Source organism: Psychrobacter sp. P11G3, from assembly GCF_001435845.1.
GTDB lineage: Bacteria > Pseudomonadota > Gammaproteobacteria > Pseudomonadales > Moraxellaceae > Psychrobacter.
The window spans coordinates 1,845,490-1,960,832 of record NZ_CM003596.1 but is presented as its reverse complement, the minus strand read 5'-3'; the positions used below and the strand labels follow the sequence as shown (position 1 = coordinate 1,960,832).

Below are 115,343 nucleotides of genomic sequence, written 5' to 3'. Positions count from 1 at the left end.
TCAAATAGCGGTAAATAACGCTTATGAATCATGGCCGACTCAGAGTGCATAAACGGTATGATAATAAATCTACGCCATTGCATTGGTAGAGTATCAAAATAAGGCTGTTGAATGGCTTCTTGGGCGAGTGCTAAGGCCATACCGTCTTGTGCAAATGCACTTGCTTGTCCGCGACATAAATTACGTGAAAACTGATCTAGCACAATAATTTCTGCCAAGCGTCCTGCCAATGCCGTTATCGAGCTATTACCATCCAATGATGATTCTGCGATACGCCAAGTGACACATTCGCCTTGTTTCGCTGCTTCCCAAATACTGCCAAACTTATCTTGTATTTGCTTATCAAAACGATCGTTTTGTTCAAACCAGTACGCTTCATTGTTTTTATCAAACCAAAAATCCAACACGGTACGCGCATCAGGATCTAGATAAGTCAAATCTATGTTTTTCGGATCCAATTGTGATGAATGGGATCGACTGGCTGAGGTGGAATAATCGGTTGAGAGTGCCATAAGATATTCTAATTATGATGAATTTAGTCTACTATAGCGCAAATATTTATATCTGTCTGTCAAGATAGCAACAGCAGAGTGTCTATTAGGTAATCTATTATGAATGCAAAAAATCTAGAGAATTCTATCAACGCGTCATTGCCATCAACGCCTTACTACGTGCTTGATGAAGCGGCCATCGTCGCCAATATGAAAATCATCGCTAGGCTATGTGAGCTGTCTGGTGCAAAAGCACTATTGGCACTAAAGTGCTTTGCCACATGGGGCGTGTTTGATGTGATGCAGCCTTATCTGCATGGCACGACTTCATCTTCACTTAACGAAGTCAGATTAGGCTATGAGACCTTTGGTAATAACGATGATGCCAATAGCCAAGATAAGAAAGAAACGCATGCTTATAGCGTCGCCTATAGTGCAGACGAGATCCCTGAAGTGCTGAACTATGCGGATAAAATCATTTTTAACTCAATCTCACAGCTCAACGCTTTTAAAGCGCAAGCCGCCGCGCAAAATATACCTGTAGGTCTACGACTCAACCCTAAGACCAGCAACTCATCGTTTTTGATTGCTGATCCTGCGCGTCCATTTAGCCGTCTTGGTGAGCACGATAAAGATAAAATCGCAGCAGTACTTGGCGATATCACTGGCGTTATGATTCACAACAATTGCGAAAATGACAGTTTTGAAGCTTTTAGTGAAAGCTTGGCTGATATCGAAGCTAGATTTGGTGGTATCTTAGCGCAACTTGAGTGGGTGAGCTTGGGCGGCGGTATCCACTTTATCGCGCCTGGCTATCCATTAGAAAAATTGGCTGCACGTTTGAAAACGTTTAGCGAAACCTATGGCGTGCAAGTGTATCTTGAGCCAGGTGAAGCAAGCATCCATGGTGCGGGTACGTTGGTAACTACTGTGTTAGATACCATGCATAACGAAAAAAACCTAGCAGTCGTTGATGCTTCTATTGAAGCGCATATGCTTGATCTATTGATTTATCGTGAGTCAGCACCGATTGCTGCGATCAATAATACTGCTGCTGATATTGCGCCTATTGGCAATCCTGCAGAAGCTGCACCGTCTGAAGCTGATACTGAGTCGGCAGACCATACCATTATTTATGGCCGTTCTTGCTTGGCAGGTGATATCTTTGGTGAGTATGCATTACCGAGTAATCTTCAGATAGGTGATAAGATCGCCTTTGGCAATGCTGCAGGTTATACGATGGTCAAGAAAAACTGGTTCAATGGTGTCAACATGCCAGCGATAGTCATCCGCCGATTAGATGGCAGTATCGATATCCAGCGTGAGTTTGATTATCAAGATTATAAAGCCAGCCTATCTTAAGCCTTAGTAGCCTTAGTTTTTAAGACTATGCTATTGTCGAGTTTATATTTTTAATATTTAAAAAACAAAGGTTTAACCTGTATTAGTAGACATTTTAGTATCTCTACTTTTTATACATATTTTTTACCGATAAGGGAATAAAAATTGTTATAATCGCGTCGGGCAAATAATGGAGTATTATTTGCCCGACGGGTGCGTGGGTTTTCCTCGGTCTTCCTTTTTAATTCACGCATATCATTCACTCGTTTCTGTTTTGCATAGCCGCTATCAATGGTATCGACAGGGACACAAAGGAGGATTGTTCATTGAACACAAACCAACAAGCTAAGCCCAACAAAAAAGACGTACTGATCATCGGAGCAGGCGGTGTCGCTCAAGTGGTCGCGCATAAATGTGCGATGCACAATGATGTACTTGGTGAGATTCATATCGCCTCACGTACAAAAGACAAATGCGATGCCATCTCCCAAAGTGTAAAAGAAAAAGACAGCTTTAAGCAGGCTGCGGTCTTGCATACGCATCAAGTCGATGCGATGGACAGCCAAGCACTCGTGCAGCTGATACAAGATACTGGAATACAAATAGTCATCAATGTTGGTTCGGCATTTATCAATATGACCGTACTCGAAGCCTGCATTGAGACAGGTACTGCCTACATAGATACGGCTATTCATGAAGACCCACGTAAGATTTGTGAGACGCCGCCCTGGTACAACAACTATGAGTGGCAACGTAAAGAGCGCTGTGCAGACAGCAATGTCACTGCCATTTTAGGTGCAGGGTTTGATCCTGGTATGGTCAACGCCTACGCGCGTCTTGGCTATGACATGATGGATGCAGGATCTGTGACGGATATCGATATCATTGATATCAATGCAGGCAGTCATGGCAAATACTTTGCGACCAACTTTGACCCAGAGATTAACTTCCGTGAGTTCACCGGTACGGTTTACTCTTGGCAAGACAGCAAGTGGCAGTCTAACAAGATGTTTGAAGTTAAACGTACTGATGATTTGCCAGTTGTAGGCGTGCAAAACAGCTATCTAAGCGGTCATGATGAAGTGCATTCATTGTCAGCCAATCTAGATGTACCAAACATTCGCTTTTGGATGGGCTTTGGTGAGCACTATATCAATGTCTTCACTGTCCTACAAAATTTAGGATTACTTTCTGAGCAGCCAGTGATGACTGCTGAAGGGCAAGAAGTTGTACCACTAAAAGTTGTTAAAGCGGTACTACCAGATCCAAGCTCGCTTGCGCCGAACTATACAGGCAAGACCTGTATCGGTGACAAAGTCAAAGGCAAAATCAATGGTGTTGAGACTGAAGTGTTTATCTATAACGTCTCAGATCATAAAGATGCTTACAATGAAGTTGGTAGCCAAGGTATCTCTTATACCGCAGGCGTGCCACCTGTTGCTGCTGCGATACTAGTCGCAACTGGTGAATGGGATGCAGGCAAAATGGTCAACGTCGAAGAGCTAGATGCCAAACCATTTATCAATCTACTAAACAAGATTGGTCTGCCAACGCGTATCAAAGATAGCGAAGGTGATAGAGCGCTTGAATTTGATATTTAATTAGCAAATGTTATTTAGAAAAGCCTGTCTACTAGAGACAGGCTTTTTTATGTCTAAGTAATGAGAGCTAGCGGTGATATTATGTTTTTGCTACTGTTTACTGTGGTTAGAGCATATTTGAGTAAAACTTAACTTACACTTCTGATAGCGCGCGTATCAATTTGTACTGATAGATACTTTATCGCACCTTACATTGTTTATATTAAATATACTTATTCACTCAATTAGGAGGTATATAAGTTGATCTCAGAATCTTACTACTGGAAGGAATCCCTTCTAGAATGTGCAAATAATTTAGAAAGATATTCCAAATTAAAAGATATAAAACCAAAAGACCTAGTTGAAATTGAAAAAGATATTTTCATTAGTTTTTATTCTATTAGAAAGTTGATGGATACTCCCAAAATAAGTGATTCTACTAGAGAACTGAAAATAAATCTTAATTGGAGTCCTAATTTGAAAAACGTGACTATGCTTAACAGTCACAAGATGAACGAACTATACGACTTAGATGATATAAGGGTTGAAACAAAAAATCTCAGATTTTTGTGCAACCAGTTTGTGCATAGCTATATATTTGAAGTGGTGATAGAGGATGGTGTAGGGCTTTCCTGTTGCTACTTTACCTCTGATCGAGATAAAAATAAAAAAATATTTTTTATAACAGTAGAAATGCTTGTACATATACTTAATTTAGTTGGCAATGATTATCCATCTAAGTTGAAAATCACAAGATATTCAAAGACTGGAGAACTTCTTACAGAAGTATTATGATTCCTGTTGCCCATAATATGGCGCAACTTATAGAAAACCACTCATTCTAAAAATTACGCTCAGAGTACATCATAAAACAGTAACCCAAGTTAGTCTTGATTGAGATTATAATTTCTTAACGCCGCAATACGGTCATCAAGTGTTGGGTGTGAACGGAATAGGTTGGCAATACTAAAGCCTTGAGTTTGTCCAGACGAAATCGCAAACGCTTTCATACTCTCAGGCATTTGATCCGGTCGCTGTGCAGAAGGACGCAACGCATCAAGCGCACTGATCATTTTTTCGCGGCTGGCAAGTTTTGCGCCCATTTGATCCGCACGGAATTCACGTAAGCGTGAGAACCACATCACGATAGCAGACGCCAAAAACCCAAGTAAAATATCCATTACGATACTGGTAATAAAGTAACCAATACCTGGGCGGTCACTGGTGTTTTTAAACACAGTACGGTCAACGAAACTACCGACAATACGTGCAAAGAACATTACAAACGCATTGACCACGCCTTGAATGAGGGCGAGGGTTATCATATCGCCATTGGCCACATGACCAATCTCATGTGCCAATACGGCTTCGACTTCATCTTGATTCATGTTTTGCAATAGACCAGACGAAACCGCTACCAGTGCTTTATTTTTATTCCAACCAGTCGCAAAAGCATTTGGCTGCGAATTATTAAAAATACCAACCTCAGGCATACCGATATTTACGGCTCGTGCTTGTCTCGTTACCGTATCGACCAGCCATTGCTCAGTCACGTTGCGTGGAGATTCTATCACCACCGTACCAGTGGATCTTTTAGCCATCCACTTTGATATAAATAGCGACACCATCGAGCCGACCATGCCGTAGATACCACACATAACGGCAAGGCTAACGTAGTTAAGACCACCTGCGCTGTGCACACCACCGATTCCAAAAAACCTCGATAAAATACCGAACACAATGCTAAATACCACAATCACTGCTAAGTTGGTTAATAAAAATAATCCAATACGCATCATGGTGCTAGCTTCCTATTTACAATGTCGGTATGGCCTCGATAGATGGTTATCCAAGAGGTTTGTTTGTTATGATAGATTTTACTGTGATTTTGACTGTAATGTTAGAAAAAATAGCTTTTTATAAGTGGTGACAGGAGATAGAGTGCTTATTTCTGGCAATGCTGTACCATATCTGACTGGGTTTATTACGGTCGAGGAGTAGTGATTTTTGACAGAATTAAAGACGGTTGGGCTATTTGCGCTTACTGCATTGGCTGAGATTGCAGGATGTTATCTGCCTTATCTTTGGCTGCGAGAAGGCAAGTCAATCTGGCTACTGATACCTGGTGCGCTGAGTTTGGTCGCGTTTGTTTGGCTGCTGTCATTACACCCAACTGCTGCGGGCAGGGTCTATGCTGCATATGGTGGTGTTTATATATGCATGGCGATTTTATGGTTGTGGACGGTCAATGGTATACGACCAACCATGTGGGACATAGTAGGTTCGGTAGTTGCGCTATTAGGAATGGCGATTATTATGTTTGCGCCGCGCGGAGCTTAATCAAAACCTAAGCTTAATTAAAGACAGGGCTTAGCTAAAAGCCAATGACGAACCAAAAAAATACCAATCAAACGATTAGGTCAGATTGGCATATTAATGTATTTATTATTAATGTTTGCCTAGGATGCTACCGTTGTCGTCTTTCTTGGCTTGTTTGGCAGCTTTCTTTTCTTTAGCAGTCAAAAGAGGCTTTTTCTTAACATTCTTCTTACTATCTTGACCTTTGCTCATAATCGTTTCCTTTTTTACTGCACACTACTCTTGACGCCAAGTTAAGCGAATCTAAGACAGTGTGAATACAGCTAACATAGCTGTTTACTGAATAGAGTATAGGCTTAAGCTTTAGTAATAGATAGCGCTCGCACAATTCGTCTACGATTCAAGTATGATTCAAATCGTTTATGGTTTTCGCTAAGTGTTCTTTGCGCAGAATGACGAGCAACTCCAATACGGTTAGTCCTAGTTTATCAATTGATTCGTTCAATCAATCATTGTATTAATAAGTGCTTACTTACGGATACATGGCGATTTGCTATAATGCGTCATAAACCGATTTATAAACGCGGCAAACTCTTATTTATTAACATTTAGCACCATAGTGCTCACTGTTTTGGTCAAATTATTATGCGTATTCGTAAACTGTTCAAATTTGAAAATGCTCACATCGTTCGTAACTGTAGCTCTGAGCGTTGTAAGCACTCGATTCATGGCCACAGCTATCAGATCGAGCTGATCCTTGAGGCCACTCGTTTAGACCATGGGCAAATGGTTTATGACTTTGGTCTGCTAAAATCTTCTATCAAAGACATTATCGATAGCTTTGATCATGCTATTTGTTTTTGGAACAAAGATGATCCTGAGTATGTCGCAGCGTGTAAGAAATTTAGCGCACGTTGGATAAGCCTACCAGTTTCGCCATCGGCAGAGCAGTTTTCACGAGTAATATTCTTTTGGGCACAAGAAATACTACGTCAGACACAAATGCAAAATGGTGAAGCAGATGTCAGCGTATACTCAGTGATTGCCCACGAGACGGCGACAGGGTATGCGCAGTGCTTTGCTGATGATGTTGCAAATGATCAAATGGGTAAACTAGTTCTAGAAGATTTTGAATTCAGTGAGCAGGTTCGTGCTGAGTGGACTGACTCTGAGCTGTATGCCAAACTGATTCGCGGTGAAAGCTTTACCAATCCAACTGTGACCATGCAGGTACAGACAGTGCAGGTTCAGCCTGATGTGTGATAGTCAATCTATAGAAAATAGCAAATACTTAAAGACTCTGATATTAAACTCTGAGCAAGATACTCAATCATTGGCTGAGCAGTTATCAACATTGGCACTGACAGGTAGCGTGTGGCTGGCAGGTGACTTGGGCGCTGGTAAAACGACACTAACGCGTTATTGGTTACAAGCGCTTGGTCATATAGGTGCGGTAAAAAGCCCAACCTATACCTTGGTTGAGCCCTACAGTATTCAGCGAAAGGATGGTTCGATCAAACCAGTTTACCATGCAGACTTATATCGTCTGCAAGATCCAGAAGAACTGTCTTTTATTGGGTTTGATGAGTATCTGGATGAGCCTGAAGCGTTAGTCATCATCGAATGGGCTAGCCGCGCTGATAGCTATCTTCCGCCGCCCACGTTATTCATCGATATGACTCAAAGTGTCAGCGATGATAACGGCACTGAAGCTCGCCAAGTGCAGTTGAGACTGTCAAAGGCAGGTCAAGCGCAGGGCTTGGATCTATCGCAACTTATCATCTAAATGAATATCTAAATTATACCAATCGCTACTTTCCAAAAACATGACATATATCTATGCCAGATAATCATCCTAATACCCGCATCAAAAAACTATCGTCGTTGCTAATCAATCAATTAGCAGCAGGTGAGGTGGTGACACGTCCAGCAGCAGTGGTCAAAGAGCTGCTGGAAAATGCCATCGATGCTGGTGCGACCAATATTGAGGTGCGCATCACTCAAGGCGGTATGGGCCTAATTGAGGTAGTAGATAATGGGGTCGGTATTCATCCTGATGACATGGTCATGGCTCTCACTCGTCATGCGACCAGTAAAGTTGCTGACGTTGCTAATTTGCATGGTATTACGACGTTGGGTTTTCGCGGTGAAGCGTTAGCGGCGATGGCTGCTGTCTCACGTTTGACCTTAATCAGTAGTCATGATGAGAGCGGTATCGGTCGTCAATTACAGGTCGCTGGCGTATTGGATGACACACCGAAACTGTTGCCAGTTGTTCATAACCGCGGTACCACGATTGTCGTAAAAGACTTGTATTTCAATGTGCCTGCCCGCCGTGGCAATTTGAAATCTATCGCTACTGAGTTCGGTCATATCGAAACGATTGTCCGAGAAGTCGCACTGGCGCGTGCCGATGTTGCTTTAACACTTTTTCATGACAATAAACAGCGGCTATCATTATCTGCAAGTGCTACGGGTATTAGTGGTAACAATGACAGCCGTTTGCCACTGCCGCGGTTGGAACAAGCGACTGGTATGGCATTGACAGATAATGCATTAGCAATATCGATAGATTTGTCGAGTCTGATACAGTCGTCTGTAGCGTATGATGATAGCAATGTTAATCAGATAGCGATTAGTGGTTGGTTATGGCCATTGCATCATGAAAAAACTGATTTACCAAAGCTGATTTATGTAAATGGCAGACTGGTAAAAGAAGCATTGATTAGCAATCAAATACGTCAACTGGCACAAGGTGCGCAGCTAGCAGGTATGGGGTATGCACTGTATTTTGATTTACCAACCCAATGGTTAAATATCAATGTACACCCATCTAAACAACGTATCAAAATAAGTCCATTGAATAATATTATGGCGCACTTAGGCCATACAGTTCGTACGCAGTTGAAAACGATTGATGTAGCTAAGTTTGGATCTGAGTCTGCATCTGCGTCCGTAGCGATGACAGAAACTGACAGCCAATATACTTCTGTGGCAAGAACAAGTAATGATGTTGCTCTAAGTCGTTCTTCTGAAATACCCATCTCGAGTAGTCAGTCTAGCAATAACCGAAGGCAGAATAATCAAGTAGAATCTAATAAGCAGTCTTATCAGTCTACTGCAAACCAATCATCTTCAAATAATCCTTCATTGCACGAGTCAGTGCAATCTCATATCAATGAACGATCAGACCAAAGTAACAACAGTAACAACAGCACGTCACATTATTCCGCTGTAGCAGTTCCCTCTGCATCTTTGCCAATTTGCTTAGATATCATCAACGATATAGAAACTATTGGTATTGACTCAAGCGCAGAGGATAAAAGTCTACCTTGGCTGTTATTTTATCACCAAAGGCAGTACGTACTGATAAGTGCTAAAGATTGGCAGTCTAAAATAAGCCAGCTATTTGAGTCACTTACCTCTAGTCAGCAAGTATTCAAAAAAGATAGATTGCCAAATAGTGCTACTGAGGTTAATCAACAACTTATGACGGTCAATACGCAAATGTCTGCACAGGATTCAATGATTTTTGTGAATGATCTTACTGAAATAATCATGAACAATGCTATTAAAGCGATAGACAGTCACCGCTTAGTAAAGCTAATGCTATCCTGAATATCTGAAAATAATTACAACATCTTAAAGCAATTAAACCAATTGATATCTGAGTTATCCATATATTATGAAAGGCCACTTTATGCAACATTCGTCTGATAGCATCTCTCACAAGTTGGCGGATAACAGCGTGGTTTGTCTTATAGCACCAACTGCTAGTGGCAAGACGTCACTGGCGTACGAGCTATACGATACAGGTCGTTTTGAATTAATCTCAGTGGACTCAGCACTGATATATCGTGATATGAATATTGGCACAGCCAAGCCAACAGTGGCTGAGTTGGCGCGTTATCCACATCATTTGGTCGATATCATTGATCCTATGCAAAGCTACAGTGTGGCTGAGTTTGTCAGTGACGTCGCTCGTCTTATTGACGAATGTCATAGAAATGGCAAGATACCATTATTAGTAGGCGGCACCATGATGTATTACATGGCGCTACTCGATGGATTGTCTCCTGTGCCCGATAGCGATGACAGCGTACGCGCGCGCGTAGAGCAGTGGCGTCAAGAGGAAGGTATTAGTGCTCTATATGATTATTTGGGTAGTATAGATCCTACAAGTCATGAACGTTTGAATGCTACTGATACTCAGCGTATCACTCGAGCAGTTGAAGTCTATCTACAAACAAATACCCCGATAAGTGACTGGCAGCGCAAGCCAAAGCAAGCCCTAGCCCATAACCCAGAGCAGCAATGGCATGCGCTATCGGTAATGCCGGATCGTCCATGGCTACATGATCGTATCGAACAACGCCTAGATATCATGTGGAATGAAGGACTAGTGACTGAAGTCATAGACTTACTAAAAAAGTATCCGCTCACGCCTAATATGCCTTCGATGCGCTGTGTGGGCTACAGGCAAGTACTAGAATACTTGGTGCACATTGATCATCCGATATTTGACGAAACTCATCTGGATAAAGCTCAATTTTATGAAGCTTTTGGCAAGCATACAGCTGTCAACGGAGAAGAAATCCCAGCTAATGTTGCTCAGTCAGCTGCTCAACCAAACATGGCTAACCAAGAGACCGAGGCGCTTGCTTGTCAGGAAATGCAAAATAAGGCATTATATGCTACAAGACAGCTAGCAAAACGTCAGTACACGTGGCTGAGAAAGGTAATGCAACTGCCCAGTGCATCATCAAGTGGGATAGCAGACTCTGAGAGCGGGGCTGATGCTAGCAGTCGTATGATATTACAAACGTTTGAAACCATGGCCGAAGCACGAGAGTACTTGTCTTAAAGTGCAATGATAGCCAACACAATTAGTTTCAAAAATTGACATAGATAGCTGTTATAATTTGGCTCAGTGCATTGAGCATTGTTATGATGTCTGGTTTATGAACTTTTGTAGGCAGAAATCATTAACGAAACAACTAGTTACTTAATTATTTACAATAATAACGTATTCGCGATAAAGTGGAATCACTTAAGAGCAACGAATATTTATTTAGATACGTTTTATAAAGAAAACACCTTATTGTATCTACCTTTTAGCCATTATAATTAAATTAACACTTAAAATAATTGGCACTCAAAACATAACTATATAATATTTAGGAGAGATTTCATGTCAAAAGGACAAACTTTACAAGATCCGTTCTTGAACTCGCTGCGCAAAGATCGCATTCCTGTCTCTATTTTTTTGGTAAATGGCATTAAACTACAAGGCCAAATTGAATCATTTGATCAATATGTTGTTCTCCTGAAAAACACAGTGAGCCAAATGGTATACAAACACGCCATTTCAACAGTCGTGCCAGCGCGTAACCCGCGTAGTAGTACGACGACAGGTACAAGTGCTCAGCCTCAGAGCGCAGTACCGACTGGTTATCAAGGCGGTGGCTTTGAACGTGGTAGCAACCCTGCTGCTGGCGGCTTTGAAGAGCGCGGATTTGCATCGAGTCGTAGTGGATTTAATCGTGGTGGTTTTAGCCAAGGTCAAGACCGTGGTTTTGAACGCGGTAGCTTTGGTCAAGGTCAAGAGCGCGGGTTTGAGCGTGGTGGCTTCGGCCAAGATCGTGGGTTTGATGCCACGGCAGATAACACAGGCTTTGAAGATAAGCCAAACGATGGTTCTAATGATAACAATAGCTAACTCATCGCATTAATCGAGCGCGTTGTCTGAAAAAACATTAAGACATGATTTATTCGTTTAAAACCTGCTGATATAGTGGGTTTTTTTTGTATAGATAGCAGCAAGCTCTTTATTCAGTATAAAGCACTATATTAGTGTAGATTTTGTAGACCATTACTAATATGAAACATAGTGTAGTAAAATAGCGTATTGATTCATTATAAAAATAGAGCGGATTCATGAGTGATACCAAAAACAACTTAACCCATGAGCAATTTATTACCACTGCTATCGAGGCTATTAATACCGAAATATCTGCGTTAGCACTGCTAACAGAGCAGATTGACGACAGATTTGCACAAGCATGTGACATCATTCTGACTTGTAAGGGTCGAGTGGTAGTCACAGGCATGGGTAAGTCAGGACTAATTGGACGCAAGATTGCAGCGACCTTTGCATCAACTGGTACGCCTGCTTTTTTTATGCATCCTGGTGAAGCAGGGCATGGCGACTTGGGAATGCTTGTAAAAGGTGATGTGCTGCTTGCTATTTCAAACTCAGGTGAGTCAGATGAAATCAAAATGTTACTGCCAGTTGTTAAGCATCTAAATATCCCTCTCATTAGTATCAGTCGTGATAAGCGCGGTATGTTGCCACGAGCAGCTAACATTGTATTGACGCTCGGTCAGTCGCAAGAGGCTTGCCCGCTTAATCTAGCGCCAACCTCCAGTACGACGGCTACTTTAGCCCTCGGGGATGCGTTAGCGGTTGCTTTAGTACACGCACGTAACTTCACTTCTGAAGATTTTGCGTTATCGCATCCTGCTGGTGCCCTGGGTCGTCAGCTATTGACGCGTGTCGAAGATTTGATGCATACCAACTCAGAAGACTTGCCTTTGATTCATCAGCAGGCCCCATTGCAACAAGCTTTATTTACCATGTCTGCTGGTCGCTTGGGCATGACAGTAGTGACTGATGATGCTAATAAGGTCGTCGGCGTGTTCACAGATGGTGATTTGCGCCGAGGGTTAGAAAAAGGCATCGATCTACAAACGCCAATGCATGAAGTAATGGTCAGCAATCCACGCCATATCAGTAAAACCATGCGTGCGTCAGATGCGCTGAGTGTTATGAATGAAAGTGGTATTAGCCAGTTATTGATTATTGATGATGAAGATCGTTTAGAAGCTATTATTACCGTGCATGATTTGCTGCAAGCTGGGGTCAAATAAGGTTTGTGAGTTGCCGTTGAAATAGTTAAGCTATATAGAATAACGCTTCGAAAATAAATATTAAAAAGAGATAAATAATGCAGGACTTGATACAGAAAGCCGGACAAGTAAAACTATTGGTCATGGATGTTGATGGTATTTTATCCAATGGTCAAATTATCTATGATGCTAATGGTGTTGAGACCAAAGCGTTCTCAGTACAGGATGGTGTGGGTGTTAAGTCGTTAGCGCGCTACGGTATTTTGACAGCCATCATTACGGGCCGTAGTAGTGCGATGGTAAACAAGCGCGCAGCAGAAATGGGCGTCAACCATGTGGTACAAGGCCGTGATGATAAGCTTGTTGCGCTAAACGAGCTGCTATTGTCTCTAGACCCTTTGCTGAACATCACTGCTGCCGACTGTGCCTATATGGGCGATGATTTACCAGATATTAAAGCGATGCAAACAGTAGGGTTTGCGGCAACCGTACCTAACGCGCATGCTGAAGTTATCAAGCGCAGTGACATGGTAACGACTCGTGCTGGCGGTACTGGTGCAGTGCGCGAGATATGTGACCTTATTTTAAAAGGTCATGGACATTATCAAGACTTTATCGCGCATTACACGCTTGATGAGGCGCAAACTCAGGATAAACAGTCGTGAATACACGTGTCTTAATTGTATTAGCCTTAATTATTGCTGGTATTGCGGGTTGGTTTTTTCAGCAGCAAGGCGACGTAACGCCGCCAGTCAATATTGAAACAACAGATGTCGATTATGAAGCCACTGATATCAAAGCCGTGCAGACCAATGAGCAGGGCGAAACCGAATATGAGCTTACTGCTGAATCTTTGACACATAATCCTGAGACCAATCAGGATGAAATGTCAGGCATTACCATGAATTGGGAACCATCTGCAGAGCAACGTTATCGTATTCAAGCGGGCAGTGCAGCCATCAGTCAACAGACAGGGGAGCTTAGTTTATCAGGTGGATTTACACTGGTGAGCGAAGGCAATAAGAGTACTCCTGATATCGAACCGATAAAAGTAACTGGTAGTACGCTAAAAGGTAATACGAAATCAGGCAAAGTATACAGTGACGCGCCTGTGAAAATCGAACAAGGCATGAATCGATTTGAAGCCTCTAGTATGACTGCCAATCTTGAGACGGGAGAGTATGAATTTGGCCAAGTTGCTGTTGCTTTTTCTCCATCTGAACGCCAAGACAAAGCATTGTTTTAGTCAAAGTCTTTCTTATTTACCGTGTCAAAAAATAGCAGCTAGCATAAAGTTTGCAAATCCTACCACCTATTATGAAATGAGTTATTTATATGAAACTTAAATTTTTGCCTACTTTACGCGCATCGTCACTCTGCTTGCACAAATTGCGCGCACTACCGATGGTGATGTTATTGGCGCTACCGCTATATAGTCACGCGTTGCCATCAGACTCTAATCAGCAGATCAAATTGCTAGCGGACAAAGCCACTTATAGTGAGCGTACAGGCGTGACCAGTTATGCAGGTAATGTCATTATTACTCAAGGTACGTTCAAGATGACGGCCGACAACATCACGGTCAATCTTTCTCAGCAGCGTAGCATTAACTCAGCGGTAGCAACTGGCCGTCCAGCGACTATGCAGCAAGTAGTCACGCAAGAAAAAGGCTTAGCAAAAGGGCAGGCTAATAAGATTGACTACAATGCAGTGTCTGGGATTATTACGCTAACCGGCAATGCAAAACTGGTTCAAAATGGTGCAAGCTTCGCTGGTAATGTTATCCGTTATAGCCTAAAAGCAGGTGATGTTGAAGCGACTGCTGGTGGTAATCAGCGCGTCGAACTGGTATTCCCGCCTAATAACGGTACAAACCAAAGTGGCGTACGTTAATCCAAATAAACAGGCTATGAGTAGGTAAGTCTGCCTTTAGCAATGCTTAAATTTTGTGAAAGTAAGAGTAAGTTATGAGCGATGATAAAAATCTAGACCTATCGGCATCAAATACCAATACGGCGCCTGTCGCTCGATTGACTATGCAAAATTTAGGCAAGCGCTATGGAAAGCGTTGGGTAGTCAAAGACGTTTCATTTTCTGTCGAACAGGGCCAAGTCGTCGGACTGTTGGGGCCTAACGGTGCTGGTAAAACGACAAGCTTCTATATGGTGGTGGGACTGGTCAATATGGATAAGGGCCGCGTTACGCTAGGTAAAATGGATTTATCTAAATACGCAATGCACGAGCGAGCGCGTGCGGGTATCGGCTATCTACCGCAAGAGGCATCAATCTTTCGTAAATTGTCTATCGAAGATAATATTTTATCTATCCTACAGACTCGTACAGAATTAAGTAAAGTTGAACAGCAGCAAGAGCTTGAAAAGTTGATTGGCGAGTTCCATTTAGAACATGTGCGCAAGTCTCAGGGTATGAGCGTGTCAGGCGGTGAGCGTCGACGCTGTGAGATTGCGCGAGCATTAGCCGCTGATCCTAAGTTTATCTTATTGGATGAGCCTTTTGCAGGGGTAGATCCTATCTCTGTTGGTGATATTAAAGACGTTATTTTGACATTGAAAAATCGTGGCATTGGCGTTTTAATCACTGATCACAATGTCCGAGATACATTGGCTATTTGTGAAAAGGCTTATATCGTATCAGAAGGCGCTATCATTGCAGAAGGTACTTCAGCTGAAGTGTTAGAAAATGATTTAGTAAAATCTGTTTATCTAGGTAAAGACTTTCAAGTATAAGTGAGAGCGTTAAATCCCTTATCTCATACTCTATTTTATATAGTGCGCTCAAAACAAAAAGGTGCCGTTAAAGTAGAGTTATGCTGGTATGGATTTTCCTTACTTCCTATGCATTCCACTTTCCAAACGCTACGTAAAATTCATAATAATAACTTTGTAATTTCTAATTAACTAATAGAACTGGTTAACACTATTTTATATAGAGCTTATAAGCCAGTTACTACTTATATCTATAATTAATATCTCTACAATTAACATTATCCTCTTTCAAGTACAGCTTGCAAAACCAATGGCTGACTTATCATAATAAATATTTTTGAATCAGCGCCTATAAAGCGTGACAGTACTTTCTTCATTATTCTCGATTGATCCTCTGAATAAGGCTTATAAGCTATGGCAAAAAATAAAAGCAGCTATGTCTGTCAGCATTGCGGTGCGCATTTTGGTAAGTGGGCTGGGCAGTGTACGGATTGCGGGGAATGGAATAGCTTGGTCGAAGCCCCAAATGTCAGCATGCCACATCACAATAAAAGCACCGCGAAGCCTAATAACGCACGAGCTGCTACTCGTGGTACCAGTGCACCAGCTGGTAACTATTCTGGCACTCACAGTGCTGTCATGCCGCTTAATGCAGTAAGTGTGACGCTCGACACGCGCCTACCAACCGGTATCAGTGAGTTTGATCGCGTACTCGGCGGTGGACTAGTGGCAGGTTCTGTGGTGTTAATCGGTGGTGATCCGGGTATTGGTAAATCAACTATCTTGCTACAAACGGCGACCAACATGGCACGAGCCGATTCATTGGCAGGTAGTGCACTATACGTGACGGGTGAAGAGTCACTTGCACAGGTGGCCATGCGAGCCAAACGCTTAGACTTGCCTGCTGATAGACTGCGTGTACTGGCCGAAACTAATGTAGAAACTATCTGTGCTGCATTAACGCAAGAGCAGCCAGCAATCGCTATTATTGATTCTATTCAGACAATTTATACAGACGCTATCAACTCTGCGCCAGGTGGTGTCAGTCAGATTAGAGAGTCTGCTGCAATTTTGACTCGCTATGCTAAGCAAACAGGTACAGCGCTATTTTTAGTCGGACATGTAACCAAAGAAGGTACGCTAGCGGGTCCGCGAGTATTGGAGCATATGGTTGATACCGTACTTTATTTTGAAGGCCAGTCTGACTCGCGTTTTCGTATGATTCGTGCGGTCAAGAATCGCTTTGGTGCGGTTAATGAACTGGGCATCTTTGGTATGACTGATATGGGGCTCAAAGAAGTCGCTAATCCATCAGCGATATTTTTAAGTCGTTATGACAAACCTGTTGCTGGGTCAGTTGTCATGGTCAGTCGTGAAGGTACAAGGCCGTTACTAGTAGAAGTGCAGGCCTTGGTCGATGATTCACAAGGCTCGCCTAGAAGGATGGCATTGGGTTTAGACTTTCAACGTTTATCCATGTTACTAGCAGTGATGCATCGTCACGGCGGAATACATACCAGTGGACAAGATGTCTATGTCAACGTTGTTGGTGGTGTCAAAGTCATAGAGACGGGATCTGATTTGGCCGTACTGTTGGCCTGTGCTTCAAGTATTAAAGAGAAGGCGTTACCATCTTCATTAGCAGTATTCGGCGAAGTTGGTCTATCGGGAGAGATACGCCCAGTACCCAATGGACAAGAGCGCCTGAAGGAAGCGATGAAGCATGGGTTTAAGCATGCCATCATTCCAAAGGCCAATGCACCTGCTAAAGATGTGCCTCAGTTCAAAGGTATCAATGTGATTGCTGTTGAACGACTTGATAATGCCATCGAAAGCGCATTTGAGTTATGAGATATATAGAACTAATAGTACTTCGTTTTGAGTAGCTTAGTAGCTACTATTAGCCTAGAGCGATAAATATAAACCATAAAAAACGCCTAACTAATAATTAGTTAGGCGTTTTTTGCTATATAGGCTAGCAATATTATTGGTCTTTAAAACCGATATCTAAAACTAAGGTCCTGCAACGCGCTCGATAGCAACGTTACCCACGCCTTTGCTTGTAATACCGAGTTTTTTGGCAGCACCATAAGATAAATCTAATACACGGTTACCATGGAATGGGCCGCGATCGTTCACTTTTACCACGACACTTTTGCCATTGGTCTTGTTAGTAACTTTAACATAGCAGTTTAATGGTAATGAGCGATGCGCTGCAGTTAGACCGTTCATGTCAAAAGTTTCGCCACTGGCAGTCTTGCGACCATGAAACTTACGACCATACCAAGACGCAAGGCCAGTTTGCTTAAATTTGCTGACAGAGTTAGAGGCAACAGCTGTTAGGCGCTCTAGGACATCTTCATCATTGGTAACTTGTGTCGTATCATTGGCTAACAATGAGCTGCTAAGCGCCAATGAAGTCGGCTGACGGGCTGACTTTACCAAACTTGATGCACCATCATGTTGACGGCTTAATTCACCAAGTACACGGTCAATGTGGGAGGCGTTATCTTGCGAAATCATAGCAAGTGTGGTCTTTGCTTCTACAGCATTTGCATTGGTCGCGAATGCAGAGCCAGCAAATAACATTGCTGACATTGTAAGTAAACCAGATAAACGCTTGTTCATAAATACCTCTATAACTTATACATCAAAACCTAACTCTAAATATTTTAGATTGAGCATGGCATTAATCTCTTGTTTTCATATTGATTAATGAGTGGCTCTTATAGATATTAATATATGGTAATTTTTCATTTCATTATCATCAGTGTTCAGCAGAAATAGAGCTAAAGTGACTGACGATACGCTCAAATGATAGTTAGCGATAAGCATTGAATACAAAGTCCAAAATCAGGACTGAGTGACAATGTCACTATATGTCGTATTTACATGATGTGCGATATACAAACTTCTTTAGAATGCTACGTTAATAAAGGGTTCAGAGGACATCGCGTATCGCTTTGTTATCAAACCGTTAATTAAGTAGTGTATTTGAAAGTCTGGAATCTACAAGATGCTAACTATACGGCTACGCTACAACCTAAATATATTTAAATGCAAAGTTTATTAGTAGCTATGTACGGGTTATGTATCAGAGTACAGTAAAACGAGGTTAACGCAATTTTTTGTAAAAAACAAGGAATAAAATCTTTCTGAAATTATAGGTGGTTAACTAATATCGGAAATTACGTCAATTTTCTAGTAAAAATAATGGGCGCTAAAACGAACAATTATTTCGGATTTGTTACTATTATAGTGATTGATACGAACATACATGATATGAAAACCATAAAAATAAAAAAGCCACAGCGCTAAGAATAAAACTCTTCTTCGCGCTATGGCTGATTGTCTTTTATCAAATCATTAGTAGTACAAAACAATTTATCTTAATGATACTACCATAATTATTATAACGACTTACTCGATAGACGATTTATACAGAAAGTATCTTATACAAGTTAGCCGGATTTATGCGTATGGATAGACATGAGTAGGCCAAATCCTGCCATCAAAGTCACGATAGCCGTACCCCCATAACTAATAAATGGTAGTGGAACACCTACGACAGGTAAAATGCCGCCAACCATGCCGACATTGACGAATATATAAACAAAGAAAGACATAGCGATAGCACCAGCCAACAATCTACTATAAACATCAGGATGGGTGAAAGCGATATATAAGGCGCGTGACAGAAGGCAAAAGTAAATGAACATCAGTAGCATCACACCGAGTAAACCAAACTCCTCGGAGAAGGCGGCAATAATAAAGTCAGTATGGCCTTCTGGTAAGAAATGTAGGTGTGATTGCGTGCCTTCCAGATAGCCTTTTCCAGTGAGGCCACCAGAACCGATGGCTGTCTTCGATTGAATGATGTTCCACCCAGCACCTTGTACATCCGCTTCAGGATTAAGTAGTGTTAATACCCGCGTACGCTGATAGTCGTGGAGTAAAAAGTTCCAAGCAAAAGCAATAAACGGCACAGCCAAAATTACAGCAGCAGAAATCAGTCGCCACGAGAGGCCTGCTAAGAAAAGCACAAATATACCACTAGCAGCGACCAGTAGTGATGTACCAAGATCGGGCTCTTTAGCAATTAATAGCACCGGTACAATGATCAATGCCAAGGTGATAGCAATGCTAGACGCTGACGGTGGCAAATCACGCTTAGACAAAAACCAAGCACACATCATTGGCATGCCAAGCTTCATGAACTCTGAAGGCTGCACACTACCGAACCCAGGCAAATTGATCCAGCGCTGAGCACCCATACGTACTTCACCAATAATATCTACCAATACCAATAATATAAGTCCTAAGACATAAAATATGGGCGTGAAAGTACGATAGAGACTGGGCGGTATCTGCGCCATGGTAAACATCACAGCAAATGCCACCCCATAGCTGACCATTTGGCGAATGACCATACCAATATCTTGGCTTGCGGCGCTGTATAGAATCGTCAGACCAATGCAACAAACCGTCAATAACAGTAAAGTTAACCATGGGTCGATATGAATACGTTGCCATAGTGTCGGTGCGTGACCTTGACCCAAATGATGGCTTTGACGTGAAAAACGATATTGCGGGTTAGAAGACATAGGCAGAATTTGGCTAACAATTGGTGTAGGAGGGAAGTACTAACTAAATTATTTCATTATAAATAATGATGAGAAACGTACTTAAAAGTACTAACTTTAATAAAAGTATGCGAGCAAGCAATGGCTATATAATTCACAAATAATAATAAAGTCACTCAATTATAAAAGTTATAAGGATAAGTGTTAATTATCAATATTGGACTTCAAATTAGAAGCGATAGTTTAGCCTGCTTGTTGAAAATTTGATAGTATCGATAAAACGTTTTTAGCGGTAGTTTCTTGCAATGATAAAATCAAAAACCCATGCGTATAGGCAAATTTGCCAACCTATTATTACCCTTATCCTATGTGCTGGCAGTGTCAGTGCTCATGCCGTTATTATCAGTGATGATAGTGAACGCCGTATTCAAATACGTCAAAGTAGCAGTACAAGCAATAACAGTAATGCGTATATAACACCCTCTACCAATAGCTCATATCAGCGTCCTGGTGTCACCATGTTGAGTGGTGCGAATGCATCAAATGGCGACAGTATGCAAAACTTGATTGTACAAAAACAGCGTGATTTCGAGATTGATGCTAGGTTGTCTATTGAAGAAAACAAACGTGTGAATGTAGTGAGACGCGGTACTACTTATAGTACAGCAAACAACACCTATAATGGTGCTTATAACGATTCTATGAATATGGACTTTAATGCATGGTTAAATAGCAATAGTTATCGTGCCAGACAAGTAGCAGAGTATGAGCGTTATCTTAGCGCACGAGTCGGATCACAGAATGTACCGCCATTGTCTCAACTGCTGACGACTGCCCGTAGTTGGAGTAAATGCGGATATGAGCCTTATCAACTGCCACCTCAAGAACTATGGTCTAACATTGTACCAACATTACGCCTTTATAGTGAGTTGAAAAACCAAGGCATTTTACCACTCAGCAGTGAGATACGTTCGGTATATCGTAACCCAGGTTTGAATGATTGTGCAGGCGGGGCAGACGGTAGTAAGCATATGAATGCAAGTGCTATCGATATCTGGGTACCTGAGTATGAAGACAATCTATGGCGCTTGAGTACCATGCATGATGGCTTATGTCAGTTTTGGCAGTATCAAGGACAGCCTTATAACTTTGGCTTAGGATTATATGCGACAGGGGCTATTCATTTAGATACTGATGGTTATCGCAAATGGGGATTCAATCACGCTAGTAGTTCCTCTTCTTGCCGCTATTAATTGAGTTATCAAGAATCGAGAATTCAAATAATTATAAAGTTAGCCGAGATAACGCTAGATATATATTCATTTTTATATATACTATTCCGGTGTTTACTAAAAATAATAATTTTGTAATTATTTGGTAGGATTCATAGGATAGACGCATGAGTTCATTAAAAATTTGTTTGGTCTTTAAAAACTATGCTTTAATAATATGTGTTATCAATCGCCTTTATATTTTCATGGCTTATAAAGAAAACCACCAAATTTACTTTAAGCGAAAACTATGAAAAATCAGCGCTCGACAATGAAAAACTATCATAAATTAAATAACGAGAAGCAAAGTTTTTTGCACTCGAACTATAGGTATGGTGCTTTGTTTACTTCTGCACTTATGTCGGTATTACTGATTAGTGCGTGTAGTACAGAGATGTCCTCTGAAAACAATATGATAGTGACGGATAAGGCTGATAGACATATACAAAGCTCTAAAGAGATAGAAGATAGTATCAAGAACTCTTATGCTCGTTTGGCCTCTAAGCGCTCTGATGTCTGTCCAAAACTAATTCAGGAAGAAACGGGTAATCAGGTTATCGAACGTATATCAGAGGTCATGGTAAATGACTACTGTGATTATTTTTTATATCCGCGAGAGGGTCAGCGCCTCAATGTTAAAGTAGATAACCGTCAAATAGAAGCGCTATTAATTGTGCCAACGCTACACAACTTTGCCAATGGTAATTATAAAGTGACGTCTTATGATAAGCATGTTATCCGTTTGAGCTATAACGGGGCTACCCATAAGCCTGAGCATTTTGTCTATGATGTTGCGCTAAAAATTTCTGACGCCAAGTATTCTTAATACTAAGCATTTCTAATATTTCACTTCTTATTTAAAGATTATAGCCGTTCAAATATTAATGGACATATTATAAGTAGTATTCTTTACCATTTATAATACGTCCATTTGATTGATAACGCTTATTTCTAATATTGCTTCATAGCAATTTATTTCTTACTGGTTTTCTTTGCCGCTTTCTTTTCTTTCCACGGATCTTCTTGCCCAACTGTAACTATTAAAAAATTATCAGGCTTTAGCGTATCTCGCATGGTTTGATTGACCTCTGAAAGAGTGACTTGATCAATACGATTGGTATAGTCAGCTAAGTAGTTATTCGGTAATTGGTAAAAATTCATCATTCCGAGTAAGCCATTAATACCTGCATTGCTCGCAAATCCCATCGGGAAGCTGTTTTTCAGATTGTCTGTAGTCAAGCGCATCTCATTATTAGTGATGCCCTTGTCCAGCGTTTCGTTGATAACCGCTAAGCTTGCATCAATGGCCGCACGCGCCTTGTCATTACGTGTTGAAAAACCAATCTGGTAGGGACCTCGAGAGAGCATTGGATTCATCGATCCTGAGATTCCATAAGTATAGCCAAGGTTTTGTCTCACCTCCGTCATTAGCCGCGCATTAAAATCACTGCCTGCCATGACTTCGTTTCCAACAGCAAAGTTGGTCTGCTGCTGCTGTGCTATTGGGTCGGTAGCTCGTTTACTACCCAGCTGTCCCATAAGGACAGTGGTTTGAGTGCTTGGAAATGGAATATGAACGTGCTGCGCTTTAGTCAGCGGTTTCGGCTCAGGTAAGTCAGTTGCAGCTTGGCCAGTAGGTAATTTAGCAGTGATGTCTTCTGCCAGTTTTTTCGCTTGTTCTAATGTCAGGTTGCCGGTCATAGCAACAGATGCGTTTGCTGCCACTAGATATTTATTTTTAAAGTCTATCAGTTGTTGTTTCTCAATCGTAGGAACGCTTTCTAGCGTGCCGACTGATGGATGCGCGTAAGGGTGAGTACCATATAGAGCATCATTGAAAGCGATACTTGCTAGGCTATTGGGATCTTGTTTCTGTTGCTGCAGGCCGACCAACAGTCTTGCTTTATTGCGAGCTAGAACTTGCTCGTCAAACGTAGGCTCACTTACCATCTGTGTCATTAAGTCAATGGCTGGCAGGAGATGCTTATCATCAGATAGGCTACGCAGTGAAACGATAAACATATCCTTATAAGCACTACTGCTTAAATTAATGCCCAACGTTTCCACTGCACGTGTAAATGCGTTTTCATCTAGGCTTTTTGAGCCCTGTTCGAGCATCGTCGCTGTCATATTAGCAATACCAAAACTTTCTTTTTTGATACTACCATCACGCGCGCTACCAGCATTAAAACGCAAATCCACATCGACGATTGGCAAGGTGGTCGTTTGTACAAACATAACAGGTACGCCAGACTTGGTCTTAAACTGTTGAATGGTTGGTACGGTGACTTTTAAAGGTTTGTCATCGTCTAAGCTGGTCAGTTTAGATAAGGCAGCAATGGGCGCACTTGCATCGACTGCAGCAGGTGAGCGGTAATCTTCAGCAGCTGTTGTATCAGCTTGAGCAGTAGTCGCCAAGATGCTAAAAGCAAAAATTACGCTAGCACTGAGGTAGGCTCGCTTTTTAGATGCGATAGTGCTACTTATAGAGGATGAAGCAGTCTTAAAAGATTTTTGTTTTGCTTTAAAGTCGTATTTATTCTGAATCATGAGTTTCTTCTTATTAAGAATACGGTGTTATGGCCATTTTTATGAGACGTTTGATAATAGGCAACTACTATTTCGCTGAGGTTTTATTGTCTTTAGGTGGCACGACATGCATCACCGTTAAGTTGTCTTTGACCAAATATTTTTTACTGGCAGCCTGAATATCAGCCATACTGATACCATCGAGCTTAGCTGGTAACTTAGCAAGTAATCTATCATCTAGACCGATAGATTGTAACGAGCCAATCATACGTGCTTGTCCTTCCATGCTGTCTTGTGCATAGATCAAACCAGTCACCGTATTGGTCTTGGCGCGACTGATTTCATCATCGGCAATAGGATCGGTTTTTAACTTTTCTATTTCTGAGGTTATGGCTTGTTGTGCTTGCTCTAAGCTGACGCCTTCACGAGGAGTTGCTTGTATTAAAAATAGCCCATCTCCGCGATCTAACAAGTCGTAAGAAGTACCAACCGTGGTAAGCAGACCTTGCTCACGTATCAGTCGACTCTCTAAGCGTGCAGATAAGCCGCCATCGAGCACATCTTGAGCGAGTGACAGGGCATAAGCTTGTTTTTCATTGTTGGTGCCTGCTGTTGCAAGGCTTGGCACGTTGTAACCCATCAGTAGAACGGGCACTTGTACGGCTTGCTCAGAGTCTACCTTTTGATAACCACGGAAGCCTTTTTGAGTCACAAAAGTACGTTTGGGTAGGTTGCTTTTTTCTAAATCACCAAAGTAACGTTTGACTTGAGTGAGTACTTCTTGTGGTTGCACGTCACCGACGATGACTAACGTTGCATTATTTGGTGCATACCACGTCTTATACCAGTCTTTTAAATCTGAAAGTTTAATCGATTCTAGCTCGTTCATAGGTCCAATGACAGATTCGCCCTTTGGGCTGTCAGGTAAGGCCAGCAGACGAAATGACTCATACGCTTTGGCAAGTGGATTGTCATCAGTACGTTGGCGGCGCTCTTCCATGACCACTTGATGCTCTTTGGCAAATTCTTTGTCATCGAATATAAGGTTTTTCATGCGATCTGCTTCAAGCTCTAACGCTAATGGCATGCGATTGGCAGGGAATAGCTCGTAGTACCCCGTATAGTCATAGCTGGTAAAGGCATTGTTGACGCCGCCAAACTTAGCAATTAGCCGCTCATAATCATCACTAGAAACATTGGTCGTGCCCTTAAACATCATATGCTCGAGTAAGTGAGAGATACCACCTTTATCAAGAGGCTCATCTGCCGAGCCCACTCGGTACCAGATTTGTGTCATAGCGACTGGGGCACGGTGGTCTTCTTTTATAACGACTTTTAGACCATTTTCTAACTGATATTCATGTCGACCTGACATGTCCATTGTCAACTCAGACGACTGTGTGTCTTTGCTCGTTTTATTTTCATCTGATATGTTTTGAGCCGAGCTATCTGTTGTGATTGAGCTTGTCGCAGTTGCAGAATTAGTAGGCATCGTATTGGTTTGACACGCAGCAAGTGACGCTGCTACTGCTAAGGCACAAGCAACGCGTAATGGCGCAGCTGCTAGAGGTAAAGACAATGGCATGGTATGGTCTACTTATATAAAATAATAATAGAATAATTAAATGCTAATCATAGTGATAGAAGGCATTACAAAGAGGTCTGAGCACCAACCATAACGCTAGCAGTCGGTCTAAACTCTTGCGTCGTGGTGCAACCGGTCACCAATATAGTCGTCGTTAATAAAACAGCCACACTGATGCTGCTGATTTTTTTATAGTGCTTAGAGAATAATGACATAACGGATTCCTAATAAGTATTTATCGAATAAGTCTTGGTAGAGTAGGCGAAGTCTGACAAGTAACAGGTCAGAATTTTGTGTCCAAACCTTAAGCAAAACTTTCTCAAATCATCGAGTGATTTTTTAAACAAATAAATTTTGAAGATAGTCTAATAGGGTAAGGGCTGAGCATGACTTGAATTATGCTAAAATAGGTCAAAATTAAGCGTCATGTCGCTCGTAGCCAGATGACAACCTATAAATCCATTAACAATAAACAAATAATTGATTGTGATAACTTTTAGGGCAAACTTATGAACAACCCAAACAATAGCAACCGCGTAGTCATTAACCTTGATGCGGGTCTTGACGACTTAGATGACGATGATATTACCTTACCCAGTCTACCGGTGCAATCTGTGCCCATTATTGATAAAACAGAGAATGTTGTTCCACAAAAGGGCAGTACGGTAAATAAAGACGTCTCTAGCAATGATGCTGCAGACAATATTGCTTTGGCGACACCAATTGTTATGACAGAAGAGCATAACGTCCCTAAGGGTAATTCTGAAAGCTTTTCAAGCGCTACAGAGACAGCCGCTACAAGTGAAACTAACACTGCGTCAACCATTCCTGCTATGCCATTGCAAGAGCAATTGGGTGACACGCCAAGTGTAAACCCGGTAGCTGACAGCGACACACAGGCAGCTACTAGCAAAGAGCCTGCTACAGAGTCACAAGAGACTAAAGAGAATAAGAAAAAGGGCAGCTGGTTTAACCGTATGAAAACGGGCCTCAGTAAGTCACGCAAAAACTTAGCCGAAGGCATGGTCAGCATCTTAATCGGTGGTAAAGAGATTGATGACGAGCTATTAGAAGAAGTCGAAGATCAGCTATTGGTAGCTGATATTGGTGTCAACGCGACGAACCGTATCATCAAGAGCCTCACCGAGCAAACAGATCGTGGTGACTTGATCTATGCTCATTCTTTATATAAAGCATTGCAAAGTGAATTGGTTGATATCCTAACGCCAAAAGTTGAGCCATTGGTGATTGATACTAGCAAAAAGCCGTTTGTTATATTGGTAGTAGGTGTCAATGGCGTAGGGAAAACCACAACGATTGGTAAGCTTGCCAAGCGTCTACAAGGTGAGGGCAAGTCAGTCATGCTGGCAGCGGGTGATACGTTCCGTGCAGCAGCTACTGAGCAGCTACAGATTTGGGGCGAGCGCAATAATATTCCAGTGGTAGCGCAAGGTCATGGTTCTGACAGCGCTTCTGTCATTTTTGATGCGATGCAATCAGCCAAAGCAAAAAATATCGATGTGCTTATCGCCGATACTGCTGGACGTCTGCAAAATAAAACGCATTTGATGGCAGAGTTAGAGAAAGTCGTACGTGTCATGCGTAAAGCGGATCCAAGTGCCCCGCATGAAGGTATGATTGTGCTGGATGCTGGCACGGGTCAAAATGCTATCAACCAAGTTGAGCTGTTTAATAAAGTTGTGCCACTGACAGGTATTACTATTACCAAACTAGACGGTACTGCTAAAGGTGGTGTGGTATTTAATATTGCCGAAACGACAGATGTGCCTATCCGTTATATTGGTGTGGGTGAGTCGATTGATGACTTGCGTTCTTTTAGTCCGAAGCAATTTGTCGCCGCTTTGTTCGAGACCGACGATAAAGAATAAAATAGCCAGTTTTAGCTGGTAAATCATTTTGAAAAGAATAGGGAAGTAGACGCTATGATAGTTACCACAGCAGCCTTTGGGTCACATCGATTAACACTGATTGCTCGTGTCAATGGGCATGGTCAGCCTATGCTCGTTGAAGCCAACTGGCTGCTAGCAGGTAACTCATGGCATAGCTCAAAATCTGTACCCAAACTTAAAAAGTACTATGGTCTGACAGATGAAGACTTTACCTTTATAGATAAAAATAGCCTAAGCATGAATGAACCTGCTCAAGCGTTATTAATAGAAACGATTTTTCAACTTAAAGACTATGCTGATGGTAAACGTAAGACGTTAGACTTGCCTTTGGATTTTTCTATGGGCACTGAGTTTCAGCAAAGAGTATGGCAGGCACTGCAAGGTATTGAGTATGGCGAAACCATTAGCTATGCTACCCTCGCGCAGCGTGTCAACAGTCCAAAGGGATTCCGTGCGGTTGCGCAGGCCAATGGCAAAAATCCTTTTAGCATTATCGTGCCTTGTCATCGAGTGATTGCAAGCGATGGCAAACTTGGTGGCTATACAGGCGGGCTAGATAAAAAAGAGTATTTATTAGCACTAGAAGGAAGTTGGACGTAAAACTGAGTCCAAATCTGTCTTAATAAAAAAGGGCCAAATACTTTTAGTATCTGGGCCTTTTTATTGAACAATTAATACGCTTATGCTTCAAGCTGAGCCATGACTTCCGCAGAGAAGTTCACGTTAGTATAAACTTCTTGTACATCATCGGCATCTTCCAACATATCAATCATCTTTATGATCTTTTCAGCATCATCAACATTGTCGATCTCAGCCGTGGTAGATGGTGACATAGTGACTTCGGCATTGTCAGAAACAAGACCAGCCGCATTAAGGGCATCTTGAACTTGACCGAAGCTTTCCCATTCAGTGATAACGAGTAAGCTTTCGCCATCATTTTCGATATCAACGGCGCCCGCATCTAGTGCAACGAGCATGACTTCATCTTCTAAGCTGACATCGTTAAAAGTGATCTCGCCACGTTTAGTGAATAAATACGCCACTGAGCCTGATGTGCCAAGATTACCATCATTCTTGGTAAAAGCATGACGTACTTCGCTGACCGTACGATTAAGGTTATCCGTCATGGTTTCGACCAATACAGCCACACCACCAACACCATAACCCTCGTAACTGACTTCTTCCATATTCTCATTATCGCCGCCACCTGTGCCACGATCGACAGCACGATTAATCGTGTCGCGCGTCATATTGACGGATAGGGCTTTTTCGATAACGGCACGTAAGCGTGGGTTTTTGTCAGGATCGGGATCGCCTTGTTTGGCAGCTGAAACGATTTCACGAATAATTTTGGTAAATATCTTACCCCTTACTGCATCCTGACGGGCTTTACGGTGTTTAATATTTGCCCATTTTGAATGGCCTGCCATATAACATCCTTAAGTTCTACGTACTATTTTTATGGGTAAAAAGAGTGATCAACAACAACCTTCGGTATCTGATTGCCTAATTTTATACTATCATTACTTTGTCTATTTGAGGTAGTAGCGCTACTGGCACGTTAATGATTTGTATGTTGTTGAGAGTGCTTTTTTGCTACACTGTGGCAACTTATAGATTGTATTCACTGTGATAGGTGAGCGATATTATAAACCAGTTTTAGCTATTTTGACCAACTTGCCCTTATCCATCACATTTTAAGTCATTGCGTGCTATCAAGCCATTGATTTTATAAAGTACTGATTCTATGAAGCAACCAACCGCCGAAGCTCTTACACACTTGCGTAACCGTACGCATATCATTATTGAAGGCACAGATACTCGTCTGGGTAAGCTCTTTGATATTGTATTGCTGATTGCAATTTTAGCCAGTGTGGCCGTCGTCATGCTTGATAGTGTGCTATATATGCGTTTGCAGTATGGCACGTTGTTCTTTTATGCAGAGTGGTTTTTTACCATTTTGTTTACCATTGAGTATGCGTTAAGGCTGTTTTCAGCACCCAACCGCTTACGATATGCTTTTAGTTTCTTTGGAATAGTAGACTTACTGTCTGTATTGCCAAGTTATTTGAGCCTAATGTTTGTAGGCGTGCAGTATCTACTCGTGATACGGGTATTACGTATTTTACGTGTGTTCCGTGTTCTTAAGCTCAAAGCTTATATGCAACAGGCTGGGTTTTTGGCATCCGCATTAAAAACCAGTCAGCAGAAAATTACGGTTTTCTTCCTATCGCTTGTATTGTTAGTAACCATCTTTGGTTCAATTATTTATGTGGTAGAAGGGCCGGAAAATGGATTTACCAGTATTCCATTGTCTATCTACTGGGCCGTTGTTACGATGACGACGGTTGGCTACGGTGATATGTCACCCAAAACACCACTCGGCCAAGCAATTGCAACCATGGTCATGATCACTGGTTATTCGATTATTGCTGTACCAACAGGTATTTTCACATCAGAGCTAGCACGTAACATGCGTCCACAACTTAACCCAGTGACTTGTCCAAACTGTGGTAAGTTCGGCCATGCAGTAGGGGCAGACTTTTGCGATCGTTGTGGACACGCGCTACATATCTAAAGATAGATTTAATCGTGAAAGTACATGAATATATTACGCATCGATGTATTCATCAACCAGTGGAGACAGGTCGATCTCGACGCCTAGATTGACCAGATTCCAGTACTGTCCTGATACAGTACGGTCTAGCATCATAGTGGTAGCTGAGGGTTGAAACTGACCAAAGTACTTCAAAGACGTACGCATCTGTGCAATGGCCTCGTGATGGACTTGGCTACTGCCAAAATCAAATTCGCCTTCTTGATAGGGGCTAATGGATAAAGGTTTGAGTCCGATAGATAGCCACTTTTCGTAAAACTCGCCAGGGATGTTTTTGTCATCTTCACGGCGAATATCTAGGGCAATCAAATCTTGCTCAAGTGCAGTAACGTCACCTCTTAGCGCATGTTTGACAAAGCGTTTGAATAGCTGCACTTCGCTATCACTATAACTGCGGATACCCCCAAAATCATATGCCACGACACTGCCGTCATGACGGAACGCAAAGTTACCTGGATGAGGGTCGCAGTGCATACGGTACAACCCAAACAGCTGCCCTGCGGTAAAATGAAACAGACGCTCTGCTATTTTTTGTTTGACGTCATTGTCCCATGTCGCAGCGACAGTCAATGTCTCTCCCATCTCTTCGGTCAACGTTAAAATCCGTCTAGAAGAATGGCTGCTAATCACTTTTGGAATAATAAGGCCTTCATCTTCTGCATGAAAAGCGCCGAATACGCGTAAGTTATGAGCTTCTTTAACATAGTCCAATTCATCATGCAGGCTCTGGCGAATCTCATTAAAAAGCTGCTCTTGTAGTTGCTTACTCATATTGAGCACGCCAGCGATTTTTAATGCCATACGTACTTGTTTGAGGTCGCTATCACAGTTTTCATCAACATCAGGATACTGGACTTTAACTACCACTTTTTGACCCGATGGCAACGTCGCTTTGTGCACTTGTCCAATAGATGCTGCGGCAAAGGGTGTCTCTTCAAACTCGCTGAATAATTCTAAGATTGGCGCTTTCAGTTCGCGTTCAACTTGAGCTCGTATCTGCGCATACGGCATTGGCGGCGCATCTTTCTGTAGCTTTTCAAGTGCTGACGCAACCTCAGGCGGGAACACATCCTTATATTGTGAAGCAATCTGTCCGACCTTCATCACTGCGCCTTTCATCTCGCCCAATGTCTCAGCAATTTGAACGCCCACGTCTTGCATCAGATCTGAGCGAGCTTGCAGACGTTTTTCTTCGTCACTTGAGAGATGCTTAAATGAGTTTTTAGCGGCTTTGCCAGCAATACTCGCTGTCATGCCAGCGAGTTTCATAAAGCGTTTTCCGGACGATTTTGCCATTCATGTCACCGTATAATGGGTTATTTGCTCAGTCGTAATTCTATTATTTTAATTGCAAGATTACTGTTTGACTAATGTGTGAAGACGCGAGTAATCATTTACAAAAAAGTAAGCACAGTCATATCATTTGTTTGTGTCAACTGCATACATATTGCTCAACCAGTAATCAAGCGCCATTTGATAGCCTAATTGTCCCAAGCCGCAAATGACTCCGACTGCAACGTCACTTAGATATGAATGATGACGGAAAGGTTCACGGGCATGAACATTGGATAAATGTACTTCTATAAATGGCTTTTGGGTGGCCAATAGCGCGTCGCGTAGAGCCACTGAAGTATGCGTAAATGCAGCCGGATTGATAATAATAGCGTCAATTTGGGCAGATTTATCCGCCAATAATCCATGATGCTGAATGTCGTCTACTAGCTTACCTTCATGGTTGGACTGTATGCATATTAACTCTACACCGTGGCGTGCGGCGCGCTCAACTAGTTGCTTTTCTATATCAGCAAGTGTCGTATGACCATAAATATGCGGTTCCCGTTTACCTAGTAAATTCAGATTTACGCCGTTTACCAGTAGTAATTTATGAGTCAGTATTTGATTTGAGTTTTCGTTAGTCGATTGTTCGGCTGTTTTTGATGGAGTAGAGGAGGTCATAATGGTCTCGGTAACTATTGAGCGGTGTTAATAATTTATTATAATATAAGAATAATCTAAGGTGCGCGGCGTCAAGCTAAAATGGCTTCAACGCATTTTGCTCTTTATCATAACAGCTTGCCAGCTAGGTTATAAAAATTTGTCTAAAAAATTATTTAGATATCAAAAAGCATATTAAAAGTCTTTATGTTGCTAAAAACCCGTGCTATGATATTTTTTATGCAATAAATATTGCAAGTTTGTTGCTATCATCAAATTTCGTGACGATAAGGGCGTTTGGCGAATTCGTTATGGAAGTATTATGTAGGTAATTAAAGTACTGCATAGACGATGATAAGTAGAGTAGTAATACTCTTAATTTTTGATTTCATAATCTTAGACCCTGTTTATATGCAATGTCGCAAAGGAAGCTAGGGCTAAGCGGACTTTTTTAGGAAGTAATATTATGTCAGCTCGTGAGCAAGGTATCGTTAAGTGGTTTAATGACTCAAAAGGCTTTGGTTTCATTCAACGTGACAGCGGAGAAGATATTTTTGTCCATTTCCGCGCGATTCAGGGTGATGGCTATCGTTCTCTAAAAGATGGCGAAAAAGTTGAGTTCAGCGTAGTAGAAGGTGACAAAGGTCTGCAAGCTGAAGAAGTCAGAAAGATAGAAGAGTAATTTACTCAGACATTAAAGCGGTTTAGTTATAATGTCTGTACAAACTACTGATATACTACTGAGTCAAGCCCATCTTATCTTACCTATGTTGAGTGAACTGCAGCATATTTGGTAGGATTGGATTTGGGCTTGGCTTTTTTTATGCCTATATGTCTGGTGGTAGTTTGCAGACTTGATAAAGCTACTCTTACTGCTCACGGTTTAAACGCTATATTTGACACTATAAAGGTTCATTGTGAGCCTATTTATAATTAATAAAATACAAGCAATTCATTTAAAAGGATATTTTTTTGAGCAATTTTACAACGTTTACTGATTTGCCACTTTCAACAGCGACCCTGCGTGCAGTAAGTGATCTAGGCTTTACTGAATTGACGCCCATTCAAGCAAAGATACTACCGCATACATTGGTACGTCAAGATGCTATCGGACAGGCACAAACGGGCACAGGAAAAACAGCGACCTTTCTACTGACTATTATGGAAGCCTTGCTTAAGCGTCCATTTACCAACGACGAAGAGCGCTATCTTGGTGAGCCGCGCGCTGTGGTCATGGCGCCAACTCGCGAACTGGCTCAGCAAATATTTGATGACTGCATTGCATTAACCAAATATACCTCGCTACATAGTGTTTGTATTATGGGCGGTACTAACTATGAAACTCAGCAGCACGAGCTTGAACGTCAATACGTTGATATCTTGGTAGCGACGCCTGGCCGTCTAATTGATCTTGCAAACAAAGGCATGGTGTATCTAGATAGAGTAGAGGTACTGGTACTCGATGAAGCAGATCGTATGTTAGATATGGGATTCATTCCTGATATCAAGCGCCTAGTTGGTCGAATGCCGGCCAATACTGATCGTCAAAGCTTGTTGTTTTCTGCAACCTTTAACCAAGATGTTATGAATTTGGCCTATCGTTGGTTACATGAGCCTCAGTTTGTTGAAATTGAGCCTGAACACAAGACCAGCGAGTTAGTAGATCAGCATTTTTATTTGCTGACAGAAGATCAAAAGCTAGATGCCTTGCAGCGTATCATCACTGATGAAGCAGTAGAGAAGGTCATCGTCTTTGCCAATCGTAAAGACCAAGTAAAGCGTCTGTATCACAAGCTGCGTCAAGCGCATAATATTGTGATGCTCTCGGGCGATGTCATTCAGCAAAAACGTGAGAAGTACTTACAGCGATTTAAAGATGGTCACGCATCTATCTTGGTGGCGACAGATGTAGCAGGGCGCGGTATCCATGTCGATGATATCAGCCATGTGGTTAACTTTACTTTGCCTGATCAACCAGATGATTATGTACATCGCATTGGTCGTACGGGCCGTGCGGGCCAGACAGGTATTAGTATCAGCTTTGTGAGTGAGGATGATGCCTTTAATATACCGGCATTAGAAAAGCATTTAGAGACCAAGTTTACGCTTGAGCAGTGGCAGGAATAATTGCTATAAACTGAGCACTACCTAACAAGCAAAAGCCCTCAATATCAAACATGGTATTGAGGGCTTTTTTATATGCGAAGTGTTAATAGTATCTGTTACCGATAACTTTATTGAGCATGTTCCATCATTTCAGTATGCTCATGGTGATTCATGTCCATTGATTCATCGCTCATGTCATGCATACTATGATCCATATGGTTGTCCATATCCTGCATGTTGTGACCCATGTCTGTTGTCATATCCATATCATGATTCATTTGGCTCATGTCGTGAGAGTCCATATCAGACATCATCGCAGCGTGGCTACCATGGTTCATCTCACCATGGCCGCCATGCATATTTGCCATGACCATCGGCACGACTGCTACTGCCAAACCTGATATTACCATAACTGCACCATTTAACTGTCTTAAGCGAAAACGTCCGATCTTATCACGTAGCCAACCAACTGTTTCATGCGTCGCAACCAACATCGGTATGGTTCCTAGACCAAAGACAAACATCAACGCAGCACCGCTTAATGGATTATGAGCAACGACCGCGATTAGTAGAGCGCCATATACCAAACCACAAGGCAAAAAGCCCCAAAGCAAACCTGCTGTTAGTGCGCGCGGAAAAGTATTGAGTGGAAATACCTTTTGACGCAATGGGCTAAGATATTGCCAAAAGCGCATACCAAAACGTTCGAGCTTAGTCAAAAACGGTGCACCAAGCATCGTCACACCGACGAATACCAGTACCAATCCCAATAAAATACGCGGTGTACTATTACTCATCATTAATGGCTTTAATACAGTAATACCGATAAGCCCTGCGATTAAACCCAGTAATGCGTAACTCGTTAAACGTCCAAGATGGTAAGTAGCCACCAAAGCACGGCGTTTGGCGGGGCTAACATCTTTCATAGACAGACCAAATGCGGTCACAAGACCGCCACACATGCCTAAACAATGCGGTGAACCAAAGAATCCCATTAGTAATGCCGCCACAAGTAAAGCGATGGTCATGAATGCGTCTCCTAAGAATGGTAAAGGGCGAACTTGCTAATGCTGAATTATTTAATAAAACGGCACCAATAAATTACGCATTTATAAGGTAGATAAGATTAGATTTCTGAGTTTTTATCTATCTCAGAATTATCGTTATTTCCATCAGTTGCCGCTGTTTGACCTTGTTGCTGGGTAGGTGCTGAGCGTTCGTGAGCATGCATGGTTTGGCGGCGTTCTTGACGGTCATCCAATATAATACGCTGTGATGCATTGTCCAGATCTTCGAATTGATTTGACTTGACCGCATAACGCACTGCCCAAATAGCAACCACAAACAGCATGAGACTTAATGGAATTAATAAAAATATACTGAGCATGGCAAATCTCTTAAATAGCAGTGTCTCTTATTATTATACACCCATCACAAATGTAGTGGATGACTGGTAGCATTTAGAACGAGTCTCTCAATAGTATCGTATACATCTTTAACGTTTATTCGTCAGAGTTTTTTGCAGCATTGCCTCTTGGTGTCAATAGCTGCTGTGAAGTCACATCATTGGCATGGCGACAGTCCATCTGGGGACGTATCACATCGCGCAGGTAGGCTGCGACCTCATAGACAGCGCGCCGTGAGTGACTTAAGTTGTGGGCAGGCTTCATCCAGTCGCGTCTCACTGGTAATGGCGCAGGAAGTGGTGTGCTATTGATACCATTTAAGGCAAACTGTCTGCGTGCACGTGCCATATGATAGCTATCAGTAATCAGATATACATGGCGTAACGGAATACGTTTGGCCGTAAAACGAGCGTTTTCACATGTATTCATGCTGGCATTTTCACTGATCAGTCCGTCGATACCGTGTTCCATCAACCACTGACCGAGCCATGGAGCTTCGGCGCCACTCAGTACGATCGGTAGAGGTAAGTCATGGTAAGCACCTGCAGCGGTACGAGCACGATTGAGACTATAGCGATTTAGGATGATTTGGTTGTTGTGGTCATTGGTCAGACCGCCGCCTAGGACTACATAGGCGGTAGGCGGTGAGCTCATGGCAGCAGAAGGCATATCAGGTAGCGGCAGTAGAGAAAAGATATAAACGATTGCTTGCGAAAATAGCGGGGTAAATAGGCTAATAATCACTAAAATGACGGAAGTTGAGCCTAGTATAAAAGTAATATTGATAATGCGGAATAGCGTCACCATGCGTTCAGAAAACCGCAAGTAATATCGCCATAATCGCTTAGATAATAGCCGCTTAGACCATGATTTTTTAGGCCACATGCTCAGCATATCCAATTGAGCCATCAGCATTTACCCAGACTGGCTCACGTGACAATTGAATGGCAAATTTCTCATAGACAGTAGCAGCGATATGTTTTTGCGCTATAGCTACATCCTCTTGCGTGGCTTGCTGAGGCGTATGGTTGGTCAGTACTAGTGCTTGCTGCTTATGCGTAAAAATAGGTGCAATCCCGCCGCCTTTTAATCCCGCTTGTTCAATGAGCCAACCTGCGGCAACCTTTACCATTGCATCAGGCATCGCGTAACCAACGATAGCTGGATAAGTTGCTTGCAGCGCTGTGAATTGCTCCTGAGCGATAATAGGATTTTGAAAAAAACTGCCACAATTAGGTAGCTGCTTAGGGTCTGGTAGCTTTTGTTGTCTAATATCTATAATGGCTTGCATAACATCATGAGGCATCGCTTGCTCGCGCCCTTGTTGCTCCGCATAGCGCTGCGCCACAGTCTGTACATCGCCATAACTGGCTAAAATATTGGCAGGATCAGTATGTAATCTGAAACCTACACGGCTAATAAGCCATGTGTTTGGTGTGCGTTTAAAGATACTGTCACGATAGCCAAATTGACAATCAGCAGCTGACAAATGGTGCCAAGTTTGTGTCGGCAAATGATAGGCGCGTACATACTGTAAGCGGTCTTCCAATTGTACGCCGTATGCACCGATATTTTGTATGGGTGCCGCGCCCGTCAGACCCGGTATTAGTGCAAGGTTTTCCAATCCATACCAACCTTGATTGACCGTATGTACAACCAAATCATGCCAGTTCTCGCCAGCCATAACTTCGATATCAACATAATCGTCCGTTTGATTGGTCAGATGAATACCACGAATCTTTGGCTGCAATACTATGGCTTTTAACGCTGCAGGCAATAAAACATTGCTACCGCCGGACAGTACAAACAGTGGCAATTTGTCTGCTGTATCCTCTATATAAGCTGCCATAAAACCGTCAAGCTGCGCCTCATTCTCTAATGTCACGACAGAGTCAGCAACGCAGGCCAATGCCATAGTATTGTCATGTGACAAGTCGATTGAATCATTGATTACGGCAGACGCTGAAACATTCGAAACATCAGAGCTGATGGTAGACTGAGTACTGTGGTTAAGGCGCGAAGCTTGGGTCATAACATAGCCTATGTGGCAAAAGGATAACAAATGATAAGGTAGCTATTATAGAGCATACCGGATGCAAGAGTAGCAGAAATATAGACGGTATGGCTAGCAGGCTTTCCAGCTTTCTATCCAAGCTTGGGCGCTTGATTCGATACGCTCAATCACTTCTTCAAAATCATCGTTATCGCCCTTATATGGATCTGGCACATCGCTACCGCAATAGGTAGGGTCTTCTTCACTGAACAGTGCTAGTGTTGCCAAATTATCCTCTGACTCTGTAATGCCATCTTTGATAGCTTGCAGATCAGCTAGATTCTGTGAATCCATGGCTAGAATTAGATCAAAATCACGAAAGTCATTGGCACTGACTTGACGAGCGACCAACTTATTGATTTTATAGCCGTGTGACTTAGCATGACGTTGCGAGCGAGCATCAGGCGCACTGCCAACGTGCCAATCACTGGTGCCTGCTGAGTCTATTTTTATAGATAGTCCAGCAATCGCTGCTTGCTGACGAAAAACTTCTTCAGCAGTAGGGGAGCGGCAGATATTTCCCAAACATACCAATAATACAGACGAGGGAGTACAGGCTTTCATCAGCATAATATGACCTTCTATAACAAAAAAAACATGCTATAAGAGACCAGCATTGTTAATGCGGCTTTTATTAGCATGCAATCGATTGAATCAGCTGCTAGCGTAACGCTTAATGCTTGCAATGGCAAGGATAGAGACTAAACAATAGCGTCATTTAACAATGAAAATTTGGCCATATGATGCATGACCAAAAGGCGAAATAATGAAACGGTTTTAATCTTGATTACTTTTAAAACGTTGTAGATCGCGGCGTTCTTTCTTATTGGGTTTGTTATCAGGACGAGCAAGGTTGGCCAGTTTGCGCTGTTCGGCATAGTACGCACGGCGCGTCTCGCTCTCTTTTGTCTCTGAATATAGTACCTCAGCGGCTGTCGCATTGCCACGCTGTGCAGATAGCGCCTCAACAACGACCGTCTTTTCGGTCATCGCGGTCGCTGAGCCTTGGCGAATGGTTAGCTCATCTCCGACTGAAATCTCTTTACTGGTTTTTACCCGGCTACCAGCATAGTGCACGCGTCCACTTTCAATCGCTTGCTTGGCTAGGGTACGTGTACGATAAAACCTAGCTGCCCATAGCCATTTATCGAGACGGATTTTCACCAAACCTTGGTTATTATCATCAGCATTAGCATTTTTCTTCATAAGAGTCACTCTGCATTCGTTTTTATATTAAATCATAGTTTTATATAAACAATATTAGGGCAACTTTAATATTTGCAAATAGATTTGATGACTGTGGTTTAGTTGCACCATTGTTGTGCACAAGGTACACCATCGTGGTTACCATCCATTTTGGTATTAGGACAGTAGTTTGTAAAATAGGTGGCTTCTGCACAGGATGTCATTTGTGAGCAATGTGTTCTGCCATCACATGAAAAGCTTGAGCCCGATTGTGTTGATAAGAGTGGAGTGGCAGTGGGCGCTGATGTTGAAGTGGTACCTAAATCAACGTATGTTGGCGGTATGTCATCAATATTATCAACGTCAGTAGAGGTAAGAGTAGGTTGCGTTACGATATCTGCTGCTGCATTGATTGCAGGCTGATGTATCGTATTTTTAGGTTGAAGGACTCTATAACCTATAAGCACGAAAATCAGACATGTCAATATCACTAATACTTTGTTTATCACTTTGCCATACCTGCCAGCTCATAATTATTAATATGAAAATGGCAGTTTTTAATCGACTTAAAAACTGCCATTAGGTAAGAAATATGATATCTATTTTTACTATCTCAAAAACAACTGATAGCCAATATTGTCATTGACCGTGGCACAGTCATAACCAATATCTAAAAGTGCGTCTTGTAACTGACGAGAATTGCCTTCAGAGGCTTGCAGGCCAACCAGTACACGACCTTCAGCAGCCCCATGATTGCGGTAATGGAATAAAGTAATATTGAAATCTTCACCCAATTTTTCTAAGAACGTTAGCAGTGCGCCTGGACGTTCTGGGAATACCACTTGTAGCAATTGTTCGTTTTCGACATGAGCATGACCACCAATCAAGTGACGGATATGTGATTTGGCGATATCATCATCAGTCAGGTCGTGAGCAGTATAGCCATCGTCTGACAATTGGTTACTGATAGTTTGACGCTCTTTTTCGCCTTCTTTTAAAGCAATGCCGACGAAGATTGAAGCAGGCTCCATTGAATCTGGTGATTTTTTGCTGTCAGCACGGTAGTTAAACTCTGTGATGTTACGGCCATGTAGACTGCGACAGAAGTTCAAGAAAGCGCCTGTTTGCTCAGGAATAGTAACCCCAAAGATGGCTTCTTTTTTCTCACCGATTTCGGTACGCTCAGCGATATAACGCAAGCGGTCAAAATTCATATTGGCACCGCAAATGATACCGACGCAGTTTTTATCTTGAATATTATTGGCTTCGATATATTTTTTCATACCCGCGACTGACAACGCGCCAGCAGGTTCAACGATACTGCGGTTTTCTTCAAAGATGTCTTTGACAGCCGCACACACTTCATCATTGGTACAAGTGATCACTTCAGGCTCAACGATAGGACCTGAGTTATCGCTTTTTTGTGTACGGACGACGTCAAAAGGTAATTCGCCAATCTGCGCCACTGCCACCCCATCCACGAACAATCCTACTTGCTCGAGCTTGACACGTTCACCTGTTTCAAGCGCTGCTTTTAGGCAGGCTGACTGCTCGGCTTCTACCGCAATCACTTTTACATGTGGTGCCACTTCGCCTAAGAATGCAGCCACACCAGAGATTAGGCCACCACCACCAACGGCAACGAACACATAGTCCATATTGCGCCACTGCTGGGTCAGCTCAAGACCGATGGTACCTTGTCCTGCGATGACTAGCTCATCGTCATAAGGCGGAATAAAAGTAAGGCCTTCACGTTCAGCGCGGTCAATCGCATAACGGTTTGCTTGATCGAAACTATCACCGTGCAGATCTACATTGCCACCAAGTGCTCTTACCGCATCTACTTTGATGTCAGGAGTCGTGGTTGGCATGACGATAATGTTATTCAAAGATAATTTGCGCGCAGAGTAAGCCACGCCTTGCGCATGATTACCTGCTGAAGCACAGATGACGCCACGCGCTTTTTGCTCATCGCTCAACTGACTGATGCGGTTATAGGCACCGCGTAATTTAAATGATTTGACTGGTTGTAAGTCTTCACGCTTAAATCGAATGTCATTGGCAAAACGTTGGGTCAGCTTGGGCGCCGTTTCAAGTGGTGTTTGAATAGCAACGTCATAGACGGTGGCTTGTAAGATGGCTCGTACCCAGTGTGACAGCATAGTAATCCCTAAACAGAATGAATATAAAAAGTGTAGATGAATATAAAAACGAAATAGATTAGCCTATGCCGATTTTTAGTATCTTGCAAGACTCAATTGCAGTTTTCTTGGGATTTCGTGCTTGAATTTACATGAAGTGCAGGTATTTGCCTAAGTTAAGCCTTAGCTAGGCACGATGGGACTCACAAATTAGCGTCATGATGCGCTAACATCCGTTAATATCATCGGTTATAATAGCCGCGCATTTTACCTCTTTTAGCCTTTTACTTTTTTTAAGACCATACGTTTATTTTCCAAGGATTTATGATGAGTGATCAGCAAGCACAAAAGCAAGCCGCGGCCAAAGCTGCTCTAAGCTATATCGAAGACGATATGATACTTGGGGTAGGGACAGGTAGTACGGTCAACTGTTTGATTGAGTTGTTGCCACAATTGAAGCTTGCTGGCGCTGTCGCTAGCTCACAGGTGACAGAAGACAAACTTCGTGCGCTTGGTATCGAAATAGTCGATTTAAACTTTGCTGGTACATTGGATGTTTATATCGATGGTGCGGATGAAGTCAATGAGCACTTGCAACTTATCAAGGGCGGCGGCGGTGCATTGACTCGCGAAAAGATTGTGGCAGCAGCTTCGAACAAATTCGTCTGTATGGTCGATGATAGTAAAAGTGTTGATATATTAGGTCGCGCGTTTCCAGTACCGATTGAAGTATTACCACAAGCACGCTCGTATGTGGCTCGCCAATTGGCAAAATTGGGCGGTGAACCAGTATATCGTGAAGACTTTGTCACTGATTATGGTAACGTTATCTTAGACACCTATGACTTGGATGTGAGTAATCCAATCGCGCTCGAAAAAGAGCTAAATAATATCGTAGGTGTGGTCTGTAATGGTATCTTTGCGGCAAACCAAGCAGACGTTCTGCTAAAAGCAGGTGCTAATGGCGTGACAACGCTCACGCGTTAATCTATTTCTAAATTGTTTGTACAACCAAAAAAGCCGTCCAGATCTGGACGGCTTTTTTATTTAGAAACTTATTTAGGAGTGTGTTAGCAAGTTATCTTACTATTTATTTCATTGTCTTTTTATAAAATAGCCTAAGTTATGCAGGCAACTTGATTTTGTCTTTAAGTAAAAACTCCATCAATGCTTTTTGGGCATGTAAGCGGTTTTCAGCTTCGTCCCAAACGACAGAACGTGGGTCATTAAGCATGTCATGAGAGATTTCCTCGCCGCGATGGGCTGGCAAGCAATGCATAAACACCACTTCAGGGTCAGCTTTGTCTAATAGAGACGGCGTCACTTGATAAGGGGCAAAACGACGTGCACGTGTGTTTTGCTCTGATTCTTGACCCATACTTGCCCATACATCGGTGACAATTAAGTTAGAATCTTTTGCCGCATCTTGTACGTTTTCTACCAGACTGACGCAGTGTGAGAAGCGTTCCATAAGTTTCGGATCAGGCTCAAACCCATAAGGCGCTGCCACGCGTAATTCAAAACCAAACTGATTGGCAGCTTGCATAAATGATGAACACATATTGTTGCCATCACCGACCCAAGTCACAATCTTATTTTCGATACTACCGCGATGCTCGTAATAGGTTTGCATATCAGCGAGCAACTGGCATGGATGATAGTCATCGGTTAATGCATTGATAATCGGTACGCTTGAGTATTCAGCAAAAGTTTCAACTTTTTCGTGCCCAAAGGTACGAATCATGATGATATCAACCATGCTAGAAATCACGCGTGCTGAGTCTTCTAGTGGCTCGCCGCGACCAAGCTGTGTATCGTTTGGTGATAAAAATATGGCGTTACCACCAAATTGACCCATGCCCGTCTCAAATGAGATACGGGTACGCGTTGAAGATTTTTCAAATATCATGCCAAGCGTACGACCAACAAAAGGTTGGTATATCTCGCCTGCGTGTTGCATCTTACGCAATTCGCTTGCGCGTTTGATTAAGTTTTCTAGTTCTTGTTTGGTTAAATCAGATAAGGTTAAAAAATGGCGCAAACTCATAGTAATCCTAGCAGTCGATCGCAGTCAGTGAAACGTCATCAGTCTTCAATAGCATCGCGTCAGTGCGTATACTGGGTTGACAACAAACTTTTAGTATAGCGTATTTACTTTCAATGTAAACGTTCATTTTTATCAAGATCAAATGGCTTGCCAAATAGATCGAAATCATATTAATAAGCCACGATACCTTGTACGCTAATGACTGTGCCGCTAATGATTATGCCTGTGTACGGTTTGGACGTATGCTTAGGCGACATAACAGCTCATAGCTAATCGTCCCAGCATGACATGCGACTTCATCGACACGCGGCGCATCGCCCCAGAGCATGACCTTGCTATCTATAGCAAGACTCTCAGGTGCGCTACTGATATCAATGACAATCATATCCATTGCCACGCGTCCAATCACAGGACAACGGTAGCTTTGATTGTCGTTAGCATCCATAACAGTGACATACGCATCATCAGTAACCACACGTGGATAGCCATCTCCATATCCAACGCTGACCAAAGCGGTCCTAGTGTCTTGCTGCGCACGCCAGCGGCTACCATAGCCGATCGCATCATTGGCGCTAACGGTTTGTAGAGCAATGATTTGAGCACTAAATTCCATCGCAGGCTGCAAGTCTAATTCTTGTGCGCTTTTATCAACCACAGGCGAGCTACCGTATAAGATAATGCCTGGGCGTACCCAATCATAATGGTACTCTGGGAAGTTAACGACACCAGCAGAGTTGCATAATGAGCCTTGGATATCTGGGCTAATGGTGTCTTTCAAAGTCGCTAGTACGCTTGAGAAACGCTCAATCTGCATGGCATTTAATGGATGATCATGATCATCAGCATTGGCAAAATGCGTCGCTAATATCAGTTGATAGCCTGCTTCATGTAGACGCTTTGCTGCTGATAAAACACCCTCAGCATTGAAGCCTAAGCGATTCATACCCGTATTGTATTTTAGCCAAACCACATTAGTTGCACTGCCAGCTGGCGGGACATTTTGCAGGGCCCATTCTAGCTGTGGTCCGTGGTGAATCACGCAGCTAATCTCATGATCAATCGCTTGCTGCCACTCATCAGCGCTAAATGCACCTTCTACTAGACCGATGGTTTTCTCCCAACCTAGCTGTCTGGCTTCTAATGCTTCGGTTAAAGTCGCGACCCCAATACCATCTGCTTGCTGCAGGGCTGGCAAGACTGCCGCCACGCCATGCCCGTAAGCATTGGATTTGACCATAGCCAACACTTTAGACTGAGGTGCTCGTTGTTTGACTTGATTTAGGTTATGGGTAAGGGCTTTTGGTTTTATAGTAATTGTGCGCATAATCGCCTTCTATATGAGTAGAATTATGAAGTTATAAAGCCAGTACTGCATCGATTGGGTTGATGCGGTACTGGCTATTGTATTAAAAACTGATTATATAAAATTATTCATTAACCTATGGTTAAACCTGAGTTTATATGAGACTTAGTCTTGGTCAGACTTAAATTTTATAAAATAGATTACTCATCATTCTCAAAACTGACGCCTTGGTAGTACTCTGGCGTTAGATTGATAAAGCGGGTAAATTGACCTTCAAAGCCTAGACGAATAGTACCGATAGGACCGTTACGCTGTTTACCAATAATGATTTCCGCCACGCCTTTATGGTCCGAGTTTTCATTATAAACCTCATCACGATAGATGAACATAATCAAATCGGCATCCTGCTCAATCGCACCAGACTCACGTAGATCCGACATAATAGGGCGTTTATTCGGACGGTTTTCTAGACTACGGTTAAGCTGTGACAATGCAATCACGGGACATTCAAGCTCACGCGCTAGTGCTTTTAGACTACGAGAAATCTCAGAAATCTCGCCAACACGGTTACCATCTAGACTTGGCACTTTCATTAGCTGAAGATAATCGACTACGATAGCACCCAAGCGACCGTCATGATTTTTGGCAATACGGCGACAGCGAGAGCGCATCTCAGAGGGCGGTAGGGCGGTACTGTCATCAATATATAAATGCTTTGATTGCAAATGTTGAATGGCGTTCATCATTTTTGCCCATTCATCTTCATTCATTTGCCCAGAACGTAGGTGCGTCTGGTTAATCGCGCCCCATGAGGACAGCAGACGCATGACGATAGATTCCGCAGGCATCTCCATCGAAAATACGACGACTGGCAAATCTTCATTAAACAAAATCCCTTCTGCCAAGTTCATCGCAAAAGTGGTTTTACCCATCGAAGGACGCGCAGCGACAATAATCAAGTCACCCGCTTGCAAGCCTTGGGTTTTGTTATTCAGCTCGGCAAATGGTGTCTGCAAACCAATCATGCCATCGGGATTAGATTTTAGTTCTTGAATCTTATCGATAACATTGGTCAAGACAGAGGTAATACCAACAGGTCCGCGCTGTTCCGCGCGTTTGTTATGCTGCTCATTGATACTAAATATCTTACCTTCGACATTATCGAGAATGTCGCTAACGCTTTGGTCTTTTGGATTATAAGCAAGCGTCAGCATGTCATTACCAGTGGTAATCAGCTGGCGTAGGGTTGATAGTTCACGCACACGCTGAGCGTAGGCAGTCAGGTTAAATAAGGTCGCAGGACTTTGGCTCAAAATATCAGCCAAATAACTGTCACCACCTGCGCCTTTGAGTAGCTTTTGCGCTTCTAACCAGTCGTGTACCATGACTGTATCATAAGGCTCATTCACTGCCGCCAAATGGGCAATGGCATCAAAAATATATTGATGTCGCCCAGCATAAAAGTCATCTTTGGTGACAATATCGGCAATCTTGTCGTACGCCTCTTCGATACTCATCAAAGACGCGAGCAATGCCTTTTCAATATCAATATTGTGCGGCGGTGTCTGATTGAGTAAGTCGTCGGTTTTGTCGTTTTCTGCCATGAGTGCCTAATGAGTTAAAATGGGTATGAAAAAGGATGTCGATGATAGAGCAATACAAACGTAGCGCGCCTCTACGATAGAAGTACCAAAACGCGGTCTCAGGTTTGTCTGTAAATGCTACAATCAGATGCGAAAGTTTAACACATAATGTGGTTTTTTAGACTTGATAAAGAACTAAATCTGAAGTGATTGTTTTTTATGAACTAAGAAATACCATAAGGTATCTAAGTGTAAAAACTTAAAGAATCAATTATAAATATAATAAAATCAATAATTTGAATAACATAAGGCTATTGTTATGACAAAAGGAAAACGACCGCTATTAATCACTACAGGTGAGCCTGCGGGTATTGGCATGGACGTAGTACTAGGACTAGCAGCAGAGGGGAAGTTGCAAGATTTTGCTCGGCCAATTTGGGTGACTGCTGATGCTAAAGCGATGCAAACTCGCGCGGAGGAGTTGGTCGCGGCGGGCGTGCTCAAAAGCACACCTAGCTGGCATACTATCAATACAGATATAAATGTCGATGTTAACTTGGTAGAGCAGATCTCAAAGCAGAGTATAGAAGCTGATAGTGCTTTTATCCTACTGAATATTCCTTGTGCCGCACCCGTTGTCTGCGGGCAAATCAATATCGCTAACTCAGCGATGGTGGCTCAGCAGTTAGCTATTGCTCATAAACTGGCCATAAATAATACAGTCGCTGCCATCGTCACTGGGCCATTGCAAAAGTCAGCGTTGATAGATGCAGATATCAAGCTGCTAGATGGCACCATGTTTAGTGGTCATACTGAGTTTTTTATGCAGCAAAGCGGCTGTGATAAGGTCGTCATGATGCTGGCCAATCAAGCGATGAAAGTAGCGCTTGTCACTACGCATTTACCATTAAAGGACATCCCTGCTGCGATTACTGCCGATAATGTACGTCAAACGGTACAAATTGTCATCGATGATATGAGAGAGAAGTTTGGTCTCACGCAGCCTCGTATCTTGGTTTGCGGCCTCAATCCACATGCAGGCGAGGGCGGACATTTGGGGAGCGAGGAGATTGAGATTATCAATCCCGTGTTGCAAGAATTCATCGATGCAGGCGTCAATATATCAGAGGCGATGCCAGCGGATACGTTATTTACCACCAGACATTTAGCAAACTGTGATGCGGTCATTGCCATGTATCACGACCAAGGATTGCCTGTACTCAAATCACACGGTTTTGGCGACACCGTCAATCTAACATTGGGCTTGCCTTATATTCGTACTTCTGTCGATCATGGTACGGCGCTAGACTTGGCAGGAAGCGGCGGTGCGAGTGCAACCAGCTTATACCAAGCACTAAATATGGCTAATGAGATGGCTGATAAATCACTTATCGATGTACCTGCTGTATAAATCAGTGCTTATAGATATTTTTCACATAGTACTTAATAATTTTATTATTAGTAATGTCTATCTAAAAAGGCAGCCACCTAAGACGATTTAGTAAAGTGTATATCGTGCATGACGGGCAGCATCTGTTTTAAACATAGGCTCGAAAGCCTAGGATCAGGATCCTAAGCTTGTCTGGTTACGGATACCGATTGGTTAATCAGCTCCATGGATCCGAACGAGGTTAAGAACGCGACACTGGACGCATCGGACCCAACACCGATGCGGGCCATTGTGTCGGCATCTGCCATGCCAGTCGGATCAATGAGGTGCCAGCTCCCTTCAAGATAGACCTCGGCCACGGCATGAAAGTCTTGCGGTGTCACATCGGGCGCATAAACACTCACAAACCTAGCTGGTATCGACGACGCGCGCGCTAGTGTTACGAGAACATGCGCAAAGTCGCGGCATACGCCCTGACGTTGAGCAAAGCTGTCGAGTGCGGTGGTCTGTGCATGGCTCGATCCAGGTACATAACTAAATGCCGACTCGATCCAGTCGCGCATCGCGGCAATCCGTGCGCCGCCAGCGAGATCGCCAAACTCGGCGTCCACAAAGGCATGGAACTGTTCTGACGGGCAATAGTGAGACGGCATCAAATGCCTGATTGTCTCTCCAGGTAAAAGGTGCAGGGGCGTTTGGGACAATGCTGATATGTCTAAGGCAGGACGGTCAACGGCGATTTCTGCAAGGTAAGTGCAGCTAAAATCCCCTTTGGCGTGAATCCAAATCCGCTCTCCTATGCCATCATCGGCGGTAACCCGTGAAAAATGCGCAACGTCTGATGTCCAAATCTCGGCTGACCGTACCCGTTGATCCGCAAGATCGGCGGCTTCGATCTGAAGCAAGAGATCCATTGGCTCTGAGAGTCGATAATGGAGGGTGACGTTAAGTTTCAGGATCATATGTAAATTCCTTAAGGGTATTTATCTGGCGGGCTGACGATCGCGTAGGGCTGAACCGCCTCGACTATATCAGAGACTGGCTTACTAGAGTCGGACAGCAATGCCTGACAGGATTAAATTATCATAATACTGCTTTTCAGAATTGAAAGGTGAGACATAACCAATTGCGTTATGCAGTCGGGCTTTATTAAACCAGAGAAGTGTTAAAAATCGATTAATTATCGATTTAGTTTTACGCCGCGATTGTTATGATGACTTTATCTTTGGACTTGTTTCTGTCTGCTAGCGCTTGGTTTGACGCTGCCATTTAGCATAATCAGAGTTTATATTAAATGGATGTAGAGGTAAAAAGTTACCGGGTCGGTTACTCGAAAGCATGGCTCGTCTATCGATAATAATTATTCAAAAACACAGCCTAATTATGAGCTGTGGTATAATTTACCATTATAAAGTCAGCGTATCGCTGCCATTACATTATCATCGCCCATTTATCTTTTATACATTAAGACTCTTTTATGTCCAAAACTTCATTTGATGCTCAAACTATTTCTAACAGCTTACGTGCTGCCAAACATCAGCCGCGTAAGCGCTTTGGCCAAAACTTCTTGCATGATACTAGCGTCATTCGCGAAATCGTCGAAAGTATTCGTCTAGAGCGCGATGACAATTTGATCGAGATTGGGCCTGGTATGGGCGCATTGACCGAGCCGTTATTGGCAGAAGTGGATGCAATGACAGTGGTAGAGCTGGATCGTGATTTGGCAGATAGCTTACGTATTCGTATCGGTGCCAATAGCCATCCAAACTTTGAGATTATCAAAGACAATGCGATGCATGTGGACTACCGTGAGCTATATAGTGAAGAGCGTGGTAAGCTGCGCGTGGTGGGTAACCTGCCGTATAACATCTCAACACCTATCTTATTTCATCTGCTTAGCTATGCCGATGTGATTCAAGACATGCATTTTATGTTGCAAAAAGAAGTGGTTGAGCGTATCACAGCCGACGTGGGTAGCAAGACTTATGGCCGCTTATCGGTCATCATGCAGTACCACTGTGATACAGATTATTTGCTGACCGTTCCTCGCGGTGCGTTTAATCCACCGCCAAAGGTGACTAGTGCTGTGTTCCGCCTGACGCCGCATATCAACAAACCAGTAGTCGCAAATGATGAAGAGCACTTTGCTATCGTCGTGCGTGAGACCTTTAACCATCGTCGCAAGACGCTACGGGCTATCTTCAAAAAATCAACGTTGCTGCCGACATTGAGCGAAGACGATTTTGCGGCTTGTGGTATCGATCCGCAGGCACGACCTGAGACATTAAGCGTCACAGACTTTGTGAACCTAAGCAATCATTCACAACAGCTAGACGTATAATGTATTTTTGATACATAAAAGCATGCTATTAACCGTCAATTATAATGGCGGTTTTTTATGCTTTATTTTTATGACCAGTACTTAAGTATCTATTTTTTATCGAGCTGTCTTTAACTATCGTGTTTAAATCGTTGAGGTATTATGAGTTTTCGCCATCAGTATGTTATCGGTGACTTACAAGGTTGCTATGCTGCATATCTACAATTGCTAAAAACACTGGATTTCGATCCTACCCAAGACAAGTTATGGTTTGCTGGTGATCTGGTAGCACGCGGTGAAGATTCATTGAACACGCTGCGTCATGTCAAAGCATTGTGTGAGCAGGGCACTGCGGCAACGGTATTGGGCAATCATGATCTTAATTTGATAGCAGTCTGGCGTGGGGCAGCCAAGCTTAAAAATAAAGACAAAACCGAACCTATCTTTGCTGCGGATGACTGTGATGAGTTGCTCGAATGGTTACGCAGGCAGCCGATATTAGCCTATCCTGATGAGCATACGGTGTTGGTACATGCGGGTATTCCACCACATTGGAGTATTGAAGTCGCCGCAAGATATGCACAGCAATTAGAAGCTCAGCTGCAAAGTAATTTGAATCAGCTAGATCAATTGCTACCGAAACTATATAGCAAAGAAGCGGATGAATGGCATGCAGGTATCGAAGGATTTACTAAGATGCGGGCGATTGCTAATTACTTTACACGTATGCGCTTGTGTAAGCAGGATGGGTCGATTGAGTTTAGCTTTTCAGCAGGTTTAGATGAGGCTATGCCAACCGATTTTTTGCCTTGGTTTGAGTGGCAAGTACCGCGCACTCGTAAGATACTATTCGGTCATTGGGCTGCGCTAAAAGGCGAGATTGATTTGCCACATGCGCGCGCACTCGACGGTGGCTGCGTGTGGGGTAATTATCTATTGGCTTATAGATTGGGTGACGGCAAGGTAATGACCTCAAGCGCACAGTGCCCAAGCTTATAAAGAGAGTTATAAGCGTCTCAATATACAAGGCTAAATAAACAGTCTATTAATAGGTTTGAAGGGTAAAACGACTAGTTCGATTAGGATATGCTTAAAACAAAAAGCGGGCAATGAATTTCATTGTCCGCTTTTTCGATATAGGTTACTGTATACAAGAGAGTACTACATAATATGGAATATCGCTTCTGTTTGCATATTATCATTAAGCGCTTGCACTATAGTGAAGTCCACTGCTATTGATGATTCAGAGGCTCCACTAGATACTGACGTAGTAGCAGTCTCATTAGCTGTATTTTTAGCTAGTACATCAGCACTTTCAAACGTTAATTCATTATTGTTTACATCAAGTAGATCTTCAATTTTAGGTAGCTTTACTTGTTGTGAGTTTGCAAAAATATCTATTTCAGTATTGAATTCTTCCGCTTCACCGAGTGACATCAGACTACGAGCGCTACTACCGCCTGTTAAAGTATCAATAGTCGTTCTATCCCAGACAGTGCCATCATCGAAATATATATTTTCCACTCCATCTTCAGTGAATTGACCATATATTCTTACTTCTCCATTTTCTGTGGAGAGAACTAAATATTGATTATCTCGTGTCAATGTTAGCTCAGAAGGATTTACTCCTTCTATATTTAGTTTATTCAACTTATCGTAATCAGCAATAGAAACAGTAGCTGTTAATTTTTGGAAATCAACGATGTAAGTGTCGTCTCCTTCTCCACCACTAAGAGAGGCTAGAGAAGACGAGTTACCACCATAGATTAAAGTATCATTACCAGATTCACCATACAAGTGATCAAGACCACCATTAGATATCAATATGTCATCGCCATTTCCACCATAAATGTAGTCATTATTAATGCTACCTGTTAGCGTATCATTGCCGTTACCACCATATAGTACAGAGTTATCACTATCTAGCGTCAGTACATCATCACCATCAGTGCCCGTTATTTTACCGCCTGTTAAAGTATCAATAGTCGTTCTATCCCAGACAGTGCCATCATCGAAATATATATTTTCCACTCCATCTTCAGTGAATTGACCATATATTCTTACTTCTCCATTTTCTGTGGAGAGAACTAAATATTGATTATCTCGTGTCAATGTTAGCTCAGAAGGATTTACTCCTTCTATATTTAGTTTATTCAACTTATCGTAATCAGCAATAGAAACAGTAGCTGTTAATTTTTGGAAATCAACGATGTAAGTGTCGTCTCCTTCTCCACCACTAAGAGAGGCTAGAGAAGACGAGTTACCACCATAGATTAAAGTATCATTACCAGATTCACCATACAAGTGATCAAGACCACCATTAGATATCAATATGTCATCGCCATTTCCACCATAAATGTAGTCATTATTAATGCTACCTGTTAGCGTATCATTGCCGTTACCACCATATAGTACAGAGTTATCACTATCTAGCGTCAGTACATCATCACCATCAGTGCCCGTTATTTTACCGCCTGTTAAAGTATCAATAGTCGTTCTATCCCAGACAGTGCCATCATCGAAATATATATTTTCCACTCCATCTTCAGTGAATTGACCATATATTCTTACTTCTCCATTTTCTGTGGAGAGAACTAAATATTGATTATCTCGTGTCAATGTTAGCTCAGAAGGATTTACTCCTTCTATATTTAGTTTATTCAACTTATCGTAATCAGCAATAGAAACAGTAGCTGTTAATTTTTGGAAATCAACGATGTAAGTGTCGTCTCCTTCTCCACCACTAAGAGAGGCTAGAGAAGACGAGTTACCACCATAGATTAAAGTATCATTACCAGATTCACCATACAAGTGATCAAGACCACCATTAGATATCAATATGTCATCGCCATTTCCACCATAGATATAGTCGTTTCCAGCAGAGCCTTTTACGATATCAGTAACATCAGCTGACTCAAAGTATTCAGAAGCATTAGACATAATGAAATCTAAGGTTGTACTATTTCCAGCCACATCAGACGCTTGAATTTGGTAATTGCCCTCTACAAGTGGAATGTTAGTGACATCAGCAAGTGGTACCAAAGTACCATTTTCTAGCTTAAAGGCTTGCAACGTGTCTTGATCGATATCTGCATTAACTTCTAACTGATTGGTAGCCGTATTGAAATTTAGAATTTGACCTAATATAGGAGCGGTAGTATCTATAGTGATATCTTTTACAGCGGTAAAGCTCTCATTGAGTGCTTCGTCTGTTACCTTGGCTCTAAAGCTATAGTCACCACCTGCTAAGTTAGAAGCCTCGCCGTTTACCAATACTGCCCAAGTCGCGCCATGGTCAGTTGAGTACTGATACTTAACTTGGCTATCAGTTTCATTGTTCTTAATAGTCAAATCAAAAGTGTTGTCTTGAGTAACGCCATCATCTTTAGATATGCCCGTATCTTCAAAGTTATTGAGAACTAATTCACCTGACTCTGGTGGCGTTGTATCTGAGGTAATATTGACCCCATAGTGACTTGCTTGCTGAGTATCTAAATCAATAACCTTCACATAAAAATCTTCTGTTAGATTCTCAGTCTCTAAACCTAGATCATTACGGTCTGAGCTATATATGTAAGAGCCATTCGCTGCTATAGTAAGCTTTCCGTTGTCAGTATCAATAGTAATAGGGCTGTCTGCTGCAGTATCTGTTTGAAATACAAGCGACTGTCCGTCTACCTGAATTTCATAATTCTTAGGCGTGCCGATACTTCCATCATCATCCGTGAAGATATTGCCCGTGACGTTTTGATAACCAGCAAAATTGATCGATTCTACATCTTTGAACTGGGTCACATTAAAGTCGATCGAAGACCCTCGTGATTCTACATATAAGTCCAAAATATATTTACCCAGTGGTAAAGTATCTATGTTGAAATCGATCGAATAATTACGTGATCCTGCTGATGAGATGCTGCGAGAGCTTGAAGCTGAGATGCCTGATCCTTGAAGTTCATAGAAGTAATACCCGTTAATAATATTAGAGCTATTAGAGATATCCAGCTGAGGCATACCATTTTCGCCAGTGATTTCAAACTCTATCAACTCACTTATGAAAGATAATGCCTGCTTCTCTACAACTATTTGCTGCTCATTAATAACGCTAGTTTCAAATACTTCTTGCAACTCAAAGTTATATTTTTGATCAAGTGAGCTTACCGTGATATTGGCAGTCTTAGTAATAAGGCCACCTTGCCCGTCATTCACTGTATAGGTGAAGTTATCTTCACCTGTAAAATCGGTATTTGGAGTGTAAGTGTAGCTGCCATTGGCGTTGACAGTCACTATGCCATTCTCTGCTTCAGTTAACAATGTATAAGTCAGCATGTCACCATCGACATCAGTGGCTTCAGTAAGTACACCTATATCAGTTATATTTTCAGCAACACCGATGATACTGTTTTCTGAGACTGGCGTATCATTCACTGCTGCCACGCTGACAGTCGCGGTTTGGGTAATAACACCGCCTTTGCTATCACTGATGGTATAAGTGAAGCTATCTTTACCATTAAAGTTGGCATTAGGCGTGTAGCTGTAGCTACCATCGGCATTAACTACCGCCGTGCCATTGCTAGCATCTGAGTCTAGGGCGTATGTCAGATCATCACCATCGACATCGGTAGCCGCTTCTAATTGACCTTCGGTAGAGGTGTCTTCTGTAGCGGCGATGATGTTGTCGGTAGAGACTGGTAGATCGTTAACTGAAGCGACGGTGATAGTCGCGGTTTTAGTAATCGTTTCTGTACCATCAGTCACGGTATAGGTGAAACCATCACTGCCATTGAAATTGGCATTAGGCGTATAGCTATAACTGCCATCAGCATTGACGATAACGCTGCCATTCGTTGTGCTTGATACGAGAGCAAAAGTAAGTGTATCATCATCGACATCGGTAGCCGTCGCTAGTTGACCAGTCGCTACGGTATCTTCTATGGCTGTAATAATGCTGTCTTCAGCCACTGGCACATCATTGACGGCAGCGACAGTAATCGTAGCAGTTTGAGTGATCACGCCACCTTGACCATCATCAATGGAATAAGTGAAGCTGTCTGAGCCATTAAAGTCGGCATTAGGTGCATAGCTATAGCTACCATCTGCGTTGACAACGACTGTGCCATTAGCGGCAGTGTCTTTTAATGCATAGGTTAAGTTATCATCATCGGCATCAGTCGCCGCTTCTAGTTTGCCGTTAACCGCGGTGTCTTCTGTGGCAGTAACGGTAGAGTCTTTCGAGACAGGGATGTCGTTCACTGAAGCCACGGTAATGTTGGCCGTTTTAGTAATGGTTTCCGTGCCATCCGTCACGGTATAGGTAAAGCTGTCTTTGCCATTGAAGTTAGCATTCGGTGTGTAGGTATAGCTACCATCTTTACCGATGGTTACTTTACCGTTGGCAGTACCAGAAGCCAGCGTATAAGTTAAAGCATCGCCATCAACATCGGTGGCTTTGGCCAACAAACCTTTAGCAACGGTATCTTCTGTTGCCGCAATCGTAGTATTGGCTGAGACTGGCGCATCATTGACTGCTGCCACGTTAACGGTCGCGGTTTGGGTGATAACTCCGCCTTTGCCATCATTGATGGTATAAGTGAATGAGTCTTTACCATTGAAGTTGGCATTAGGCGTGTAGCTGTAGCTGCCATCTTTATCGATGACTACTTTACCGTTAACAGCATTAGTAGCGATGGCATAGGACAAGGCATCGCCATCCGCGTCAGTCGCCGCTTCTAATTTGCCGTTAACCACAGTGTCTTCTGTGGCAGTAACAATAGAGTCTTTCGAGACAGGAATATCGTTCACAGAAGCCACGGTAATGTTGGCTGTTTTAGTAATGGTTTCCGTGCCATCCGTCAAGGTATAGGTAAAGCTGTCTTTGCCATTGAAGTTAGCATTCGGTGTGTAGGTATAGCTACCATCAGTACTCACTGTCGCTGTACCATTTTTAGCAGCGGTGCCAATAGTATAAGTTAAAGCATCGCCATCAACGTCAGTGGCTTTAGCAAGCTGTCCTGTCGCTACAGTATCTTCAGTCGCCGCAATCGTAGTATTGGCTGAGACTGGCGTATCATTCACTGCTGCCACGCTGACAGTCGCGGTTTGGGTAATAACACCGCCTTTGCTATCACTGATGGTATAAGTGAAGCTATCTTTACCATTAAAGTTGGCATTAGGCGTGTAGCTGTAGCTACCATCGGCATTAACTACCGCCGTGCCATTGCTAGCATCTGAGTCTAGGGCGTATGTCAGATCATCACCATCGACATCGGTAGCCGCTTCTAATTGACCTTCGGTAGAGGTGTCTTCTGTAGCGGCGATGATGTTGTCGGTAGAGACTGGTAGATCGTTAACTGAAGCGACGGTGATAGTCGCGGTTTTAGTAATCGTTTCTGTACCATCAGTCACGGTATAGGTGAAACCATCACTGCCATTGAAATTGGCATTAGGCGTATAGCTATAACTGCCATCAGCATTGACGATAACGCTGCCATTCGTTGTGCTTGATACGAGAGCAAAAGTAAGTGTATCATCATCGACATCGGTAGCCGTCGCTAGTTGACCAGTCGCTACGGTATCTTCTATGGCTGTAATAATGCTGTCTTCAGCCACTGGCACATCATTGACGGCAGCGACAGTAATCGTAGCAGTTTGAGTGATCACGCCACCTTGACCATCATCAATGGAATAAGTGAAGCTGTCTGAGCCATTAAAGTCGGCATTAGGTGCATAGCTATAGCTACCATCTGCGTTGACAACGACTGTGCCATTAGCGGCAGTGTCTTTTAATGCATAGGTTAAGTTATCATCATCGGCATCAGTCGCCGCTTCTAGTTTGCCGTTAACCGCGGTGTCTTCTGTGGCAGTAACGGTAGAGTCTTTCGAGACAGGGATGTCGTTCACTGAAGCCACGGTAATGTTGGCCGTTTTAGTAATGGTTTCCGTGCCATCCGTCACGGTATAGGTAAAGCTGTCTTTGCCATTGAAGTTAGCATTCGGTGTGTAGGTATAGCTACCATCTTTACCGATGGTTACTTTACCGTTGGCAGTACCAGAAGCCAGCGTATAAGTTAAAGCATCGCCATCAACATCGGTGGCTTTGGCCAACAAACCTTTAGCAACGGTATCTTCTGTTGCCGCAATCGTAGTATTGGCTGAGACTGGCGCATCATTGACTGCTGCCACGTTAACGGTCGCGGTTTGGGTGATAACTCCGCCTTTGCCATCATTGATGGTATAAGTGAATGAGTCTTTACCATTGAAGTTGGCATTAGGCGTGTAGCTGTAGCTGCCATCTTTATCGATGACTACTTTACCGTTAACAGCATTAGTAGCGATGGCATAGGACAAGGCATCGCCATCCGCGTCAGTCGCCGCTTCTAATTTGCCGTTAACCACAGTGTCTTCTGTGGCAGTAACAATAGAGTCTTTCGAAACGGGTAGATCATTCACAGGTTGCTTTGATGAGCTGCTGCTACCTCCGGAAAATGCTACGGCTCCTAGTGCAGCTGCCCCAAGTGATCCCAGTAAAACAGTATTACTGACCCCGTTAATTATTGAAGTACCACCTGACATTTCTGACACAAGTGTTGTATAGGAAGTTTCTAAAGCTACTTGTGATATTACACCTGTTTCCGAACCCACATAATCAAACTCAGAAAAACCTGAATCACTAACTGTACCGAGCTGAACATCGTCTGTTATGTAGTAATCTTCAATAGTCAGTAACGTGTCACCATTTTCATCGGCAATCAATAAGTCATTAGCTGACTTTTTAGCTTTCAGTTTTTTGGCTGGCTGACCTGTTTTAGCATCTAATAAGGAAAATCTCATACCTTGTTCAGCAGTCACTTTAGTAGATTGATTACTGATCAATAATTTATCAATCAAATTAGCATTATCTTTTTGCAAGATTAGTTGAATTGTTTGTATCATTAAATATCCTTATTAAACCTTCTTATAAATCCAGAAAAGTTTTTATACATCAAAAATTTTGTTTTAGGTAGGTAACATTAACTAACAGTAATTATACTATAATAATATACATTAGTTGAATTTAATAGTACGCAAGACTGTACTACTTAGTTTCCTATTTCATTGCATGATAAGTATTTAACGAGAAATAGTGTGAAGTTTGTAAGATGCAAGAAAGTGTGAGTAGGTCGATTGATGATTGTTCAAGAGTATGTGAATACAACAGAGAGGCAATTATAGTATCGTTAGTTTATGCTCATATGGCTATATGAATTGATAGTGAACAGTTAAATTATTATGCTTTTCCCATAACAGACTTTGAAGTAAACGGTCTTCAGTATAAAAAAGACACCAGCATATTTGTAAACAAACCGCGAGTATAGCGGCTTTATTAAATGGAGGTAACTGAATAGAGTGGGATAAGCCATACTTTTGGGGACAAATTATTATTCTATATAAAGTGGCTGAATTTAGTGATTTTGGAAGGTTTAGGTGGTGAGTACCAAGTAAGTAGCGAAATGGAATTGTTAAACCTTTTAATAACTACGATGTAAGCAACTAAACAAGCAAAAACCCACCGCAACTACCTATTTAACTAGGCAGCTTTGGTGGTTTTTTAGGTTTTGGTAAAGGTGTTTTTGCGTCACCAGTCTGCTTGTCATCAGAGTCAGTGTGGTGTGGCTCATCACTAACGACATCGCTATCAATCGCACTTATCGTTTTGGTGGCCTTATCATATTGGATATCATCAGTATAAGGAACGCTGTTTAGTTCGTCATCGACTAAACCATCATCCAAATCCATTACCTTTTCAGGAGAGCTGTACGACTGCGTATGCCCATCTGTCGGCTGCTTTTCATAGTTGATGTCGGTATTCGTCTGGGAATGTTGAGCATCAGCATGTTTAGATTCAGGCAGTATCCTGACATCAGACAGACGCCTTACCACATAATTACTTGGTATAGATTTGCCATTTTTTTGTGCTGAAGTATCATCAAATATCATGTGACCCTGACTGTCGATACGCGCATATTTCATTGGCTTATCACGTGGCCAGAAAAAATCAGACGGATGACTAATAATATGGCCAAATACGAGTTTTGTGAGGCGACTCCATTCAAAAAAGCGAACTTCTTTAGAACGTAGGGCGACAAACAGTGCCAGTGAAAAGCTAACAATTAAGTTGACCAAACCAATAAGGGCCACACCAAGTATAGAAATTAGAATGAGGCTCCAGCTGATGTCATCAGCAGATATATTGAATAGTCCGTGTGCCAAGTTTGCTGAAGCAAAGGCAATGTGACGAATATCAATTGGTAAGCCGAAGATATAGCCAATAGTCGCGGTACTACCTAAGAACACCCCGAATAAGAAGTTACCCATGATAGCGCCCAAGTTAGCTTCTATAAAGCCGCCTAAACGCTGAAGCCATGAGCTGGGCAATATGTATTTTAATAATTTGTGACGTTGTATGCGCGCGCCTACGTTGTTATAAACTGCCAAGTTGTCGTAGTAACCAGCAATCAAACCAGATAAGAACAGGTAAACCCCCGCAATGGCAGCATGGGGCAGTGCTAATGAGTGAAATGGGTCAAGATCATGTAGCAAATGTCCTGCTTTTTCGGTATCAATCATTGGCGCGCCAGTATATTGCAACCAAGCAAAAGATATAATCAAAGCGACGGGTACGGCCAACATGACGTTACCCATGATAGCGATAAACTGGGTGCGCAAGATATCGACCACCAATTCTGATAGCTTGGTCAACTGATGCGATTTTTTACCAGAGCCTTCAGAAATAGTAGAAGCGATTGCAGCAGCGGTCATGGCTGGCTGCTTGGTAGCGACTGTGCCGCGAATAACATGAATGAATACGAAACCCAACCCATAAATCATACTGTTGATGAACGCGCGACCCATGGGAGCGAGCGCTAAATGATACGCCAGTATTTTTATGGTTGCCATAAATGCAATGATAAAGCCACCAATAGAGGCTTTTTTGAGCATCTTTTGATAGCCTGCTTTATCGGTACTAATATAATGCTCGCCGACGCGGCTGGCATTTTCTGTGACTTTGCGAGAGAGCAGTTTGGTATTATTATCAATCAAATAACCAATACTATAGCGCTGATTGGCCGTAGTGATGAGTGCCTGTATCAGTTCGATAACAGCGCGATCTCGCTTTTGATTATCGTCTGTGACCAGTTCAGTCAAAATCCGCATACGCTGCAAGCTTTGATCTAAACGCAGCATCATATTAGTCAAACGAATAGAGATACCGGTTTTATAAATCCGCTTGCGTACGGTAGCGACGATATCTTCACACTGTTCAAGCATGACTAATAATGGCGCGGGGTCGACTGCTTGCTCAGGTGTGATATCTGTCAAGGTATCAAGCTCATGTGCTTGACGATATTGATTGACGAAGAGTACGGCTTCTTGATTTTGTGCAACGAAAGATGCGGAATAGTTCAGTATTTGTGGATAGGACTCCATCAAATCAGGATGCAAGCCGATACCGCTGATGCGATAAGACAAAATGATAATGGCGTTTAAAATACTGTTTTTTGCGGTAGCGACTAGGTTTAAGTGTTTCTCTTCTACGCGAACCAGCTCAACCAGTTTGTCCCATTTTTCCTTTTCAATATTGGCCAGCCAGCGTTCATCAGAGCGTTTATTAAATAAATAGCCCACCAATTCTACGACAGAGTCATCTTGTGGTAATAATGGTAAAAACCGATGACCAATTAACCGGCGTAAACTGTTAAAGAACCCTTGGTCGGACATGATACCAGTATCGGTATACAACGCAATTTGTCGATATTGGATAATCAGTTTTAGCACAAAACTAGACAGCCCATCTCCATATTCTGGATGCTGATGTATGATATCAATAAGGGATTGAATTTTTTCGTTGGCCAATGCAGGTTCTTTATCACTGACTCGTAGCTCATCAATCAAGCGTTTGAGTACCGCAGGATCTGGCACGTCGCTCAAAGCGGTAATCTGTTGTAAAATGCGTTTTAATTCTGACACGTCGCACCCTTTATCATGGTTGTTTCAATCGTTTTTATTATTTAAGTCGGTATAAGTGGTTGAGTGATGTTTGCCAATCGTTCAATTGTAGTCGAGCGACATCTTGTCTTGCGTTATTTTAATCGGAACTGCCAATTGATATTGAATTATTTTGTTAGCAGTTATTTTGACAAAAAAAAGGACAGTAACACGACTGTCCTTTTAATCAAGGTATTTTAGGTTAGTTTTAAAGCTAGCTTAGCTTGCAGGAACATCGAAATAAGCAAGATCAAAGTTCATCATTGGGTCACTACCAGCTTTGACCATTTGTGCATGAGCATCGATACGCGGTAGGACGCGGCCAACAAAATAGTCAGCAAGCTTAGCTTTATTGGTATAAAACTCACCTTCTTTACCATTGGCTGCTTCTACCATCAACGCAAACATGTATGAGTAAGCAAGGTAGCCAAAGGCATGCATGTAGTCAACCGCACAGCCATTGATTTCGTTTTTGCGTTCGCCGATGTTGTTAAGCACAGTGGTGGTTAGCTCTTCGATGGTATCCGCTGCATCTAGAGTAGCTTGTTTGATAGCATGGTCTGCTTGCATATTGTTAACAAAGTCACGAATCTCACCCAAGAAATGAGTGACGTACTTACCGTTGTTACGTGCAACTTTACGACCTAGCAAGTCAAGCGCTTGAATACCGTTGGTACCTTCATAAATCTGTGCAATACGGGTATCACGAACGATCTGCTCCATACCCCATTCGCGGATATAGCCATGACCACCAAAGACTTGCTGACAATCAACAGTGGCTTCCAGTGCTTTATCAGTCAGGAACGCTTTAGCAACTGGTGTCAGTAGGGCAACACGAGCTGCAGCCGCTTTGGCTGACTCAGGATCGGTACTAAACTTCTCTTCATCAAGGTTTTTGGCAACATACATCGCAAAACAGCGCGATGCTTCAGTGTTTACTTTGGCGTTCAATAGCATACGACGGACGTCAGCATGATGGATAATAGCGTCAGCAGGTTTCTCTGGGCTTTGTAGCTGGGTATCGCTACGGCCTTGACCGCGGTCATTGGCATATAACGCTGCATTTTGATAGGCAAGCTCAGAACCACCAAGGCCTTGCAAGCCCATAGTGACACGCTCATAGTTCATCATGATAAACATTGATGATAGACCAGTGTTTTCCGCGCCAACCATCCAGCCTTTAGCATTATCAAAGTTCATGACACAAGTCGCAGAGGCTTTGATACCCATTTTGTGTTCGATAGAGCCTACCGCTAACGTATTGCGCTCGCCTAAGCTACCATCTGCATTGACCAAGAATTTTGGTACGACAAATAGCGAGATACCTTTTGAGCCTTCTGGTGCATTTGGTGTTTTTGCCAATACCAAATGAATGATGTTGTCAGTAAGGTCATGCTCACCACCAGTGATAAAGATTTTGGTGCCAGAGATATCATAGCTACCATCATCATTAGGCACGGCTTTGGTTTTGATAATACCTAAATCAGTACCAGCATGCGGCTCCGTCAAGCACATGGTGCCAGCCCATTCGCCGTTGTACATTTTTTCTAGATAAGTTTGCTTTTGCTCTTCAGAGCCAGCTGCATTTAAGCAAAGCGTCGCACCAACTGTTAGGTTTGGATATAGGGCAAATGATTGGTTGGCAGTGAAAACCATCTCTTCAGTGAGCATGGTAACCATTTTAGGGAAGCCCTGACCGCCGTATTCAGCATTACCGCTTAAGCCAACCCAACCTGACTCAGCATATTGCTTATAGGCTTCTTTGAATCCTGTCGGAGTCGTGACGACGCCATCACCTTCAAAAGTTGCGCCTTCTTCATCACCGCTACGGTTAATAGGAAGTAGAATGTTTTTTGACAGTTTTCCCATTTCTTCTAAAATCATATCGACAGTTTCCATGTCGACATGAGCCAAGTTTTCGTTGTTTTGCCAAAACTCTGGCGCTTTGAATACGTCATTTAAGATAAAGCGCATGTCATTAAGAGGGGCATTATAAACAGCCATAAACATTCCTTTGGTTCAAATAATTAAAATTGAAGTTGTTAAGATTATCAACTGTTCTCTTGGTATAACCTTAGCGATTAATAATCAAAGTTTAACAAATAAGCTTGTGAGCGAGTGTATTTCTTCGTGAATTGTGCGTACACCAAAAGTTAGCAATGGCTATTGAAGTGCTTATAGACAACTTGCCGACAACTAGGATGTGAGAAGGTAGGCGAGTCGGTACTTATAGACAGTTGCTATAGTCAAAACTATATTGATAGTCGTCATAAGTATCCGCAAAATAAAGCGGCAACACACCGAAGTATGTTGCCGCTCAGATTATACGATTGCGAAGTTTAGCGCTTTAATTAAAAGGCAAACTGATCAACGTCCATGCTCATATATGGCTCTACACCAGTGCCGATACGCTGTACGTGCGTAGTAGTACGTGGCAATAGCTTAGCAAAGTAGAACTGAGCTGTTTTAACCTTAGCGTCATAGAATGCTTTTTCGCCAGTACCGTTTGCGATAGCAGTCTGAGCAACCAGTGCCATACGCGCCCATAAGTAAGCTAGAGTCACATAACCACTGAAATACATATAGTCCACTGCAGCGCCGCCAACAGCGTCTGGCGTTTCAGTTGCTTGCATGCCGATGCGTGCAGTCAAATCACCCCATTCTTTAAGGTGCTTGGCAAGTGGACGGATGAACTGACCCATCTCGTCATTTTCTTTGTTTTCTTCACAGAATTCTTGGATAACGTTTACAAAGTTCGCAAGTAGCTTACCTTGTGAACCTAGGACTTTACGGCCTAACAAGTCAAGTGCTTGAATCTCTGTGGTACCTTCGTATAAGCAAGAAATGCGCGTATCACGTACGTTCTGCTCCATACCCCATTCGCTAACGAAACCATGACCACCATAAACCTGAATACCATGGTTAGCAGCTTCTAGACCTGTTTCAGTCAAGAACGCTTTAGCAATTGGCGTCAGTAGTGACAACATTTGATCAGCAAACTTCAACTCTTCGCCTTCGCCTTTTGCAACGGTATCTGCAAAGTGTGAGAGATAATAAACTAGCGCACGACCACCTTCAGCAAAGGCTTTTTCAGTCAATAGCATGTTACGGACAGCTGGATGTACGATGATAGGGTCAGCCGCTTTCTCTGGTGCTTTCGTACCTGATAACGAGCGCATCGCTAAGCGGTCTTTTGCATAAGTCAATGAACCTTGGAATGCATACTCTGCTGCAGTCAAACCTTGCACAGCAGTACCGATACGTGCCACATTCATGAAGGTGAACATACACTGTAGGCCGCGGTTTTCAGGTCCAATCAAGTAACCCGTTGCGCCATCGAAGTTCATGACACAAGTTGCAGAGGCTTTGATACCCATTTTGTGTTCGATAGAGCCACAAACGACATTGTTGCTTTCGCCAACGCTACCATCTGCGTTTACCGTCATTTTAGGAACGATAAACAGGGAGATACCTTTGGTGCCAGCAGGTGCGCCTGGTAGACGAGCCAATACAATATGGATAATGTTACCGGTTAAGTCATGCTCACCAGCAGAGATAAAAATCTTTTGCCCCGTGATGCTATAGCTACCATCTTCTTTAGGCTCAGCTTTGGTGCGGATAATACCCAAGTCAGAACCCGCATGAGCTTCAGTAAGACACATGGTGCCTGACCATTCGCCAGTCACCATTTTTTCTAAATAGGTTTGTTTTTGCTCGTCAGTACCATGATGCTCGATGGTTTGGATAGCACCATGTGAGAGGCCAGGGTACATAGAGAATGACCAGTTAGCCGTACCAACCATTTCATTGATGACAGTAGACAATGAGAACGGCATGTTTTGACCGCCGAAATCTTCTTCAGCAGATAAAGCAGGGAAGCCAAGCTCACAATACGCGTCATAAGCTTCTTTAAAGCCTTTTGGCGTGGTGACTTTACCATTGTCAAACTTACAGCCTTCAGCATCACCGCTTTGGTTTAATGGTGACAGTTCGTTTTCAGCAAAGCTTGCAGCCATTTCAAACAGGCTGTCCATTAGCTCACGGTCAGCTTCTTGGAACGCAGGCAAAGTTTTGTAGTGGCTTTCACTATCGAGTAGTTCATGCATAACGAATTGGATATCACGTAAGGGCGCTTTGTATTGCATAACTTCCTGTCCTTTTTGGAATGTAACCGATCATAGCCAATAATGAGCATATGGTCGCACTATCCTCTAGTGCATTATTCTTACCTAGCCAATCTGAAAATCTAAATAAATGATAAACAGTAAAGCAGGTCAACCATGCTATCAGTTACATAAAATAGTGTTGAAAAGAGTGGTGATTGCCAGAGTCAATGAGAGATTAAATGTGCTCTAACAAATTCACTATAAAAGATAGGCTTTCATAGGTGATTATACAAGTTTGGTGACAGGACTGATAAGTCATGAACCTATCTTGCATCGGTTATGCAATCGACGTTAGGCGCTAGGAAACAGCAGCATTAAGCATATGAAAACTCTAATGTTACCAAGACAGATAGTCCTTTATATGATTAACATTAACGTGACAAAACGACAGCCAAAAAAATAGCGTTCGCCATAAAGACAAACGCATCGGTATAAATTACAACACTATTTGGTAGAACCGAGCATGTAAGTTATTTCACAGATATACACGCGATAAACCGTGATAAACATCAAACATGATCGTATGCTAGGAGTCTGAACATAGTAGCTTATGGTTAATAAGTTATAACTTATAACGAATAGCTTAGCGTTTACTCAGAAGCATTTTGTTTAAGCAGCATCGCAGTGGCAACATCAGCAGCCACGGGTTTGCTAAACCAATAGCCCTGACCAATTTTGCAACCCATATCCAACAACACATCGCGCTGCTGCTCAGTTTCGATACCTTCAGCAACGACCTGCATATCTAAAGCGAGTGCTAAGTCTAAAATGGCTTTTACAATCGCGTGCTGGGTACGATCGGTTTCAATATTAGAGATAAAGCTCTTATCAATCTTGATAAAATCAAATGGGTATTCTTGCAAGTAGCTCAATGACGCATAACCAGTACCGAAATCATCGAGCGCTAGACGTACGCCAAGCTCTCTAAGCGAGTTAAGCTGTTTTTTTACATTATCATGACGCTGAATCAAAGACGACTCGGTCACTTCGATATGCAATTGATGGGCAGCAATGTCATTTTCTGTCAGTAGTGTGCTCACCATATCAAAGAAGTCAGGGTGGCTAAACTCAGCAGCATCAGCGTTGATACAGACGTGTTGATGAAACCCTTGCTGTTGCCAAACAGAGAGTTGTTTGACGATTTTAATGGCCAGTTGCGAAAACAAATCAAAGGAGAGCTTGTGCGCGATAATGGCATTGATGAAATGAACGGGCTTGAGTAATCCGCGAGTAGGGTGTTGCCAACGTACCAATGCTTCAAAACCTGTGATAGCCCCAGTCTCTAATGAGAACTTTGGCTGATAATAAGGAACGAATTGACCTTCAAGGGTAGCAGTCCTAAGCTCAGACTCTAACTCTAAGCTACCAGCGGTGGCGCTTTCAATGGCCTCATCGTACCAGCGGATATCATCGCCACCGTGCTGCTTGACATAGTCCAGCGCTTTTTCTGCCTTTGTCAATAAACCCGTTACTTCATTATCATCTTTTGGAAAACAGCTGACACCCACAGAAATATGGTAATAGATATTTGCATCTGTCGCATGGCTCTTGTCAGTAGAGAAGGGGCGTTCACACATTTGCATAAGTGTATCTAATTGATGACGTACCATATTGGCATCTTTAACTTCAAACAGTAGCGCAAAATCATCACCACCAAAGTGAGAAAAAGAGCGTAAATTATGCAGTTTGAGCTTTTCGACTCCTTCTACAAAGTTTTTTATTAAGTCATTGGCACCATCAGGCCCTAGTAGGCTGGCAAGATTGCGATAGCGGTCAATGTTTAAGCGTACAAGGACAACCTCTTGGTAACTATCTAATAGCATGTCACTTGTTTGACTCAAAAACACCTTGCGGTTAGGAAGACCTGTGAGCTGATCATAGTTGAGTAAATGCGCGACCTGTTTTTGGTCTTTGATAACGGATGACATGTCACGTAACATACCTACATGGTAGGCTGTCTGTTCGACATAAATCTTGCGATAAGTGACATGACAATCGATAGGTTCGCCATAACGATTGATCATCGAAAAATCAAGTTCGTAAAATCCATGACGGTCTAGGTTTTTACTGATGTCTTTTAAGATCAGCTGCTCTGCTTCTGATAAAAACTCGGCAGCATAAATACCAAGTGGCCGACCAACCAAGAACTCTTCTTTGTAGCCAATCATAAGCTCATAACTAGCATTGACCGCTAAATAACGTAAATTATCATCTAATACAAATATGGCGTCTTCAAGCTGTTCACATAGCGTACTCATCAACTGCTGCTTGATTGATACTGGAATAGTGTCAAAATTGCTCATAATAGTGGCTCACAAAAGATAAGGGCTTATAAAAATAAGAACTGTATTATCAATTTATTAACATTGAGTTGGCATCGCACTTTACTGTGTACGATACAGAACAGACGTTATTTTTGACTATAAGCATAAAAGATAAAAACTACGATAGTCATACTAATACTTATCAATTTTTACTAGGTGCTTAAGGCATGTAAAGTAGCTAATGCTACTACTGGTGCAGTTTCGGTACGCAAGACTCTTGTACCGATTTGCCAAGGCTCAAATCCAACAATCTCCGCCTGCTGACATTCATCTTGACTCAGACCACCCTCAGGCCCGATCAACAGTTTGATATAAGGGGTCTGTTGTTTGAGAATATCAGATAGAGCGTCAGGCATGGCAGGTTGTCCTGCTGCTGGTACGCTCATTTGCATACATAGATCTGCAGCGTTTGCTAATACGTGGTAGTAAGGATCACGGCTAAGCACAGAAACGATAGAACTGACGGCCATTTGCGCCTTCGTAACGTCAGTAACCATAGCCTCAGTAGTCTTAGCGTCAGAATTGGTATTGCTTAGCCATTCGTTGATAGATTGTGGCGCAAGAATAAGAGGTGGACGATTAAGGCCGCATTGTTCACAAGCTGCGATCGCTATTTGTTGCCAGTGCGCCAGTTTCTTTTCAACTTGAGCAGGTTTCAATGTGACTTCGCCATGATGGCTGCTGAGCAACTGAATAGCAGTTACCCCAAGCTCAGTTGCTTTTTGAATAGCATAGTCCATACGCTCACCGCGGCTCATTACCAAACCAATCTGAGTAATAGTAGGCGGCGTACGATCGTCGTCTATATGTGTAAGCAAAGTAGCAGTGGCATTTTTTTTACTGATTGCCTGTAGCTCTACTGTATATTCGCCGCCAAATCCATCGAACAAAATCCCTTGATCACCAATACTTGCTCGTAGTACACGGCACCAGTGATGGACAACACTATCTGGCAATTCGACATTGTTACCTAGTGGCAACTCACCCAATTTAGGTAGTGGTGAGGCATCAGCATTGTCGTTGTTAACGGCATAAAAAAAACGTCGCACGTGGTCTTATTCCTATTATTTGATTGAGTATAATTATTATTAGATCTATAGAATATCACTTGAGACAATTAATGACATTTGTTTTATGAGAATTTTTCTTAATAAGGATAATTATTTTTAGAGCAGCATTATTACACAGTGAAGAAAATTTTAAAAATCAAATAAGATAAAGTGTATGAATGAAACGGTAAAGAGTTATTGGTCAAAATTTTGACAATAAAAAACTGGCGCTCCTAGAAGCGCCAGTTTTGAATAATGTATTCAGGAATGATTAAGGGATATTTTAGAATGCTTACAAATTTAAGCAGTCAATCCCAATGCTTCTACCAAGCGTTTGTTTGGCTCAACTTTGTTCATGCTATAAAAATGCATGGCAGGTACGCCCTCGGCAATCAAGCGTTCACACAAGCGATAAACCACATCAAAGCCAAACTCACGAATAGCCTTACGGTCATCACCAAAATCCGTTAACTGCTTACGTACATAGCGCGGAATATCGGCGCCACAGCTATCAGCAAAACGCAAGAGATTGCTTGAATTGGTAATTGGCATGATACCAGCGACCAAAGGCTGAGCTACTGTATCAATACCGCGTTTCTCTAACTTATCACGCAAGTACAGATAGCTGTCAGCGTTGTAGAAAAACTGTGTAATCGACGCATTGGCACCAGCTTGGTATTTATTTACCAAGTTATCAATATCAAACTCAAAGCTACGCGCTTGTGGGTGCATTTCAGGGTATGAGGCCACTTCGATATGGAAGTGATCACCTGAATGCTCACGAATGTACTTTACCAAATCTACCGCAAATGGTAGTTCACCCATGCCCACCTGACCTGATGGCAAGTCGCCGCGTAGCGCTACTAAACGTCTAATACCTAAAGTCTTATAATACTCAAGCAGTTCAGCGATTTCACTTTTGTCATCGCCAATACAAGACATATGCGGCGCGATTTCAGTGGTACCACGCGTACTTAATGCCTGTACGATATCTAAGGTGCGGCTACGGGTTGAACCGCCTGCACCGTAAGTTACCGAAAAATAAGCTGGTGACAACTTATTAAGCTCATCATAAGTGCTGAGAAGCTTTTCGTGACCTTGCTCGGTCTTTGCAGGAAAGAACTCAAAGGAGAAAGCAGGCTTACTCACAGTCAGGCTCCTTTTAGTATTTATAAGCGTCAGGCTTGAATGGACCTTCAACTGGCACACCCAAATACTCAGCTTGCTTTTGGGTCAGCTTAGTTAGGGTACCGTTAAAGCCTGCAACCATCGCAGCGGCCACTTCTTCGTCTAACTTCTTAGGCAACACTTTTACGTATAGATTGTCAGTACGTTGGTCAGCTGGCAAGTCAGCGAATTTTTCTTCGAACAGATACATTTGAGCCAATACTTGGTTGGCAAATGAGCCGTCCATAACGCGTGACGGGTGACCAGTTGCGTTACCTAGGTTTACTAGGCGACCTTCAGCAAGCAAGATTAGATAATCGTTCTCATCGTCTGAGCGGAAGATTTGATGAACTTGTGGCTTGATTTCAACCCAGCGCCAGTTGTCACGCATGAATTGTGTGTCGATTTCGGTGTCAAAGTGACCGATGTTACATACCACAGCACCAGGCTTAAGGGCTGCTAGCATATGTCTATCACAAACATGGTAGTTACCAGTAGTTGTGACAATCATGTCAGTGTCTTCAAGCAGACGCTTGTTGATGCTGGCTGCGCCGCCCGTGTTGTCACCGTCGATGTATGGTGATAATACTTCAAAACCGTCCATACATGCCTGCATAGCACAGATAGGGTCAACTTCTGAAACACGTACGATCATGCCTTCTTGACGTAAGCTTTGTGTAGAGCCTTTACCTACATCGCCATAACCGATAACCAAAGCACGGCGACCAGCAAGGAACATATCGGTCGCGCGTTTGATAGCATCGTTTAAGCTATGACGGCAGCCGTATTTATTATCATTTTTAGACTTGGTAACTGCATCGTTGACGTTGATAGCTGGTACTTTAAGCGTACCTTTACCAAGCATCTCAACCAAGCGATGAACGCCAGTGGTGGTTTCTTCTGAGATACCATGGATGTTATCAAGAAGCTCTGCATAATCGTTGTGAATCAAAGCAGTTAAGTCACCGCCATCATCCAAGATTAAGTTAGCATCCCAAAGTTGGCCTGATGCTTCGCCGCCAACATGTACTTGCTGACGTAGGCACCATTCATACTCTTGTTCTGTTTCGCCTTTCCAAGCATAAACAGAGATACCAGCAGCAGCAATCGCAGCAGCAGCATGGTCTTGAGTTGAGAAGATGTTACATGATGTCCAGCGTACTTCAGCACCTAGCGCGACTAGTGTCTCGATAAGTACGGCAGTCTGAATAGTCATGTGGATACAGCCGGCAATTTTCGCGCCTTTAAGCGGCTGGTCGGCTTCGTAGCGACGACGCAAGCCCATTAGGGCAGGCATTTCGGCTTCAGCAAGGGTGATTTCACGGCGGCCGTAATCAGCAAGGCTAATGTCAGCGACTTTGTAGTCAGTGAAAGAGGGATCGATCGTATGGGCAGATGGTGTAGTAGACACTGCGTCCATAATATGCTCCTATCAGTGGTTAACGAATGATAAAAAGAATAAAAACGCAGGTGCCGTTGTTTGCGCTGTGAGCGACCAAAAATATGGTCTCTCGACAGTTAACCGAGCCTAACATAACCTGTGATTGCATAACTATAGAATGTTAATGCAGTGAATCACTGTTATGGCGCAACACCTCTCGGAGGTCGTTATTGTAATAGATGAGTGGTTAATTGTCACCTATTGACTGAGATAAATGATAAGCAGTCATGGCATAAGTACCTGTATATTTTTCATAGGTATAAAAAAAGGCCACCTGTAGATGACCTTTTATATTTAAATAAGCGCTAGGTTTTTAATTGCTGAATGAGCTTAGTACCAGTTGTAAGTTAGAGAGGTAAAGTAGTTAATACCATCAGTATCATAACCAGGTAGCGTGATGTATTTTTCATTGGTGATGTTATCCAAACGAGCAGTCATAGTGATATTGTCAGTTAACTGGTAGTTACCGCTAATATTGAACAAACCATAATGATCGACAAACTGCGACTCGGCATTAGTAACATTACTATAGTAATCGCCTACGTATTCATACTCAGCACGAATATCAAAGCTTGATAGGCGATAGCCTGCATAAATCAGACCTTTGTGTTCAGGGCGAATGGCAAGGAAATTACCATCATTACTACCACCACTGCTATCTTTTGCGTGCTGATAGTCATAACTTGCACCAAATAAGTAGTTATCGATTATCCAATCTGATGTTAGCGTGATCCCATTGATTTCAGCTTCATTGACGTTTTCGCTAGCACCTGCATATGGGTTGCTAGGAGTGGGGTTTGATACATAGCTGATTAGGTCGTCAACTTTATTATGGTAGCCAGTCAAGCGTGTAGATTGAATAGTTGTGTCATATTCAATAAAGGCTTCATAGTTATCGCTGGTTTCTGGTGTTAGTTCAGCATTGCCACCGAAAGGTGAGTATAGGTCATTGAAGCTAGGTGCTCGGAAACCTTTAGCATAACTGGCACCAATACGTAGGTTAGGATTGATGTGTAGCGCACCACCTAGGTTGTAGGTAGTCTCATCACCATACTGTGAGTTATCATCATAACGTAGGTTTGCTTGTGCATCGAACTTATCGTTGGCTAGCACATAACCCAAAAAGGCACTGGTGACATCGCGATCATCAACATCATAGTCAGTGGTATCGATACTTTGGTTTAAGTACTCTGCTCCGTAGATACCTGTACCGATAGGTAGTGAGTGCTGACCTACTAAGCTTACTTGATCTTGTTCGGTGTCATAGTTGCTGGCATAGGTTTCTGTATCTATATTATCAATAGAATGACCATACTGCAGCTTCACTGAAGCACCTGGTTGATAGCGCCAATCGACAAAGGCTTGAGCTGCGCCCGTCTCTTGATCAGAATAGACATTCTGCGCCGCACCATTATCAAAATAAGTCGTTGATTCACTGTACAGTGCACTAGCACCTGCTGACCATTGATCATTAATACGCTGATTCAAAGCAATGCTCACATTATCACTTTCAAAACCGTCATCATCTTTGTTGTAAGGAGCATATTGGTTACTAGGATCGGGTAGCGTCGCATTGATACCGTCTGTTTCATTGTGGCTGGCTGATAGGCTAAGGGCTGTGCCAGTATCATTGGCAAACTGTGCACTTGCGCCATATAGGTACTGATCATTCGAACCGACACCTGCAGTTACAGAGTAGTTAGTCTTTTCAACATTGCTACCTTTGGTAAATACTTGAATGACGCCGCCCATTGCATCTGCACCATATATACTAGAGCCTGACGCACCGTATAATATTTCGATACGATCGATCTGGTCTGCTGGTAGTAAGTTTAGGGCACTAGTACCTGTACTTAATGAGCTATAGCGTATGCCATCAATCAGTACTAAGATTTGTTTGCCATCGTAGCCACGCATATAAAGGTTTGAAACCGTACCCATGCCGCCGTTTGTATAATGGCTGATACCAGGCTGGCGTTTTAGCACTTCTAATACGGTTTGACCTTGATAACGTTTGAGCTCTTTACTATTCACAACACGTGTTTGAGCAATCACATTACTGACTTTAGTAGGTGTGCGAGTCGCTGTTACTACGATTTCGTCAAGTTCAACTTGTGGCAAATTGTTATCGTTGATGGAAGTGTTTTCAGAAGTGGCTGCCATTGCGGTATTTACTGCAAGTAAGCCAAGCGCGCTCAAAATACTTAAACGAAGATAGGTACGTGAAGATGCACGTGATACAGACATAGTCGATTCCAAAGTAATCAAGTTAAAAATGCAGAAATGAGAGGTAACTATTATGACGTAAAAGGGGTCAAAAGTTACAAAAAACAGTATATAAGCAAAACTGCGCTCATTATCTACAAATTAACCTGCTTTATAAACTACTTTAACCTAATGTTTATTCAGGGTAGGCTGAATGTTATTCAGGTTAGCTTGCTAAATAGTCTATTAAAAATTACTTTACTTAGATATTCTGTGAAAACTTGTTGAATTTTATAAGATAAGCCTATCCTTAAAAATACCTACTATTAGAAATGCACATAGATTAAGAAACCAAATACCAATACAGTTAGCTACAAAATTGCGTAATCAAAAGCACTGCTGTTATAAATAATTGTTACTATAGTATGGACGCCACCTGTCATTTATCATGCCATTTTTAAACTAAGAGGTTTGTTTTGTCTATCAAGCATAATCTGACTCCCAGTCCTTCGCCTAATTTATTCTCTGCTATTACTAAGATGCCTTTTATAGTCGCAATGCTATTACTGACTATGCTGTTAAGTATCGCCTTGCCAAATAATGCTTATGCTGTGGAGGCTAGTGCGCTTGGAGTGGGTAATGACAGTAGTGGAGAGACAGTAAGTACGCCATTACCTGATTCATTTGGCCGAGATACACCGCGTCATACGGTACAAGGGTTTATCAGTGCGCTGGGTGAAAATGATTATTTACTGGCAAGTAATTATCTCAACTTATCTAAGTCCGATAACCCAACGACCGTTGTGCGTCAGTTCAAACAAGCACTGGATGCAGGAGGGCGTTTTCAGCCGGATCTACAGATTAGTAACTCACCTGAGGGTAATCTAACTGACCAACTGCCACCTAGCCAAGAAAACGTCGGTGTGATTAATATCGGCGAGCGAAGTGTTCCGTTACTACTTGAAAGGGTGGTCTCAAAACAGAATGAACAATATTGGCAATTCTCTAGCGATACGCTGACCTCAGTACCAGAAGTGATAGAAAATACTGAGCCGACTTTGGTCTCGCGTTATACGGTTGATTCTTTAGATGGCAAAAAGCTTTTCGGTTATCAACTAGCTGATTTGGTCGCCGCGCTCACCATGATTGTGACCAGCTTTGTACTTACTTATGTCGCGGTATGGTTACTGTACCACTTATTAAGGATTGTCTATCCGTATTTGCGTGGTACACCATTGCCGTTACCTGATAAGGTAATATTGCCACTTTCTGTGGTCATTATGGCATTGATACTATCCGAGGTGATGGTTTATGCAGGGGTTTCGGTGACCCTGCGTGAGCCGGTCAATCGCTTTACGGATATTGCTTCTTGGTTGGCGCTGACTTGGCTACTATTGCGAGTAATCGATGCGATATTTACCCGAGCGGTAAATCTAAGCTACAAGAAAAACTATACTGAGCGTGTCTCAATTTTGGGACTGCTGCGCAAGGTTGTCAAAGCGCTACTCCTGATATTTGCAGTGATTGTCATTTTTGGCAATTTGGGTTTTGATTTGACCACTGGTATTGCCGCATTGGGTGTGGGTGGTTTGGCGTTAGCTCTTGGTGCGCAAAAGACGATCGAAAACCTAGTTGGTAGTGTCGTAGTGGTGGCAGACTCACCTGTGCGTATCGGTGATTACTGTAAATTCGGTACTTACGAAGGCACAGTTATTGATATTGGTATTCGCTCATCGCGTGTACGGACCTTGTCGCGGACGATTGTTACGGTACCAAATGGTGATTTTTCATCGATGCAGATCGAAAACTTTACCTCTCGGGATATGTTTCGTTTCTTCCATTACTTATATATTAAGCGTACCGCTGATCTTGACGTAATATTTAAAATGGTTAATGACTTGGATGAATTTATAAAAGAGCATGATTTGACCAATCAAGAATGGAATCAGGTCAATATTTTGGAGCTGCGCCAAGATTGCTATGTTATTCAGTTGCAAGCTTATGTGAATGCTATTGGTATCATTGAGTTCTATGACAAACAAAACGCTTTGTTTGTCGATATATTAAAGAAAGTCGCGAAATATAAAGTAGAACATGCATTGCCGACTCAGCAGTTGATTGTTAATCAAACGGAGCTTGAACATCATGTGGGAAGTAGCACTGATGAATCAGCAGCAGGAAATGAATCAGATAACAGTAGTAACTCTGCTAATAATGAAGTGTCTGATAACAAGGAAGTAAACACAAGCGTATACAGGAAAGATTACAACGACGATGGCGTTAATATTCGTAAAGATAGCGACAAGGCTAAAAATGATGTCGCAAGTCACCACAAATTCTCTATGGCGACCGTTAGCAGAAGTGGTGCGCTTAAGGCACTAAAGCATAAAAGTCATATGCTAAGAAAAAGTAAGTTTAAGCACACTAAAAACAAATCTGGTTTTTCTATATGGAACCAGCCTTAAAAGAGACTCTTTGCTCACGAGTGGTAGTGAATAACACTAGCTATGTCTTTGCTCAATTATTCATAAAGGTACTGCAGTTTTATCACGTAATGAGCCGTAGTACGACCAAAGCAATAGACTGGCAGCACTGCGACAAGGTGACCAGTGCTGAGTTAAGTCTTTTAGCTGCTTGGGTGTTGGGCGCTCTGCTAAGCCTAACAACTCCATGGCTGCAACTTTAATGGCTAAATCATCGACAGCGAGTATGTCTGCACGTTTTAGTGAAAATAGTAAATACATCTCAGCTGTCCAGCGCCCAATGCCTGTCACAGCTGTCAAGGTTGTTATGACTTCTTCATTTGGAAAGGTTTCTAACGCTGCAAAGTCTATATCATGATCCACTAAAGAGCGTACATAACGAGTTTTCTGCTTGGACAATCCCTGTGTCTTCAAAGTATCGTCTGTCGCTTCACGTATAGCTTGCGGGGTGATCAATTCTGCATCAACCAACCGTTTCCAAATACTGGCAGCGGCGGCAACTGATAACTGCTGACCTACCATCGCTCTCATCAACTGCTCAAACCCACCTGCGTTATGCCTAAGGTTAGGTGTGCCAACCTGCTTATGCACAGGAGCAAACCTTGGTTCAATGGTAATCAGTGTAGCAATCTGCCTTTCTAGTTCGTTGGTGTTTTCAATAGTATGTATGCTCATAGTGATTTCGCTTTGCTAATTAGAAGGTGCTCAAGTCTATATATTAATAAAAGGTGAGAAGCTCACATTAAATGGAATGTACATGAAAGAAGGCATTCATTAAAGGAAACATTGTTGCAGTCTACGTCTAGACCATAAGTGATTGATAAAAAAAGGACTGCTTATTTGCAGTCCTTTTGATGTAGTACCATATCACTAACAGTAGACCTATTCGCCATCTGCTTTAGGTTTTTTAAGTAGTACTAGTACAGCACCGTTACCACCATCTTTTGGTGGCGCAGAGCAAAAAGCTAATACTTCTGGCAATTGACGCAACCAGCCATTGATACAGGTTTTTAAAATCGCTTCACTACCTTTACCATGGACGATTTTTACCATAGTTTCGTTTTTCTGCTTGGCTTGGCTCAATAGTTGAGTCATCGCTTCGCGAGCTTCTTCTATCGTACAGCCATGGATATCTACCGCATCATACCAACGCAGCTTGCCTTTTTTGAGCTGATCAAAGATTTTATTTTGCAGTGTAGGCTGCTTATAAGACAAATAAGCTTCAGCAGCGACAGGGTTCAGTAGTGCTTGCATATCTGACAAGCCTGCGCCTAGATCACTGGCTTCACTACCTTGAGCTGCAGCACGTTTTGATAGTGTCGCTGCATCAGGTTTACCTGCTCTAGCTGCGCTGGCAGGTGAGCGGACATTTTTGTCTTCTAGCTGATTGACACCATGCATGGCTTGCATAAATAGAACTTTATCGTCATCGATATGTTCACTATCTAGCTGCTTAACCGTCTTTTTTACTTGCTTTTGAGTCGGTAGCGATACCGGTTCAGTTGGCTTTTGATTCTCACCTTCAGGTGAATTGGTATCACGGCCTTTGCTCAGCTGGCCTTTGAGTTCTTTGAGCTGGTCTTGCATTTCTTTTGAAAACAGAGAGTTTGACATAAAAGTTAACGTATCGTTGATTGATGAATGGTTGATTGAACTATGTATATAGCATAGACATTGTTGAAGCTATTAGCATATATTGAAACATAAATTATTGAGTTACTTTACCCGTCTGCTACGACGCCCGCAAGTAAGGATTGTAACGCTTGCCCTGGATGATCAGTTTTCATAAATTGCTCACCGATCAAAAAGTGCTGAATATCATTATTTAGCATCAAACGAATATCATCACTGCTATGAATACCACTCTCGGTCACGATAAGTGGTTTTTGTTCAGCACTATCAGTAGCAAGTGCGTCGTTTAAAATATTCTTAAGATCAAGCGTGGTTTGCAGGTCAACATCGAAGGTATTTAAATCACGATTATTGATACCGTAAATATTGTGTACTGAACGTGGCAACTGTAGCGCACGCTCAAGCTCAGATTTGGTATGCACTTCTATCAATACGTCCATACCAAGCTCAATACTGAGTGCATGTAGCTCTCGTACTTGGGCATCATCTAGGCAAGCCATAATGAGTAGGATGCAGTCAGCGCCCATTAGGTAAGATTGATAGATTTGATAGACATCAATCATAAAGTCTTTACGTAATATCGGTAAGCTTGAGGTATTAGCCGCTTGAATAAGGTAGCTGTCATCGCCTTGAAAGTAATCACGGTCGGTCAATACAGACAGACAACTAGCGCCTGCTTGCTCATACTGCTGCGCAAATAGAGCAGGGGTAAAGTTATGATTGATAATGCCTTTAGACGGTGAGGCTTTTTTAATCTCAGCAATGATACCGATACCATTTTCTTTAGTGCCAGCAGCATGTAATGCCGCGGCAAAACCTCGACGCGGTTTATCATCAGCTGCGACCTGTGCTTTCAAGTCCTCTAAAGACAATGCTTCGCGAGCGGCTTTTACTTCTTCTACTTTGGTGGCGACAATGCGCTGTAGCACTGACGGTATGTCTGAATGGGTTGTGGTCATACTGGTATCCGAATATCGTTAAATGTAAATACAGTCAGAGAGCTATTAATAACTACTAAATGGCTACGGCGTTTCCCTTCCTAGATGTACGATTTGTACAATCTGTGGTCGGCTGCCTTGTATCCGTTTTAGATTTTTTTGACTATAGACAGTATATAAATGCGTATAGATTAACCTTGAGCGACTAGCTGTTGGGTATAGTTGGCTAAAGACTCAAGTTTGAGTAAAGAATCACCATTTTGAATGATTTTCTGTGCTCGGCTAACACCGTTAGGGTAGTTGCTGGCAAGTCCTGCGGTGTATATCGCGGCACCTGCATTTAGCGCAATCATGTCACGTGCTTTAAGTACGGCACGGTCATGAGTGTCGGCTCCAGATAGTGCAGCACGAATCAACTCAAGGCTTTGTGCTGGAGAGTCGACATCGAGGCCAATAAGGGTTTGAGATTCGATACCCGCATCTTCTGGCATCATGTCATAAACTGATATCTCGCCATCTTTTAGCTCAGCGACTGTGGTCGAAGTCGCAAGACTGATTTCATCAAGACCATCTTTTGCGCCTACTACCATGACATGACGTGCGCCTAAGTTTTTCATTACCTTAGCAATCGGCTCACATAACTGCGCGGTAAACACACCGATGACTAAGTTTGGCGTGCCAGCAGGGTTGGTCAATGGGCCCAAAATATTAAAGATGGTACGCGCTTTTAACTCACGGCGTACAGGGTTGGCGTAACGCATGGCGCTGTGATGATTGGGTGCGAATAAAAATCCAATACCTTGGTTTTCGATACAGTCTTTTGTTTGCTCTGGCGTGAGCGCAAGACTGATACCTGCTTGCTCAAGTAAGTCTGAGCTACCAGACTTGGTCGAAACGCCGCGATTGCCGTGCTTAGCAACTTGTGCACCAGCTGCCGCAACAACCAACGCCGATGCAGTCGAGACATTGAACAAGTTAGCACCATCACCGCCAGTACCAACGATATCTACCAAGTAATCGCAGTTCTTTGGTTCAATATTGGCGGCTAGTGCACGCATGGCACTGGCAGACGCAGTAATCTCGTCGATGGATTCGCCTTTCATGCGTAGTCCTGTCAAGATAGCGCCCATCATAGCGTCGCTGCATCTACCTTGCATGATAATCAGCATCACTTGATACATCTCATCAAAGGTTAAGTCAATGTGTTGAAATATTCTACCCAAAGCTGTGGTTAGCAATTGATGCGTTTGCTCATCAGACAATTTTGCAATACTCTCTGGCGTGTGCGTTTCTTCTATTTTTGTCGTACTCATTATGGTCTCACTTACTATTATTTTTTATGTGAATCTGTGTGAAATGTGGCATGGGCTTATAAAAGTAGTATTTTTATTAACATGCTTTTAGTAAAATCTAGCCAACTTGCGGTAGCTCATCGGATGTCAGAGTAGCTAAGCCATGAGTCTGTAAAAAGTTATTGAGCAATTGGTAACCTGCTTCGCTCAATATCGACTCAGGATGGAACTGGACGCCTTCTACAGCAAACGCCTTATGACGAATACCCATGATTTCCTCAATACTACCATCGGCATTTTGTGTCCATGCGGTGAGCTCAAGGCAGTCTGGTAGGCTGGTCTTGTCAATGACGAGCGAATGATAACGCGTAACCTGTGACGGGTTAGGTAATCCAGAAAACACACCTTGCTCGTTGTGATAGATAGCGGATAAGCGGCCATGCATGACTTCGCCAGCTTTGACCACTTGACCGCCAAAGGCTTGACCGATCGCTTGATGACCCAAGCAGATACCCAGTATGGGAATAATCCCTTTAAATGTCTTAATGGCTTGCAGCGAAATACCCGCACGGTCAGGATCGCACGGACCTGGGCCAATCACAATCACATCAGGTGCAAGGGTTTTAATCTGCTCAATGCTGACCTGATCATTACGCCAGACAGTGATGTCCTGCTTTAGCTCACCGAAGTACTGTACGATATTGTACGTAAAGCTATCGTAATTATCGATCATCAAAATCATTAAGGCTTCAACTTATCAGTTTTATTATATTTTTAACATAAAATTGGTTCTCACTGTTATCGAGTTACTTGATTGCCGGACACAAGTAGCTATGACTATAACAGAGGGGGTTATTGCGCGCGGTTATCTTACCACTATTTTGTTTTCTATCAAATGGAGGGTATAGGCTATCTAAGTAAGCACCAAGTAAAAACATATTTTTTATTATCGTATCGATAACGAGGATAGTTTGATCAAGTGTAATGTTATGAATTCAAATATTGGCATTGCACTATAAAATAGCATTTCAATAATAAATATATTTGTATTTGCACCAATTAAGTGCTTTCTGTCCTCAACTGGTGCTCTGATTAAGTGCTATTCTAAAACTGAACTTGATGAGAATTAATTAATATATAACGATATTAATCATATAAATCACTGTAAATATTGATAATTAAATCTATTTATAACTATATCTGTTATCAGAGTGTTAATACATTGGCATAGCCTTTGCATTGTTGCTGTTATGATTATTTTTAAAGCCAAAAAACTGGTCTAAAAATAATTATTAACAAGAGCCCGAAGAGTTCAGCATTATGAGTTGTATATTGCTAGAATGTCGTTAGGATTGAATTGGCGTATATTAGACCATGTGCACAAATATTGGTCTGATTGAGTAAACGCTTTGGATGCGCATCTTGACTAATACGCAAAATAGTGCTGATAATAAGCATAATATCGAATGCGCTGTTTTAGTATTGAGAGCACATCTGACATTCTTGGACAAGAACATCATATTAATAATTTTAAATCGCAATTACGTGATCAACACAACGGAGACTATTCATGTCGAATAAACTATTAGATCTTATCCAATCCTCTAATGCTAAATGGGTTGATTTTCGCTTTACTGATACACGCGGCAAAGAGCAGCACATCAGCTTCCCAGCGCATACCGTTGATGAAGATGTCATGGAAGATGGCAAAATGTTTGATGGATCATCAATCGCTGGTTGGAAAGGTATCGAAGCGTCAGATATGATCTTGCGTCCTGATCCAGAAACTGCTTTTGTTGACCCGTTCTTTGACGCGGTGACTGTGGTAGTGACTTGCGATATCATCGAGCCATCAACGCTACAAGGTTATGACCGTGACCCACGTTCTATCGCACGTCGCGCTGAAGAGTATTTAAAGTCTACTGGTATCGGTGATACTGCTTACTTCGGTCCAGAGCCTGAGTTCTTTGTATTTGACGATGTTAAATGGTCAGTCGATATGTCTGGCGTTAGTCATAAAATCACGGCTGAAGAAGCAGCATGGTCGACTAACGAGACTTACGAGTGGGGCAACATGGCGCATCGCCCACGTGTGAAAGGCGGCTATTTCCCAGTACCACCAATCGATAGCTCACACGATATGCGTGCTGTTATGTGTGAACGCATCGAAGAAATCGTTGGTGAAGGTTCGGTTGAAGTTCATCACCATGAAGTTGCTTCTTGCCAGTCTGAAATCGGTGTTGCATTCAACACGATGGTACGTAAAGCGGATGAAGTTCAGCAATTGAAATATGTTGTTCATAACGTTGCGCATCAGTTTGGCAAAACAGCTACCTTTATGCCTAAGCCAATCGTTGGTGATAACGGTTCAGGTATGCACGTACATATGTCAATCTCAAAAGACGGCGTAAATACATTCTCTGGTGATGAGTATGCTGGTCTGTCTGAAACAGCATTATACTTCATTGGCGGTATTATCAAGCATGCGCGTGCGTTGAATGCGATTACCAACCCATCAACGAACAGCTATAAGCGCCTAGTTCCTCATTATGAAGCGCCTATCAAGCTTGCTTACTCAGCGTCTAACCGTTCAGCATCTATCCGTATTCCACACGTGAGCAGCCCGAAAGCGGTACGTGTAGAAGCACGTTTCCCTGATCCAACGGCTAACCCATACCTAGCGTTTGCTGCACTATTGATGGCTGGCCTTGACGGTATCCAAAACAAAATGCATCCAGGTGAAGCTGCTGACAAAAACTTGTATGACTTGCCACCAGAAGAAGAAGCACAAATCCCAACGGTTGCAGAGAGCTTAGATGTTGCATTGCAAGCACTGCGTGATGATCATGACTTCTTATTAAAAGGCGATGTATTCACTGAAGACATGCTAGAAGCGTTTATCGCTTTGAAAGAAGAAGAAGTACAACGTCTGAACGTAACTGTGCATCCAGTCGAGTTTGATATGTACTACAGCTGCTAATTAGTCGCTAAAGCACTCAGTTGTTTTGAGTCATAAAAACCAGCTAAGTTATTCTTAGCTGGTTTTTTTATGCGTATTAATAAAGTGTATCAGTCCAATTGCTGAATTTTCTTTGAAATCGCTACTGATTTCATGTCAAAACTCACGCATAATAGTTTTATAAAATTATATTAATAGTAGACACTATCTAGGTTGATGGATTATGACTTTATTAGCAAAACCGAGTTTCTTGAAGAGTAGGATTAGAGTTGGGTTATGGACTACGGTTGCTCTCGCTAGTCTTTGTACATCTCTCACGAATGCTGCACCTATTTATAAAGTGGTTGATGAGCAAACCGGTCAAGTCACCTTTACTGACCGTCCACAGGATTATGAGCAGCAAGCTGGCAAACAAGTCAGTCAAACGGCTATTACGACAGGTAATGAGACGAGCAGGTCAACTAGTCTGAGTACGACAACCAATTCTAATACAAGTCGCGAATCATCAAGTGCGTCGCAGACAGCGACTACTACCGAGTCGCCTGCGATAAATACTAAGGTTACCACGCCAGTAAACTATCAGTTAGCCATTACTGAACCTAGCGAAGAGAGAGCCTATCGTCGTCCCGTACAGAATATCGATGTCAATGTACAGATTAAGCCTGCGTTACAGGTAGGTGATAATGCCCGTATTTATTTTGATGATAAAGAGGTTGCACAAGGTTTGAGCGCGTCTATTGCTACTGTTGATGTTTTGCCAGGTGCTCATATAATCAAGGCGGTTATACAAAGCGAAACTGGCCAAACACTTGAGCAAATCACACGTACTGTATACGTAATTCAAAACACGACCACATTGCAAGACAACAAAAGAAAGGCAGAGCAGCTGTTGGCTTATCAAAAGCTAGCTTGGTATCAAAAATTGATGCTAAAACTGCGTCAACAGGAAGTTGCTAATTCACAATGATGGTCTCAATAATGATTGAATATAATGAATAGATATCCCTAGCAAAATAAAAAGGCAAGCACCGTTAACGACGCTTGCCTTTTTTGATGCAAATCACTTATTTTATTTGAACTATAAGCTGTCTTATTTAGTTAGCTCGATGGTACCGTTAGCAGTCACCGAAATAGTACTGTTGCCAGACTCAAAGCTTTGACTTGGTACTGACTCGTCTGCCATTCCTGATTTCATGCTCATAGCGCTATACATCGGACGTGGGTAGTTGCTACCTGTGTTTAGGTTAACATTGACGACGCGATAGCCACGAGCATCCCACGCGCGGGTAAGGCTCTTAGCTTGCTGCTGAAAAGCGCGAGAGGCTTCGGTCATTAATTTTTGCTCTAGAGCATCCTTTTTGGTATCTGATACGCCAAAATTAAGATTGTCCATCACCAAGGTTTCTTGCAAATCAGCAATTAGTTGGCTAGTCGCTGAAAAGTCTGTGCTTTTTAAGTCTATGTTTGCTTGACCTGTCCAGCCAATGATTTTATCGTTCTTGTCGTAGCGTGGATAGGTGCGCTGTTGCCCTGTGCTCACGGTCACGCTAGGATAGCGCTTGGCGATTTTCATGGCATTGTTGATTGAGGTGTTAAGCATTGTGGCTAAAGTCTTAGAGTCAGTTGCCTGTGCTTTCTTGTACAAGCTGGCACGTACTTCGTCGTTCTGAATTTCTTCTTTTATTTCTGTCTGAAACGTCAGTTGATCATAGCCAGTGGGTTCTGCATGGGCGCTACCCATCATCGCTGTCATAAGACAAACCGTACCAGAAACTAGTGCTGCTTTATTCAATAAAGTATTTTTCATTATTATCTCCTAAGTTGATTCTAATAATATATAAATGACAATTATCAACGCTCATTTATACACGAAAAGTTGTCCCTATTGTTTTTTAAACATCGACATGGGTGCAACTTCATTCACTAAAATAGCAAAATTCATATAAGTTGCTGTGAGAATTTTGTGACCTAAGTTACTGATATAATTTGTGCTCATACATTGCGAACATGAGCTAATGAACTAAATGACAATGCTATTTAGGGTCTAAAGCAAACAGTTTTAAGATAGGGGTTGTAAAATTAAAAATTTCTTGTATAATTTGCGACTGGTGGCTCCATTGGTAGCCTCGCAACATTGTTCTATGAATCCCGCCAGGACCGGAAGGTAGCAACGGTAATAGTTATAGTGTGTGCCGAGGATGTGCTTTTGGAGTCGCTTTTTTTTGCCTAAAATTTGATAATTATATTTATAAAGTATAAAAGACATATTTGTGATGTATTAAGCCCTTCATTGTAAAGGGTTTTTTTTGGTCAAAATTTTGTCTGATGGTTATCTATTTGCTTATGTAGTTTTCAATTTAACTTCCTGTTCGATTTCCTTTGTAGTTCTTATCTAGTTCTAAGGTTTTATTGATTAATATGAGTTAAAATACAATGTATTAACTTTTTATTAACATTCTAGACACCTTGGAGTTTGATTATGAAGATGTTTGTTTGGCTATTCATTGCATTTGTGGTGTTGGTAGTTGTGTTTGGGGTATCCATTTTTAATAGATTGGTACGCGCACGTAACCAAGCAAAGAATGGCTTTGCTCAAATAGATGTTCAACTAAAGCGTCGTCATGATCTGATTCCAAACTTGGTCGAAACTGCCAAGCGTTATTTGAGTCATGAAGAAGAAACACTCACTCGCGTCATTAGCGCACGTAATCATGCCCAAGATCTACAAGACTCTAATAAACATCAGCCAGACTCACTAGAACATATGGCACTATTTGCAAAAGCAGAAGGTATGTTGTCTAAAGCGTTGAGTCAATTCTCCGCTGTCGTCGAAGCCTACCCAGAGCTCAAAGCCGATAGTATGATTAAGGAGCTCATGGACGAACTAACCAATACGGAAAATCGTATCGGATTTGCGCGTCAGCATTATAATGACAGCGTGATGTTTTATAATAACGATCGCGAAGTATTCCCGAATAACCTCGTTAGTACGACTTTTGGCTTTCGTCCACTCAGTCAGTTGGTATTCGAAGATAGAGAAGCGATTGCTCAGGCACCGATTGTAAACATGGGCTAAGGTTTAGACAATTTTGGCGAACTCTAGGCAGCCTAATCTGATGGATTTTTTTGGTGAACAGCGGATACGTACGCGGCGCAGTCTATTACTTTATGGACTGTTTTTCCTGATTGTACTTGCTCATATGGCAGTGGGACTGGCTGTCATGTCTATACTGCTGACAGTATTTACAGGCGGTATATACTACTGGGTATTGGTTCTGGTCATTGTCTTGACGTTAGGCAGTTTCGTTGGTGGTAGTTTTTTAGAGTATCGACGCCTGCGAGCAGGTGGCCGCGCTATTGCTCAGCGAGTAGGGGCGGTTAGGCTATTCATTGATAACAGCCAAGAAGCATGGGAGCACAGTCAAGGAGTCGCTCATCAACACGAAGCTGAAGAAAAGGTTCGCTATAGTTCACGTCATATAGCAGTACGTGACGAGCGCGATTTTCCGCCCGTTTATCGTCGCTACTATGAAATCGCTCAACAACTGGCCATTGCGGCAGGTTTGCAAACCCCTATTTTGTACGTGCTACCTGACGAGCAGGGTATCAATGGTTTCGTCGCTGGTCGCCATAGCTCAGATATGGTACTCGTCGTTACCCAAGGTGCGCTAGATAAACTGTCTGATGAGGCGCTATACGGACTCATCGGTCATGAATATGGTCATATATTGCACGGCGATGCTACGTTCAACTTACAGCTGATGGTAGTATTGGCAGGCTTGCAGATACTGTATGACTGGAGTGACCCAATATCCAATCATATCTCTAATCGTATCTCTAATCGTCTCTCTAATTATAGTCACTTTGATAGCGATAGTATTTCCCAAAAGTCTCTATCACAAAGACAGGTTGATACGCTTGCACGCAATACAGAAGCGCAAACCGCCAATTTCAACACGCATAGTGAATGGGTCGCCTACTGGCAGCAGCAATCACAACAACAGCAGTCTTCAGCCAAGCGTCAATCTAAATGGGTGCAAACGCCACCTATAATAGATCGTCAAGCCCCGCGTAGTGTCTGGACATTGCTACTGCATGGTTTAAGCTTCTCCAGTATGGCAAGCGCGCAGTTGATTAAGCACAGTTTTAATCGTGAGCGCGAGCTACTTGCTGATGCCACTAGTGTTCAATTGACACGTACGCCTGCGATTATCGAAACCTTAAAAGCCATTCATCAAGACTCGCTCGGCTCGCGTTTGTCTGGCATCGCCGATATCAATGGACTGAGTCATTTTTTCTTTGCTAGTAGTGGGGCAGACTTGAGTGATGTATCGTGGTTTGCCACCCATCCAAGCTTGACTGATCGTATGAGTGCTATTAATGTGGATGCTTATCATCAGTTCGCGGTACAAGTCGCCAAAGAAAAGCGAATAAATCAGCAAAAAGTTAAAGAAATATATAGGCAACGACGCTTAGGTGATTGGGGAGCAACAAAAGAAAATAGCCTAAGTGAAGATTTCCCAGAAAAAAACGTGCAGCAGTCGTCGTTACTTGGATCTCAAACAGCTGCAACGATTAATACAGGTGACATTAAACAGCCAAATGATAGAAAAGTTCTTGCTGAGTCTGGGAACGGCAGTCGTAACAGAGATATCTATGAATCAGAAGTTAATGACGGCTTAGAATTTACCGTAGACGCTGATGTGGTAGTCGGTGGGCGACTTCAAGTAAAGGCCGAAGACGTTGGTGTTCATCAGCTGTTAAAACCGTGGCAGGCCAAACCGGACGCCGACCTACCAGAAAACACACTAATTGGGTTTAATGATATTCAAAAGGTAACACTACCTCAGTATATACTCAATCATAGTCATCATCCTCTAGGTGCGCTAGCATTAGTCGAAACTGTCTTGCTTTGTCATCAGCATCGACCCTTATCAACGACTGCCATTTATAGTTTGAATGATATTTGGAATGAAGGCTTCTCTGTTGCGACTGACTCGACTTCCCATGAGCAAGTATTGCCACATAAGATAGATACTAAGCTGATGACAGTAGTAGCCAGTTTGGACAGGCGTTTAGACAGCGCTTTGATTGGGCTCGCCTTAAACCAATTGCATCAAAAGAATTTATCTGAACTATGTATCGAAGATCTAAAGCTTAAAAGTAAAGACGATCATAGTCACGACAGTCATCAGTACTATAAAAAACAAGAAAAATGCCGTACGATGTTGTTGCGTTATCAGCAGGGCATATTTGAGTTGTTTAACCAACAGCTGACATCTGACTTAACCAAAAGCTTAGCTTATGATTCGTCAGATCAAAATATATCTAGTGATAACTCTCATGCGGCTGCGATTACTCTGAATAACCCGTTAGCTTTAGCACATCAGAGATCGCCAATATTATCACTATGGCAAGTGTTACATTTGCAGCAGTTACTACCGATATTGTCTAAAGTTTTACAAGATACAGACGCGCAAGCGCTATGGACGCAGATACTGAATACTGGTATGGAAGACGTAAGGGCGCAATTGGACCCTTCAAGTCAGGTGTTTACAGGACTCAGTGAATCAGAAGTATCAGTTGTTGTCTTATTGGCTTATCGACTATCAAAAGATGCCAAAGGCCAGATGATCTCAATGCATGACCGATCGTTATTGAGTGAGGGTACTGACAGTGTGGCGCATTATATTGTAGATTTGAGACGGCATGCGCGCTTGATTGATATTGATCTTATGACAGTAAGCGATGTTAATTTACAGTGGCTATTATTGACCGCACAGCACTTGAATAGCATTCAGTTATTGGCGATTATTTCTGCGGTTCCCGTCTCTGCCAGTCACTCTATCAAGCGCTTGGTAGGTGCTCAGAATGCTGATAATTATCGAGAGAAGCAACAGGATGGTAGCCAAATAGATTATAATGAAGGTGAGATGAGCCAGCCTACTCATAATGAGTATCGCCAATGGTTAAGTACGTTGCATACGGTGATGTTACACGATACGATAATCAGCCAAGATGAATACGACTGTTTGCTGGCAATGTCAGAGCATTGGCTAGGCATTCGACAGCTGTTTTGATGGGTATGTATCTAGTGTTTGATTAATAGTGTGATGCATACTCAGTGAGAGCTGCCAAAACCATAAAAACATTTATAAATGATATAAACAAAATGAGTAGGATAGTAGAGTCGAATGAGTGATACCCAAGACCCGCTAACTGTATTACAGCGCCGTGTGCAGCAACGACAAATTCTAGCGATGATGGGTATCAATCAGTGGGTACAACCTGAGTCAGAAACCATCAATATGGCTGACATTGCGACAGTTTCGGTTGAGCAATCACATATTGATTCCACTGACATTGAGTCTAACAACAATGAAGTAGCGAGCGCTGGAATTGTAGGCACAGTTGATCAACCGACTGATGGTTATGATATCAGTGATTATAACGCTAGCGACTATGTTACCGATGAGTATGATGCTGATTTGCAAGCTATCACTGAACAGACGGCTAGCGAGCAAAGCCCTGTTACTTATAGTTTTGATTCCGTTGATTCAACTACGATTGGCTCAAATACTGTTAGTTCAAGTACTGAGTCTAACTACCATGACATCCCAAGTACTGCATCGAACCAAACTGCTGTAACCTCTACGACTGCCCCTATTGAGCAACCTCAATTTGCGCAAAGTGATTTTCCGCAGAGTACTAGTGATGACAGCATAAATGATGATAGTTTAAAAAAAGTAGCACCATTTGACCTGCAAGGTGGCCGCTATAATGACTGGGTAATATTGGTTGATATCAAAGCGCTGAATAGTGATAGTCAAAAACTATGGCAAAACATTACTCAGGCGCTATCAATCACTTGCGAGACAACATCATTCCCGATTTGTGATGGTATGGATACTGCTGAGCTTGCCAATGCCAGTCTTGCAGGATATATTTTTCGAATTGGCCGAAGCGAAGATATACAAGTTGCTGCACTGACCGCGCTGCCTGATGGCCTTCAACATCCCAATCTGACCACTGTGCCGACATTAGAAGAAATGCTCGCAGACAGTGATGCTAAACGTCAGCTGTGGGAGCAGATATCTCATTGAGTTGTATGAAAACTAACATCGATACCAATGCCTTTATCAACAAACTGAAATAAAAAACATCCTTTTATTTCATCATACCTAGGACTGTGATTATGCCTACAACCCCAACGTCTACAGCAACTACTACACCGCATCGCCTGCCAAATTTTTGTGCTGGCCCTGCTACCATGCCAACAGCCGTATTAGAGCGCGCACAGAGCGAACTGCTTGATTGGCAAGGTCGCGGCCTATCGGTCATGGAAGTCAGTCATCGTAGTAAAGAGTATATGGCCATTACTGATAAAGCAGAAGCTAAGCTACGCACGCTTATGGAGATACCAGATAACTATAAAGTGCTGTTTTTGCAAGGTGGCGCTAGCTTACAGTTTTCTGCGATTCCATTGAATCTGTTGAATGGTGGACGCGGTGACTATTTGACGACAGGTGCATGGTCAGGCAAAGCGATCAAAGAAGCCAAGCGCTATGAAGCACTGGGTTTGGGCGAGATTAACTTAGTTGCGACTGGCAAAGAGAATAACTTTACTGACGTACCAGCGCAAAGCGATTGGAATATCAGTGAAGACGCCGCTTATTTTCATTACTGTGCCAATGAAACAATTCATGGTTTACAGATATTTGAGCCGCCACAAGTAGATGCGCCAATCATTGCTGATATGTCATCTTGTATCTTGTCACAGCCGATAGATGTGTCTAAATTTGGCATGATCTACGCGGGCGCACAGAAAAACATCGGTCCTGCAGGTCTAGTCATTGTCATTATCCGTGATGATTTGATGAGGCAGGCAAGTGAATGGTGTCCTATGCTGCTGAACTATGAGCATCAAGCTGACAAAGAGTCTATGTCTAACACGCCAGCGACGTATTCTTGGTACTTAGCAGGGCTAGTGTTTGACTGGTTGGAAGAGCAGGGCGGTGTGGCTGCTATCGGTAAAATCAATCAGCAAAAAGCCGATTTACTTTATAAGATAATCGATGAGAGCAGTTTTTATAATAATCCAGTAGATTCTAAGTATCGTTCTATCATGAACGTGCCGTTTACTTTAGCAGACAGCAGCCTTGATAAAGTATTCTTAGAAGAGTCAGAAAAAGCTGGCTTGTTAAATCTAAAAGGTCATCGTGATGTAGGCGGTATGCGAGCCAGTATCTACAATGCCGTGCCACTTGAGTGGGTACAGCAGCTGGTTGACTTTATGATTGCCTTTGAAAAAAAGCACGCGTAAACAAGATAATAACTCCTAACGTATAAAGTCTTCATATATAAACTGCACATCAAGAAAGGCGCAACTGTTCATGGTTGCGCCTTTTTTATATTTATAAACAAACAATTTGGTCATGCTAGCGCGTAGTGATAATGGTTTGCCGTGGATATCGCTTAATGCTATCACCATTAAGTCATATCCACGGCAAACCATTAGGTTAAAAAACCTAAGTTTGTTATGATAAAATTTTGCTATAACGCTGTTTTGCTGTCAGGCTTTACGTTTTGATATTTATATTGGTTAGCATAGAGGTTTGTTATAACGTCATGATAATAAAAAACGCCCTGTTAAAAGCCATGTTGCTAACCATCACCGTCAGTTGGATACCGAGCAGTATCGCTGCACCTATTACGACGACCGCGCTTGGTCACAATAGCCCCACTGAGTACATCAATGCACCTTACTTACCTTATGCCAATCCAAAAGCGCCATCAGGGGGCACGCTTTCTCTAGATGCTCGCGGTACGTTTAATAGCGCCAATAAATGGATGACCACGGGTGTCGCGATGATTGGCACAGACTATCTGTATGATACTTTAATGACTGGCTCATTGAATGAAGCTTTTACCATGTATCCGCAGCTGGCAAGTAAAGTGACATATGATCCAGATGATACGAGCTGGATTATTTATCATCTCAATCCTAATGCTCGTTTTTGGGATGGGTCGGGTGTAACCAGTCGCGATGTAAAAGCAACTTTTGAGGCGATATTGAACAAAGGTCCTATGTATATTCGCAGTTATTTAAGCGATATTAAAGACATTCAAATCATTAATGATCAACAAGTAAAGTTTGTCTTTGCATCTGCTGAAAACAAAGAGATTTTACTGACTGTTGGCCAGTTCCCTATATTTGCCAAGTCTTCCATTGATACCGATTTTGAGAAAATCAGTCTGTCGCCATTGATGGGTAGTGGTCCTTATAAATTAGGTCGAGTCGATGCGGGACGTTCGGTAAGTTATATACGTGATCCCAATTATTGGGGTCGTGATTTGATGGTCAATCGTGGCCGCTACAACTTTGATAGGATCAAGTTTATTTATTATCAAAGCGATGAAATTGCCTTTGAGGGTTTTAAATCTGGTCAATACCGTTTTCGCCCCGAAAATAAAGCATCTAACTGGGTAACTGGATATAATTTCCCCGCAGTGAAAGCAGGGCTTATCCAAAAAGAGACGATAACCAGTCAAAATCCAGTACCGATGCAAGCATTGGTGATGAATTTGCGTCGCCCAATCTTTCAAGACATCAAAGTTCGCCAAGCACTGACAGCTGCTTATGATTTTGAATGGATGAATAAAACCCTATTTCATGGGCAGTATGAGCGTTTGCAGAGCTTCTTCCATGGCTCAGAGCTTGCCGCAACGGGTACGCCATCTGATGCAGAGATGCAGGTATTGACACCGTTATTGTCTGAGCTCGAACCGAAACAGCACCAAGCAACATTAGCAGAATGGCAGCTACCCACCAGCGATGGTAATGGTTTTAATCGTCAAGGATTATTAGAGGCGCGTAAGCTATTGTTAGAGGCTGGGTTTTATTATGAGGATATGAAACTATATCAACCTGATGGGTCGCTTGCTCAGATTGAGATTTTGATGACAGGCGAGACCATGGGCCGTGTATTGTTGCCTTATATTCGCAATCTAAAACGCTTGGGATTTGATGCAACCTTGCGTCAAGTCGATGGGCCGCAATATTATGAGCGTATGCGCCGTTTTGACTATGACATGGTCGTGGACGTATTTGCTCAAAGCCTATCTCCTGGTGCTGAGCAAGCGGCATTTTGGGGTAGCGCTGCTGCTGACGAGCCTGGCAATCATAATAGTGCTGGTATCAAAAATGCTGCCGTCGATAAGGTCGTTGCTGCCCTTGGTAATGCCAAAAATCGTGACGAGATTGTACTGTATACACAGGTGTTAGATCGGTTGTTGCGCGCAGGTCATTATGTCGTACCGCTATACGGCAAATCTGGCACCAATGTCGCCTATTGGGATCAGTATCGCCATACTGAAAAACTACCGACCAATGCTGTTGGTATCGATTACTGGTGGGTGGATAAAGAGGCAGAAGGGCGTATCAATAAATATTTAAAACAATAAACAGTATTTACTATAAAGCTTGACCCGATAACAACGGACAGCTGAGCCTATATGTTGTTTTATTAAATATATGCTATTGCTATCAAATAACAGTTAAATTAAATAATTTAAAATAACACGTAACAAAAATAACTACCGGTAAGGATTTAATATGAGTATTCGTATTCACCCAATCAAAGCATTTAGCGATAACTATATCTGGACATTGATTAATGAAAATAATAAGCAGGCGATTGTCATTGATCCAGGTCAAGCCCAGCCGGTCATTGATTATCTAGAGACGCATGAGCTCGAACTAACATCGATTTGGACGACTCACCATCATCATGATCATATCGGCGGCGTCGCAGAGTTGCAGGAATCGTATCCGATGACTCATCTGGTTGCGCATAGTGAGCATGGCGTCGATGAAGATCAAACTATCAAAGACGGTAGCACGGTGAGCGCATGGGGCTGCTCTGCGCAAGTCTGGGATGTATCAGGGCATACCGCTAGCCATATGGCCTATATTTTGGATATCGATGGGCAAAAGCATTGTTTCTGCGGTGATACGTTGTTTAGTGCAGGTTGTGGACGTGTGTTTACTGGTACGATTGAGCAACTGCATGAGAGCTTTAAGCGTTTGAACGGCTTGCCTCATGAGGCGCTACTGTATCCGGCGCATGAATATACGGCCAGTAACCTACGTTTTGGTCTATCTATTGAACCTGACAATGAATCGATGCAGCAAGCCTTAGCACGAGCAGAGGTACAAACTGAACAAGGCATGGCAACGCTACCAGTGACACTAGAGCATGAGCGCACGGTAAATGTGTTTTTACGTACACAAGAGCCGAGTGTAATCGCAGGAGTTAAATCCAAAATGCCTATCGATGATGAGAAGTCGTTAACGGTATTTGCAGCGTTACGTGAGCTGAAAAACAACTTTTAAAGTAAGTTTTTAACAAATAGTTTGCTTTTAAGCACCTATTTAATACACCACAATTCGCTGCTGAACGTCATTGCTATCTCTCTTTATTTAGGAAGTCGCCATTATGGGTCGTTATATCTTAAAAAGACTACTACTGATATTGCCGACACTATTTTTGATATTGCTTGCCAATTTTGTGATCGTACAGGCGGCACCGGGCGGGCCTGTTGAGCAGCAGCTGGCACTTATTGAGCAGGGCGCAAAAGACAATGCGCTTGGCGGTAATATTGGCGCGGGCAGTGCAGGTGGCAACGACAGTACTTATCAAGGCACGCGAGGCCTCTCTGAAGAAATGGTCGCTGCTATTAATGCCCAGTACGGCTTTGATAAATCTGCCCCAGAGCGGTTTTGGCTTATGTTAAAGAACTACGCTCAGCTAGATTTTGGTGAGTCTTTTTTCAAAGGGCAATCGGTGACCGACCTTATTATAGAGAAGCTGCCAGTCTCAATATCGCTTGGGCTGTGGAGTACACTGCTTATCTATATGATTGCTATTCCATTGGGGGTGTACAAAGCGATGCATCATGGCTCAGGCATTGATAAAGCCACGGCTATGTTGCTGGCGATCGGTCATGCGATACCTGTGTTTGTCTTTGCAGTGATTTTACTGGTTTTCTTTGCAGGTGGCAGCTATTGGAATATCTTTCCATTACAGGGACTGACGTCCGAGAATTTTGATCAGCTAAGTGCGCTTGGTAAAGTAAAAGATTATTTTTGGCATTTAGCGTTACCGCTGCTGGCAAGTACTGTAGGCGGTTTTGCAGGTTTGACCTATTTGACCAAATTTAGCTTTTTAGAGGAACTGGGCAAGCAGTATGTACTGACCGCTCGTGCTAAAGGCTTAGGTGAGCGTCAGGTGCTATACGGCCATGTTTTTCGCAATGCGATGTTGATTATCATTGCCGGTATTCCAGCCGCTATTGTTGGTATCTTCTTTGCGGGTAACTTTTTGATTGAGATTATCTTTAAACTAGATGGCTTGGGCTTGTTAGGGTTTGAAGCCATTCAACAACGCGATTATCCAGTGATATTTGGCACGCTATTTATCTTTACCTTAGTGGGGCTGCTACTGCAATTAATCAGTGATTTGAGTTATCACTTAATTGATCCTCGTATTGATTTTGAGGGCCGCTAATGTCAAATAATCAACCTTCACCAAAGAGCAGTACTATTAATAGCGAACCAGATAAAGCGCCAATGCCTGAGCAGCCATCTACCACAAAAAAGCAACGCTTAAATCCTATCTGGCAAGCGCGATTAAATCGCTTTCGCCAAAATCGTCTAGGGGTGATATCACTGTTTGTTTTCGCAGTGATATTTGTCATCTGCATGGCGGCTAATGTCATTGCCAATGACAAACCCTTACTAGTGCAGTATCAAGGCGATTATTACTTTCCGGTATTAAAAGCTTATCCTGAAACAACGTTTGGCGGTGTATTTGAGACCGAAACCAATTATAAAGACCCTGCAGTGCAGTCGCTGATTGATGAGCAAGGGTTTTATATAATGCCGCCTATCCCGTTTGCCGATCAGACGCCCAACGTCGAGCTTGGTCTGCCTTATCCAGCAGCGCCCAATGCCCAAAATTGGCTTGGTACTGATGATATGGGGCGTGATGTGCTGGCACGGATACTTTATGGTATGCGAGTGTCGTTACTGTTTGGTCTGGCCTTGACGCTTGCGGGCGCACTGATTGGGATTATCGTTGGTGCGGTACAAGGCTATTATGGTGGCTGGGTAGATCTAGCAGGGCAGCGATTTATGGAAGTATGGGGCGGTATGCCTCAGCTATTTATGATCATTATTTTGGTCAGTCTGTTTAGTCCCAGCATTATTATGTTGTTTGCTATGATGCTGTTGTTCGGTTGGATGGGACTGGTTGGTTTGGTGCGGGCAGAGTTTTTGCGAGCCCGTAATTTTGACTATGTGCGAGCTGCACGCAATTTAGGTGTTTCGGACAGTCAAATCATGCTTAGACATATCTTACCCAACGCGTTAGCTTCTAGCTTATCGCAACTACCATTTATTTTAACGGCCAATATTATCGCCTTAACCGCGCTAGATTTCTTAGGATATGGATTGCCGCCTGGCTCGCCGTCTCTTGGTGAGCTCATGGTACAAGGTAAAAATAACCTTGATGCACCTTGGCTTGCTTTGTCAGGATTCTTTAGTTTGACCTTTATTTTGTCATTGCTCATCTTCGTTGGCGAAGCGCTGCGTGACGCGTTTGACCCAAGGCGTTCTTAATATGACTGAAAATATTATCGCTGCCGAGCATAGCAACGCGCCAGATGAAAGCCCTAATCGTGCACAAGATAAGCTTATGCTAACTGTAGATAAGCTCACTATCACGACGACTACAGGTATCCAGTTGGTCGATGCGCTGTCTTATGAGCTAAGACAGGGGCAAACTTTGGCTATCGTTGGTGAGTCAGGCTCTGGTAAATCGATTGCCAGTCTTGCGTTACTAGGTCTGTTACCAGATAGTTTGACAATTACTGGTGAGGTTCAATTGGCAAGTACGACAGGCATGTCTACTTTGCCTATAGCGAATGATAAGGCGCGTAATGCTGCATTACGGTCTATTCGTGGACAGCGGATCGGAATGGTATTTCAAGAGCCGATGACCGCATTAAATCCGTTGCATACGGTTGCTAAACAAATTGCTGAATCGTTGCGTCTAGTTGGTGTAGCTAAGAAGCAATGGCGAGAAACCAGTATCGCTTTGCTAAATGATGTCAATATTGCAGATCCTGCTGACAAATTGAATCGTTACCCACATGAGCTATCAGGTGGTCAGCGTCAGCGAGTGATGATTGCCATGGCATTGGCTCAGCAGCCTGATATCTTGATCGCTGATGAGCCAACGACTGCGCTCGATGTGACATTGCAGCATGAGATTTTGATGCTACTAGATGATCTCAAACGCAAGCACAATATGGCGATGATATTAATCAGTCACGATCTCAATCTGGTCAGGCGCTATAGTGATGAGGTCATCGTTATGCACCAAGGTCAAACGATCGAACAGGGTCAAACGTCAGCGTTATTCGATCAGCCTAAAGCCGATTATACCCGCACACTTATTAAGCAAGACTTTGGGCAAGCATTAACCATAGAAGATGATAACGCAGATAAACAATCAAGCGTATTAGAAGTGAAGCGTCTTAATGTACAATTCCCAATTGAAAAAGGTCTGTTTGGTGGTACCAAGCGCTGGTTTGACGCGGTCAAAGGTGTCGATATGACACTGCAAAAAGGTCAGGCATTGGGTATCGTCGGTGAGTCTGGCTCTGGTAAAACCACCATTGCGCTGGCACTTAGTCAATTGCTAAGCAATCAAGCACGCGTGAATGGGCAGATAGTGGTCAATGGTAAAGATATCTCAGCATTGTCCAAAAAAGCGCTACGTAACTTCCGCTCGCAGATACAGATGGTATTTCAAGATCCATTTGCCAGTATTAATCCGCGTATGACGGTCATGCAAATCGTGGAAGAAGGATTGTTAGTACAAGGCGTGGATAAAGTCGTCCGTCAGCAAGCGGTGCTAGATAGTCTTGCTACAGTACATTTGCCTTTAGCATTTGCGCAGCGTTATCCGCATGAGCTGTCAGGTGGCCAGCGTCAACGCGTGGGACTGGCGCGTGCACTCATTATGAAACCAAGCTTACTTATATTAGATGAACCGACCTCTGCGCTCGATAGTACCACACAGGTCACAGTAGTTAGTTTATTACGTGAAATTCAAGAAAGACTGCAAGTCAGCTATGTCTTTATCAGTCATGATCTCAAGGTAGTACGTGCACTGTGTCAGCATATCATGATATTGAAACAAGGGGTGTGTGTGGAGTTTGGACGTACCGAAGATCTTTTTAATCACCCACAACATACTTACACTCAGCAACTGTTAAAGGCAAGTACTGACTAGTTTAAACGACTTACTGTAGCCACTTAAATTGATCAATAAAATTAAGCGACTAAAATAAGCGGCTTGGTATAAAATTGACACATCGCAGTTCATAATAATAGCGACATATTGAAAAAAGCAGTGGTACAATAATTTTAGAGAGCTGCCCATTTTATAATGCTGTGATACGTATCTTTATACATTCTGGCGCTCGTAAATTAGTAATATTTAACTGGCTGGCAAAAACGGTCTTTAACGGTCTTTATTGCAGTTAAAACCATCATTAAAAAGGATTTTTGTGCTCATGAAAACACAAAACAGTATTACTAAATTGGTAAAGAACAACAGTTTGCAGCATGCTGGTTATTTGGCTGTGGCTAAGACTCGGGCAAAGGTATTAAAAGCAGTATCTTATGTGATACCTATCAGAAGACCGATGTTATTCGTTGGCGAGACTGCCTGTAATGAGCTATGCGATATGCTTATCAATGAAGGCAATACCAATGTGTTTATTGTCACGGATACAGTGCTCAACGAACTGGGCATACCTGCAAAAGTCACCGATTATCTAGATGCGAAAAATATCAGTTATCACATCTATGACGGTATTACGCCAGATCCTACTTTTAAAGTAGTTGAAGAAGGGCTCCGTCAATCTATCGAAGCCAATTGTGACTCTATCGTAGCCATTGGCGGCGGCTCAGTGATCGATGCGGCCAAAATGATAGCCATGTCTCAAGGCAACAAGTGCAAGCCAAAGCAGCTAATCGGTATTCTTAAAGCAAGAAAGCCTGCGACTCCGCTATACTGCGTACCAACGACGGCTGGCACGGGTTCAGAAGCGACGCTTGGCGCAGTAGTATCGGATGACAAAACACACCAAAAAGCATTGTCTATCGACCCAAGAATGGTACCGCTAGCCGCAGCGATTGACCCAGTTATCATGAAAGGCATGCCAGCCCATATTACAGCAGATACTGGTATTGATGTATTGACCCATGCACTAGAAGCATGGATGAGTGCCAATGCCAGCGTAGAGACAGATTATTATGCAGCCTCTGCCGTAAAATCTATCATGCATTATCTACCACTAGCTTATAAAGATGGTGGTAACCTAAAAGCAAGAGAAGAGATGGGTATCGCTGCTCATTATGGCGGGATTGCTTTTAATAAAGCAGGTCTGGGCTATGTGCATGCTATCGCGCATCAGTTAGGCGCTTACTATAGTATTCCTCATGGCCGTGCCAATGCCATCGTGTTGCCTTATGTGCTCGACGTCAATCGTAAAGCGAGCAAAAAAAGACTGGCTGCACTGGCGAAAAGAACCGGTATGGTACAGGATGGTCAAGCAGCCAATGGCGATAGTGAGATAGCAGATCACCTTATCACCCAAGTTAGAGACTTGATTGCAGATCTAAACATAGATCCGACTGTCAATGGTATGCAAACTAGCGACTTTGATGATATTGCAAAGGCAGCGGCAAAAGAAGTCAGTGACACCTATGCCGTGCCCACCTATCTATCAGCATCTGAAATCAAAGAAATTCTAACGAAAATTAAGCAGGCTAGCGACGAACGTGCTGATAATAATAATGAAACAGCATCATAGTTTTTGATAGGGCTAGTAACATTATAATAAAAAGTCTATTACTCTTTGGAGGATAGGCTTTTTTAATGCATTGATATAATAAATTTTCCGTCTTATTTCCATAGTTAAGTCATAATAAAATATATGGTCGTTATCAAATAATCGTTTAATTTATCTTGTAATTACACTCAGTTGATAAAAAATATCTTAATAAACTGTAAATATATAACAGTATAGGAATGTTTCAGTGATACAAAAGCGTTAGGATATTTAAAGGACATTACGCTTAGGAGATTTTTATGAATCGCATATTACCATCTAAAATTATAGGGTTAGTTATCATAGCGAGTAGTGCGTTTTACGCAGGCTGCGCATCAACTGAAAACAGTGCTACTGTAAAAAACCCAACTGCCGCTAACCCATATGCACCGACTACACCAGGATTGGCAGTAGCCACGGTAGCGGGTGGGTGTTTTTGGTGTGTTGAAGCAGGTTATGAAAAAATCCCTGGCGTGGTAGAAGTCGTGTCTGGCTATACGGGTGGCACCGCCGAAAACCCAACCTACAAGCAGGTGTCAGCAGGTGGTACTGGGCATACCGAGGCAGCGCAGGTGTATTATGATCCTAAGAAGATTACTTACAACGGCATAGTACAGGCGCTGTGGAGAATCGCTGATCCTACTGATGATAAAGGGCAGTATGTTGATCGCGGCACACAGTATCGTCCAGCGATTTTTTATAACAATGCGCAAGAAAAGCAAATCGCAGAAGCGGCCAAGCAATCACTGCAAGCATCTGGTGTGTATGACAAACCAGTAGTGATTGAGATTGTACCTGCTAGCACTTTTTATCCTGCTGAAGAGTATCATCAAGATTACTATAAAAAGAACCCAATACGCTATAAAGCTTATACCTTCAATTCTGGTCGCTATCAATTTATCGAGAGTGTCTACGGTAAAAACTACGAGCTTGATTTTAGTAAGTTTACGCCCGAAGTAGATAGCACACAGCAAGTGACGTCAAATAACACATCGGATAGCAAAGTAAGCAAAGGTTTTAACCCAGAGACATTCGTAAAACCTTCACAAGATGCGCTAAAAAAGTCCCTTAGTGATATTCAGTACAAAGTCACCCAAAAAGAGGGTACTGAGCGCGCCTTTGATAATGAGTATTGGGATAATAAAGAGCCTGGATTATATGTAGACGTGGTATCTGGTGAGCCACTGTATTCTTCGCGTGATAAATATAAATCTGGTACGGGTTGGCCGAGCTTTACTCGCCCATTGGATACGAGTTTAGTGGTTGAAAAGCCAGATCGAGGAATATTTGGAACCCGTACTGAAATTCGTAGTCGTTACGCGGACTCACACGTGGGTCATGTGTTTGATGACGGTCCAGCACCGACAGGCAAGCGCTATTGCATGAATTCAGCAGCGCTCCGCTTTATTCCATTGGCGCAGATGGAAGCTGCTGGTTATGGCGATTGGGTAGATGATGTAAAACCAATTGGTTAGTACTATTTCCTATCAGTCAACCAAATAAAAAGGACGCATCATATGCGTCCTTTTTATTTGGTTGTTATTCACAACAGCCTAGGCAACTAACAGCAACTTAAAACGCTGGTTGACGCTTAGGTACCGCACCCAAAAATTCATTACGTGCTTGATTATTGTGTTGATATTCGCCAAGCATCGCGGTGCTACGCGTGGTTGAATGCTGTTTGCTAACGCCGCGCATCATCATACACATGTGCGATGCATCCATAACGACTGCGACGCCGCGGCAGCCAGTAACATCCATAATGGTCTGTGCAATCTGCTCACTTAGGTTTTCTTGTATTTGCAAACGACGGGCAAACATATCAACGATACGGGCAAATTTTGACAGTCCTAATACTTGGCCGTCAGGTAAGTAGCCGATATGAGCGACACCATGGAACGGTAGCATATGATGCTCACACAGTGAATAAAACTCAATGTTCTGTACCAGTACCAGCTCGCGATTGGCTGATGGAAACACAGCATCATTGACCACTTCATCTATACTTTGATGATAGCCTTGGGTCAGATGGGCAAAAGCTTTTGCAGCACGTACAGGCGTATCTAGCAAACCCGGACGATCTAAGTCTTCGCCAGTTGAAGCAATCAGTTGGCGATAAGATTCGGTACTTTCTTTATAATCTGGGGTTATGATGGGGGTGTTACTCATAAGTTTGGCAGCCATCCAAAATGTGGGTGTAGCTTAACGTTGAATCCTATCATGTGAGGACTCTTATAAAAATTGTGCAAGCTGGGAAGGGCTGTGATTATACTCGAAATCTGCTGAACTTCATACTGCTGTAGCTAGCAGTTGAGTCTTTAATCAATAAAGGAGTGCTTGGTACTTAATGTAAACGGTTGTAGTGTTAATATTCGAAGTGCGATTTTTTCATGAAATAAGCAAACTACTATAGTCTGAGTATTTTATCTTGAAGCGTTGATGCTAAAATACAATCTAATAACTCGCGAAAAACTCTCATTGTCGATACTACTTTAAGCAATAAGTCGTTGTTAGGTATTTCTATTCTATTAGCTGTTTGTATTAGTCAGTCCAATAACAAGAACCAAATACAGTTTACGACTGTTTACTTAAATTAATTCGTGTATAATAACTCATCTTTTCATTTGTACTATTTAGTAGTCTCAATCTTCTAATTACTCTAAATAAATTCTTATTCTAAATCATCTCGATTGATTCAAAAGGAAATCTTATGCTATTGCAAGGACAACGATTTGTCGTAACTGGCATCGCAAGTAAACTCTCTATCGCTTGGGCTATCGCAGAAGCGCTACACCGCGAAGGGGCTTCACTAATTCTGACTTACCCGAATGACAAAATCAAAAAACGCGTCGATATGGCCGCTGAAAAATTCGAAGCAGATTTGGTTCTAGAATGTGACGTAGCATCTGATGAATCTATTGCTGCGTGCTTTGAGCAAGTAACTGCCCATTGGGGTGATGGTATTGATGGTGTGGTACACGCCATTGGATTTGCACCGATGGATCAGCTAGATGGTAACTTTGTGAATGCCACTACGCGTGAAGGCAGCCACATCGCGCATGACATCTCTAGCTATAGCTTTGTTGCATTGGCAAAAGCAGCTCGTGAATTACTAGCGATGCGCCATGGTTCTATGTTGACATTGACCTATGAAGGCAGTATTTCAGTATTGCCAAACTACAATGTCATGGGTATGGCAAAAGCCAGTTTAGAAGCCAGCGTTCGTTATTTAGCAACGTCTATGGGCGGTGAAGGTATCCGTGTTAATGCGATATCTGCAGGTCCTATCCGCACGCTAGCGGCTAGTGGTATCAAATCTTTCCGTAAAATGCTCGATATCAGCGAAAAAATTGCGCCATTACAACGCAATATCACACAGACAGAAGTAGGTAACGCCGCATTGTTCCTATTGTCGCCTTGGGCATCTGGTATCACAGGGGAGATTATGTTCGTTGATGCAGGTTTTAATACCGTCGCTATCAGCGAGCAGTTGATGATGCTTGATGAACCAGCACAGTAATTGTTATAGATGATTCGTTTGATAATAGAAAAGACAGCCAATTGGCTGTCTTTTCTAGTTATACTATGAGTCTTTTTGGCTACGTGCTTTTTTAGCAATGCGCCTTTTTAACTGCGTGCCTTTGGACGAGGGATATGATAACCAAGTTACCAAAGTGGATACTATGGGGCGGGGCAGTATTGGCATTTAGTGCTGGTTGCGTGAATACGACGGCGTTAATGGGGTTTGCCAATTTATCAGTGTCACATGTCACGGGCAATGTAAGCTTATTTGCAGCGGCTATCGCTCATTCAGACGCGCGTAGTATTTTATATATTGGTACCTTGTTGCTGTCCTTTTTGGCAGGGGCTATACTAAGCGGCTTTGTCATTGGACAGACATCATTGAAACTCGGTCGTCGTTATGGGCGAGCGCTATATCTAGAAGCAGCACTACTGTTGGTGAGTTATTGGTTATATCAGCAGCATGATTACTTGGGGCAATTAGCAGCAGCAATGGCATGTGGACTGCAAAATGCGATGGTCGCAACTTATAGTGGGGCGGTCATTCGTACCACTCACTTGACAGGGCTGACCTCAGACATGGGGGCGGCAATTGGTAACTGGCTTGCTGGTCGCTCTATTAGTAAGCCAACCTTGGGGTTTCAAGCTATTATTTGGTATTGCTTTTGCGGTGGTAGCGCAGTAGGGGCTTTCTTGTTTGCAAAAGTCAGCTATGATGCTTTGTTTGTTCCCATCGCCATTGTGTCGACAGCAGCATTTGTGTACAACTATGTCTCAGATCATTTGCCAGAGGTTAGGGAACCAAAAAAAGATAGGCGCTTATCATAGTGATAAACGCCTATCTTTTTTGTTTGTACTAGATAAACATAATCTACTTAAAAATGAAGATAAATGTCATTGTTCATGAGATTTATTTTCTATCTTCTTCATGATCTTCATGTTCATGCATACCTTGCATCATATCTAATACAGAGTCGTCAGTACGCTGTTGATCTTTTTCGGCCAACCCATCTTGGTTAATGTCTTTTGGTGCCATTTTGGTGGTTGCATCAGTTTTATTTGCGTCTGTCATAAAGTTATTCCTTTTGTTTTTATTGATAGTTTTCTATTTAACCTTTTGATTATGTGGTATCAGTTTTTGCTTGTATAGCCCTAAATGATGAATGTTTAGAGGCTTTATGTAATTTTTATAAATCAAGGTCTGTATGAAAGCAGTTAGAGAGCCATTGTCTAAAAATAAAACTAGTCGAAGGGTGATCGCTATTAACGAATCAAACAGATGAGCTAAAGAAACAAAATTAATCAGATTGTATTCATATATAAATTATTCTGATATGATATTTTCCCGCGTAATATTCGCTATATGAATATCATGATGTCATACAATAATTGTGTATTGCAATAATTTTTGACGTCATATTCCCTCTGGAGGCAATAAGGATAATTTATGTCAGAGAAAAAACTGGATAGCCATCTTCCTAATGATGGCAATGAGTATTTATTTACAGATACATTCCCAAAGGGAACGGGAAAAGGGTTGATCGTGGTCGCCATCGCGGCAATCATTAGCTTTATTATTTATAGCGTATTACCATTTGAAGTTAGTGCAAATAAAGGGTTAGCGTTGTTATTCTTTATTGGCGTGCTATGGCTCACTGAGGCGATACACGTCACTATCACTGCGATTTTAGTGGTTGTAGTTGGTACTTTGGTTGGCATTCCTGATTTTAATGCTGAAGTCGGTCTGCAGAGCTTTGCCAGCCCCATTATTTATCTCTTCTTTGGTGGTTTTGCCTTGGCTGCCGCGTTACATGTACAAAAGCTCGATAGAAAAATCGCGTTAAAAATTCTATCGTTGTCGGGTGGTAAGCTCAGTACAGCAGTATTTTTGATATTTGGTGTGACTGCATTCTTGTCCATGTGGATATCGAATACAGCGACAACGGCAATGATGCTCCCATTGGCACTCGGTATTTTAACGCAAGTTGATAGTAAAGAAGATCGCGGTACTTTTGTGTTTGTACTGCTTGGTATTGCTTATTCAGCAAGTTTGGGTGGTTTGGGCACGATTGTCGGCTCGCCACCAAATGCCATTGCTGCAAAAGCATTGGATATCGCATTTGTTGATTGGATGAAGTTTGGTATTCCAATGATGCTGATACTATTACCAGTACTGTTGGGTGCGATGTATTTGTATCTAAAGCCGAACCTAAACCGTACTATGAAGCTAGAGCAAGATGAAGTTATTCCTTGGACCAAGACACGCGTATTAACAATTACTGTTTTCATTGTCACGGCAGCTAGCTGGATGTTGTCTAAACAAATTGGGGCTGCAGTTGGTATCGAAGATACAGATGCTGTTGTTGCGTTGCTTGCAGCAGTGGCGGTCGTGAGCTTGGGTCTAGTTTCTTGGAAACAAGTATCAGACAACACGGATTGGGGCGTACTCATGTTATTTGGTGGCGGTATTGCGCTATCAAATATCCTAAAAGTATCAGGTGCGTCATTAGTGTTGGGCGAGACGGTTGCTAATGGCTTACAAACAGCACCACTATTGGTGGTGATGCTTGCAATCTCAGCCTTTATTATTTTCTTAACAGAGTTTGCATCAAATACGGCTTCAGCCGCGCTCTTAGTACCTGTGTTTGTGGCAATTGCCGAGCATATGGGTATACCGAGTGAGGTCTTAGTACTTATTATTGGTATCGGTGCGTCTTGTGCCTTTATGCTACCAGTTGCCACGCCGCCGAATGCTATTGTGTTTGGTACAGGTTTGATCAAGCAAACAGAAATGATACGTACAGGTGTCATCCTTAATATTATCTCTACTATCATCATTGGGTGTTGGGCATACTTTTTCTTATTGTAGTTAAATAGCTCATGTAGACACAGTCATATGTACAAATGCTAAAAACCCCGATGTTTAAGTGATTCTTAAACGTCGGGTTTTTTATGGCTTATCATACGAGATAACGGTATAGAATGTTTATTATTAACGTCATCTTATTAAATGGATTTGATCACATGACACAGTATTTATTGAAAGCAATTGTTCTCATAGTGCTAGGCGCAATTGCTGTGATAATGGTATTTATAGCAAAATACTGGGCACCTGATCGTACTGTCGCTGAGCTAAAACAATGGCAACTACCCAACAGCGAATTTATAAACATACAAGGTATGCAGGCGCATGTATCGCAGTCAGCTAATTGTCGTACAAATCGTGGCGATGCAGCCGAAAAAAACCGACCCGAAACAATCGTTTTATTGCATGGTACATCGGCGAGTTTGCATACATGGGAGGGCTGGACCAAGGCGCTGTCTGATCAATACTGTGTCGTGAGCATGGATTTGCCAGGGTTCGGTTTGACCGGTCCTTATGTGGACGAGAGCACACAATATAGCAGCGAAAATTATGCGGCGTTTGTTATTGAAGTACTCAATCATTTAAAGCTGGACCGTGTCACGCTAGCCGGTAATTCATTAGGAGGCAAGGTAGCGTGGCGCACCGCCGCTTTGTATCCTGAGCGTGTCGATCGGTTAATATTAGTAGACTCAGTTGGCTATCCAGCAACGCCAAAACATATTCCTATTGGTTTTAAACTTGCTAAATATCCAATGATGTCACCAATTTTAAATCGTATCCTACCCAGAAATATTGTTGAGAAAAGCGTTTTAAGCGTGTATGCCGATGATAGCAAAGTAAACGATGCCTTGGTTGATAGATATTATGAATTGACTTTGCGCCAAGGTAATCGTCAAGCATTAAGTCGTCGCCTAAATGAGACTGATGATGACAGTGACCAAGCGCAGATAAAGCAGCTCGACATACCGACTTTGATCTTATGGGGTGCAAAAGATGATCTTATTCCTGTAGAAAACGCCGCGTTATTTCATAGAGATATACGTAATAGTCAGCTTAAGATATTTGATAATTTAGGTCATGTACCGCACGAAGAAGATCCGTTAGCAACCGTTGACGTTGTAAAGCAGTTTTTGGCGGATAAGCCAACGAGTAATTGAATGAATATTTTAAACGCTTTAGTGAATTAACAGTCGTTGTCACTAGAGACATGTAGAAGGTAATGTTTTATGCTAACACTATATATGGTTCAACTGGGCGGTCGTCCTAAAGGTCGTCTGATTGAGCAACACGATATTTTCTTTGGTGTGGCCCCTCAGGTGAGTGACTTGATAGGAGATATCAATGAGCATTGGCCTGAAGTAAAAAATAAATGGCATATTGATTCATATCGAGCAATTACTAAAGTGGGTAGTTATGCCATCAAGTTAATTGAACCAAGTCAGCAAATAACGGCTGCTGCTGACTTAAAGTTATTCTTTATCAACCTAGGTGGCTATCAGCAGGGCAGTTTTGAAGAATTCCATTATAAGCTACTCATCGTTGCACCTAACCAAGCTGACGCGATCAAACAAGCGAAGAACAGTGATTTTTATAAGCAATTTACTTTTAAAGATGAAACATCACCTTTTGATGCTGCCTCACATATCGATGATAAGTTTGCAGTAGATATAGATGACATATATAACGTAAATGATCTTCTCTCAAATGTTCGACTTTCGATTGAGCCTATCAGTGATATAGATGAGCTGAATGCTTGCGAAGACAAAGAATATGTTGGCTATCTAAGCATCAAGAATTTAAAGAAATTGGCGCTATAATAGGTTCATCTAAATTTTATAAAAGTAACCCAATACATGCTTGATTAAATGAACTTACTGGATAACTTAAGTTCGGATACGTTCTGTAATGTGTGATAGTTTCAGCATTATTGATACAAGAGCAATCAGGACTCGACTAACTTGAATCATACCCCAATTACCCCCATAATCTAACCACTTCTACATAATAAATAGCCTAAGCAAATATGCCCAATACTTCTAAGCCCAATATTCCTAAAAACAGCGATCCAGATGCATCTACTGTAAATGAAACTCAAGATACTAAGAAGCCAGCAGTACCACTGGCGGATCTACCAGTACTTGCCAAGGATAGCTATTACTTAAGCCGTCTTGAGCGAGAACTGGCACGTGCTGCTGTATCTAAAAATAAAAAATCTGATCATGATTCTGAGCAAAAGAATAATTCAGATGATGTACTCGCCAAGAAACGTGCTCAGTACGAAAAAATTAAAACGCGTTCTCAAGAAGCTGTGCAGGCACGTATCGATAGTATTCCAAGTGATTTACCTGCCAAGCTAAATCTGGATCTGCCTGTTAGCCAACGCGCAGAAGACTTAGTACAAGCGATTATCGATAATCAAGTCATTATCGTTGCTGGTGAGACGGGTTCTGGTAAAACGACGCAGTTGCCTAAGCTTGCAATGCTAGCAGGGCGCGGTATTACAGGGCAGATAGGTCATACACAGCCAAGACGATTGGCTGCTCGTAGTGTAGCAAACCGTATCGCAGAAGAGCTGGGTGAGCCATTAGGTAATACGGTCAGTTTTAAGATTCGCTTTAATGAGCAAGGGACAGCGCAATCTATTGTAAAGCTAATGACGGATGGTATTTTGCTCGCTGAGTTGGGTCATGATCGGTTTTTGAGTAAGTACGATACGATTATTATCGATGAGGCGCATGAGCGTAGCTTAAACATCGATTTTATTATGGGTTATCTCAAAAAGATGCTGCCCAAGCGCCCAGATTTAAAAGTCATTATTACCTCGGCGACTCTTGATACCAAGCGCTTTAGTGAATACTTCAGCCGTTATGACAATAAGCTTAAACGGCAAGTTCCTGCGCCTATTTTTAATGTAGAAGGGCGTAGCTTTCCAGTAGAAGTCCGTTATCGTCCGTTGACAGATGAGCCAGTAAATAGCTCGGAAGATGACAGCTACGATGATTTTGAAGAGAACCTGCCGCGTGCTGTGGTTGCCGCTGTCGAAGAGTGCTTTAGCGATGCGCAGAGTAAAGGTCACGCCGATCAAGCTGATATTTTGATATTTGCTGCGACTGAAGCGGAGATTCGCGAAACGCAAGAAGTGCTTGAGCGTCATGGCCCGCGCCATACCGAAGTACTGCCACTATTTGCACGGCAGACTTATGAAGAGCAGCAGCGTATCTTTCAGCCATCGGGTCGAGGTCGCCGTATTGTTATCGCGACCAACGTTGCTGAGACTGCATTGACCGTACCGGGTATTCGATATGTGATTGACTTGGGTTTTGCACGGATTTCGCGTTACTCGTATCGCTCGCGCGTACAGCGCTTACCGATTGAAGCAATTTCCCAAGCAGCGGCTAATCAGCGTAAAGGTCGCTGTGGCCGTGTTGCTCCAGGTGTTTGTATTCGTCTTTATAGTGAAGAAGATTTTAGTGGCCGCCCTGAGTTTACTGAGCCTGAGATTTTACGTACTAACTTAGCGTCAGTAATCCTACAAATGGCCAACCTACGTCTGGGTAGTGTGGATGACTTTGAGTTCATTGAGCCGCCTGATAGCCGATTGGTTACTGATGGTCATAAATTGCTAGATGAGTTGGGCGCTATTACTTCCAAGAAAGATGTCGCTGCTCAGGACAAAACCAATAAGCCAAAAGCGAGAAAAGGGCTTGATCACCTGCGCTTGACAGCAACTGGTCAGAAAATGGCACGTATGCCAATCGATCCAAGGCTGGCACGTATGCTGGTCGCTGGTTCTGACTTTGATTGTATTCGTGAAATGCTAATCGTTGTGGCCGCGCTTGCTGTACAGGATCCACGCGAGCGTCCTGCCAATAAACGTACGCAAGCGGATCAAAAGCATGCTGTTTTCCGTCAAGACGACTCTGACTTCTTATTTTATTTGAGCCTATGGAAGGCATTGTTTGAAAAAGACGAAGACGGCAATAAACTGTCTGGTAATCAGCGTAAGCAGTTTGCTAAGAAAAACTATTTAAGCTTCCCGCGTGTACGTGAATGGCATCAGACACACCGTCAATTGGTACAAATGGTCACTGAGCTGAAATTAACGGATGTCAATGAGTCAAAAGCTGCTGATAAAAATGTGGCTGTTAATGATCCGACTGCGATCGAAGATGAAGAGTTAAAAGCGGTCAAATATGCCAATCTGCATAGAGCATTATTGACGGGTTTATTATCTATTATCGCGCATAAGACTGAAAGCCGCGGTGAGTATTTGGCTGCGCGTCAGCAAAAGGCCAAGATATTCCCAGCCAGCACGGTGTTTAAACAAATACCACCTTGGGTGATGGCGTTTGAGATGGTGGAGACTTCACAAGTCTTTATGCGTACCGTTGCCAAAATCGAACCAGAATGGATTATTTCAGCGGCAGGTAATTTGCTGAAATATCATTACTTCGAACCACACTGGTCCAAGAAAACAGGACGCGTCAAAGCTTACGCGCAGATTAGCCTATTTGGCTTGATCATTATCAGCAAGCAGCTGACTAACTATGAGCAAGTAAATCTAGTCGAGTCACGAGAGATCTTTATCCGTGATGGCTTAGTGACTGGTAACTTTGGTCGCAATGCACCATTTTTGCAACATAACATGGACAAGATTGCTCATGTTGAGCGGATCGAAGACAAGCTGCGTCGCCGTGATTTGTTGGTAGATGAAGAGACGCTCTATCAGTTCTATGATAAGAAAATCCCTGAGCATGTCGCTAGTCGTAAAGCGTTTGAGGATTGGCGTGCAGAAGTCGAAAAGCATGATGCCAAGCATCTATTCTTTACCGATGAAGATGTACTTAATAGCCAAGCGCCGACCACAGGGGACTTCCCAGAAGTGTGGAAGTTGGGCGATTTAAAACTGCCGCTCCGCTATATCTTTGATCCCGCCAGCGATGATGATGGTGTGACCATACGTGTGCCGCTTGCCGCATTACCGCAGCTCGACGCGATTGAGCTACTGTGGGGCGTGCCCGGTTGGCGCTATGAATTGGTATTGCAGCTGCTCAAGTCGCTACCAAAAGAGATACGTCGCCAAATCGTACCGATACCCAATACTGCAGACAGTTTGTTTGATGAATTGCAGCCGAAGGGTGGACAAGGATTGCTGAAGCAGCTGTGTCAGGCACTGCATCGTCGCGGTATCATGTCGGTGATGCCAGAGAACTTCAATCCATCTACGATTGATCGTTATTTGCAGCCACAAATCTGCGTGGTCGATGAGAAAAACCGTATCATCGAAAAAGGCCGTGACCTGCAAACCCTACAGATTCGTCATGCATCTGAAACCAGTCAAGCGGTAAATGAGCAGCAAGGCGTGCATACTGAGTTCCCTGAGCATTTTGCTTTTAGCAAAAATCATCATAGCGCAGGTGTGGTAATGAAACAGTTTGCGGCGCTCGTCGCTGATGAAGCGGGAGAAGCTGTATCGATTCATCAATACACTGATGTCAATGCAGCACTTCAAGCACATCGTATCGGGGTGCTGACTTTAATCAAAGGCAAACTGGGTGCAAAGAAAAAGCAGTTAACGAGCCAAATCGACAGTATATTTAAACTGGCATTTGCGCCACTTGGCGACATGGATAAACTCAAAACGATCGTTATAGATGCTGCGTTAGACGCGGCTCTCGAAGAGCACTATATCTTATTTGATCATTCTGAAAATTTACCAGAAAGCGCCGATGATATTGCAGTCGGATTGAGCGAGGAGCTACCGTTTACCTCTGAGGAGTATACTCAGACTCTCGAAGTGGTAGTGAGTAATTTCTTATTAACTGGTCAAAGCGTTATCAAAACGCTTAAGAATGTCTATACTCGTTGGCAACGTATTCGCCAAGGGTTGCTGATGTTAGATCGTGAAATATTTGGTGAGTCTATCGATGATATCGAAGATCAGTTAGAAGATTTACATTTGGCTGATTTTGTTTATCGGATGGATTACAGCCACTGGCAACAGTACCCACGCTATCTTGAAGCGCTACAGATTCGACTAGAGCGTCTGGAGCACAATCTCGACGCCGACCTCGATGGTGTTTATGCTCTTGACTTGCATATGGAACGGCTAGCAGGACGTGCGGACAAAGAAGCCATCAGTGAGTATCGCTGGATGGTGGAGGAATACCGTATTCAACTGTTTGCCCAGCCTATGAAAACTCGTATGGCAGTATCGCCCAAGCGTCTAAGCAAGATGTGGGATAAGGTGAGTTAGAAGGTTGTATATAATTCTCTTTAATTGTGAGGTTTATAAAATGTTTCTAACTATAATTGCAGGTGTCACAATTTTTGTCATAGGTCAGTTTATTTTAAAGTTGATTTTAGAACCCATAGTAGGGTTAAAAGAAACACTTGGAGAAGTTTCATCTCTATTTCTTCGAGAACAATCGGGCTTTATAAATGATAATGTCAATAAGGATGTACAAAATGAAGTTATAAGATTATCTTCAATGATTTTGGCAAAGAAACAAGCTATTTTACTTTATAGTGTTTTTGCAAAAATATTGAGAATGCCAAGCGAATCAAATCTTATTGAAGGTTGCCGTAGTTTGAATTTGATTTCTTATCTCGTTATAAAAAACTCTTCAGACACATTACAGAGAAAGTCTCATACACGGGAAATATATGAGGAAATGAAGTTAGTAAGTAAGCATTTAAAAATCCATATTACATATAGTGAGCGGATTGAGACGTGATATAAAAAATCTTATCAGGTATTTGTTTAGAACTTTAATGCACAAATAGAAAGTTTAAGTTAGCAAGCACTAATCTAGCCTTTCTATTTGTATAATATCTAATGGCTAATCTTTTCTGTCAGTACACCCATGCTATAAAGTACATAGGCAATCACTGTTAATGCGACGATAAATGGAGTAAGTATCCAAATCACAATATTAATCAAAAGTGATGGTAACAATCCATTGAACAATTCAATATCTGGTGCGAAAAAATCGGTCATGACATCGACTGCACGCTTAGCAATAGGGAATAGCAAAGTGCTGAAAGCTAACATATAAATGTACTTACTAAAGCCAGGGTCACTCATGACTACCATAAAGTAGAACACTGTAAAAAACGTGATGCCAAGTGCCCAGCATTTGAGAGTGTAGCTTAAACGAATCATGTTATCTCCTCCCTAAGCTTTCTATTGATCGCTTTACATCGATCGTACACAGAGTAAAGCTGCTCCTATACATTCATTATTTTAAATATATACAATATGTTATAATACGAATATATGGTCACGTCAACCAATTTTTCTATTTATTTAAAATACTTCATGAATCATTCAATTTAAAAATGATGTTTTTTTAAGGAAGAACTCCATAGATATAATAGAAAATAGCCTAAGCAAATTAAATTTATTCTATTAAAAAGTAAGATTATAATTACAACTCATTACTCGGGCTCACACCAAAAAATCGCTTATATTCTCGGCTGAACTGACTAGGGCTTTCGTAGCCTACTTGCATTGCTACTTGTGATATTTGCGTCCCATGCATCTTAATTAAGCGCCTAGCTTCCATTAAACGTAAGCTTTTTTGATACTGTAGCGGACTCAGCTGGGTTATTTCTTTAAAGTGCTGATGAAACCCTGAGACACTCATGCCGCATCTACTAGCCAAGCTCTCAACCATGATAGGTTCATCCAGATGTGCCTTTATCCAGTCAGTCGCTTGGGCAATGCGGTGTGTATGGCTACCGCTAACGACCAATTGCTTAAGTTTGTTGCCTTGTTCAGCCAAGAGTAGGCGATAGTATATTTCTTGTTGAATTAAAGAAGACAGAAAATTAATATCGTTTGGATAATCAAGCAAGCGTATCAATCGCTCAAATGCGTCCATTATGGTGTCATCTAAGTGCCACTTTATCCCTAAATGACTACCTGTCATTGGTTGTGTCGTGGGTATTTGTGATAAGACGTCTCTAATCATAGCTAAATCTAATTTCATTGATAAAACAATGACAGGGTTTTTTATCGAAGCGTGTTTAATATGCATACTTAGCGGTATATTAACGGGACAGAACATCAAGTTACTATTGTCAAACCTTTGACAGTCAGCACCCAAGTAAATCTCTCGTTCACCTTGCAGTACAATACAAATACTTGGCTCTTGAATATAGCTTACGGCTTTGCTTGGTTTGTCCGCGCAGTAAAAGAACAAGCCTGAAACAGCAGATTTAAGGGTTTTATTTCTAGGTAGTACTGCTAAAAGTTGGTCAATAGTCGTTTGATTCATCACGAGTGCTTATTTTATAAGATTGTCTGATAGTATAAATATTTGTAGGATTAGGCAAGAGTTATAGAGATTTGTTCTAACGTATGAGTTCAGAGGATTCTATAATAATCTCATCGCAACAGCGTAAGTACGACCTCTAATAATATGAAACAAGGAATAATTACTCATGAAAATATTCTATAAAACACGCGCAACCGCTACTGGTGGACGTTCTGGCCATACTGGATTAGACGATGGTTCGTTGGGATTTGACTTGGTGTCTTTTCAAGAGCAAGACAAAGAAGGCGTGAATCCAGAACAGCTTTTTGCCATGGGTTACGCGGCTTGTTTTGATAGCGCTTTGAGCATGATAGCACAGCACATGAAATTGCCTGTTACCGCTTCAAAAACTTCTGCGCAAGTGGGTATCGGTATGAAAGCTGACGGTAGCTATAACTTAGAGATAGAGTTATCTGTAGAAGTATCAGGTATTGATGAAGCGCAGGCGCAGCAGTTGATCGAAGCCACGCATCAGGTATGTCCATACTCTAACGCCACTCGCGGCAATGTCGATACTCGTCTAGAAGTTACTGTTGCTTAAATGCTGTTGTTCAACGACTGTTGACCGTAGACTAGCAATATTAAAATAATAACTCGAATATAAAACGCCTCGATTTATAAGAGTCGGGGCGTTTTATGTTGTCTGGTAGAATCATAAGCTGGAACTTTTTCTGAGCAGTTTAGCTAATGATAGGTTGTTAATAGCATTATTTTATACCGGTACTTTTTTATTTAAGGTAAACACCAAGACCGCGCCCAAAATGACCGTACTTGCGATAATAAAGGGCATAGTTAACTGCTCAGATAAAAATATCACACCTAGCAACGCAGCAATCACAGGGACACATAGCTGAACGATAGCGGCTTGTGTGTTTTTCAATAGTGGCATCGCTGTATACCAGATACTATAGCCCAACCCTGAGGCGATCGCTCCGGATGCACAGGCGAGTAGTACACCTTCAATGGTAATACCATCCAAATTGATATTTTTCAAACCTAAGTCATCTAGATACGTCATACCTACCAGTAGTAGTATAGGCACAGCGACTAAACTACGCACAAAATTAAACCCTGTCGCTCGCAGCGGTGAGACACATGATTTGCCGCGTATACTATATACTCCCCAAGCTATGCCGCTCATAGCCATTAACGCTGCAGCCAATGGTGACGGTATGGCAGCGGATGGCAACATCAGATATACAAACCCCGCCACTGCAACGACAAACGCTAACCATTGTAGCGCGCTGAGCTGTTCTTTTTTATAGATACCCCAGCCAATCATCGTCAGCTGAACCGCTGAAAACAAAATCAATGCCCCAGTGCCAGTATCCAGCTCTACATACGCAATTGAAAAGCACAGCGCATAAATCACCAAGCTGAGACTACTTAACCAACTGCCTTTGTCATTTAATATAGCGTGGACAGTAGAGTTGTCATGATTGGGCGTTTGGCGTCGCATTCTGTAAGCATGTACAGCCATGATAAGGCCTAGACAGGCCGCCGCACTTACTAGCCTGATGATTGTAAAACTCCAAGCGTCAATATAGCCTTCTGCCAATGCCATTCGGCAAAACAGGGAGTTTGCGGCAAAGGCGATTAACGCAATAATGGTATAAATAGTGGCTTTCAAAAGTAATTCCTACAATGAATAAATGGCA

The 115,343-nt window shown here is 42.5% G+C and carries 91 protein-coding genes, 1 other RNA gene and 1 pseudogene (1 of these 93 running past the window's edge); 50 read left to right on the top strand and 43 right to left on the bottom strand.

The genetic code is table 11. The annotated features are described in order from the left end of the window. Positions 1-512 carry the 5' portion of a DUF924 family protein gene (locus AK824_RS07855; RefSeq protein WP_082624604.1) on the bottom strand. It extends 154 nt beyond the left edge of the window, so the window shows 512 of its 666 coding nt (coding positions 1-512); it begins with the start codon at positions 510-512; its stop codon lies off the left edge, out of view. A 99-nt stretch (positions 513-611) separates the two neighbouring features. On the opposite strand from AK824_RS07855, the gene AK824_RS07850 reads away from it, so the two are divergent. The 3 genes from AK824_RS07850 (at position 612) to AK824_RS07840 (ending at position 4,207) form a co-directional block, all read left to right on the top strand. Then, positions 612-1,853: a carboxynorspermidine decarboxylase gene (locus AK824_RS07850; protein ID WP_057760469.1), complete on the top strand. Its 1,242-nt coding sequence runs from the start codon at positions 612-614 to the stop codon at positions 1,851-1,853. Between the two features lie 305 nt (positions 1,854-2,158). After that, complete coding sequence (locus tag AK824_RS07845; RefSeq protein ID WP_057760467.1) at positions 2,159-3,433, top strand: saccharopine dehydrogenase family protein; 1,275 nt, start codon at positions 2,159-2,161, stop codon at positions 3,431-3,433. Between the two features lie 240 nt (positions 3,434-3,673). Next, positions 3,674-4,207 (top strand): hypothetical protein, encoded by a 534-nt coding sequence (locus AK824_RS07840; protein WP_057760465.1) that lies wholly within the window; start codon positions 3,674-3,676, stop codon positions 4,205-4,207. An 89-nt stretch (positions 4,208-4,296) separates the two neighbouring features. On the opposite strand, the gene htpX is transcribed toward AK824_RS07840, so the two are convergent. Next, on the bottom strand, positions 4,297-5,211 hold the full coding sequence (htpX, locus tag AK824_RS07835; RefSeq protein ID WP_057760463.1) for a protease HtpX: 915 nt from the start codon (positions 5,209-5,211) through the stop codon (positions 4,297-4,299). Between the two features lie 208 nt (positions 5,212-5,419). Here htpX and AK824_RS07830 point away from each other — a divergent pair, with 208 nt between their 5' ends. Continuing rightward, positions 5,420-5,752: a YnfA family protein gene (locus AK824_RS07830; protein WP_057760460.1), complete on the top strand. Its 333-nt coding sequence runs from the start codon at positions 5,420-5,422 to the stop codon at positions 5,750-5,752. Positions 5,753-5,860: 108 nt separating this feature from the next. Here AK824_RS07830 and AK824_RS13750 read toward each other — a convergent pair whose 3' ends face one another. After that, positions 5,861-5,983: a hypothetical protein gene (locus AK824_RS13750; protein ID WP_021815223.1), complete on the bottom strand. Its 123-nt coding sequence runs from the start codon at positions 5,981-5,983 to the stop codon at positions 5,861-5,863. 393 nt (positions 5,984-6,376) lie between these two features. Between AK824_RS13750 and AK824_RS07825 the strand changes: the two genes are divergently transcribed. The 11 genes from AK824_RS07825 (at position 6,377) to radA (ending at position 17,217) form a co-directional block, all read left to right on the top strand. After that, positions 6,377-6,994, top strand: coding sequence for a 6-pyruvoyl trahydropterin synthase family protein (locus AK824_RS07825; RefSeq protein WP_057760458.1), 618 nt, complete (start codon positions 6,377-6,379; stop codon positions 6,992-6,994). After that, positions 6,987-7,517, top strand: a complete 531-nt coding sequence (gene tsaE / locus AK824_RS07820; RefSeq protein WP_057760456.1) for a tRNA (adenosine(37)-N6)-threonylcarbamoyltransferase complex ATPase subunit type 1 TsaE — start codon at positions 6,987-6,989, stop codon at positions 7,515-7,517. Before AK824_RS07825 ends, tsaE begins: the two co-directional genes overlap by 8 nt. A gap of 53 nt (positions 7,518-7,570) precedes the next feature. After that, the gene (mutL, locus tag AK824_RS07815) at positions 7,571-9,349 is read left to right on the top strand and encodes a DNA mismatch repair endonuclease MutL (protein ID WP_057760454.1); all 1,779 of its coding nucleotides are present in this window, start codon (positions 7,571-7,573) and stop codon (positions 9,347-9,349) included. Positions 9,350-9,431: 82 nt separating this feature from the next. Continuing rightward, positions 9,432-10,595 (top strand): tRNA (adenosine(37)-N6)-dimethylallyltransferase MiaA, encoded by a 1,164-nt coding sequence (gene miaA / locus AK824_RS07810; RefSeq protein ID WP_057760451.1) that lies wholly within the window; start codon positions 9,432-9,434, stop codon positions 10,593-10,595. A gap of 327 nt (positions 10,596-10,922) precedes the next feature. Continuing rightward, the gene (gene hfq / locus AK824_RS07805; RefSeq protein ID WP_057760449.1) at positions 10,923-11,450 is read left to right on the top strand and encodes an RNA chaperone Hfq; all 528 of its coding nucleotides are present in this window, start codon (positions 10,923-10,925) and stop codon (positions 11,448-11,450) included. 218 nt (positions 11,451-11,668) lie between these two features. Continuing rightward, a complete protein-coding gene (locus AK824_RS07800; RefSeq protein ID WP_057760447.1) occupies positions 11,669-12,661 on the top strand; it encodes a KpsF/GutQ family sugar-phosphate isomerase in 993 nt (330 codons plus the stop codon). A 77-nt stretch (positions 12,662-12,738) separates the two neighbouring features. Next, positions 12,739-13,305: a KdsC family phosphatase gene (locus AK824_RS07795; RefSeq protein WP_057760445.1), complete on the top strand. Its 567-nt coding sequence runs from the start codon at positions 12,739-12,741 to the stop codon at positions 13,303-13,305. Continuing rightward, on the top strand, positions 13,302-13,886 hold the full coding sequence (gene lptC / locus AK824_RS07790) for an LPS export ABC transporter periplasmic protein LptC (RefSeq protein ID WP_057760443.1): 585 nt from the start codon (positions 13,302-13,304) through the stop codon (positions 13,884-13,886). The genes AK824_RS07795 and lptC overlap by 4 nt, the downstream gene beginning before the upstream one ends. An 89-nt stretch (positions 13,887-13,975) precedes the next feature. After that, positions 13,976-14,533, top strand: coding sequence for a lipopolysaccharide transport periplasmic protein LptA (lptA, locus tag AK824_RS07785; RefSeq protein ID WP_057760441.1), 558 nt, complete (start codon positions 13,976-13,978; stop codon positions 14,531-14,533). Between the two features lie 143 nt (positions 14,534-14,676). Beyond that, on the top strand, positions 14,677-15,387 hold the full coding sequence (gene lptB, locus AK824_RS07780) for an LPS export ABC transporter ATP-binding protein (RefSeq protein ID WP_413772219.1): 711 nt from the start codon (positions 14,677-14,679) through the stop codon (positions 15,385-15,387). A gap of 393 nt (positions 15,388-15,780) precedes the next feature. Next, on the top strand, positions 15,781-17,217 hold the full coding sequence (gene radA, locus AK824_RS07775; RefSeq protein ID WP_057760437.1) for a DNA repair protein RadA: 1,437 nt from the start codon (positions 15,781-15,783) through the stop codon (positions 17,215-17,217). Between the two features lie 162 nt (positions 17,218-17,379). Here the strand turns inward: radA and AK824_RS13810 are convergent. Continuing rightward, positions 17,380-17,721: pseudogene (locus tag AK824_RS13810) on the bottom strand (septal ring lytic transglycosylase RlpA family protein); the annotation flags it as partial. Positions 17,722-18,827: 1,106 nt separating this feature from the next. Further along, positions 18,828-19,970, bottom strand: a complete 1,143-nt coding sequence (rodA, locus tag AK824_RS07765) for a rod shape-determining protein RodA (protein ID WP_057760433.1) — start codon at positions 19,968-19,970, stop codon at positions 18,828-18,830. Between the two features lie 284 nt (positions 19,971-20,254). On the opposite strand from rodA, the gene AK824_RS07760 reads away from it, so the two are divergent. Next, complete coding sequence (locus AK824_RS07760; RefSeq protein WP_057760431.1) at positions 20,255-21,202, top strand: D-Ala-D-Ala carboxypeptidase family metallohydrolase; 948 nt, start codon at positions 20,255-20,257, stop codon at positions 21,200-21,202. A 358-nt stretch (positions 21,203-21,560) separates the two neighbouring features. Next, positions 21,561-22,046 carry a hypothetical protein gene (locus tag AK824_RS07755; protein WP_156410698.1) on the top strand — a complete coding sequence of 162 codons (486 nt, stop codon included), beginning with the start codon at positions 21,561-21,563 and terminating at the stop codon, positions 22,044-22,046. Positions 22,047-22,192: 146 nt separating this feature from the next. On the opposite strand, the gene AK824_RS07750 is transcribed toward AK824_RS07755, so the two are convergent. The 3 genes from AK824_RS07750 to AK824_RS13540 all read right to left on the bottom strand — a co-directional run bounded on the left by AK824_RS07750 (position 22,193) and on the right by AK824_RS13540 (position 25,549). After that, on the bottom strand, positions 22,193-23,770 hold the full coding sequence (locus AK824_RS07750) for a M16 family metallopeptidase (RefSeq protein ID WP_082624603.1): 1,578 nt from the start codon (positions 23,768-23,770) through the stop codon (positions 22,193-22,195). Between the two features lie 67 nt (positions 23,771-23,837). After that, positions 23,838-25,334 carry a M16 family metallopeptidase gene (locus AK824_RS07745; protein ID WP_156410697.1) on the bottom strand — a complete coding sequence of 499 codons (1,497 nt, stop codon included), beginning with the start codon at positions 25,332-25,334 and terminating at the stop codon, positions 23,838-23,840. Positions 25,335-25,399: 65 nt separating this feature from the next. Then, the gene (locus AK824_RS13540) at positions 25,400-25,549 is read right to left on the bottom strand and encodes a hypothetical protein (RefSeq protein WP_156410696.1); all 150 of its coding nucleotides are present in this window, start codon (positions 25,547-25,549) and stop codon (positions 25,400-25,402) included. A gap of 762 nt (positions 25,550-26,311) precedes the next feature. Between AK824_RS13540 and ftsY the strand changes: the two genes are divergently transcribed. After that, positions 26,312-27,223 (top strand): signal recognition particle-docking protein FtsY, encoded by a 912-nt coding sequence (ftsY, locus tag AK824_RS07740; protein ID WP_413772218.1) that lies wholly within the window; start codon positions 26,312-26,314, stop codon positions 27,221-27,223. Positions 27,224-27,277: 54 nt separating this feature from the next. Beyond that, a complete protein-coding gene (locus AK824_RS07735) occupies positions 27,278-27,844 on the top strand; it encodes a methylated-DNA--[protein]-cysteine S-methyltransferase (protein ID WP_057760425.1) in 567 nt (188 codons plus the stop codon). An 80-nt stretch (positions 27,845-27,924) separates the two neighbouring features. Here AK824_RS07735 and AK824_RS07730 read toward each other — a convergent pair whose 3' ends face one another. Then, entirely contained in the window at positions 27,925-28,674 is a 750-nt protein-coding gene (locus AK824_RS07730) for a YebC/PmpR family DNA-binding transcriptional regulator (protein WP_057760423.1), read from the bottom strand. 317 nt (positions 28,675-28,991) lie between these two features. On the opposite strand from AK824_RS07730, the gene AK824_RS07725 reads away from it, so the two are divergent. Beyond that, complete coding sequence (locus tag AK824_RS07725) at positions 28,992-29,822, top strand: ion transporter (RefSeq protein ID WP_057760421.1); 831 nt, start codon at positions 28,992-28,994, stop codon at positions 29,820-29,822. A gap of 33 nt (positions 29,823-29,855) precedes the next feature. Here the strand turns inward: AK824_RS07725 and AK824_RS07720 are convergent, their stop codons facing one another. Together AK824_RS07720 and aroQ are read right to left on the bottom strand one after the other, a co-directional pair. Continuing rightward, on the bottom strand, positions 29,856-31,157 hold the full coding sequence (locus AK824_RS07720; RefSeq protein WP_057760420.1) for an ABC1 kinase family protein: 1,302 nt from the start codon (positions 31,155-31,157) through the stop codon (positions 29,856-29,858). Positions 31,158-31,280: 123 nt separating this feature from the next. Continuing rightward, on the bottom strand, positions 31,281-31,817 hold the full coding sequence (gene aroQ / locus AK824_RS07715) for a type II 3-dehydroquinate dehydratase (protein ID WP_057760418.1): 537 nt from the start codon (positions 31,815-31,817) through the stop codon (positions 31,281-31,283). Positions 31,818-32,262: 445 nt separating this feature from the next. Between aroQ and AK824_RS07710 the strand changes: the two genes are divergently transcribed. Further along, a complete protein-coding gene (locus tag AK824_RS07710) occupies positions 32,263-32,478 on the top strand; it encodes a cold-shock protein (protein ID WP_057760416.1) in 216 nt (71 codons plus the stop codon). A gap of 290 nt (positions 32,479-32,768) precedes the next feature. Beyond that, positions 32,769-33,923, top strand: coding sequence for a DEAD/DEAH box helicase (locus AK824_RS07705; RefSeq protein ID WP_057760415.1), 1,155 nt, complete (start codon positions 32,769-32,771; stop codon positions 33,921-33,923). Positions 33,924-34,030: 107 nt separating this feature from the next. Here the strand turns inward: AK824_RS07705 and AK824_RS07700 are convergent, their stop codons facing one another. The 7 genes from AK824_RS07700 to AK824_RS13445 all read right to left on the bottom strand — a co-directional run bounded on the left by AK824_RS07700 (position 34,031) and on the right by AK824_RS13445 (position 38,770). After that, positions 34,031-34,930: a sulfite exporter TauE/SafE family protein gene (locus tag AK824_RS07700; RefSeq protein WP_057760413.1), complete on the bottom strand. Its 900-nt coding sequence runs from the start codon at positions 34,928-34,930 to the stop codon at positions 34,031-34,033. Positions 34,931-35,028: 98 nt separating this feature from the next. Next, complete coding sequence (gene ccoS, locus AK824_RS13705; protein WP_057760411.1) at positions 35,029-35,289, bottom strand: cbb3-type cytochrome oxidase assembly protein CcoS; 261 nt, start codon at positions 35,287-35,289, stop codon at positions 35,029-35,031. A 115-nt stretch (positions 35,290-35,404) separates the two neighbouring features. Further along, positions 35,405-36,133, bottom strand: coding sequence for a YdcF family protein (locus AK824_RS07690; protein ID WP_227511134.1), 729 nt, complete (start codon positions 36,131-36,133; stop codon positions 35,405-35,407). 49 nt (positions 36,134-36,182) lie between these two features. Further along, positions 36,183-37,223 (bottom strand): UDP-N-acetylmuramate dehydrogenase, encoded by a 1,041-nt coding sequence (gene murB / locus AK824_RS07685; protein WP_264753511.1) that lies wholly within the window; start codon positions 37,221-37,223, stop codon positions 36,183-36,185. Positions 37,224-37,433: 210 nt separating this feature from the next. After that, positions 37,434-37,931, bottom strand: coding sequence for a low molecular weight protein-tyrosine-phosphatase (locus AK824_RS07680; protein ID WP_082624602.1), 498 nt, complete (start codon positions 37,929-37,931; stop codon positions 37,434-37,436). A gap of 207 nt (positions 37,932-38,138) precedes the next feature. Further along, entirely contained in the window at positions 38,139-38,567 is a 429-nt protein-coding gene (locus AK824_RS07675; protein ID WP_057760405.1) for an RNA-binding S4 domain-containing protein, read from the bottom strand. Positions 38,568-38,665: 98 nt separating this feature from the next. After that, positions 38,666-38,770 carry an excalibur calcium-binding domain-containing protein gene (locus tag AK824_RS13445; RefSeq protein WP_082624687.1) on the bottom strand — a complete coding sequence of 35 codons (105 nt, stop codon included), beginning with the start codon at positions 38,768-38,770 and terminating at the stop codon, positions 38,666-38,668. Between AK824_RS13445 and AK824_RS13635 the strand changes: the two genes are divergently transcribed. After that, positions 38,748-38,969 (top strand): hypothetical protein, encoded by a 222-nt coding sequence (locus tag AK824_RS13635; protein WP_057760403.1) that lies wholly within the window; start codon positions 38,748-38,750, stop codon positions 38,967-38,969. The genes AK824_RS13445 and AK824_RS13635 overlap by 23 nt on opposite strands. A 185-nt stretch (positions 38,970-39,154) precedes the next feature. Here AK824_RS13635 and ilvA read toward each other — a convergent pair whose 3' ends face one another. Next, positions 39,155-40,708, bottom strand: a complete 1,554-nt coding sequence (gene ilvA / locus AK824_RS07665) for a threonine ammonia-lyase, biosynthetic (RefSeq protein ID WP_057760402.1) — start codon at positions 40,706-40,708, stop codon at positions 39,155-39,157. Between the two features lie 306 nt (positions 40,709-41,014). On the opposite strand from ilvA, the gene rpiA reads away from it, so the two are divergent. After that, the gene (gene rpiA / locus AK824_RS07660) at positions 41,015-41,674 is read left to right on the top strand and encodes a ribose-5-phosphate isomerase RpiA (RefSeq protein ID WP_057760400.1); all 660 of its coding nucleotides are present in this window, start codon (positions 41,015-41,017) and stop codon (positions 41,672-41,674) included. A gap of 136 nt (positions 41,675-41,810) precedes the next feature. Here the strand turns inward: rpiA and argF are convergent, their stop codons facing one another. From argF to dnaB, 3 genes are all read right to left on the bottom strand, one after another. Continuing rightward, the gene (gene argF, locus AK824_RS07655; protein ID WP_057760398.1) at positions 41,811-42,734 is read right to left on the bottom strand and encodes an ornithine carbamoyltransferase; all 924 of its coding nucleotides are present in this window, start codon (positions 42,732-42,734) and stop codon (positions 41,811-41,813) included. 217 nt (positions 42,735-42,951) lie between these two features. Beyond that, the gene (alr, locus tag AK824_RS07650) at positions 42,952-44,058 is read right to left on the bottom strand and encodes an alanine racemase (RefSeq protein WP_057760396.1); all 1,107 of its coding nucleotides are present in this window, start codon (positions 44,056-44,058) and stop codon (positions 42,952-42,954) included. Between the two features lie 179 nt (positions 44,059-44,237). Beyond that, positions 44,238-45,641 carry a replicative DNA helicase gene (gene dnaB, locus AK824_RS07645; RefSeq protein ID WP_057760393.1) on the bottom strand — a complete coding sequence of 468 codons (1,404 nt, stop codon included), beginning with the start codon at positions 45,639-45,641 and terminating at the stop codon, positions 44,238-44,240. A gap of 298 nt (positions 45,642-45,939) precedes the next feature. Between dnaB and pdxA the strand changes: the two genes are divergently transcribed. Beyond that, on the top strand, positions 45,940-47,031 hold the full coding sequence (gene pdxA / locus AK824_RS07640; RefSeq protein WP_057760391.1) for a 4-hydroxythreonine-4-phosphate dehydrogenase PdxA: 1,092 nt from the start codon (positions 45,940-45,942) through the stop codon (positions 47,029-47,031). 161 nt (positions 47,032-47,192) lie between these two features. On the opposite strand, the gene AK824_RS07635 is transcribed toward pdxA, so the two are convergent. Continuing rightward, positions 47,193-47,972 carry a transglutaminase-like domain-containing protein gene (locus AK824_RS07635; RefSeq protein WP_057760389.1) on the bottom strand — a complete coding sequence of 260 codons (780 nt, stop codon included), beginning with the start codon at positions 47,970-47,972 and terminating at the stop codon, positions 47,193-47,195. Between the two features lie 515 nt (positions 47,973-48,487). Between AK824_RS07635 and rsmA the strand changes: the two genes are divergently transcribed. Together rsmA and AK824_RS07625 are read left to right on the top strand one after the other, a co-directional pair. After that, positions 48,488-49,351 carry a 16S rRNA (adenine(1518)-N(6)/adenine(1519)-N(6))-dimethyltransferase RsmA gene (gene rsmA, locus AK824_RS07630; protein WP_057760387.1) on the top strand — a complete coding sequence of 288 codons (864 nt, stop codon included), beginning with the start codon at positions 48,488-48,490 and terminating at the stop codon, positions 49,349-49,351. Positions 49,352-49,492: 141 nt separating this feature from the next. Then, a complete protein-coding gene (locus AK824_RS07625; RefSeq protein ID WP_057760385.1) occupies positions 49,493-50,329 on the top strand; it encodes a symmetrical bis(5'-nucleosyl)-tetraphosphatase in 837 nt (278 codons plus the stop codon). Positions 50,330-50,491: 162 nt separating this feature from the next. Here AK824_RS07625 and AK824_RS07620 read toward each other — a convergent pair whose 3' ends face one another. From AK824_RS07620 to AK824_RS07580, 9 genes are all read right to left on the bottom strand, one after another. Further along, a complete protein-coding gene (locus AK824_RS07620; RefSeq protein WP_057760383.1) occupies positions 50,492-57,259 on the bottom strand; it encodes a tandem-95 repeat protein in 6,768 nt (2,255 codons plus the stop codon). Between the two features lie 630 nt (positions 57,260-57,889). Beyond that, the gene (locus AK824_RS07615) at positions 57,890-60,334 is read right to left on the bottom strand and encodes a site-specific recombinase (RefSeq protein ID WP_057760381.1); all 2,445 of its coding nucleotides are present in this window, start codon (positions 60,332-60,334) and stop codon (positions 57,890-57,892) included. A gap of 237 nt (positions 60,335-60,571) precedes the next feature. Further along, positions 60,572-62,356, bottom strand: coding sequence for an acyl-CoA dehydrogenase C-terminal domain-containing protein (locus AK824_RS07610; RefSeq protein ID WP_057760379.1), 1,785 nt, complete (start codon positions 62,354-62,356; stop codon positions 60,572-60,574). Positions 62,357-62,703: 347 nt separating this feature from the next. Beyond that, a complete protein-coding gene (locus tag AK824_RS07605; protein WP_057760378.1) occupies positions 62,704-64,497 on the bottom strand; it encodes an acyl-CoA dehydrogenase C-terminal domain-containing protein in 1,794 nt (597 codons plus the stop codon). Between the two features lie 611 nt (positions 64,498-65,108). Then, complete coding sequence (locus AK824_RS07600) at positions 65,109-66,821, bottom strand: putative bifunctional diguanylate cyclase/phosphodiesterase (protein WP_057760376.1); 1,713 nt, start codon at positions 66,819-66,821, stop codon at positions 65,109-65,111. 173 nt (positions 66,822-66,994) lie between these two features. After that, the gene (locus tag AK824_RS07595; protein WP_057760374.1) at positions 66,995-67,891 is read right to left on the bottom strand and encodes a 16S rRNA (uracil(1498)-N(3))-methyltransferase; all 897 of its coding nucleotides are present in this window, start codon (positions 67,889-67,891) and stop codon (positions 66,995-66,997) included. Positions 67,892-68,191: 300 nt separating this feature from the next. Next, on the bottom strand, positions 68,192-69,040 hold the full coding sequence (gene metF / locus AK824_RS07590; RefSeq protein ID WP_057760372.1) for a methylenetetrahydrofolate reductase [NAD(P)H]: 849 nt from the start codon (positions 69,038-69,040) through the stop codon (positions 68,192-68,194). Positions 69,041-69,053: 13 nt separating this feature from the next. Further along, complete coding sequence (gene ahcY / locus AK824_RS07585) at positions 69,054-70,478, bottom strand: adenosylhomocysteinase (protein WP_057760370.1); 1,425 nt, start codon at positions 70,476-70,478, stop codon at positions 69,054-69,056. Between the two features lie 351 nt (positions 70,479-70,829). Beyond that, on the bottom strand, positions 70,830-72,746 hold the full coding sequence (locus AK824_RS07580) for a TonB-dependent receptor plug domain-containing protein (protein ID WP_057760368.1): 1,917 nt from the start codon (positions 72,744-72,746) through the stop codon (positions 70,830-70,832). Between the two features lie 497 nt (positions 72,747-73,243). Between AK824_RS07580 and AK824_RS07575 the strand changes: the two genes are divergently transcribed. Next, a complete protein-coding gene (locus AK824_RS07575) occupies positions 73,244-75,169 on the top strand; it encodes a mechanosensitive ion channel family protein (protein WP_413772217.1) in 1,926 nt (641 codons plus the stop codon). Between the two features lie 60 nt (positions 75,170-75,229). On the opposite strand, the gene AK824_RS07570 is transcribed toward AK824_RS07575, so the two are convergent. The 5 genes from AK824_RS07570 to AK824_RS07550 form a co-directional block, all read right to left on the bottom strand. After that, complete coding sequence (locus AK824_RS07570) at positions 75,230-75,862, bottom strand: DNA-3-methyladenine glycosylase family protein (protein WP_057760365.1); 633 nt, start codon at positions 75,860-75,862, stop codon at positions 75,230-75,232. A gap of 207 nt (positions 75,863-76,069) precedes the next feature. Beyond that, entirely contained in the window at positions 76,070-76,801 is a 732-nt protein-coding gene (locus AK824_RS07565; RefSeq protein WP_057760364.1) for a Smr/MutS family protein, read from the bottom strand. A 107-nt stretch (positions 76,802-76,908) separates the two neighbouring features. After that, a complete protein-coding gene (gene trpC, locus AK824_RS07560; RefSeq protein WP_057760361.1) occupies positions 76,909-77,778 on the bottom strand; it encodes an indole-3-glycerol phosphate synthase TrpC in 870 nt (289 codons plus the stop codon). A 170-nt stretch (positions 77,779-77,948) separates the two neighbouring features. Then, the gene (gene trpD, locus AK824_RS07555; RefSeq protein ID WP_057760359.1) at positions 77,949-79,070 is read right to left on the bottom strand and encodes an anthranilate phosphoribosyltransferase; all 1,122 of its coding nucleotides are present in this window, start codon (positions 79,068-79,070) and stop codon (positions 77,949-77,951) included. Between the two features lie 97 nt (positions 79,071-79,167). After that, complete coding sequence (locus tag AK824_RS07550) at positions 79,168-79,791, bottom strand: anthranilate synthase component II (RefSeq protein ID WP_057760357.1); 624 nt, start codon at positions 79,789-79,791, stop codon at positions 79,168-79,170. 828 nt (positions 79,792-80,619) lie between these two features. Here AK824_RS07550 and glnA point away from each other — a divergent pair. Both glnA and AK824_RS07540 read left to right on the top strand, forming a co-directional pair. Next, positions 80,620-82,029 (top strand): type I glutamate--ammonia ligase, encoded by a 1,410-nt coding sequence (gene glnA / locus AK824_RS07545; RefSeq protein ID WP_057760355.1) that lies wholly within the window; start codon positions 80,620-80,622, stop codon positions 82,027-82,029. Positions 82,030-82,231: 202 nt separating this feature from the next. Next, complete coding sequence (locus tag AK824_RS07540) at positions 82,232-82,975, top strand: DUF4124 domain-containing protein (protein WP_057760353.1); 744 nt, start codon at positions 82,232-82,234, stop codon at positions 82,973-82,975. Between the two features lie 123 nt (positions 82,976-83,098). On the opposite strand, the gene AK824_RS07535 is transcribed toward AK824_RS07540, so the two are convergent. After that, the gene (locus AK824_RS07535; RefSeq protein WP_057760351.1) at positions 83,099-83,815 is read right to left on the bottom strand and encodes an SIMPL domain-containing protein; all 717 of its coding nucleotides are present in this window, start codon (positions 83,813-83,815) and stop codon (positions 83,099-83,101) included. Between the two features lie 308 nt (positions 83,816-84,123). Here AK824_RS07535 and ffs point away from each other — a divergent pair. From ffs to msrB, 12 genes are all read left to right on the top strand, one after another. After that, positions 84,124-84,220, top strand: an RNA gene (gene ffs / locus AK824_RS13440) — signal recognition particle sRNA small type. Positions 84,221-84,487: 267 nt separating this feature from the next. Then, the gene (locus AK824_RS07530; protein WP_082624601.1) at positions 84,488-85,084 is read left to right on the top strand and encodes a LemA family protein; all 597 of its coding nucleotides are present in this window, start codon (positions 84,488-84,490) and stop codon (positions 85,082-85,084) included. A 13-nt stretch (positions 85,085-85,097) separates the two neighbouring features. Then, the gene (locus AK824_RS07525) at positions 85,098-88,088 is read left to right on the top strand and encodes a M48 family metalloprotease (protein ID WP_227511133.1); all 2,991 of its coding nucleotides are present in this window, start codon (positions 85,098-85,100) and stop codon (positions 88,086-88,088) included. A 114-nt stretch (positions 88,089-88,202) separates the two neighbouring features. Next, entirely contained in the window at positions 88,203-89,111 is a 909-nt protein-coding gene (locus AK824_RS07520; protein ID WP_057760347.1) for a DNA polymerase III subunit psi, read from the top strand. A 92-nt stretch (positions 89,112-89,203) separates the two neighbouring features. Then, the gene (gene serC, locus AK824_RS07515; RefSeq protein ID WP_057760345.1) at positions 89,204-90,331 is read left to right on the top strand and encodes a 3-phosphoserine/phosphohydroxythreonine transaminase; all 1,128 of its coding nucleotides are present in this window, start codon (positions 89,204-89,206) and stop codon (positions 90,329-90,331) included. A 308-nt stretch (positions 90,332-90,639) separates the two neighbouring features. Further along, positions 90,640-92,472, top strand: coding sequence for an extracellular solute-binding protein (locus AK824_RS07510; RefSeq protein WP_057762501.1), 1,833 nt, complete (start codon positions 90,640-90,642; stop codon positions 92,470-92,472). A gap of 151 nt (positions 92,473-92,623) precedes the next feature. Next, entirely contained in the window at positions 92,624-93,403 is a 780-nt protein-coding gene (gloB, locus tag AK824_RS07505; protein ID WP_057760343.1) for a hydroxyacylglutathione hydrolase, read from the top strand. Positions 93,404-93,506: 103 nt separating this feature from the next. Continuing rightward, the gene (yejB, locus tag AK824_RS07500) at positions 93,507-94,577 is read left to right on the top strand and encodes a microcin C ABC transporter permease YejB (protein WP_057760341.1); all 1,071 of its coding nucleotides are present in this window, start codon (positions 93,507-93,509) and stop codon (positions 94,575-94,577) included. A gap of 62 nt (positions 94,578-94,639) precedes the next feature. Next, entirely contained in the window at positions 94,640-95,689 is a 1,050-nt protein-coding gene (locus AK824_RS07495) for an ABC transporter permease (RefSeq protein WP_057762499.1), read from the top strand. Position 95,690: 1 nt separating this feature from the next. Continuing rightward, the gene (locus tag AK824_RS07490; protein ID WP_057760340.1) at positions 95,691-97,370 is read left to right on the top strand and encodes an ABC transporter ATP-binding protein; all 1,680 of its coding nucleotides are present in this window, start codon (positions 95,691-95,693) and stop codon (positions 97,368-97,370) included. A gap of 283 nt (positions 97,371-97,653) precedes the next feature. Continuing rightward, entirely contained in the window at positions 97,654-98,958 is a 1,305-nt protein-coding gene (locus AK824_RS07485; RefSeq protein WP_057760338.1) for an iron-containing alcohol dehydrogenase, read from the top strand. A gap of 278 nt (positions 98,959-99,236) precedes the next feature. Further along, entirely contained in the window at positions 99,237-100,451 is a 1,215-nt protein-coding gene (gene msrB / locus AK824_RS07480; RefSeq protein WP_057760336.1) for a peptide-methionine (R)-S-oxide reductase MsrB, read from the top strand. A 97-nt stretch (positions 100,452-100,548) separates the two neighbouring features. On the opposite strand, the gene folE is transcribed toward msrB, so the two are convergent. Next, complete coding sequence (folE, locus tag AK824_RS07475; protein WP_185156591.1) at positions 100,549-101,145, bottom strand: GTP cyclohydrolase I FolE; 597 nt, start codon at positions 101,143-101,145, stop codon at positions 100,549-100,551. Positions 101,146-101,686: 541 nt separating this feature from the next. Between folE and AK824_RS07470 the strand changes: the two genes are divergently transcribed. Continuing rightward, complete coding sequence (locus AK824_RS07470) at positions 101,687-102,496, top strand: enoyl-ACP reductase FabI (RefSeq protein ID WP_057760332.1); 810 nt, start codon at positions 101,687-101,689, stop codon at positions 102,494-102,496. A 134-nt stretch (positions 102,497-102,630) separates the two neighbouring features. After that, positions 102,631-103,326, top strand: a complete 696-nt coding sequence (locus tag AK824_RS07465) for a YoaK family protein (RefSeq protein WP_057760330.1) — start codon at positions 102,631-102,633, stop codon at positions 103,324-103,326. A gap of 82 nt (positions 103,327-103,408) precedes the next feature. Here the strand turns inward: AK824_RS07465 and AK824_RS13630 are convergent, their stop codons facing one another. Continuing rightward, complete coding sequence (locus tag AK824_RS13630) at positions 103,409-103,570, bottom strand: hypothetical protein (protein ID WP_197411792.1); 162 nt, start codon at positions 103,568-103,570, stop codon at positions 103,409-103,411. 375 nt (positions 103,571-103,945) lie between these two features. Here AK824_RS13630 and AK824_RS07460 point away from each other — a divergent pair, with 375 nt between their 5' ends. The 5 genes from AK824_RS07460 (at position 103,946) to AK824_RS07440 (ending at position 112,101) form a co-directional block, all read left to right on the top strand. Next, the gene (locus AK824_RS07460; RefSeq protein ID WP_057760327.1) at positions 103,946-105,367 is read left to right on the top strand and encodes an SLC13 family permease; all 1,422 of its coding nucleotides are present in this window, start codon (positions 103,946-103,948) and stop codon (positions 105,365-105,367) included. A gap of 155 nt (positions 105,368-105,522) precedes the next feature. Beyond that, on the top strand, positions 105,523-106,521 hold the full coding sequence (locus tag AK824_RS07455; RefSeq protein ID WP_057762497.1) for an alpha/beta fold hydrolase: 999 nt from the start codon (positions 105,523-105,525) through the stop codon (positions 106,519-106,521). Between the two features lie 69 nt (positions 106,522-106,590). After that, positions 106,591-107,181, top strand: coding sequence for a DUF1543 domain-containing protein (locus AK824_RS07450; protein WP_057760326.1), 591 nt, complete (start codon positions 106,591-106,593; stop codon positions 107,179-107,181). Between the two features lie 206 nt (positions 107,182-107,387). Further along, complete coding sequence (gene hrpA, locus AK824_RS07445) at positions 107,388-111,620, top strand: ATP-dependent RNA helicase HrpA (protein WP_057760324.1); 4,233 nt, start codon at positions 107,388-107,390, stop codon at positions 111,618-111,620. A gap of 40 nt (positions 111,621-111,660) precedes the next feature. After that, positions 111,661-112,101, top strand: coding sequence for a hypothetical protein (locus tag AK824_RS07440; RefSeq protein WP_057760321.1), 441 nt, complete (start codon positions 111,661-111,663; stop codon positions 112,099-112,101). A gap of 98 nt (positions 112,102-112,199) precedes the next feature. On the opposite strand, the gene AK824_RS07435 is transcribed toward AK824_RS07440, so the two are convergent. Next, a complete protein-coding gene (locus AK824_RS07435; protein WP_057760319.1) occupies positions 112,200-112,529 on the bottom strand; it encodes a hypothetical protein in 330 nt (109 codons plus the stop codon). A 265-nt stretch (positions 112,530-112,794) separates the two neighbouring features. Continuing rightward, the gene (locus AK824_RS07430; RefSeq protein ID WP_057760318.1) at positions 112,795-113,646 is read right to left on the bottom strand and encodes an AraC family transcriptional regulator; all 852 of its coding nucleotides are present in this window, start codon (positions 113,644-113,646) and stop codon (positions 112,795-112,797) included. 166 nt (positions 113,647-113,812) lie between these two features. Between AK824_RS07430 and AK824_RS07425 the strand changes: the two genes are divergently transcribed. Further along, a complete protein-coding gene (locus AK824_RS07425) occupies positions 113,813-114,226 on the top strand; it encodes an organic hydroperoxide resistance protein (RefSeq protein WP_057760316.1) in 414 nt (137 codons plus the stop codon). Positions 114,227-114,397: 171 nt separating this feature from the next. Here AK824_RS07425 and AK824_RS07420 read toward each other — a convergent pair whose 3' ends face one another. Continuing rightward, positions 114,398-115,315 carry a DMT family transporter gene (locus tag AK824_RS07420; RefSeq protein ID WP_057760314.1) on the bottom strand — a complete coding sequence of 306 codons (918 nt, stop codon included), beginning with the start codon at positions 115,313-115,315 and terminating at the stop codon, positions 114,398-114,400. Between the last annotated feature and the right edge of the window lie 28 nt (positions 115,316-115,343).

Excerpts from the sequence above, each read along its gene's own strand:
- AK824_RS07460 (WP_057760327.1), top strand. The coding sequence starts at position 103,946 with ATGTCAGAGAAAAAACTGGATAGCCATCTTCCTAATGATGGCAATGAG.
- hfq (WP_057760449.1), top strand. The coding sequence starts at position 10,923 with ATGTCAAAAGGACAAACTTTACAAGATCCGTTCTTGAACTCGCTGCGC.
- radA (WP_057760437.1), top strand. The coding sequence starts at position 15,781 with ATGGCAAAAAATAAAAGCAGCTATGTCTGTCAGCATTGCGGTGCGCAT.
- AK824_RS07720 (WP_057760420.1), bottom strand. The coding sequence starts at position 31,157 with ATGGCAAAATCGTCCGGAAAACGCTTTATGAAACTCGCTGGCATGACA.
- lptA (WP_057760441.1), top strand. The coding sequence starts at position 13,976 with ATGAAACTTAAATTTTTGCCTACTTTACGCGCATCGTCACTCTGCTTG.
- AK824_RS07580 (WP_057760368.1), bottom strand. The coding sequence starts at position 72,746 with ATGTCTGTATCACGTGCATCTTCACGTACCTATCTTCGTTTAAGTATT.
- ftsY (WP_413772218.1), top strand. The coding sequence starts at position 26,312 with ATGAAAACGGGCCTCAGTAAGTCACGCAAAAACTTAGCCGAAGGCATG.
- AK824_RS07725 (WP_057760421.1), top strand. The coding sequence starts at position 28,992 with ATGAAGCAACCAACCGCCGAAGCTCTTACACACTTGCGTAACCGTACG.
- AK824_RS07550 (WP_057760357.1), bottom strand. The coding sequence starts at position 79,791 with ATGATTTTGATGATCGATAATTACGATAGCTTTACGTACAATATCGTA.
- yejB (WP_057760341.1), top strand. The coding sequence starts at position 93,507 with ATGGGTCGTTATATCTTAAAAAGACTACTACTGATATTGCCGACACTA.
- AK824_RS13540 (WP_156410696.1), bottom strand. The coding sequence starts at position 25,549 with ATGTCATTATTCTCTAAGCACTATAAAAAAATCAGCAGCATCAGTGTG.
- AK824_RS07430 (WP_057760318.1), bottom strand. The coding sequence starts at position 113,646 with ATGAATCAAACGACTATTGACCAACTTTTAGCAGTACTACCTAGAAAT.
- AK824_RS07735 (WP_057760425.1), top strand. The coding sequence starts at position 27,278 with ATGATAGTTACCACAGCAGCCTTTGGGTCACATCGATTAACACTGATT.
- AK824_RS07610 (WP_057760379.1), bottom strand. The coding sequence starts at position 62,356 with ATGGCTGTTTATAATGCCCCTCTTAATGACATGCGCTTTATCTTAAAT.
- AK824_RS07450 (WP_057760326.1), top strand. The coding sequence starts at position 106,591 with ATGCTAACACTATATATGGTTCAACTGGGCGGTCGTCCTAAAGGTCGT.
- AK824_RS07470 (WP_057760332.1), top strand. The coding sequence starts at position 101,687 with ATGCTATTGCAAGGACAACGATTTGTCGTAACTGGCATCGCAAGTAAA.
- AK824_RS07620 (WP_057760383.1), bottom strand. The coding sequence starts at position 57,259 with ATGATACAAACAATTCAACTAATCTTGCAAAAAGATAATGCTAATTTG.
- AK824_RS07455 (WP_057762497.1), top strand. The coding sequence starts at position 105,523 with ATGACACAGTATTTATTGAAAGCAATTGTTCTCATAGTGCTAGGCGCA.
- lptB (WP_413772219.1), top strand. The coding sequence starts at position 14,677 with ATGCAAAATTTAGGCAAGCGCTATGGAAAGCGTTGGGTAGTCAAAGAC.
- aroQ (WP_057760418.1), bottom strand. The coding sequence starts at position 31,817 with ATGACCTCCTCTACTCCATCAAAAACAGCCGAACAATCGACTAACGAA.
- serC (WP_057760345.1), top strand. The coding sequence starts at position 89,204 with ATGCCTACAACCCCAACGTCTACAGCAACTACTACACCGCATCGCCTG.
- AK824_RS07635 (WP_057760389.1), bottom strand. The coding sequence starts at position 47,972 with ATGATCCTGAAACTTAACGTCACCCTCCATTATCGACTCTCAGAGCCA.
- msrB (WP_057760336.1), top strand. The coding sequence starts at position 99,237 with ATGAATCGCATATTACCATCTAAAATTATAGGGTTAGTTATCATAGCG.
- folE (WP_185156591.1), bottom strand. The coding sequence starts at position 101,145 with ATGAGTAACACCCCCATCATAACCCCAGATTATAAAGAAAGTACCGAA.
- AK824_RS07435 (WP_057760319.1), bottom strand. The coding sequence starts at position 112,529 with ATGATTCGTTTAAGCTACACTCTCAAATGCTGGGCACTTGGCATCACG.
- mutL (WP_057760454.1), top strand. The coding sequence starts at position 7,571 with ATGCCAGATAATCATCCTAATACCCGCATCAAAAAACTATCGTCGTTG.
- alr (WP_057760396.1), bottom strand. The coding sequence starts at position 44,058 with ATGCGCACAATTACTATAAAACCAAAAGCCCTTACCCATAACCTAAAT.
- gloB (WP_057760343.1), top strand. The coding sequence starts at position 92,624 with ATGAGTATTCGTATTCACCCAATCAAAGCATTTAGCGATAACTATATC.
- rsmA (WP_057760387.1), top strand. The coding sequence starts at position 48,488 with ATGTCCAAAACTTCATTTGATGCTCAAACTATTTCTAACAGCTTACGT.
- AK824_RS07700 (WP_057760413.1), bottom strand. The coding sequence starts at position 34,930 with ATGACCATCGCTTTACTTGTGGCGGCATTACTAATGGGATTCTTTGGT.
- AK824_RS07680 (WP_082624602.1), bottom strand. The coding sequence starts at position 37,931 with ATGCTGATGAAAGCCTGTACTCCCTCGTCTGTATTATTGGTATGTTTG.
- AK824_RS07485 (WP_057760338.1), top strand. The coding sequence starts at position 97,654 with ATGAAAACACAAAACAGTATTACTAAATTGGTAAAGAACAACAGTTTG.
- AK824_RS07490 (WP_057760340.1), top strand. The coding sequence starts at position 95,691 with ATGACTGAAAATATTATCGCTGCCGAGCATAGCAACGCGCCAGATGAA.
- AK824_RS07760 (WP_057760431.1), top strand. The coding sequence starts at position 20,255 with ATGATAAAATCAAAAACCCATGCGTATAGGCAAATTTGCCAACCTATT.
- ahcY (WP_057760370.1), bottom strand. The coding sequence starts at position 70,478 with ATGGACGCAGTGTCTACTACACCATCTGCCCATACGATCGATCCCTCT.
- AK824_RS07540 (WP_057760353.1), top strand. The coding sequence starts at position 82,232 with ATGACTTTATTAGCAAAACCGAGTTTCTTGAAGAGTAGGATTAGAGTT.
- AK824_RS07745 (WP_156410697.1), bottom strand. The coding sequence starts at position 25,334 with ATGCCATTGTCTTTACCTCTAGCAGCTGCGCCATTACGCGTTGCTTGT.
- AK824_RS07465 (WP_057760330.1), top strand. The coding sequence starts at position 102,631 with ATGATAACCAAGTTACCAAAGTGGATACTATGGGGCGGGGCAGTATTG.
- AK824_RS07825 (WP_057760458.1), top strand. The coding sequence starts at position 6,377 with ATGCGTATTCGTAAACTGTTCAAATTTGAAAATGCTCACATCGTTCGT.
- hrpA (WP_057760324.1), top strand. The coding sequence starts at position 107,388 with ATGCCCAATACTTCTAAGCCCAATATTCCTAAAAACAGCGATCCAGAT.
- AK824_RS13445 (WP_082624687.1), bottom strand. The coding sequence starts at position 38,770 with ATGACATCCTGTGCAGAAGCCACCTATTTTACAAACTACTGTCCTAAT.
- AK824_RS07440 (WP_057760321.1), top strand. The coding sequence starts at position 111,661 with ATGTTTCTAACTATAATTGCAGGTGTCACAATTTTTGTCATAGGTCAG.
- trpC (WP_057760361.1), bottom strand. The coding sequence starts at position 77,778 with ATGACCACAACCCATTCAGACATACCGTCAGTGCTACAGCGCATTGTC.
- AK824_RS07710 (WP_057760416.1), top strand. The coding sequence starts at position 32,263 with ATGTCAGCTCGTGAGCAAGGTATCGTTAAGTGGTTTAATGACTCAAAA.
- glnA (WP_057760355.1), top strand. The coding sequence starts at position 80,620 with ATGTCGAATAAACTATTAGATCTTATCCAATCCTCTAATGCTAAATGG.
- ccoS (WP_057760411.1), bottom strand. The coding sequence starts at position 35,289 with ATGCTCAGTATATTTTTATTAATTCCATTAAGTCTCATGCTGTTTGTG.
- htpX (WP_057760463.1), bottom strand. The coding sequence starts at position 5,211 with ATGATGCGTATTGGATTATTTTTATTAACCAACTTAGCAGTGATTGTG.
- AK824_RS07535 (WP_057760351.1), bottom strand. The coding sequence starts at position 83,815 with ATGAAAAATACTTTATTGAATAAAGCAGCACTAGTTTCTGGTACGGTT.
- AK824_RS07520 (WP_057760347.1), top strand. The coding sequence starts at position 88,203 with ATGAGTGATACCCAAGACCCGCTAACTGTATTACAGCGCCGTGTGCAG.
- murB (WP_264753511.1), bottom strand. The coding sequence starts at position 37,223 with ATGGCATTGGCCTGCGTTGCTGACTCTGTCGTGACATTAGAGAATGAG.
- AK824_RS07570 (WP_057760365.1), bottom strand. The coding sequence starts at position 75,862 with ATGAGCATACATACTATTGAAAACACCAACGAACTAGAAAGGCAGATT.
- AK824_RS13750 (WP_021815223.1), bottom strand. The coding sequence starts at position 5,983 with ATGAGCAAAGGTCAAGATAGTAAGAAGAATGTTAAGAAAAAGCCTCTT.
- AK824_RS07605 (WP_057760378.1), bottom strand. The coding sequence starts at position 64,497 with ATGCAATACAAAGCGCCCTTACGTGATATCCAATTCGTTATGCATGAA.
- rodA (WP_057760433.1), bottom strand. The coding sequence starts at position 19,970 with ATGTCTTCTAACCCGCAATATCGTTTTTCACGTCAAAGCCATCATTTG.
- tsaE (WP_057760456.1), top strand. The coding sequence starts at position 6,987 with ATGTGTGATAGTCAATCTATAGAAAATAGCAAATACTTAAAGACTCTG.
- AK824_RS07730 (WP_057760423.1), bottom strand. The coding sequence starts at position 28,674 with ATGGCAGGCCATTCAAAATGGGCAAATATTAAACACCGTAAAGCCCGT.
- AK824_RS07750 (WP_082624603.1), bottom strand. The coding sequence starts at position 23,770 with ATGATTCAGAATAAATACGACTTTAAAGCAAAACAAAAATCTTTTAAG.
- AK824_RS07795 (WP_057760445.1), top strand. The coding sequence starts at position 12,739 with ATGCAGGACTTGATACAGAAAGCCGGACAAGTAAAACTATTGGTCATG.
- pdxA (WP_057760391.1), top strand. The coding sequence starts at position 45,940 with ATGACAAAAGGAAAACGACCGCTATTAATCACTACAGGTGAGCCTGCG.
- AK824_RS07425 (WP_057760316.1), top strand. The coding sequence starts at position 113,813 with ATGAAAATATTCTATAAAACACGCGCAACCGCTACTGGTGGACGTTCT.
- rpiA (WP_057760400.1), top strand. The coding sequence starts at position 41,015 with ATGAGTGATCAGCAAGCACAAAAGCAAGCCGCGGCCAAAGCTGCTCTA.
- AK824_RS07530 (WP_082624601.1), top strand. The coding sequence starts at position 84,488 with ATGAAGATGTTTGTTTGGCTATTCATTGCATTTGTGGTGTTGGTAGTT.
- trpD (WP_057760359.1), bottom strand. The coding sequence starts at position 79,070 with ATGAGTACGACAAAAATAGAAGAAACGCACACGCCAGAGAGTATTGCA.
- AK824_RS07800 (WP_057760447.1), top strand. The coding sequence starts at position 11,669 with ATGAGTGATACCAAAAACAACTTAACCCATGAGCAATTTATTACCACT.
- AK824_RS07495 (WP_057762499.1), top strand. The coding sequence starts at position 94,640 with ATGCCTGAGCAGCCATCTACCACAAAAAAGCAACGCTTAAATCCTATC.
- AK824_RS07675 (WP_057760405.1), bottom strand. The coding sequence starts at position 38,567 with ATGAAGAAAAATGCTAATGCTGATGATAATAACCAAGGTTTGGTGAAA.
- ilvA (WP_057760402.1), bottom strand. The coding sequence starts at position 40,708 with ATGCTGTCACACTGGGTACGAGCCATCTTACAAGCCACCGTCTATGAC.
- miaA (WP_057760451.1), top strand. The coding sequence starts at position 9,432 with ATGCAACATTCGTCTGATAGCATCTCTCACAAGTTGGCGGATAACAGC.
- dnaB (WP_057760393.1), bottom strand. The coding sequence starts at position 45,641 with ATGGCAGAAAACGACAAAACCGACGACTTACTCAATCAGACACCGCCG.
- AK824_RS07625 (WP_057760385.1), top strand. The coding sequence starts at position 49,493 with ATGAGTTTTCGCCATCAGTATGTTATCGGTGACTTACAAGGTTGCTAT.
- AK824_RS07850 (WP_057760469.1), top strand. The coding sequence starts at position 612 with ATGAATGCAAAAAATCTAGAGAATTCTATCAACGCGTCATTGCCATCA.
- AK824_RS07565 (WP_057760364.1), bottom strand. The coding sequence starts at position 76,801 with ATGTCAAACTCTCTGTTTTCAAAAGAAATGCAAGACCAGCTCAAAGAA.
- argF (WP_057760398.1), bottom strand. The coding sequence starts at position 42,734 with ATGAGTTTGCGCCATTTTTTAACCTTATCTGATTTAACCAAACAAGAA.
- AK824_RS07600 (WP_057760376.1), bottom strand. The coding sequence starts at position 66,821 with ATGAGCAATTTTGACACTATTCCAGTATCAATCAAGCAGCAGTTGATG.
- AK824_RS07575 (WP_413772217.1), top strand. The coding sequence starts at position 73,244 with ATGCCTTTTATAGTCGCAATGCTATTACTGACTATGCTGTTAAGTATC.
- AK824_RS13630 (WP_197411792.1), bottom strand. The coding sequence starts at position 103,570 with ATGACAGACGCAAATAAAACTGATGCAACCACCAAAATGGCACCAAAA.